This is a genomic window from Escherichia whittamii (assembly GCF_014836715.1).
Lineage (GTDB): Bacteria > Pseudomonadota > Gammaproteobacteria > Enterobacterales > Enterobacteriaceae > Escherichia > Escherichia whittamii.
This window is the reverse complement of sequence record NZ_JACSQI010000004.1, coordinates 230,687-346,029: the sequence shown is the minus strand read 5'-3', so window position 1 is coordinate 346,029 and position 115,343 is coordinate 230,687. Positions and strand designations below refer to the sequence as shown.

The 115,343-nt window shown below is 49.6% G+C and carries 106 protein-coding genes, 2 pseudogenes and 1 other annotated feature (2 of these 109 running past the window's edge); of the genes and pseudogenes, 39 read left to right on the top strand and 69 right to left on the bottom strand.

Translation table 11 applies throughout. The annotated features are described in order from the left end of the window. Window positions 1–2,685: the 5' portion of an ATP-dependent RNA helicase HrpA gene (gene hrpA, locus H9644_RS09435; RefSeq protein WP_064527398.1), read on the bottom strand. 1,215 nt of this gene lie to the left of the window's left edge; 2,685 of the gene's 3,900 nt are visible here — the first part of the coding sequence; its start codon is at window positions 2,683–2,685; the stop codon falls past the left edge of the window. 200 nt (window positions 2,686–2,885) lie between these two features. Here hrpA and azoR point away from each other — a divergent pair, with 200 nt between their 5' ends. Then, window positions 2,886–3,491, top strand: coding sequence for an FMN-dependent NADH-azoreductase (azoR, locus tag H9644_RS09430; protein ID WP_064527396.1), 606 nt, complete (start codon window positions 2,886–2,888; stop codon window positions 3,489–3,491). 192 nt (window positions 3,492–3,683) lie between these two features. Here the strand turns inward: azoR and H9644_RS09425 are convergent, their stop codons facing one another. From H9644_RS09425 to H9644_RS09390, 9 genes and pseudogenes are all read right to left on the bottom strand, one after another. Beyond that, complete coding sequence (locus tag H9644_RS09425; RefSeq protein ID WP_064527395.1) at window positions 3,684–5,441, bottom strand: bifunctional alpha/beta hydrolase/class I SAM-dependent methyltransferase; 1,758 nt, start codon at window positions 5,439–5,441, stop codon at window positions 3,684–3,686. A 15-nt stretch (window positions 5,442–5,456) separates the two neighbouring features. Beyond that, window positions 5,457–6,353, bottom strand: coding sequence for a phosphatidate cytidylyltransferase (locus H9644_RS09420; protein ID WP_105289323.1), 897 nt, complete (start codon window positions 6,351–6,353; stop codon window positions 5,457–5,459). Further along, entirely contained in the window at window positions 6,353–6,958 is a 606-nt protein-coding gene (locus tag H9644_RS09415; protein WP_064527387.1) for a CDP-alcohol phosphatidyltransferase family protein, read from the bottom strand. The genes H9644_RS09420 and H9644_RS09415 overlap by 1 nt, the downstream gene beginning before the upstream one ends. Window positions 6,959–7,128: 170 nt before the next feature. Next, window positions 7,129–9,435: a DUF2773 domain-containing bactofilin gene (locus tag H9644_RS09410; RefSeq protein WP_064527379.1), complete on the bottom strand. Its 2,307-nt coding sequence runs from the start codon at window positions 9,433–9,435 to the stop codon at window positions 7,129–7,131. 55 nt (window positions 9,436–9,490) lie between these two features. Further along, entirely contained in the window at window positions 9,491–10,357 is an 867-nt protein-coding gene (locus H9644_RS09405; RefSeq protein WP_064527377.1) for an aldo/keto reductase family oxidoreductase, read from the bottom strand. A gap of 178 nt (window positions 10,358–10,535) precedes the next feature. After that, window positions 10,536–10,640: pseudogene (locus tag H9644_RS21930) on the bottom strand (hypothetical protein); the annotation flags it as partial. A 404-nt stretch (window positions 10,641–11,044) separates the two neighbouring features. Continuing rightward, window positions 11,045–11,368 (bottom strand): YdbL family protein, encoded by a 324-nt coding sequence (locus tag H9644_RS09400; protein WP_064527375.1) that lies wholly within the window; start codon window positions 11,366–11,368, stop codon window positions 11,045–11,047. 7 nt (window positions 11,369–11,375) lie between these two features. Continuing rightward, a complete protein-coding gene (locus H9644_RS09395; RefSeq protein ID WP_064527373.1) occupies window positions 11,376–11,561 on the bottom strand; it encodes a YnbE family lipoprotein in 186 nt (61 codons plus the stop codon). Then, window positions 11,558–14,197: a YdbH family protein gene (locus H9644_RS09390; RefSeq protein WP_191774298.1), complete on the bottom strand. Its 2,640-nt coding sequence runs from the start codon at window positions 14,195–14,197 to the stop codon at window positions 11,558–11,560. The genes H9644_RS09395 and H9644_RS09390 overlap by 4 nt, the downstream gene beginning before the upstream one ends. 207 nt (window positions 14,198–14,404) lie before the next feature. On the opposite strand from H9644_RS09390, the gene ldhA reads away from it, so the two are divergent. Continuing rightward, entirely contained in the window at window positions 14,405–15,394 is a 990-nt protein-coding gene (gene ldhA / locus H9644_RS09385; RefSeq protein WP_064527367.1) for a D-lactate dehydrogenase, read from the top strand. Window positions 15,395–15,551: 157 nt separating this feature from the next. Next, the gene (hslJ, locus tag H9644_RS09380) at window positions 15,552–15,974 is read left to right on the top strand and encodes a heat shock protein HslJ (RefSeq protein ID WP_191774296.1); all 423 of its coding nucleotides are present in this window, start codon (window positions 15,552–15,554) and stop codon (window positions 15,972–15,974) included. Here the strand turns inward: hslJ and H9644_RS09375 are convergent. After that, window positions 15,971–16,237: a putative hemolysin gene (locus H9644_RS09375; protein WP_064527363.1), complete on the bottom strand. Its 267-nt coding sequence runs from the start codon at window positions 16,235–16,237 to the stop codon at window positions 15,971–15,973. The genes hslJ and H9644_RS09375 overlap by 4 nt on opposite strands. Before the next feature lie 272 nt (window positions 16,238–16,509). On the opposite strand from H9644_RS09375, the gene nifJ reads away from it, so the two are divergent. The 4 genes from nifJ to ttcA all read left to right on the top strand — a co-directional run bounded on the left by nifJ (window position 16,510) and on the right by ttcA (window position 23,203). Beyond that, window positions 16,510–20,034 (top strand): pyruvate:ferredoxin (flavodoxin) oxidoreductase, encoded by a 3,525-nt coding sequence (gene nifJ, locus H9644_RS09370; protein ID WP_191774294.1) that lies wholly within the window; start codon window positions 16,510–16,512, stop codon window positions 20,032–20,034. Window positions 20,035–20,399: 365 nt separating this feature from the next. Beyond that, window positions 20,400–21,518, top strand: a complete 1,119-nt coding sequence (ompC, locus tag H9644_RS09365) for a porin OmpC (RefSeq protein ID WP_191774292.1) — start codon at window positions 20,400–20,402, stop codon at window positions 21,516–21,518. A 139-nt stretch (window positions 21,519–21,657) separates the two neighbouring features. Further along, window positions 21,658–22,092, top strand: a complete 435-nt coding sequence (gene uspF, locus H9644_RS09360; RefSeq protein ID WP_064527357.1) for a universal stress protein UspF — start codon at window positions 21,658–21,660, stop codon at window positions 22,090–22,092. 175 nt (window positions 22,093–22,267) lie between these two features. Then, complete coding sequence (gene ttcA / locus H9644_RS09355; protein WP_064527356.1) at window positions 22,268–23,203, top strand: tRNA 2-thiocytidine(32) synthetase TtcA; 936 nt, start codon at window positions 22,268–22,270, stop codon at window positions 23,201–23,203. Window positions 23,204–23,297: 94 nt separating this feature from the next. Here the strand turns inward: ttcA and dbpA are convergent, their stop codons facing one another. The 3 genes from dbpA to zntB all read right to left on the bottom strand — a co-directional run bounded on the left by dbpA (window position 23,298) and on the right by zntB (window position 26,132). Further along, a complete protein-coding gene (dbpA, locus tag H9644_RS09350; protein ID WP_191774290.1) occupies window positions 23,298–24,671 on the bottom strand; it encodes an ATP-dependent RNA helicase DbpA in 1,374 nt (457 codons plus the stop codon). A gap of 29 nt (window positions 24,672–24,700) precedes the next feature. Further along, window positions 24,701–24,874: a proline-rich small protein YnaL gene (gene ynaL, locus H9644_RS21810; protein WP_064527351.1), complete on the bottom strand. Its 174-nt coding sequence runs from the start codon at window positions 24,872–24,874 to the stop codon at window positions 24,701–24,703. A gap of 274 nt (window positions 24,875–25,148) precedes the next feature. Then, window positions 25,149–26,132 (bottom strand): zinc transporter ZntB, encoded by a 984-nt coding sequence (gene zntB, locus H9644_RS09345; RefSeq protein ID WP_064527345.1) that lies wholly within the window; start codon window positions 26,130–26,132, stop codon window positions 25,149–25,151. Window positions 26,133–26,388: 256 nt separating this feature from the next. Here zntB and H9644_RS09340 point away from each other — a divergent pair, with 256 nt between their 5' ends. Beyond that, a complete protein-coding gene (locus tag H9644_RS09340) occupies window positions 26,389–27,621 on the top strand; it encodes a sensor domain-containing diguanylate cyclase (protein ID WP_191774288.1) in 1,233 nt (410 codons plus the stop codon). A 30-nt stretch (window positions 27,622–27,651) separates the two neighbouring features. Here H9644_RS09340 and smrA read toward each other — a convergent pair whose 3' ends face one another. After that, window positions 27,652–28,215 (bottom strand): DNA endonuclease SmrA, encoded by a 564-nt coding sequence (smrA, locus tag H9644_RS09335; protein ID WP_064527341.1) that lies wholly within the window; start codon window positions 28,213–28,215, stop codon window positions 27,652–27,654. A gap of 653 nt (window positions 28,216–28,868) precedes the next feature. Between smrA and H9644_RS09330 the strand changes: the two are divergent. From H9644_RS09330 to uspE, 4 genes and pseudogenes are all read left to right on the top strand, one after another. Continuing rightward, window positions 28,869–29,011, top strand: a pseudogene (locus H9644_RS09330) (AbgT family transporter); the annotation flags it as partial. 10 nt (window positions 29,012–29,021) lie between these two features. Beyond that, the gene (gene ogt / locus H9644_RS09325) at window positions 29,022–29,537 is read left to right on the top strand and encodes a methylated-DNA--[protein]-cysteine S-methyltransferase (RefSeq protein ID WP_064527339.1); all 516 of its coding nucleotides are present in this window, start codon (window positions 29,022–29,024) and stop codon (window positions 29,535–29,537) included. A 194-nt stretch (window positions 29,538–29,731) separates the two neighbouring features. Beyond that, window positions 29,732–30,484 (top strand): fumarate/nitrate reduction transcriptional regulator Fnr, encoded by a 753-nt coding sequence (fnr, locus tag H9644_RS09320; RefSeq protein WP_000611911.1) that lies wholly within the window; start codon window positions 29,732–29,734, stop codon window positions 30,482–30,484. A gap of 150 nt (window positions 30,485–30,634) precedes the next feature. Then, window positions 30,635–31,585: a universal stress protein UspE gene (gene uspE / locus H9644_RS09315; RefSeq protein ID WP_064527333.1), complete on the top strand. Its 951-nt coding sequence runs from the start codon at window positions 30,635–30,637 to the stop codon at window positions 31,583–31,585. Window positions 31,586–31,635: 50 nt separating this feature from the next. Here uspE and H9644_RS09310 read toward each other — a convergent pair whose 3' ends face one another. Beyond that, window positions 31,636–31,893, bottom strand: coding sequence for a DUF2534 family protein (locus tag H9644_RS09310; RefSeq protein ID WP_064527331.1), 258 nt, complete (start codon window positions 31,891–31,893; stop codon window positions 31,636–31,638). Between the two features lie 243 nt (window positions 31,894–32,136). Between H9644_RS09310 and ynaI the strand changes: the two genes are divergently transcribed. Next, on the top strand, window positions 32,137–33,168 hold the full coding sequence (gene ynaI, locus H9644_RS09305) for a low conductance mechanosensitive channel YnaI (RefSeq protein WP_064527329.1): 1,032 nt from the start codon (window positions 32,137–32,139) through the stop codon (window positions 33,166–33,168). 57 nt (window positions 33,169–33,225) lie between these two features. Here the strand turns inward: ynaI and H9644_RS09300 are convergent, their stop codons facing one another. From H9644_RS09300 to mppA, 3 genes are all read right to left on the bottom strand, one after another. Beyond that, window positions 33,226–35,151 (bottom strand): GH25 family lysozyme, encoded by a 1,926-nt coding sequence (locus H9644_RS09300; RefSeq protein ID WP_191774286.1) that lies wholly within the window; start codon window positions 35,149–35,151, stop codon window positions 33,226–33,228. Between the two features lie 3 nt (window positions 35,152–35,154). After that, complete coding sequence (locus H9644_RS09295) at window positions 35,155–36,141, bottom strand: glycoside hydrolase family 25 protein (protein ID WP_064527325.1); 987 nt, start codon at window positions 36,139–36,141, stop codon at window positions 35,155–35,157. Between the two features lie 280 nt (window positions 36,142–36,421). After that, on the bottom strand, window positions 36,422–38,035 hold the full coding sequence (gene mppA, locus H9644_RS09290) for a murein tripeptide ABC transporter substrate-binding protein MppA (RefSeq protein ID WP_191774284.1): 1,614 nt from the start codon (window positions 38,033–38,035) through the stop codon (window positions 36,422–36,424). 182 nt (window positions 38,036–38,217) lie between these two features. Here mppA and mpaA point away from each other — a divergent pair, with 182 nt between their 5' ends. Next, on the top strand, window positions 38,218–38,946 hold the full coding sequence (mpaA, locus tag H9644_RS09285) for a murein tripeptide amidase MpaA (protein WP_191774329.1): 729 nt from the start codon (window positions 38,218–38,220) through the stop codon (window positions 38,944–38,946). Here the strand turns inward: mpaA and ycjG are convergent. Further along, on the bottom strand, window positions 38,921–39,886 hold the full coding sequence (gene ycjG / locus H9644_RS09280) for an L-Ala-D/L-Glu epimerase (protein ID WP_191774282.1): 966 nt from the start codon (window positions 39,884–39,886) through the stop codon (window positions 38,921–38,923). The genes mpaA and ycjG overlap by 26 nt on opposite strands. A gap of 118 nt (window positions 39,887–40,004) precedes the next feature. On the opposite strand from ycjG, the gene tpx reads away from it, so the two are divergent. Then, complete coding sequence (gene tpx / locus H9644_RS09275; RefSeq protein ID WP_191774280.1) at window positions 40,005–40,511, top strand: thiol peroxidase; 507 nt, start codon at window positions 40,005–40,007, stop codon at window positions 40,509–40,511. Window positions 40,512–40,555: 44 nt separating this feature from the next. Here tpx and tyrR read toward each other — a convergent pair whose 3' ends face one another. The 3 genes from tyrR to H9644_RS09260 form a co-directional block, all read right to left on the bottom strand. After that, entirely contained in the window at window positions 40,556–42,097 is a 1,542-nt protein-coding gene (gene tyrR / locus H9644_RS09270; RefSeq protein WP_191774278.1) for a transcriptional regulator TyrR, read from the bottom strand. Between the two features lie 146 nt (window positions 42,098–42,243). Then, window positions 42,244–43,305, bottom strand: a complete 1,062-nt coding sequence (locus tag H9644_RS09265) for a YcjF family protein (protein ID WP_191774276.1) — start codon at window positions 43,303–43,305, stop codon at window positions 42,244–42,246. Further along, window positions 43,302–44,699, bottom strand: a complete 1,398-nt coding sequence (locus H9644_RS09260; protein ID WP_191774274.1) for a YcjX family GTP-binding protein — start codon at window positions 44,697–44,699, stop codon at window positions 43,302–43,304. The genes H9644_RS09265 and H9644_RS09260 overlap by 4 nt, the downstream gene beginning before the upstream one ends. Window positions 44,700–44,851: 152 nt before the next feature. On the opposite strand from H9644_RS09260, the gene H9644_RS09255 reads away from it, so the two are divergent. Then, window positions 44,852–45,850, top strand: coding sequence for a LacI family DNA-binding transcriptional regulator (locus H9644_RS09255; protein ID WP_191774272.1), 999 nt, complete (start codon window positions 44,852–44,854; stop codon window positions 45,848–45,850). A 57-nt stretch (window positions 45,851–45,907) separates the two neighbouring features. On the opposite strand, the gene ompG is transcribed toward H9644_RS09255, so the two are convergent. The 16 genes from ompG to pspA form a co-directional block, all read right to left on the bottom strand. Then, window positions 45,908–46,813, bottom strand: coding sequence for a monomeric porin OmpG (ompG, locus tag H9644_RS09250; protein ID WP_191774270.1), 906 nt, complete (start codon window positions 46,811–46,813; stop codon window positions 45,908–45,910). 50 nt (window positions 46,814–46,863) lie between these two features. Beyond that, window positions 46,864–47,946 carry an ABC transporter ATP-binding protein gene (locus H9644_RS09245; RefSeq protein ID WP_064527306.1) on the bottom strand — a complete coding sequence of 361 codons (1,083 nt, stop codon included), beginning with the start codon at window positions 47,944–47,946 and terminating at the stop codon, window positions 46,864–46,866. Window positions 47,947–47,959: 13 nt separating this feature from the next. After that, on the bottom strand, window positions 47,960–48,619 hold the full coding sequence (pgmB, locus tag H9644_RS09240; RefSeq protein WP_191774268.1) for a beta-phosphoglucomutase: 660 nt from the start codon (window positions 48,617–48,619) through the stop codon (window positions 47,960–47,962). Then, on the bottom strand, window positions 48,616–50,883 hold the full coding sequence (ycjT, locus tag H9644_RS09235) for a kojibiose phosphorylase (RefSeq protein WP_191774266.1): 2,268 nt from the start codon (window positions 50,881–50,883) through the stop codon (window positions 48,616–48,618). The genes pgmB and ycjT overlap by 4 nt, the downstream gene beginning before the upstream one ends. After that, window positions 50,880–51,935 (bottom strand): Gfo/Idh/MocA family protein, encoded by a 1,056-nt coding sequence (locus H9644_RS09230; RefSeq protein WP_191774264.1) that lies wholly within the window; start codon window positions 51,933–51,935, stop codon window positions 50,880–50,882. Before H9644_RS09230 ends, ycjT begins: the two co-directional genes overlap by 4 nt. Before the next feature lie 9 nt (window positions 51,936–51,944). Next, a complete protein-coding gene (locus H9644_RS09225) occupies window positions 51,945–52,733 on the bottom strand; it encodes a sugar phosphate isomerase/epimerase family protein (protein ID WP_064527298.1) in 789 nt (262 codons plus the stop codon). 17 nt (window positions 52,734–52,750) lie between these two features. Then, on the bottom strand, window positions 52,751–53,803 hold the full coding sequence (locus H9644_RS09220; RefSeq protein ID WP_191774262.1) for a zinc-dependent alcohol dehydrogenase: 1,053 nt from the start codon (window positions 53,801–53,803) through the stop codon (window positions 52,751–52,753). 30 nt (window positions 53,804–53,833) lie between these two features. Further along, the gene (locus H9644_RS09215; RefSeq protein WP_064527294.1) at window positions 53,834–54,676 is read right to left on the bottom strand and encodes a carbohydrate ABC transporter permease; all 843 of its coding nucleotides are present in this window, start codon (window positions 54,674–54,676) and stop codon (window positions 53,834–53,836) included. Further along, a complete protein-coding gene (locus H9644_RS09210) occupies window positions 54,663–55,544 on the bottom strand; it encodes a carbohydrate ABC transporter permease (protein ID WP_001080777.1) in 882 nt (293 codons plus the stop codon). Before H9644_RS09210 ends, H9644_RS09215 begins: the two co-directional genes overlap by 14 nt. A 20-nt stretch (window positions 55,545–55,564) precedes the next feature. Beyond that, window positions 55,565–56,857: an ABC transporter substrate-binding protein gene (locus tag H9644_RS09205; protein ID WP_191774260.1), complete on the bottom strand. Its 1,293-nt coding sequence runs from the start codon at window positions 56,855–56,857 to the stop codon at window positions 55,565–55,567. Window positions 56,858–56,870: 13 nt separating this feature from the next. Beyond that, window positions 56,871–58,550: a sugar phosphorylase gene (locus tag H9644_RS09200; RefSeq protein WP_191774258.1), complete on the bottom strand. Its 1,680-nt coding sequence runs from the start codon at window positions 58,548–58,550 to the stop codon at window positions 56,871–56,873. Window positions 58,551–58,763: 213 nt separating this feature from the next. After that, the gene (gene pspE / locus H9644_RS09195) at window positions 58,764–59,078 is read right to left on the bottom strand and encodes a thiosulfate sulfurtransferase PspE (protein WP_105289310.1); all 315 of its coding nucleotides are present in this window, start codon (window positions 59,076–59,078) and stop codon (window positions 58,764–58,766) included. 74 nt (window positions 59,079–59,152) lie between these two features. Then, entirely contained in the window at window positions 59,153–59,374 is a 222-nt protein-coding gene (gene pspD / locus H9644_RS09190; RefSeq protein ID WP_064527286.1) for a phage shock protein PspD, read from the bottom strand. 8 nt (window positions 59,375–59,382) lie between these two features. Continuing rightward, window positions 59,383–59,742 carry an envelope stress response membrane protein PspC gene (pspC, locus tag H9644_RS09185; RefSeq protein WP_000907386.1) on the bottom strand — a complete coding sequence of 120 codons (360 nt, stop codon included), beginning with the start codon at window positions 59,740–59,742 and terminating at the stop codon, window positions 59,383–59,385. Further along, window positions 59,742–59,966, bottom strand: a complete 225-nt coding sequence (gene pspB / locus H9644_RS09180; RefSeq protein WP_001274965.1) for an envelope stress response membrane protein PspB — start codon at window positions 59,964–59,966, stop codon at window positions 59,742–59,744. Before pspB ends, pspC begins: the two co-directional genes overlap by 1 nt. Before the next feature lie 53 nt (window positions 59,967–60,019). Further along, window positions 60,020–60,688, bottom strand: a complete 669-nt coding sequence (gene pspA, locus H9644_RS09175; RefSeq protein WP_000511033.1) for a phage shock protein PspA — start codon at window positions 60,686–60,688, stop codon at window positions 60,020–60,022. Between the two features lie 166 nt (window positions 60,689–60,854). Here pspA and pspF point away from each other — a divergent pair, with 166 nt between their 5' ends. Next, window positions 60,855–61,832 (top strand): phage shock protein operon transcriptional activator, encoded by a 978-nt coding sequence (gene pspF, locus H9644_RS09170; protein WP_064527518.1) that lies wholly within the window; start codon window positions 60,855–60,857, stop codon window positions 61,830–61,832. A gap of 115 nt (window positions 61,833–61,947) precedes the next feature. On the opposite strand, the gene puuE is transcribed toward pspF, so the two are convergent. The 5 genes from puuE to puuD all read right to left on the bottom strand — a co-directional run bounded on the left by puuE (window position 61,948) and on the right by puuD (window position 67,517). Further along, on the bottom strand, window positions 61,948–63,213 hold the full coding sequence (puuE, locus tag H9644_RS09165; protein WP_191774255.1) for a 4-aminobutyrate transaminase: 1,266 nt from the start codon (window positions 63,211–63,213) through the stop codon (window positions 61,948–61,950). 37 nt (window positions 63,214–63,250) lie between these two features. Then, the gene (gene puuB / locus H9644_RS09160; RefSeq protein ID WP_191774253.1) at window positions 63,251–64,531 is read right to left on the bottom strand and encodes a gamma-glutamylputrescine oxidase; all 1,281 of its coding nucleotides are present in this window, start codon (window positions 64,529–64,531) and stop codon (window positions 63,251–63,253) included. A gap of 1 nt (window position 64,532) precedes the next feature. Then, window positions 64,533–66,020 (bottom strand): aldehyde dehydrogenase PuuC, encoded by a 1,488-nt coding sequence (puuC, locus tag H9644_RS09155; RefSeq protein WP_191774251.1) that lies wholly within the window; start codon window positions 66,018–66,020, stop codon window positions 64,533–64,535. 149 nt (window positions 66,021–66,169) lie between these two features. Then, window positions 66,170–66,727, bottom strand: coding sequence for an HTH-type transcriptional regulator PuuR (gene puuR / locus H9644_RS09150; RefSeq protein ID WP_001278727.1), 558 nt, complete (start codon window positions 66,725–66,727; stop codon window positions 66,170–66,172). Window positions 66,728–66,752: 25 nt separating this feature from the next. Then, a complete protein-coding gene (gene puuD, locus H9644_RS09145; protein WP_064527272.1) occupies window positions 66,753–67,517 on the bottom strand; it encodes a gamma-glutamyl-gamma-aminobutyrate hydrolase in 765 nt (254 codons plus the stop codon). Between the two features lie 212 nt (window positions 67,518–67,729). On the opposite strand from puuD, the gene puuA reads away from it, so the two are divergent. From puuA to sapF, 9 genes are all read left to right on the top strand, one after another. Further along, window positions 67,730–69,148, top strand: coding sequence for a glutamate-putrescine ligase (puuA, locus tag H9644_RS09140; RefSeq protein WP_191774249.1), 1,419 nt, complete (start codon window positions 67,730–67,732; stop codon window positions 69,146–69,148). 148 nt (window positions 69,149–69,296) lie between these two features. Further along, on the top strand, window positions 69,297–69,461 hold the full coding sequence (locus H9644_RS09135) for a YmjE family protein (protein WP_122992123.1): 165 nt from the start codon (window positions 69,297–69,299) through the stop codon (window positions 69,459–69,461). Continuing rightward, entirely contained in the window at window positions 69,451–70,836 is a 1,386-nt protein-coding gene (puuP, locus tag H9644_RS09130; RefSeq protein ID WP_191774247.1) for a putrescine/proton symporter PuuP, read from the top strand. The genes H9644_RS09135 and puuP overlap by 11 nt, the downstream gene beginning before the upstream one ends. A 133-nt stretch (window positions 70,837–70,969) precedes the next feature. Beyond that, window positions 70,970–71,215: a YmjA family protein gene (locus tag H9644_RS09125; protein ID WP_064527266.1), complete on the top strand. Its 246-nt coding sequence runs from the start codon at window positions 70,970–70,972 to the stop codon at window positions 71,213–71,215. 325 nt (window positions 71,216–71,540) lie between these two features. Next, on the top strand, window positions 71,541–73,184 hold the full coding sequence (gene sapA / locus H9644_RS09120) for an ABC transporter substrate-binding protein SapA (protein WP_191774245.1): 1,644 nt from the start codon (window positions 71,541–71,543) through the stop codon (window positions 73,182–73,184). Beyond that, window positions 73,181–74,146, top strand: a complete 966-nt coding sequence (sapB, locus tag H9644_RS09115) for a putrescine export ABC transporter permease SapB (protein ID WP_191774243.1) — start codon at window positions 73,181–73,183, stop codon at window positions 74,144–74,146. Before sapA ends, sapB begins: the two co-directional genes overlap by 4 nt. Then, window positions 74,133–75,023, top strand: a complete 891-nt coding sequence (gene sapC / locus H9644_RS09110; RefSeq protein WP_191774241.1) for a peptide ABC transporter permease SapC — start codon at window positions 74,133–74,135, stop codon at window positions 75,021–75,023. The genes sapB and sapC overlap by 14 nt, the downstream gene beginning before the upstream one ends. Continuing rightward, complete coding sequence (sapD, locus tag H9644_RS09105) at window positions 75,023–76,015, top strand: peptide ABC transporter ATP-binding protein SapD (protein ID WP_001128852.1); 993 nt, start codon at window positions 75,023–75,025, stop codon at window positions 76,013–76,015. Before sapC ends, sapD begins: the two co-directional genes overlap by 1 nt. A gap of 1 nt (window position 76,016) precedes the next feature. Beyond that, window positions 76,017–76,823: a peptide ABC transporter ATP-binding protein SapF gene (sapF, locus tag H9644_RS09100; RefSeq protein WP_000573415.1), complete on the top strand. Its 807-nt coding sequence runs from the start codon at window positions 76,017–76,019 to the stop codon at window positions 76,821–76,823. Window positions 76,824–76,883: 60 nt separating this feature from the next. On the opposite strand, the gene H9644_RS09095 is transcribed toward sapF, so the two are convergent. The 5 genes from H9644_RS09095 to H9644_RS09075 all read right to left on the bottom strand — a co-directional run bounded on the left by H9644_RS09095 (window position 76,884) and on the right by H9644_RS09075 (window position 84,376). After that, complete coding sequence (locus H9644_RS09095) at window positions 76,884–78,047, bottom strand: multidrug effflux MFS transporter (protein ID WP_064527255.1); 1,164 nt, start codon at window positions 78,045–78,047, stop codon at window positions 76,884–76,886. Window positions 78,048–78,055: 8 nt separating this feature from the next. After that, the gene (locus H9644_RS09090; protein WP_191774239.1) at window positions 78,056–79,429 is read right to left on the bottom strand and encodes an efflux transporter outer membrane subunit; all 1,374 of its coding nucleotides are present in this window, start codon (window positions 79,427–79,429) and stop codon (window positions 78,056–78,058) included. A gap of 3 nt (window positions 79,430–79,432) precedes the next feature. Then, complete coding sequence (locus H9644_RS09085) at window positions 79,433–82,540, bottom strand: efflux RND transporter permease subunit (protein ID WP_191774237.1); 3,108 nt, start codon at window positions 82,538–82,540, stop codon at window positions 79,433–79,435. Further along, the gene (locus tag H9644_RS09080; RefSeq protein WP_191774235.1) at window positions 82,540–83,661 is read right to left on the bottom strand and encodes an efflux RND transporter periplasmic adaptor subunit; all 1,122 of its coding nucleotides are present in this window, start codon (window positions 83,659–83,661) and stop codon (window positions 82,540–82,542) included. Before H9644_RS09080 ends, H9644_RS09085 begins: the two co-directional genes overlap by 1 nt. Before the next feature lie 148 nt (window positions 83,662–83,809). Then, a complete protein-coding gene (locus tag H9644_RS09075; protein WP_064527248.1) occupies window positions 83,810–84,376 on the bottom strand; it encodes a TetR/AcrR family transcriptional regulator in 567 nt (188 codons plus the stop codon). A gap of 514 nt (window positions 84,377–84,890) precedes the next feature. Between H9644_RS09075 and fabI the strand changes: the two genes are divergently transcribed. The 3 genes from fabI to H9644_RS09060 all read left to right on the top strand — a co-directional run bounded on the left by fabI (window position 84,891) and on the right by H9644_RS09060 (window position 88,952). After that, window positions 84,891–85,679, top strand: coding sequence for an enoyl-ACP reductase FabI (gene fabI / locus H9644_RS09070; RefSeq protein WP_000506490.1), 789 nt, complete (start codon window positions 84,891–84,893; stop codon window positions 85,677–85,679). 143 nt (window positions 85,680–85,822) lie between these two features. Continuing rightward, complete coding sequence (locus H9644_RS09065; RefSeq protein WP_191774233.1) at window positions 85,823–86,950, top strand: carboxymuconolactone decarboxylase family protein; 1,128 nt, start codon at window positions 85,823–85,825, stop codon at window positions 86,948–86,950. A 67-nt stretch (window positions 86,951–87,017) separates the two neighbouring features. Beyond that, window positions 87,018–88,952 carry an exoribonuclease II gene (locus H9644_RS09060; RefSeq protein WP_191774232.1) on the top strand — a complete coding sequence of 645 codons (1,935 nt, stop codon included), beginning with the start codon at window positions 87,018–87,020 and terminating at the stop codon, window positions 88,950–88,952. 65 nt (window positions 88,953–89,017) lie between these two features. On the opposite strand, the gene H9644_RS09055 is transcribed toward H9644_RS09060, so the two are convergent. Next, entirely contained in the window at window positions 89,018–89,140 is a 123-nt protein-coding gene (locus tag H9644_RS09055; RefSeq protein ID WP_064527242.1) for a hypothetical protein, read from the bottom strand. 53 nt (window positions 89,141–89,193) lie between these two features. On the opposite strand from H9644_RS09055, the gene pdeR reads away from it, so the two are divergent. Beyond that, the gene (pdeR, locus tag H9644_RS09050; RefSeq protein WP_064527238.1) at window positions 89,194–91,179 is read left to right on the top strand and encodes a cyclic di-GMP phosphodiesterase; all 1,986 of its coding nucleotides are present in this window, start codon (window positions 89,194–89,196) and stop codon (window positions 91,177–91,179) included. 41 nt (window positions 91,180–91,220) lie between these two features. On the opposite strand, the gene H9644_RS22055 is transcribed toward pdeR, so the two are convergent. Next, window positions 91,221–91,289: a hypothetical protein gene (locus H9644_RS22055; RefSeq protein WP_446719066.1), complete on the bottom strand. Its 69-nt coding sequence runs from the start codon at window positions 91,287–91,289 to the stop codon at window positions 91,221–91,223. Between the two features lie 36 nt (window positions 91,290–91,325). On the opposite strand from H9644_RS22055, the gene H9644_RS09045 reads away from it, so the two are divergent. The 3 genes from H9644_RS09045 to osmB all read left to right on the top strand — a co-directional run bounded on the left by H9644_RS09045 (window position 91,326) and on the right by osmB (window position 92,827). Continuing rightward, window positions 91,326–91,499, top strand: a complete 174-nt coding sequence (locus H9644_RS09045) for a YciZ family protein (protein WP_064527236.1) — start codon at window positions 91,326–91,328, stop codon at window positions 91,497–91,499. A 93-nt stretch (window positions 91,500–91,592) separates the two neighbouring features. Continuing rightward, window positions 91,593–92,342, top strand: a complete 750-nt coding sequence (yciT, locus tag H9644_RS09040) for a DNA-binding transcriptional regulator YciT (RefSeq protein WP_064527235.1) — start codon at window positions 91,593–91,595, stop codon at window positions 92,340–92,342. Window positions 92,343–92,608: 266 nt separating this feature from the next. Then, window positions 92,609–92,827 carry an osmotically-inducible lipoprotein OsmB gene (gene osmB, locus H9644_RS09035; RefSeq protein WP_045443469.1) on the top strand — a complete coding sequence of 73 codons (219 nt, stop codon included), beginning with the start codon at window positions 92,609–92,611 and terminating at the stop codon, window positions 92,825–92,827. A gap of 126 nt (window positions 92,828–92,953) precedes the next feature. On the opposite strand, the gene yciH is transcribed toward osmB, so the two are convergent. From yciH to pgpB, 5 genes are all read right to left on the bottom strand, one after another. Continuing rightward, complete coding sequence (yciH, locus tag H9644_RS09030; protein ID WP_064527234.1) at window positions 92,954–93,280, bottom strand: stress response translation initiation inhibitor YciH; 327 nt, start codon at window positions 93,278–93,280, stop codon at window positions 92,954–92,956. Continuing rightward, a complete protein-coding gene (gene pyrF / locus H9644_RS09025) occupies window positions 93,280–94,017 on the bottom strand; it encodes an orotidine-5'-phosphate decarboxylase (protein ID WP_064527232.1) in 738 nt (245 codons plus the stop codon). Before pyrF ends, yciH begins: the two co-directional genes overlap by 1 nt. A gap of 191 nt (window positions 94,018–94,208) precedes the next feature. Beyond that, a complete protein-coding gene (lapB, locus tag H9644_RS09020) occupies window positions 94,209–95,378 on the bottom strand; it encodes a lipopolysaccharide assembly protein LapB (RefSeq protein WP_064527230.1) in 1,170 nt (389 codons plus the stop codon). A gap of 6 nt (window positions 95,379–95,384) precedes the next feature. Beyond that, window positions 95,385–95,693, bottom strand: a complete 309-nt coding sequence (gene lapA / locus H9644_RS09015; protein ID WP_064527228.1) for a lipopolysaccharide assembly protein LapA — start codon at window positions 95,691–95,693, stop codon at window positions 95,385–95,387. 148 nt (window positions 95,694–95,841) lie between these two features. After that, window positions 95,842–96,606, bottom strand: coding sequence for a phosphatidylglycerophosphatase B (pgpB, locus tag H9644_RS09010; RefSeq protein WP_191774230.1), 765 nt, complete (start codon window positions 96,604–96,606; stop codon window positions 95,842–95,844). Window positions 96,607–96,774: 168 nt separating this feature from the next. Between pgpB and ribA the strand changes: the two genes are divergently transcribed. Continuing rightward, window positions 96,775–97,365 (top strand): GTP cyclohydrolase II, encoded by a 591-nt coding sequence (gene ribA / locus H9644_RS09005; RefSeq protein WP_064527224.1) that lies wholly within the window; start codon window positions 96,775–96,777, stop codon window positions 97,363–97,365. Window positions 97,366–97,428: 63 nt separating this feature from the next. On the opposite strand, the gene acnA is transcribed toward ribA, so the two are convergent. The 6 genes from acnA to topA form a co-directional block, all read right to left on the bottom strand. After that, window positions 97,429–100,104: an aconitate hydratase AcnA gene (acnA, locus tag H9644_RS09000; RefSeq protein WP_191774227.1), complete on the bottom strand. Its 2,676-nt coding sequence runs from the start codon at window positions 100,102–100,104 to the stop codon at window positions 97,429–97,431. A 163-nt stretch (window positions 100,105–100,267) separates the two neighbouring features. Next, a complete protein-coding gene (ymiC, locus tag H9644_RS08995) occupies window positions 100,268–100,363 on the bottom strand; it encodes a small membrane protein YmiC (RefSeq protein ID WP_123057969.1) in 96 nt (31 codons plus the stop codon). Window positions 100,364–100,462: 99 nt separating this feature from the next. Then, window positions 100,463–100,639: a hypothetical protein gene (locus tag H9644_RS08990; RefSeq protein WP_191774225.1), complete on the bottom strand. Its 177-nt coding sequence runs from the start codon at window positions 100,637–100,639 to the stop codon at window positions 100,463–100,465. Window positions 100,640–100,641: 2 nt separating this feature from the next. Continuing rightward, window positions 100,642–100,782 (bottom strand): YmiA family putative membrane protein, encoded by a 141-nt coding sequence (locus H9644_RS08985; RefSeq protein ID WP_222928542.1) that lies wholly within the window; start codon window positions 100,780–100,782, stop codon window positions 100,642–100,644. Window positions 100,783–101,101: 319 nt separating this feature from the next. Beyond that, window positions 101,102–102,076, bottom strand: a complete 975-nt coding sequence (gene cysB, locus H9644_RS08980) for an HTH-type transcriptional regulator CysB (protein WP_064527218.1) — start codon at window positions 102,074–102,076, stop codon at window positions 101,102–101,104. A gap of 209 nt (window positions 102,077–102,285) precedes the next feature. After that, window positions 102,286–104,883 (bottom strand): type I DNA topoisomerase, encoded by a 2,598-nt coding sequence (gene topA, locus H9644_RS08975; protein ID WP_064527215.1) that lies wholly within the window; start codon window positions 104,881–104,883, stop codon window positions 102,286–102,288. A gap of 379 nt (window positions 104,884–105,262) precedes the next feature. Here topA and H9644_RS08970 point away from each other — a divergent pair, with 379 nt between their 5' ends. Continuing rightward, window positions 105,263–105,514, top strand: coding sequence for a YciN family protein (locus H9644_RS08970; RefSeq protein ID WP_130208857.1), 252 nt, complete (start codon window positions 105,263–105,265; stop codon window positions 105,512–105,514). A gap of 35 nt (window positions 105,515–105,549) precedes the next feature. On the opposite strand, the gene sohB is transcribed toward H9644_RS08970, so the two are convergent. Further along, a complete protein-coding gene (gene sohB, locus H9644_RS08965) occupies window positions 105,550–106,599 on the bottom strand; it encodes a protease SohB (RefSeq protein WP_064527207.1) in 1,050 nt (349 codons plus the stop codon). A 218-nt stretch (window positions 106,600–106,817) separates the two neighbouring features. Between sohB and H9644_RS08960 the strand changes: the two genes are divergently transcribed. Together H9644_RS08960 and cobO are read left to right on the top strand one after the other, a co-directional pair. Beyond that, window positions 106,818–107,576: a YciK family oxidoreductase gene (locus H9644_RS08960; protein ID WP_064527203.1), complete on the top strand. Its 759-nt coding sequence runs from the start codon at window positions 106,818–106,820 to the stop codon at window positions 107,574–107,576. Next, on the top strand, window positions 107,573–108,163 hold the full coding sequence (cobO, locus tag H9644_RS08955; RefSeq protein ID WP_064527201.1) for a cob(I)yrinic acid a,c-diamide adenosyltransferase: 591 nt from the start codon (window positions 107,573–107,575) through the stop codon (window positions 108,161–108,163). The genes H9644_RS08960 and cobO overlap by 4 nt, the downstream gene beginning before the upstream one ends. 51 nt (window positions 108,164–108,214) lie before the next feature. Here cobO and H9644_RS08950 read toward each other — a convergent pair whose 3' ends face one another. The 6 genes from H9644_RS08950 to rnm all read right to left on the bottom strand — a co-directional run bounded on the left by H9644_RS08950 (window position 108,215) and on the right by rnm (window position 114,213). Next, on the bottom strand, window positions 108,215–108,523 hold the full coding sequence (locus H9644_RS08950; protein WP_064527199.1) for a hypothetical protein: 309 nt from the start codon (window positions 108,521–108,523) through the stop codon (window positions 108,215–108,217). 10 nt (window positions 108,524–108,533) lie between these two features. After that, window positions 108,534–109,535 (bottom strand): hypothetical protein, encoded by a 1,002-nt coding sequence (locus tag H9644_RS08945; protein ID WP_191774223.1) that lies wholly within the window; start codon window positions 109,533–109,535, stop codon window positions 108,534–108,536. A 169-nt stretch (window positions 109,536–109,704) separates the two neighbouring features. Further along, window positions 109,705–110,580 carry a 23S rRNA pseudouridine(2605) synthase RluB gene (gene rluB / locus H9644_RS08940; protein ID WP_001291217.1) on the bottom strand — a complete coding sequence of 292 codons (876 nt, stop codon included), beginning with the start codon at window positions 110,578–110,580 and terminating at the stop codon, window positions 109,705–109,707. Between the two features lie 211 nt (window positions 110,581–110,791). Continuing rightward, window positions 110,792–112,687, bottom strand: coding sequence for a DUF2207 domain-containing protein (locus H9644_RS08935; protein ID WP_191774221.1), 1,896 nt, complete (start codon window positions 112,685–112,687; stop codon window positions 110,792–110,794). A gap of 27 nt (window positions 112,688–112,714) precedes the next feature. Then, window positions 112,715–113,335 (bottom strand): L-threonylcarbamoyladenylate synthase, encoded by a 621-nt coding sequence (locus H9644_RS08930; RefSeq protein ID WP_001516499.1) that lies wholly within the window; start codon window positions 113,333–113,335, stop codon window positions 112,715–112,717. Then, window positions 113,332–114,213, bottom strand: coding sequence for an RNase RNM (gene rnm / locus H9644_RS08925; RefSeq protein WP_064527196.1), 882 nt, complete (start codon window positions 114,211–114,213; stop codon window positions 113,332–113,334). Before rnm ends, H9644_RS08930 begins: the two co-directional genes overlap by 4 nt. 137 nt (window positions 114,214–114,350) lie before the next feature. Here rnm and trpL point away from each other — a divergent pair, with 137 nt between their 5' ends. Both trpL and trpE read left to right on the top strand, forming a co-directional pair. Then, window positions 114,351–114,395 carry a trp operon leader peptide gene (gene trpL / locus H9644_RS08920; protein ID WP_001700591.1) on the top strand — a complete coding sequence of 15 codons (45 nt, stop codon included), beginning with the start codon at window positions 114,351–114,353 and terminating at the stop codon, window positions 114,393–114,395. Further along, window positions 114,372–114,465: a sequence feature (Trp leader region), on the top strand. Its footprint overlaps the gene before it by 24 nt. Window positions 114,466–114,486: 21 nt before the next feature. Next, window positions 114,487–115,343, top strand: the 5' portion of a protein-coding gene (gene trpE, locus H9644_RS08915) for an anthranilate synthase component I (RefSeq protein ID WP_105289305.1). It continues 706 nt past the right edge of the window; 857 of the gene's 1,563 nt are visible here — the first part of the coding sequence; its start codon is at window positions 114,487–114,489; its stop codon lies off the right edge, out of view.

The window sequence follows — 115,343 nt, the reverse complement described above, 5'->3', positions numbered from 1 at the left end:
GATCTGCCATTCAAACCCGCTCTCCTCAACCTGGTTAAGTAACGGCAGCGGAATATGCACGGTCACGCCGTCAGCATCCGCTCCCGGCTCAAACTGATAACTTAAACGCAGCTTGAGATTGCCCTGATGCCAGAAGTTCGGATAATCCAGCTTGCTGATCTTTTCTGCGCCCTCTTTAATCAACATGCTCTTTTCAAAGTTGAGCAAATCAGGCGTATCGCGGCTGACTTTTTTCCACCAGCTGTCGAAGTGACGTGCGGAGATCACATCGTGGCTGATGCGCTGGTCGTAAAACTCAAACAACGTTTCGTCATCAACCAGAATATCGCGACGACGCGTTTTGTGTTCCAGTTCTTCCACTTCCGCGCGCAGTTTAAGATTCTCACGGAAGAAAGCGTGACGCGTCTGCCAGTCTCCTTCCACCAGCGCATGCCGGATAAAGAGTTCGCGGCACAACGCCGGATCAATCTGGCTGTAGTTAACCTTACGCGCGGCAACAATCGGCAGGCCATAGACGGTGACTTTTTCCGTCGCCATGACTGCGCCCTGCGCCCGTTCCCAGTGCGGTTCACTGTAGGTACGTTTGAGCAGGTGCTGGGCGACGGGCTCCACCCATTCCGGATCGATGCGCGCGGCAATACGCCCCCACAGGCGGCTGGTTTCTACCAACTCCGCTACCATCACCCATTTCGGCGGTTTTTTGAATAAACCGGAACCAGGGAAGATGGAGAAACGCGCGTTACGTGCGCCGGTATATTCCTGTTTATCGGCATCTTTCATCCCGATATGCGAAAGCAATCCGGTCAGCAACGCGATATGAATTTCACGATACTCTGCCGGTTCGCTGTTAACCGGAATGCCGAGTTCTTTCACCACCTGACGCAACTGGGTATAGATGTCCTGCCATTCGCGTACACGCAGATAGTTGAGGTAATCGGTGCGACACAGTCGACGGAAGGCGTTCGAAGAGAGCGCTTTTTGTTGTTCGCCGAGATAATTCCACAGATTCACAAACGCGAGGAAATCGGACTCCTTATCATGGAAGCGACGATGTTTTTCATCCGATGCCTGCTGCTTGTCCATTGGCCGCTCGCGCGGGTCCTGAATAGAGAGCGCGGAAGTGATAATCATCGCCTCACGCACGCAACCGTGTTTCTGCGCTTCCAGCACCATACGAGCCAGACGTGGGTCAACGGGTAGTTGTGATAACTGGCGACCAAGCGGCGTTAGTTTATAGGCGCTGGCCTGTTCATCCGTGGTGATGGCTCCCAGCTCTTCGAGCAGACGAACACCATCCTGAATATTGCGTTTATCCGGCGCTTCAACAAACGGGAACGCGGCAATATCGCCCAGCCCCAGCGCGGTCATCTGCAAAATAACCGATGCCAGGTTAGTACGCAGAATTTCCGGGTCGGTAAACTCCGGGCGCGAGAGGAAATCGTCTTCCGAATAGAGACGAATACAGATCCCTTCGGACACACGTCCGCAGCGACCTTTACGCTGATTAGCTGAAGCCTGCGAAATCGGCTCAATCGGCAAACGCTGCACTTTAGTACGATAGCTGTAGCGGCTGATACGCGCCGTGCCGGGATCGATAACGTATTTAATACCCGGCACGGTCAGCGAGGTTTCCGCGACGTTGGTCGCCAGCACAATTCGCCGTCCACTGTGCGACTGGAACACGCGGTTCTGTTCGCTGTTAGACAGTCGCGCATAAAGCGGCAGAATTTCCGTATGGCGTAAGTTCAGCTTGTTCAGCGCATCGGCGGTATCGCGAATTTCCCGTTCGCCACTCATAAAGATCAGAATGTCACCCGGGCTTTCCTGGCTTAATTCGTCCACGGCATCGAAAATCGCCTGCAACTGGTCACGTTCGGTGTCATCCGCTTCTTCAACAATCGGACGATAACGAACTTCTACCGGATAAGTCCGACCGGAGACTTCGATGATCGGCGCATTATTAAAATGGCGTGAAAAACGTTCCGGATCGATGGTCGCCGAGGTGATGATCACTTTCAGGTCCGGGCGACGCGGCAGCAGCTCTTTCAGGTAGCCGAGCAGAAAATCAATGTTCAGGCTACGTTCATGCGCTTCGTCGATGATGATGGTGTCGTATTGCATCAACAGGCGATCTTGCTGGATTTCTGCCAGCAGAATCCCGTCAGTCATCAGCTTGACCATCGTGTTATCGCTAACGTGATCGCTAAAACGGACTTTATAGCCGATACAGCCGCCCGGCTCCGTTTTCAGCTCTTCGGCAATACGATTCGCCACCGTTCGTGCTGCCAGTCGACGCGGCTGGGTATGGCCAATCAGCCCTTTAATCCCGCGTCCCAGCTCCATGCAGATTTTCGGTAGCTGTGTGGTTTTACCGGAACCCGTTTCCCCGGCAACGATAACGACCTGGTGGTCACGAATTGCTTCGAGAATGTCCTGTTTTTTCTGGCTAACCGGTAAATTGTCCGGATAAGTAATGTCCGGACGTGCCGCTTCACGCAGCAGAACTTTCCCTGCCGCCTGGTCAATTTCTTTCGCCATCTCCTGGAAAATAGCCTGTTGTGCATCAGGATTTTTAACCTTCTTCACGCCGTGCAGACGGCGAGAAAAGCGCAGTCTGTCACGCAGCATTAGCGTATCAAGTCGCTGCTGCAAGGCATTGAAAGTCAATTTTTGTTGTTCTGTCATAACGTTAGAGGGCAGCGTAGTGCCTGATTAAAGTTCTTTTAAATGATAGATATAGAGTACCACATCGCGGCTTTTTATGTGTTGTTCAATAAATTCGAACATAGGCTTCGATATATTGCGCTATCTCTGTGGCAGGATTGTGAATAAAGTGTCAACAAGCAACGGGGCATCGCCCATTCAAACATCTATAAGGAAACACCATGAGCAAGGTATTAGTTCTTAAATCCAGCATCCTGGCAGGGTACTCTCAGTCAAATCAGTTGTCCGATTATTTTGTTGAACAGTGGCGTGAAAAACATTCCGCTGATGAAATCACCGTTCGTGACCTGGCGGCAAATCCGATCCCGGTCCTGGATGGTGAACTGGTTGGCGCTCTGCGTCCGAGCGATGCGCCATTAACCCCGCGTCAGCAGGAAGCCCTGGCACTTTCTGATGAACTGATTGCCGAGCTGAAAGCTCATGATGTCATCGTTATTGCAGCACCGATGTACAACTTCAACATCTCAACTCAGCTGAAAAACTATTTTGACCTGGTTGCGCGCGCAGGCGTTACTTTCCGTTACACCGAGAACGGCCCTGAAGGTCTGGTCACGGGTAAAAAAGCCATTGTTATTACCAGCCGTGGCGGGATCCATAAAGATGGACCAACGGATCTGGTGACGCCATATCTGTCCACGTTCCTGGGCTTTATCGGCATTACTGATGTGAAATTTGTCTTCGCTGAAGGGATCGCGTACGGTCCGGAAATGGCAGCAAAAGCGCAGGCAGATGCAAAAGCGACAATTGATAGCATAGTTGCTGCATAATCGGACTGACAGATAGTAATGTGGGCTGCTCTGCTAAATCGTGCAGTCCACACTTACCCGCTTAGACGCAAACTACCTGACTGCCGATATCATGGCGGTTATGGTCGCCTACGCGGTTAACTATGAATGAAGAAGAAAAACGGGGCCAGCAACAATACTCAGCCGGCTCCTTGTCGCAATACGCTCCGGCCTTCAGCTGTCACGACGCACCGCCATCGAAACCGTAAAGATCCCCCACTCATCGATCCGTTGTGTACATTTATCAAATCCGGCATCACGCACTAGCGAATCCATCTCCCCTTGCGAACGCACGCGCATGACCCACGGCTTGCCATCTTTATGACTGGTTAACACTCCGGCTATCATTTCCAGTTGTGGATGCCAGGGCTGCCCGGTATAGATGAGAATACCGCCCGGTTCGATGGCATTCGTCAGACCAGCGAGTGAGTTTTTCACCTGCGCATTTTCGGGAAAAAGCTCATAGAGGCCAGATACAATCGCCAATGTAGGCCGCGGAGTTAACGCGCTGAGTTCTGTCGGGTTAAACGCATCGCCTTGTTCAAAACGCGCGCGCCCAGACATCCCCCGTAGGGCAATCATCTCTTGCCCTTGTGCAACATTTAACTCACTGTAATCACGTAACAAAATATCGCTTACAGCAGACTCGTTCTCCAGCGCATCCAGTACATAGCGTCCATGCCCTGCTGCAATATCAATCACGCGGACAGGTAAACCTTTGGCGTTGAGATCGGCAACGGCCTGTTTAATCAGCATTTGTAAATGGGTTTTGCGCTGGCGAATACCACGCCAGCCGATACTGTTCAGGTATATTTTGTCGATTAAGCGCCCAAATGCGTTACTGCCTTGCGGTTTATTTTGATAGACATAATCCAGCGTGCTGCCAGAATCAAAACCAGTGTTCATTCCAAGATGCAGGCCCGCAGATTGCGCCCCGAACAATTTCATCGCCTTACGCATAAAGCGATACGCCATATCAACTGGCGATAATGGTACCTGACCACCTGAAAGCAGCCGCCATCTATCCGCCGATGGCCCTAAGCGATCTTCATGCTGATAATCAAATCTTTGCGACTTGTTAGCATATAATCGACTAATAAAGCTTTGCATTTTTTCAAATGCCTGTGCCCTGTTCTCTTCACCCAACGTGTCGTGATAAAAACCCGGTAGCAGATGCAGCTCTTTCATAGGGCTACGTAATCGCTGATAAAAATCAATTTGCGGTTGGCGATGCACAACATAGTCGTCGCCCGATATCAGAAGTTGCGTGGGAAGCGTAATCGCCATCGCATCGCTAACAATACGTTCAGACGTTTTATAGAGATCGAGCAAAATATTGACGGCAATCGCCCGTGTAATCAGCGGGTCATTATTGAAACTCGCCACCCGTTCCCGATCGTGGGTCAAATAGCGCCCTTTCACATAGGAATTAATAAAAAACAGGCCACGCAGACGATGCAATAGCGCCAGTCCCGGGCGCGCAAATGGTACATACAATTTTACTTTAAAGGCCGGAGAAGCCAGCACCAACCCGCGAATGCCTGGTGCATAATCATGCGCCCATGTAGCAGCCAACACTGCGCCGACGCTTTGCGCGATAACGACAACATCTTCCAGTCCGGCCTGGCTATCGCTGGCAGCAAAACGGACAAATTCATCGACATCCTGCACTGACCGTGTAAGTGATGGGCTATAACCACGCGGCCCCGAAGTTTTTCCATGCCCTCGGGCATCCCATGCATAAAAAGCAGTATCTGGCATCGCCAGTTCATCAACAATATGTTGCAATCGACCAGAATGTTCATGCCCGCGATGAAATAAGACGATGACTTTTTTCACCCCTGACTGTATGGCGGGCCAGTGGCGATAAAACAATACGGTATTATCACTGGTGGTAAAAAAATGTTCCCCAGGGATGCGTGAATTTTCCATTTTCTCTATTTTCCTTCAGTAACAGCAGTAGCGAATAAAATAAAAAAATACCGGGGCGGTGAAAATTAATGAGTCAATCCTGTCAAGGAGTCCGCCATGTCCTGGTAATAGTGTGCCACTGTCTTTAACCCCGATATCACGCTTGATAGCTGACATCACCACATCGCCGCAAAAGCCACTAAGACCAATTAACAAACCCGCCAATAATGCCTGCGGTGCATTTAACGGTGTCAGTAATGGTCCAGTGATCAGCGCTATCATCATGGTGGTGATTACGCCTCCTGCCAGGCCCTCCAGCGTTTTCCCCGGACTAACGTTGGGTACCACTTTTCTCCTGCCGTAGGATTTCCCCCATAAATACTGCGCAATATCATTTGACTCGGTTAATGCCAGCAGAAATAACACCAGCAACGCGCCCCCCTGAATATTTATGGACGGCAACATCAATAACCAGGCTGCATGACTCAGCGCAAAAATCGTCATTATCCAACCCATGAAGATGTGACTGACGAAATTCAGAAAATCTGCTGTTTCACCGGAGAATGCCCGCCATGTAGCCAATATAAGAAAGCTTGACAGTGGTATAAATAGTAGAAATAACTCAAATCGATTAAAGCCTATAAGCAAATAGTTAAGGGGGATGATTAGATATAACCAACTCGGGTATTGCGCGGAGATAAGCGTAAAATATTCTTTCAACGCCCAGAAACTCAGTAGTGTAAAAAAAGTCAACGTAATCCAACGCGGGCCTGATATTGCCAGTGAAAAACAAATGACGATGCCCCACCAACTACGAATACGTAATGTGACTTCATCCCCTTTTCTCTCTGGTAAACGCCAATCCAGATAACAGTTTATCAAAGTTGCTAAAATTAACAGTAAAAATATTATTACCAGCGATTTTTCGAGCATTATTTTTTTGCTCCAGGGGGAAACACGCTTCTACAACGATTAATTGCAGTCCAGAAAATAAGAATTACCGCAACACCCCATAAAATATTATTCCATTGCATCCACTGTGGATGAATAGCAATAACAATACCCCAAAGACCAAAAAACAATGCGCGATCACTTTTACCTAATGGCCCGGCATAACTGCGGATACCACTAATTGTCTGTGCCAGTAAACCGCAGAACTCAGTCAAAACAGCCCCAAATAACATCAACATCACGAGTGGCGTGTTACTGTAAGGTAAAAATAAAAATGGGGAATAGAGAGCCATATCAGAAATAACATCGCCAATTTCATTTAATATCGCGCCAAGATGTGTTACCTGGTTATACTCTCGCGCCAACATGCCATCCAGCGCATTGAACGCCATACGAACAAAAAGCACGATGGGTAATAGCAGAAACACGATGGGTTGCGGTACTAAAATCAATAGCAAACCGGTAATAAGAGAAAGCGCCAAAGCAGCAAGAGTGATGTGATTTGCTGTGAAATGGTGCTTGTGAAGCCAAAACATCGTTGGTCTTAACAGCGACTGAAAAAGCGGTTTAATCTGATAGAGTGTCATTATCAATCCTTGATAATTCAGTTTGCGATATGTTGTATCAACTCACCTAATGGAGAGTGTTGCAATATCAAGATAATTTTGAAAAATATGAAAGCACAAGAATTATAATTTTTATATCACATATAATTACCCTCATATTTATATCATGGTACAAAATGCTACTTTACAAGTCAATGAATCATATCCAACGTCTTCATTGCCTGTTCCCGGATAGTTCGTGTTTTACCCTGAAGCGCCAGTTGACGAATTAACTGCGGATCGGGATTTGCCAATTCTAATACCAGTAACGGTTCGCGTTTTAGTCTTGCCGACAACACATTAGCGGGAAAATGGGGATTATTCATCGCCACAATCCGCCACTCTGAATCAGTTTCTGCCGCCAGTGCCGCAGGTGGTGTGTGTCGATTGTTAAGTGCGCCTAATTTGAAAAATGTCAGATTATTTTTTGCCAGCGAACTCCACCAAATGCGGTCCGGTTCTTTTGCCAACTTATCCAGTTGCGCTAACGCATCAGAGTCAAGTGCATAATAAACACGTAACGCTTCGTTAACTTGCGCACGGGTACTGTTTTCCTGCCTGAGAAAAAACTTCGCCCAAATATCATTGCGTGGCATATTTTGCTGCAATTTATTCAATACTACGGCGGGCAAATTATCCCAACTAAATAAGGCACTCTCTAAATAGGCCCAGTCTTCCAAACGTATCAGGGTAGCGGCATTCAATAGCATCTGGTTATCAACTTCACCGTTGCTAATCAGTTCAGACAAAATCATATCGGCACTGGTTTCATATGCGGCTGAATCTGCTTCAGGATGATGTTTTCGATGCGATAAAGCGCGTTGCCAAATTTTTTGTTTCATCGCCGTACTCAGATACTTATTTTTCGCCAGATTACTCCACCCTTCTGGATCGTTGAAACGTGTCAAGAACCATTGTAAAGCAGCGTCTGAATGAATTACCTGCATGTCCCGACAGCAAAAGGAGGCAGGAAATTTTCCCGCCATCTTTTTAATAAACTTAAACTGTAAGTTATCTGGCAATGCTAAAAATAACGCATTTATTAAATTATCGTCAGTTTCGAATTTTTGGTATAAATATGCTGCAATTTTGTCACTCTCTTCTGGCGTCATCCGCAACAATTGACCATGGTGTTTCATATCTGCAAGCTTAAACGCTAAACTTTTGACAACATCGTTTGATGAATCGTTCGCTAACCGCATTGCCTGATTGTAAGTGAGTTGTCCTTCAGCGCCGACCTGACGAATAGCAGGTTCATCACTGCGGATATAGCCATCTATTATTGATTCGGGCAATAACCACGCATCTTTATAAAGCCCCTGAATGATCATGTCCCAGTCTCTTTTCGCCAGATTCATGACGATATCCAGAGGGAGATCTTCACGTAGAGCAAGATTCAGCGGGCCGACGCCATCAGGTAGAAGACTCATTCGCGTCATTATTTCGACAGAGAGAGGTTCACGGTCGAGCAATCCCATAACAACTGGTTGGTAACCCAATTGCTGATCGGTTAGCTCCAGAATCTCATTATCAGGCATATATCTCGCCATACTCTCGATCGTTTGTTCATCATTGCTATTAATAAGTTGTTTGCGTAAGTTTGCTGAAATTCCTTTAAGTGTTGGCAGTGTTCGCATTACGGCAAGATCAAATGTCGCAATGTCTCGGCCTTCAAATGCAGCTACTTTGCCTTCATCCAGCATTTGTAACTCCTGAGCTAATTCTGGAGAAAGATTAGGGCGAAACAGCGCCCCCTTTTCCATCTGATTACAGACATTTCCTGCCATGCGAATATTACTTCGCTTAAACAACCCTTGCAGAGCATTCTCATCATTTATTACACCCCAGAAATATGCATCAGGATTTATTAGTACCAGCGCTTTTTTAATATTTTCAGTGTCATTTTTATCACTGGCGCGCACCGTGAATTCACTATTTGTCGAAGATACAACAACAGGTGCAATTATGTCATTGATAAATATCCCGCGCGCATTGATATTCCCCTTAATCGTAGACGGATTATCGTAATATGAGTCGATGAATACCAGTCCGCTTGCGTTTATCGAACCGGTAATTAGCAGTGGCGAATCTGTTACTATATTCGTTGCTGTCACGTTGCCGAGAATAACCCATGGGTTAGAAAGTGAGTAAGTGGAAATGTCACCCTTGACAGTCAAATTACCAAGAACAATCAACTTTTCATTACTTTCTATATTCCCTTCCACCACTAAATCACCACGATGCACTTTCCAGTCCGGTGCAGATAAACCGACGGGGACAAGATTAACGCTACCGTTGATAGCTTGTTCAACTTGCTGTTTATCTTCAGCTGTAGCCACAGAAAAAAATGGTTCAATATCAACTTCATTTGCAACACATCGAAGTTCCGCCTCTGCTGGAAGACTCAGCATAAACAGGGGAAGTAAACGTATCCAGCCGCAAATCCTGGCCTTAAACATATGCACTCCATGCCATTAAAAAGGGAAACAAAATGCTTCCCTGATGTGAAATTAGTTATTCTCGTGAAATGCTCTCTAACGTTGCCAGCACATCCGCAGAAAGATGCAATTTTTCAGCAGCCATATTCTCCCGTAGATGCTCAACAGATGACGTTCCAGGAATCAGCAAAATATTCGGTGAACGCTGTAACAGCCACGCCAGCGCCACCTGCATCGGCGTCGCGCCAAGGCTTGCAGCAACATCGGAAAGCGTGGAGGATTGCAACGGCGTAAAACCACCAAGCGGGAAGAACGGTACATAGGCGATACCGTCACGCGCCAGCGCATTGATCAACGCATCGTCGGCGCGGTGCGCGATGTTGTATTCGTTCTGCACGCAGACAATTTCCGCAATTTTACGCGCTTCAGCGACCTGCGTCGGCGTGACGTTGCTCAGGCCGATATGCTTCACCAGCCCCTGCTGTTGCAATTCGGCCAGTACGGTAAAGTGGGCTTCAATCGCCCCTTCTGCCGGGCCGTGACCGTCGCCGAGCATCACGCGCAGGTTAACCACATCCAGCACGTCCAGGCCGAGGTTACGCAGGTTATCGTGTACTGCTTGCTTGAGCTCCTCAGGGGAGAATGCCGGAATCCATGAAGCATCGTTCCCGCGACGCGCGCCAATTTTAGTGACAATTGTCAGATCGTCAGGATAAGGATGTAACGCTTCGCGGATAATCTGATTGGTGACATGCGGACCATAAAAATCGCTGGTATCGATATGATTGACGCCCAATGCCAGCGCTTCACGTAAAACCGTAATAGCAACATGGCGATCTTTTGGCGGCCCGAAAACACCGGGACCAGCCAACTGCATCGCGCCATACCCCAGTCGTATTACCGATTTTGAACCAAGAGTAAACGTACCACTGTTGTTGCTCATAACACCCTGTCCTGTTTAAGGCAGATTAAGAACCCACAGTATAGAAATGAACGCACTGGGAGGGCATGTGTAATAAATGCGAATGTGTAAAAAAACATGCAGGATGCGCTTTGCTTATCCGGCAAACTGATTTTCTACCCCCTGTAGATTAACGGTATTTCCTGTTCCCGTAACGTTGTTTCCGCGTTTCGTCTGTTGACTCAGTTGCAGTGGTATCCGCAGCCCATGTCTGGCTACTTAACGCCATCGCAACACATGCAGACAACAATTTTTCCCTATGCATATATAACTCCTTAAAAATAGTTCTCGTGTAACAAACTTCGCAAAACTTGAAGGCAGAAAGCACTAAATGCTTACAGCGAAATATTCAATAAACAAAAGTTATTTTATTTACATAGCGAACATTAAGGTGAAGCATATTTAAAATAACACCATGGCATTCGTTAAAATATATTGCACACAGAAAACAGTTCAAACAAACATTCAGGAAGAAGAGAGAAAATACATTAATGACGCCATTTGCGTAGCGAATGAATTATTTAATTACACCCATCGTAATAGTGAATTTCAATTAACCGCCGAGATAATAAAAGAGCATATAAGTAACATCGATAACAATAACTCACGCACTAATAATGACCGGCATTATAGAAACACTAATATAAATGTTTTGTTTCTAAAGGTAATTTATTTTCGCAACCATTTACCATTAATCCCCTGTACATATTCACCCGGCTTCGCGCGAGCGACAAGTTTTTGCCCTGCCAGTTTTGCTATCTCATCCGTGGATACCTTATTTTGCTTTGCCAGTTGCTGGTAGCTACGATTACGAGCTTCATTAATATCTCTTACTAATGCCTGTGTTTCGGCATCCGTTTCCAGCGCAACCACGTAACCGTTAAGCGTTTCACCGACCCGCCCCTGACTTCTGGCTTCGTTCAGGGTTAATGCCATCGCACTGCTGCTCATCAGGCCAATAATCCACACCATTATGAGTAATGTTCTTTTCATCGTTACCTCAAAAAAGATCGCTACGGGTTTTGAGCAAATCTTCAACGTCTTTGTCCGCCTTGATGACGATCTCATGCTCAATTTTAACGTTCATATTGATGGTAATCGGCTCTTTCGGCGCAGCCACTTCAATGCGCGGCGTACAGCCAACTAACATAAAAGAGGACGCCAACGTGGCTATCACTATTTTCATTGTTTTTCCTCACACTCTTTTCCTGATGGGCAGCCTGTTTCCGGCAGCCGGGCATTCTGCTCCAGCCATGCCTGGAGATTATCGCCAAAGCGTAAACTACGCCATAACATAAAAATATTCTCTTCATGACTGTAATTCAGATTCACCGTGCCTGTTTTGCCATCAACACGACTATTACCGCTGATCGTTGCCTGCATGGTTAACACACCAAGATTATCTAAATTAATTTTTGTCGATGAACGACTAATTTCCATATAACGCAACCAGTTAATGGCAGTTCCAGCGGTCATATTGTCTTTTGCTACTGCATCCGCCGTATCTTTATCCAGACGTAAGGTCATGGGACCTGAGTTTGCCAGCCAACCATCTTTTACAATCCATTTTTCATTATTCAGCCATAATGGTAATGCCCCACTAAATGCCCCTGACATCGCGAATTGTTTCGGGTTGACGGCGCTAACCAGTTCACTGGATGAGAGATTATTCAGGCGCAATAGTGCCGGATCGTGCTGCGGCATACGTAATTGTTTCATCAGCACGTTACCGCCTAAAACATCAACACTCACATTGGTCAGTAGCAAGGGTTCGTCTTCGGTCCACGGATAACGCCCCTGAAGATCGGCAGTAATATTTTTTGCCGTCACAAGGTTAACCACTTCAGCAATGCGTAATGATACAGGTCGCCGTGTTCCCAGATACCACGCACCGTCGCCAAAACGGAACGGTAGTACAAAATCGACGCCGTTGACCTGGTTATCAGGCATCCAGGCGCTGCCACCTTTTAATACGCCATGACCACCCGCACGGAAGCCTTGATCAGGCGCCGCGGAAAAGGCTACCTGAGCATACAACTCGCCATCGCGTAGTTTCATCTTCCAGTCAGGTGGCACTAGCGGCTGAAATACAGTGAGCGATTGTTTTGGCCACCAAGCGTTGCCACGCAGACGAATACCGTCCCAGCGCCCATTTACCCGTACCGGACCAATCTCGCCAGCATGTAAATCACCTTTGAAGAGGAAATACGTTGGTTCGCGCCCTTCAACACTAAATTTTAAGGTTGATGGCGGTAACACGCTGCCCCCCGTGAACAGCGTTTGCCCTGCATCCAGCGAAAGCGCACCACTAAAAGACGGATTCTGTGGGTCGCGTACCCAGACAACAGGTTTCTCAAGAATTAAGCGCGGCGTTTTCACCGTCATCGTGCCATATTGCAACTGATCGAAACCGGTCGAGAGATCGGTAAGCGTAATCGTGCTGTCATGCCACTCGCCTTTTCCTGCGACCTCCCAGGTAGCATTCATCGGGGTAAAACTGCCTTTTCCCCAGTAACGCCACTGCCAGCGTCCTGCATCCGGGAGAAAATCTTTTGCCTGCCCATCCATGTGTAGTACAAAGTCGCCCAATTCATTTTCATGAGCCTGCAAAATGGCCTGCAAGCGACCGTCCACACCGCGCTGCGTCACTTTTACGCCAGCTAAAGGCCAGCGGATTTCGTCAATGTCCAGCGAATCGATGACTCTCCCTTTAGAGCGTAACAATGCGCCCGGTTCAAAGGCCAGCGTTGGGTCAGCCAGACTTCCGCTTAACTGTGCCGGTAAGCGGGCATATAAAATGAGATCTGCCTGTTTCGCCTCGCCTGTCAGTTGAAGTGGCATTTGGCTGTTATCCATGCTTAATTTTCCTGGACCAAAATTAAGCACCGCGTTGCCTTTTCCCGCTTGCCCCTGAGTCAACACACTCAGACGACCACTGACCAACGCGTCCTCAAGCCCTGCCTGCCAGTTGTCGACTTTGATACCCAGTCGCCCACTCAGGGGAAAACCTACATATGGCCAGCTCCAGCGACCATCACTTACCGTCAATTGCTGACGGGTAATTTCCCACGGTAAATCGAGCAACGGATCACCGTTATCTCGTGCCATCACAATCAATTGCCCACTATTTTCCTGCCATTCTAGCTCGGCATCCACCAGTGACGGTTCCTGCGGCAAATTCAACGTCGCGGTCGCATGACCACTTACCGGAAGCCCATCCGGCACTAGCGGCAGAGTAAATTCCCCCACCAGTTTTATCGGCGGCTGATTTTCAAACGCGGCGACATCCAGTTCGCTGACGGTAAGTTGTTGCCCTTTAAGCTGGCCTTGAAATTTGACTTTTTCGCCCTGATAACGCAGTTGCTGGATATCAGCGGTCAATGCGAGAGAGAGTTTTCCCTGCCATTCCTGCCAGGGAGAAAAAATCAGTTTATCAATATTGATCCAGGTGTTAGGCAACATAGCTTGCCACTGCGCGAGGGTTTTCGGCGCTGCGGGAGAGGGTTCTTCCTGTGGCAGTTTCGCCAGGCAAGCAGAGTCAAGTTCTACAGAACCGACATTCAATAACCAACGGCTGGGATGTGAAAGGCTGGCGTTGGTGATATGTGCAAGCTGGCAATCTCCTACCAGATAACGGAGATCGGGAATGATTAAGCCTTTACGTGTAATACGTGGACTTTCATCCAATGCGATACGTGTACCGAGCGGTAGCCAGATACCCGCCAGCGTGGGAACCCACAACCCGAGCGTCATCAGTAGCGTCAACGGCACAAGAATAATCAGTAATAGCAGCGCGAGAACGGCTTTATATTTACCCAACATGGGTAGTTAATATCCTGATTTAGCGAAAAATTAAGCAGTCAATACAGGTATTGTGGCATGTTTAACCGTTCAGTTGAAGGTTGCGCCTACACTAAGCATAGATGTTCCTGGAATTTTTAATATCGCCATAACTTTCAATTAAATTTGAAATTTTGTAAAATATTTTTAGTAGCTTAAATGTGATTCAACATCACTGGAGAAAGTCTTATGAAACTCGCCGTATATAGCACAAAACAGTACGACAAAAAGTACCTGCAACAGGTGAACGAGTCCTTTGGCTTTGAGCTGGAATTTTTTGACTTTCTGCTGACGGAAAAAACGGCAAAAACCGCCAACGGTTGCGAAGCTGTATGCATTTTCGTAAACGACGATGGCAGCCGTCCGGTGCTGGAAGAGCTGAAAAAGCACGGCGTTAAATATATCGCCCTGCGCTGTGCCGGTTTTAATAACGTTGATCTCGACGCAGCAAAAGAACTGGGGTTCAAAGTGGTGCGTGTCCCGGCTTACGATCCGGAAGCCGTCGCTGAACATGCGATTGGTATGATGATGACGCTGAACCGTCGTATTCACCGTGCATATCAGCGTACCCGTGACGCTAACTTCTCTCTGGAGGGGCTTACTGGTTTTACTATGTACGGTAAAACAGCGGGGGTTATTGGTACCGGTAAAATCGGTGTGGCGATGCTGCGCATTCTGAAAGGTTTTGGTATGCGTCTGCTGGCGTTCGATCCGTACCCAAGTGCAGCAGCGCTGGAACTCGGCGTGGAATATGTCGATCTGCCGACTTTGTTCTCTGAATCAGACGTTATCTCCCTGCACTGTCCGCTGACGCCGGAGAACTACCACCTGCTGAATGAGGCAGCGTTCGATCAGATGAAAAATGGCGTAATGATCATCAACACCAGTCGTGGTGCGCTGATTGATTCACAAGCGGCGATTGAAGCGCTGAAAAACCAGAAAATTGGATCGCTGGGAATGGACGTGTATGAGAATGAACGCGATCTTTTCTTTGAAGATAAATCCAACGATGTGATTCAGGATGATGTTTTCCGTCGTCTGTCAGCCTGCCATAACGTACTGTTTACCGGACACCAGGCGTTCCTGACGGCAGAAGCCCTGACCAGTATTTCCCAGACTACACTGCAAAACTTGAGCAATCTGGAAAAAGGCGAACCCTGCCCGAACGAACTGGTTTAATCTTACCGCTCCCCTGTCTTACAGGGGAGCTTATTCAGATAATCCCCAAAGATATTTAATCTTCTATCCTTAAAATATGTTTTAAGGACGGATAAGGCGCAATCAGCGTTGCCTCCGGCAAAAAGCACCAAATTTATACCTTAAGTAGAGAACTAAAATGAAGAAAGTTGCCGCGCTAGTCGCACTAAGCCTGCTGATGGCGGGATGTGTAAGTAATGACAAAATTGCTGTAACGCCAGAACAGCTACAGCATCACCGTTTCGTACTGGAAAGTGTAAATGGTCAACCTGTTGCCAGCGAGAAAAACCCGCCAGAAATCAGCTTTGGCGAAAAGATGATGATTTCTGGCAACATGTGCAACCGCTTTAGCGGCGAAGGTAAACTTTCGGACGGAGAACTGAAAGTTAAAGGACTGGCAATGACCCGTATGATGTGTGCCAACCCACAGCTTAACAAACTCGATAACACCATCAGCGAAATGCTGAAAGAAGGTGCGCAAGTGGATCTGACCGCGAATCAGTTAACGCTGGCGACCGCGAAACAGACATTAACGTATAAGCTGGCGGATTTAGTGAATTAATAACTGCCACAACTTCCGGCGGCAAGCGACTGTTCGCTACAGCGTTTGCCGTTGGGTAATGCACACATCCCGATCGCTGTACCATCCAGTTGACGGGCAACGGAAAGCGAACCGCCAATCATTGCACAATTTGCCTCTCCGCTACTCGACATCGACGCTTTTAAACCAGGGGCCACATGCGCCGCGGTCGCCTGCTGAACAGGTTCACTACTACACGCTGACAACAATAAAACGGCAGCCCCAACGCACAACATTACTCGCATCTTTACTTCCTCAAATCTTTAAGTCCAACGAAACCGCCGTAATAATAGGCAGCATAAGCGGCTACGTCGAGAACTGTATTGCGAATTGCAACGTATTTTTACTATTTTGTGGCTTTTTTTTCGCCCAGGGCTTGATCAAAACATTCATTACGCTGATGTAGAGAACACAAAAGCGAAAATGCAGCAGAAAGCCATTTGCTAAAATTAAAAGATTACTACTGGGCGCGCAGTTTTTTCGTGCGCCCCTCATTTGCGCAATGTAAGGGTGTCGTATGATCACAATTGACGGAAATGGCGCGGTAGCTTCGGTGGCATTTCGCACCAGTGAAGTTATCGCCATTTACCCTATTACCCCGAGTTCCACGATGGCAGAACAGGCTGATGCCTGGGCCGGAAACGGCCTGAAGAACGTATGGGGAGATACACCTCGTGTAGTTGAAATGCAGTCAGAAGCTGGCGCTATCGCAACTGTGCATGGTGCTTTGCAAACAGGCGCTCTTTCGACATCATTTACATCGTCGCAGGGTTTACTGCTGATGATCCCGACGCTGTATAAACTGGCGGGTGAGTTGACGCCGTTTGTACTGCATGTGGCTGCGCGCACTGTGGCCACTCATGCGCTCTCTATTTTTGGCGATCATTCAGACGTGATGGCGGTACGTCAGACTGGCTGCGCCATGCTGTGTGCAGCAAACGTGCAGGAAGCACAAGACTTTGCTCTCATTTCGCACATCGCAACGCTGAAAAGCCGCGTGCCATTTATTCATTTCTTTGATGGTTTCCGCACTTCCCACGAAATCAACAAAATTGTCCCACTGGCCGACGACACTATTCTTGAGCTGATGCCCCAGGCAGAAATTGATGCTCATCGCATTCGCGCACTTAATCCGGAACATCCTGTGATCCGCGGTACGTCGGCTAATCCGGACACTTACTTCCAGTCACGCGAGGCCACTAACCCGTGGTACAACGCGGTCTATGACCATGTTGAACAGGCGATGACTGATTTCGCTGCCGCTACAGGTCGCCAGTATCAGCCGTTTGAGTATTATGGTCATCCGCAGGCGGAACGGGTGATTATCCTGATGGGGTCGGCCATCGGCACCTGTGAAGAAGTCGTGGACGAATTGCTGACCCGAGGCGAAAAAGTAGGCGTGCTAAAAGTTCGACTTTACCGCCCTTTCTCCGCCAGACACTTACTGCAAGCATTGCCGAGCTCTGTACGTACTGTGGCGGTGCTGGATCGCACCAAAGAGCCTGGTGCGCAGGCAGAACCACTGTATCTGGATGTAATGACGGCGCTGGCTGAAGCCTTTAATAATGGCGAGCGCGAAACACTGCCACGCGTCATTGGCGGGCGCTATGGCTTATCATCCAAAGAGTTTGGCCCGGACTGCGTGCTTGCAGTATTCGCCGAACTCAACGCAGCCAAGCCGAAAGCACGCTTTACCGTCGGTATTTATGACGATGTAACCAATTTGTCGCTACCGTTGCCGGAAAATACTCTGCCGAACTCCGCAAAACTGGAAGCACTCTTTTACGGGCTGGGTAGCGACGGCAGCGTTTCCGCAACTAAAAACAATATCAAAATTATCGGTAACTCGACGCCATGGTACGCACAGGGCTATTTTGTTTACGACTCTAAAAAAGCGGGGGGCCTGACGGTTTCCCATCTGCGCGTAAGCGAGCAGCCCATCCGTTCCGCGTATTTGATTTCGCAAGCTGATTTTGTTGGCTGCCACCAGTTGCAGTTTATCGACAAATATCAAATGGCCGAACGTTTAAAACCAGGCGGTATTTTCCTGCTCAACACGCCGTACAGTGCCGATGAAGTCTGGTCGCGGCTGCCGCAAGAAGTCCAGGCTGTGTTGAACCAGAAAAAAGCGCGTTTCTATGTGATTAACGCGGCGAAAATTGCCCGCGAATGTGGGCTGGCAGCCCGCATTAACACCGTCATGCAGATGGCGTTCTTCCACCTGACGCAAATTCTGCCTGGCGACAGCGCCCTGGCCGAACTTCAGGGCGCCATTGCCAAAAGCTACAGCAGCAAAGGCCAGGATCTGGTGGAACGCAACTGGCAAGCTCTGGCACTGGCGCTCGAATCCGTTGAGGAAGTACCACTGCAACCGGTAAATCCGCAAAGTGCCAACCGTCCGCCTGTGGTATCTGATGCCGCACCCGATTTTGTCAAAACGGTTACCGCTGCGATGCTCGCCGGACTTGGCGACGCCCTCCCCGTTTCGGCGCTACCACCAGACGGCACCTGGCCGATGGGGACTACTCGCTGGGAAAAACGCAACATTGCTGAAGAGATCCCTATCTGGAAAGAGGAACTCTGTACCCAATGCAACCACTGCGTCGCGGCTTGCCCACACTCCGCCATTCGCGCGAAAGTCGTACCGCCCGAAGCGATGGAAAACGCTCCGGCCAGCCTGCATTCACTGGATGTGAAATCTCGTGATATGCGCGGGCAGAAATATGTGTTGCAGGTCGCACCGGAAGATTGCACCGGTTGTAATCTGTGCGTCGAAGTTTGCCCGGCGAAAGACCGTCAGGATCCAGAGATCAAAGCCATCAATATGATGTCGCGTCTGGAACATGTAGAAGAAGAGAAAATCAACTACGACTTCTTCCTGAATTTACCAGAAATCGACCGCAGCAAACTGGAACGTATTGATATTCGTACTTCGCAGTTGATCACTCCGCTGTTTGAATATTCTGGCGCTTGCTCCGGCTGTGGTGAGACGCCGTATATTAAATTGCTCACTCAGCTCTATGGCGATCGGATGTTGATTGCCAACGCTACTGGTTGTTCTTCAATTTATGGCGGTAACCTGCCTTCCACGCCATATACCACCGATGCCAACGGTCGTGGACCTGCCTGGGCAAATTCTCTCTTTGAAGATAACGCCGAATTCGGCCTTGGTTTCCGCCTGACGGTCGATCAACACCGCGCACGCGTATTGCGTTTGCTGGATCAATTTGCCGATAAAATCCCGGCTGAGTTACTGGCGGCGTTGAAATCAGACGCCACGCCAGACGTTCGTCGTGAACAAGTCGCTGATTTACGCCAGCAACTCAACGATGTTGCCGAAGCACATGAACTGCTGCGTGACGCCGATGCGCTTGTTGAGAAATCAATCTGGCTGATTGGTGGTGACGGCTGGGCTTACGACATCGGCTTTGGCGGTCTGGATCATGTGCTGAGTCTGACGGAAAACGTCAACATCCTGGTGCTGGATACACAATGCTATTCCAATACCGGTGGTCAGGCGTCGAAAGCCACTCCGCTTGGCGCGGTAACTAAGTTTGGTGAGCATGGCAAACGCAAGGCACGCAAAGATCTTGGTGTTAGCATGATGATGTACGGTCATGTTTATGTCGCGCAGATTTCTCTTGGCGCTCAACTCAACCAGACGGTGAAAGCGATTCAGGAAGCTGAAGCGTATCCGGGGCCATCGCTTATTATTGCTTACAGCCCATGTGAAGAGCACGGTTATGATCTGGCATTAAGTCACGATCAAATGCGTCAACTCACCGCAACTGGCTTCTGGCCTCTGTATCGCTTTGATCCGCGTCGAGCCGATGAGGGTAAACTGCCGCTGGCGCTGGATTCCCGCCCGCCTTCAGAAGCTCTGGAAGAAACGCTTCTTCATGAGCAGCGTTTCCGCCGTCTGAACACGCAACAGCCAGAAGTGGCAGAACAATTATGGAAAGATGCCGCCGCTGATTTGCAAAAACGTTATGACTTCCTGGCACAAATGGCCGGAAAGGCGGAAAAAAATAGCACCGAGTAAACTTTCTGGATAACGATTATCCAACTCAAAAAAAAGCCCGAACGAAAGTTCGGGCTTGTCTTTTTATTCATTGGAAGAACATTAGTAATGCAATGACCCAACCGAAAATAAAATCTGTGACAATAAAGGCATATAACCCGCGCAGAATAACCCATGCTTTATTAAATGTATAATTTTAATTTTGCATGAATCCTCAATAACACATTCATCAAACTTATCACTATTTCCGTAGAATTATCTTATTAAGGTTTTACTTAAGGCGTAACAAATTATATTTATCTGCTAACTGAACTTCTCCTTTAGGATGTTTTCATTCCCCAAGCAGGGGAAATTAATGCAAATAAAATAACTAAAGGATTTATTCAATGAAAAGCAAAGTACTGGCGCTCTTAATTCCTGCCCTGCTCGCCGCAGGTGCTGCACATGCAGCAGAAGTTTATAATAAAGACGGCAATAAATTAGACCTGTATGGCAAAGTCGATGGCCTGCATTATTTTTCTGATAATGCGAATAGTGATGGTGATCAAACTTATGTGCGTTTTGGTTTTAAAGGCGAAACCCAAATTACCGATCAACTGGTCGGTTATGGTCAGTGGGAATATAACGTTCAGGCTAATGGCTCTGAAAATGATAAAGGCGACTCCTGGACTCGTCTGGCATTTGCCGGTCTGAAATTTGGTGACTTCGGTTCATTTGACTATGGTCGTAATTATGGCGTGATGTACGACATCGAAGGCTGGACAGATATGCTGCCTGAATTCGGTGGCGACTCTTATACTAAAGCCGATAACTATATGACCGGTCGTGCAAACGGCGTCGCGACTTACCGTAACACCGATTTCTTTGGTTTGGTTGATGGCCTGAACTTTGCGTTACAGTATCAGGGAGCGAACGAAAACCAGGTTAGCCATGAGCAAGAAGGTACTGCAAACGGTGGCGATCGTAATATTAAGAATGCAAATGGCGACGGCTTCGGTATTTCCTCTACCTATGACTTAGGTATGGGGGTGAGCATTGGTGCTGCGTATACCAGTTCTGATCGTACCAACCAACAGGCGGAATTCTCTACAGCAAAAGGCGATAAGGCTGACGCATGGACGGCAGGGGCAAAATACGATGCTCACAATATCTACCTTGCAACCATGTACTCTGAAACCCGTAACATGACGCCTTACGGCAATTCAGCAAATACGATTGCCGACAAAACTCAGAACTTTGAAGTTACAGCCCAGTATCAGTTTGATTTTGGCCTGCGTCCGGCTGTCTCTTTCCTGATGTCTAAAGGCAACGATTTGGTCGGGACTGATGGCGATAAAGATCTGGTTAAATACGCTGATGTTGGCGCAACATATTATTTCAACAAAAACATGTCCACCTATGTTGATTATAAAATCAACCTGCTTGATGAAGATGACGGCTTCTACGCTGCGAACGGTATCTCTACCGATGATATCGTTGCTTTAGGTCTGGTATACCAGTTTTAATCTTGCCTGCCCGCCGTTTGGCGGGCTTTTTCTTCATATTTTTCCTCCCTTGATCTAAATTAAAAATGTGAACTCCGTCATTACACAAAATGTGTCATCTGGCGTTACACTTTATGCGGATACTAAAACAGGAGGTTTTATGAACAGAACGATTCTTGTCCCTATCGATATTTCAGATTCAGAATTAACTCAACGCGTGATTAGCCACGTTGAGGCAGAGGCAAAGATTGATGACGCAGAGGTTCATTTCCTGACGGTAATACCTTCGCTGCCCTACTATGCCTCTCTGGGATTAGCGTATTCCGCAGAATTACCCGCAATGGATGACCTGAAAGCGGAAGCCAAATCGCAACTGGAAGAGATAATTAAAAAATTCAAACTGCCATCTGACAGGGTGCATGTTCATGTCGAAGAGGGTTCGCCAAAAGACCGTATTCTGGAAATGGCGAAAAAGATCCCTGCTCATATGATCATTATCGCCTCCCATCGACCGGACATCACCACCTACTTGCTGGGCTCTAACGCCGCCGCCGTAGTGCGTCACGCAGAGTGCTCAGTGCTGGTCGTACGCTAACACTAACGCCCGCAGATCGCTGCGGGCTTTTTGATTCATTTCGCAAATGTGCTGACATTTTCCCCTCTAATCCGTACCATACACGCCACAGTTTTTATATCAGATTTCTTATGCTGGACGTTCCGGCATGACGCATACTTTTCTGATGCCATATAACGAATTGAGTCGCTATTAAATGTCACAAAATCAAGAAATTAGTAAGAAAGAGCAATACAACCTGAACAAATTGCAAAAACGTCTGCGTCGTAACGTGGGCGAAGCCATTGCTGACTTCAATATGATTGAAGATGGCGACCGCATTATGGTTTGCCTCTCCGGGGGCAAAGACAGCTATACCATGCTGGAGATCCTGCGTAATTTGCAGCAAAGCGCGCCAATCAATTTCTCGCTGGTTGCCGTTAACCTTGACCAGAAACAGCCTGGCTTCCCGGAACACGTTCTGCCGGAGTATCTCGAAAAGCTGGGCGTTGAGTATAAGATTGTTGAAGAGAATACTTACGGGATCGTAAAAGAGAAAATCCCTGAAGGAAAAACCACCTGCTCACTGTGCTCTCGTCTGCGTCGCGGTATCCTTTATCGCACCGCAACAGAACTGGGTGCCACGAAAATCGCACTGGGCCACCACCGCGATGATATTCTGCAAACGCTGTTCTTAAATATGTTCTACGGTGGCAAGATGAAAGGGATGCCACCGAAACTGATGAGCGATGATGGCAAACATATCGTGATTCGTCCGCTGGCCTACTGCCGCGAAAAAGATATTCAGCGTTTTGCCGATGCGAAAGCCTTCCCGATTATTCCATGTAACCTGTGCGGCTCGCAGCCTAACCTGCAACGTCAGGTGATTGCCGATATGCTACGCGACTGGGATAAGCGTTATCCGGGACGTATCGAGACAATGTTCAGCGCAATGCAAAATGTAGTGCCGTCTCATCTGTGCGATACCAATCTGTTCGATTTCAAAGGCATTACCCACGGTTCAGAAGTGGTTAATGGTGGCGATCTGGCCTTCGACCGTGAAGAGATCCCACTGCAACCCGCAGGCTGGCAACCAGAAGAAGACGAAAATCAACTGGATGAACTGCGGCTGAATGTGGTTGAAGTGAAATAACCAGGATAGCGCCCGATACGCAAGCTTATCGGGCTACTCTTGTGTAGGCCGGATAAGACGCCGCCAGCGTCGCATCCGGCAATTCAACATTTCCTTATTTTAACAACCGTACCCGGCACGTTTTCCCTTTAATCTTGCCGCCCTGTAACTGCTTCCATGTCTTATGGGCAACACACTGACGCACTGCGACATAAACATGCGCTGGATGCACGGTGATTTTGCCGATATCAGCGCCATCAAGACCAATATCACCCGTCAACGCACCTAACACATCGCCCGGTCGCATTTTGGCTTTTTTCCCGCCATCGATACACAACGTTGCCATTTCTGCCTCCAGCGGCACAATGTCCCTGCTGACTGGTGGCGTTTGCCAGTTAAGTTTCATCTGCAACATGTCGGCAATGATATTGGCACGCTGTGCTTCTTCTGGCGCACAGAAACTGATCGCCAGACCACTATTTCCTGCACGCGCCGTACGCCCAATACGATGCACATGAACTTCAGGGTCCCACGCCAGCTCAAAGTTCACCACCAGTTCAAGCGATTTAATATCCAGTCCACGCGCAGCGACATCGGTCGCAACCAGCACGCGGGCGCTACCGTTGGCAAAACGTACCAGAGTCTGGTCGCGGTCACGTTGTTCCAGATCGCCATGTAACGACAATGCACTTTGCCCTACTTCGTTCAGCGCGTCACACACAGCCTGGCAATCTTTTTTGGTGTTACAAAACACCACACAAGACGATGGCTGATGCACACTTAATAACCGTTGCAATAACGGAATTTTGCCCTTGCTGGATGTCTCATAAAATTGTTGTTCAACAGGTGGCAGAGCATCTGTTGTGTCTATTTCAATCGCCAGGGGATCTCGTTGTACACGACCGCTAATTGCGGCGATCGCTTCCGGCCAGGTAGCAGAGAAGAGAAGCGTCTGGCGAGAAGCAGGAGCAAAACCGATGACTTCATCAATTGCGTCGCTAAACCCCATATCCAGCATACGGTCGGCTTCATCCATTACCAACGTATTCAACGCATCTAACGAAACAGTGCCTTTTTGCAGGTGATCCAACAAACGCCCCGGCGTTGCTACGATGATATGCGGCGCGTGTTGCAGTGAATCGCGCTGAATGCCAAACGGCTGACCCCCGCATAAGGTCAAGATTTTGGTATTTGGTAGAAAACGCGCCAGCCGACGTAACTCCCCTGCGACTTGATCCGCCAGTTCACGAGTCGGACACAGCACTAAAGCCTGAGTCTGAAACAGCGACGCATCAATTTGCTGTAACAACCCGAGGCCAAATGCCGCGGTTTTTCCGCTGCCGGTTTTCGCCTGCACGCGAACATCTTTTCCGGCAAGGATCGCCGGAAGTGCGGCGGCCTGCACCGGTGTCATGGTTAAGTAACCCAACTCATTAAGGTTAGTGAGCTGGGCGGGAGGCAAAACGTTCAGGGTAGAAAAAGCGGTCACAATCTATTCTCGTGGTCATCAGCGCAAAGTTAGCAGGCGCGTATCCTCGCAGATCTACGCTCACGTTGCGACAATTTAATCGGTTCTTCATCGGGCGGCGGGTCGGGCATAGGTTGTGGACGAGGGATTGGATCGGGAACTGGGACGGGCTCGCCAGGAATCGGTTCAGGGACAGGAATTTGCAAATAAATGAGTGTCATCATATTTCCCTTTAGTCATTGGGTAGACTCTTAAAGGGTAGACGTTGACAGATAACAGGCAAAAAAAAGCCGACTTATCTAAGTCGGCGTCGTACGAATCAATTGTGCTATGCAGTAATTCAAAAAAGGAAGTAAGACAATATGGAGCGCAACGCCCATCGCTTGACGTTGCATTCACCTGCGTGAAAGATATTGCCCTGAATGGGTAGAGAGTTTATTGACTTCGCTCAAACTTTACGGCGTTTTTGTATACAGAAAGTAGACAAATTTTCTTTTGTTACAACCATTTACTACGGTGCAACCATAAAGCAACACCACCAATAAGAACAACTAACAGAATACAAAAAAGCGAAAAACCAAATTGCCATCCTCCACCAGGAATACCGCCGAGGTTAACGCCAAATAACCCAGTTAAAAATGTACTGGGTAAAAAGACCATTGCCATCAATGACATTGTATAAGTACGGCGGGCCAGATTTTCCTGCATCACTTGGGCGATTTCGTCCGCCATCACGCCAGTTCTCGCAATGCACGCGTCAATCTCGTCCAGACCGCGCCCAAGACGGTCAGCAATATCCTGCATTCGGCGCCGTTGATCGTCATTCATCCAGGGCAGGCGCTCGCTGGCAAGACGAGCATAAACATCCCGCTGCGGCGCCATATAGCGACGCATAACAATGAGTTGTTTTCGTAGTAGTGCCAGGAAACCGCGCGGCGGAATTTGTTGATCAAGTAAATTATCTTCTAAGTCGATAATTTTATCGTGCAGTTGCTCTATAAACTCATTGGAGTGATCGGTTAATGCATCACACACATCCACCAGCCAGCCTCCGCAATCGGTCGGGCCGGTCCCCTCTTCCAGATCGCTAACGACATCGTCTAACGCCAGTACTTTACGTTGTCGGGTCGAGACAATGAACCGACCGTCCATATAAACACGCATGGCGACCAGCTGGTCGGGACGTTCATCAGTACTGCCATTAATGCAGCGCAAAGTAATCAACGTCCCTTCGCCAAGACGGCTGACTCTGGGCCGCGTGCTTTCCCCTGCCAGTGCGTCACGCACGTTATTTGGCAGCAATGGTGTCGTAGCCAGCCACTGAGCGCTGTCATGGTGCACATAATTAAGGTGGAGCCAGCAGGGATGCTCTTCATCTATCTCATCTGTATTTTCCAGCGGTTTAACGCCGCCTTTACCATCCAACATCCAGGCAAATACTGCATCCGGTACATTTATGTCCGATCCCTTAATCGTATCCACAGTGCCTCCATTATCAATGCTTTATTTTGTAGTCTAGTCTTCTGGTCATCTTACGCAACATCTCCTCACTCCATTACCCTGAAATGATTAATAAAATCCTGTCAAAACTAAATACAGAAAGCAAAATACTTTTCATGATGAGAAAAGGGGTAAAGTGTTAAATAGCGTCTATCATTATCAGAATTATCTGATCATTTGTCGTGGCATTTTTTCGATCAGATAACAACAGAAAATTGATAAAAATAACGGGATTTCAATGACTACGCACAACTTCAGTACCCTGGACTTATTAACCAGTCCTGTCTGGATCGTTTCACCCTTCGAAGAACGGTTAATTTATGCTAATAGCGCAGCACAACTGTTGATGCAAGAACTCACTTTTAGTCAGCTACGAACCGGCCTCTATTCCGTCTCCTCCCAAAACGAACTACCAAAATATCTCGTAGACCTGCATAACCAACTCGATATTGTAGAAATTCTCACGGTCAATCGTAATGGTGAAGAGACAGCATTAAGCTGTCGGTTGACCCTTAAAGAGATGAGTGATTATGGGGAAGTGATTATATTTGAAGGAATGGAGACACCCGCGAGTCTGGGCTTAAAAGCCAGCCGTTCTGCAAATTATCAGCGTAAAAAACAAGGGTTTTATGCGCGCTTTTTTCTGACTAACTCCGCGCCAATGCTGTTGATAGATCCCTCGCGTGATGGCCAAATTGTCGACGCCAATGTGGCCGCACTCAATTTCTATGGCTATAACCATGAAACAATCTGTCAGAAACACACCTGGGAAATTAATATTCTTGGGCGCCGTGTGATGCCTGTCATGCATGAAATTTCGCGTTTACCCGGCGGGCATAAACCACTTAACTTTGTCCATAAGCTGGCAGATGGATCTACTCGTCATGTGCAAACTTATGCCGGGCCAATTGAGATTTATGGCGACAAGTTAATGTTGTGCATCGTGCATGATATTACCGAGCAAAAAAGGCTGGAACAGCAGCTGGAGCACGCTGCTCACCATGACGCATTGACGGGGTTACTTAACCGCCGACAATTTTATCACATCACCGAGCAAGGCCAGATGCAGCATCTCGCAATCGCTCAGGATTACAGTTTGTTGCTTATCGACACCGATCGTTTTAAGCATATCAATGACCTGTACGGTCACCAGAAAGGTGATGAAGTTTTATGCGCACTGGCGCGTACGCTCGAAAGCTGCGCTCGCAAAGGCGATATGGTGTTTCGATGGGGAGGTGAAGAGTTCGTCTTATTATTACCAAGAACTCCGCTGGATACCGCAATTTCTCTCGCTGAAACTATCCGATTGAGCGTGGCAAAAGTGAGTATTTCTGGTTTACCGCGCTTTACGGTCAGCATTGGCGTGGCACATCACGAAGGCAATGAAGGCATCGATGAACTGTTTAAACGCGTAGATGATGCGTTGTATCGGGCGAAAAATGACGGACGCAACCGCGTACTGGCGGCTTGATATTTTCAATAGCGCGGAAGCGTCAATGAATTATCGACTGCGTTTAGCGTGACGCTCCCAGTTTTCTTGTTTCGCCTGCGCTGTTTTACGCAGTGCAACGTAACACGCTCCGCTGCCGCCATGATGCGGTAGCGCGGTGCAATAAGCCTGTACGTCATCAAACTCTGTCAGCCAGCGTGCAACATAACTACGGACAATGTTGGCATGAGATTTATCATCTCTGCCTTTGCCGTGAATGATAAGTACATTGCGCAAACCATCCGCCCGCGCCTGATGAATAAAACTAAACACCATTTTGCGGCACTCTTCTACCGACTGGCGTAGTAAATTCAGGCTAGCCTGTTGTGGATATTTGCCGCTGCGTAGCTTATCGAGCACCCCATGTTGTAAGCCTTCCCGACGAAACTCCAGTGGCTGATTTAGCGGGATAATATCGAGAAATCCCGTGGTGAGGAAATTATCAAGTTGCAGCGTGTCTATACGCTGCGGCGCACGTTGGTTACGCACAGGATGCCAGTGGACATCAGTAGCGCGTTTCAGTGGTTGGACATCTTCCATGGCGTCAAGAAACAGCGATTTGTCGTCAAGGTTCATGTAACCTCCTATGTACCTTCGCACGTCGTGATTCAGACGGGTTAATCGTTCATACATCTGATACTTGCTGCATCGTTCACTTCGTAAGTTGAAACAACATTTTGCTCCATACCGGCAAGTGCCCCCCGCAGGCGGGGCATTTTATACCAGCCAGGTTGCAGTATCGAACAGTTTAGGTCGGGAGTGAGCCTGCACAGCCCCTAATTAAGGCGATTTGTCCATCACATAACCAATATATAATGAAGGTAATTCGTTGCACTTCGCCTGAAATATACTTAAGCAAGTCATTTGGCAATATGTTCAAACGCCGCACAGGTTAATCACCCGCTAAATTCGCCAGTCGATTAACGATGCATGATTATTCAATCACGAGGTGAACGGTTTAACTTATATTTTCGTGAAATCTGTCACTGAAGAAAATTGGCAACTGATGGGCAAAACCGTTATAACACTGTCACCGGCTGACAGGAAACAGGCCGGATTCAAGACGCGGATGCACTGCTGTGTGTACTGTAGAGTCTGGCGGATGTCGACAGACTCTATTTTTTATTCATTTGTTTGCATTGCAGAAAACTACATTTTCGCCGGTGTCGGAAGAAGTAACGAAGCGGCAGACGCATTTAGCCCGGAAATCCACTTCAGCACTATCGATAAAACCGGAAGCGAATCCAGGTACCTACTATTCATTAGTCTTACCGTACCCTCTTATCTTCTTGTGGTATGGCTGCTAATGTTGCTTGCGTGGTATCTTGTCGGTCAGCTGATTAGTCCGGGGGTTTACCCACATTTATCTTAAGAGAGAACGGATGCTGAGATTACTTGAAGAAAAAATTGCCACGCCACTGGGTCCTCTATGGATTATTTGCGATGAACAATTTCGTCTGCGGGCGGTTGAGTGGGAAGAGTATAGCGATCGCATGGTGCAACTGTTGGACATCCATTATCGCAAAGAAGGTTATGAGCGTATTTCTGCCACCAATCCCGGCGGGTTGAGCGATAAACTCCGTGATTATTTTGCCGGTAATCTAAGCATTATTGATTCCCTACCCACTGCCACCGGCGGCACGCCATTTCAACGGGAAGTATGGAAAACGCTACGCACTATCCCGTGTGGACAGGTAATGCATTACGGTCAACTGGCAGAACAACTAGGCCGCCCAGGGGCCGCGCGTGCCGTCGGCGCAGCCAACGGTGCAAACCCGATCAGTATTGTAGTGCCTTGTCACCGGGTCATTGGCCGAAACGGCACAATGACAGGATATGCAGGCGGAGTGCAGCGAAAAGAGTGGTTATTGCGCCATGAAGGTTATCTTTTACTGTAAACATTAAGCAATTTGTGCCTGCTTGTTCACACTTTTACGTAAAGTCATCATTAACAATCTAAGGTTTTTCAATTAGATAGGTATAAATTTACATCTATTATCGGAATTCTCTGCTGTTAAGGTTTGCTTAGACTTACTTGCTCCCTAAAAAGATGTTAAAATTGACAAATATCAATTACGGCTTGAGCAGACCTATGATCCCGGAAAAGCGAATTATACGGCGCATTCAGTCTGGCGGTTGTGCTATCCATTGCCAGGATTGCAGCATCAGTCAGCTTTGCATCCCGTTCACACTCAACGAACATGAGCTTGATCAGCTTGATAATATCATCGAGCGAAAGAAGCCTATTCAGAAAGGCCAGACGCTGTTTAAGGCTGGTGATGAACTTAAATCGCTTTATGCCATCCGCTCCGGTACGATTAAAAGTTATACCATTACAGAGCAAGGCGACGAGCAAATCACTGGCTTCCATTTAGCAGGCGATCTGGTGGGTTTTGATGCCATAGGCAGCGGTCATCATCCAAGCTTCGCCCAGGCACTTGAAACCTCGATGGTGTGTGAAATTCCATTCGAAACGCTGGACGATCTGTCTGGTAAAATGCCAAATCTGCGCCAACAGATGATGCGTCTGATGAGCGGCGAAATTAAAGGCGATCAGGACATGATCCTGCTGTTGTCGAAGAAAAATGCCGAAGAACGTCTGGCTGCATTTATCTACAATCTGTCCCGTCGTTTTGCCCAACGCGGCTTCTCCCCTCGTGAATTCCGCCTGACGATGACTCGTGGCGATATCGGTAACTATCTGGGCCTGACGGTAGAAACCATCAGCCGTCTGCTGGGGCGCTTCCAGAAAAGCGGCATGCTGGCAGTCAAAGGTAAATATATCACCATCGAAAATAACGATGCGCTGGCCCAACTAGCCGGTCATACACGCAACGTCGCCTGATTTTTCCGCATAACTCACTATCCTTCTGTCATATCATTAAATTTTTCTCATTTATTGATCTGGCAGAAGGTTCATCACTGTTTCATTCACCAGATCTGGGTTACTCTTTTAATACAAACTGCATTGACAGTTGTTGTAAGGAGACTCTGTATGGCTATGTATCAGAACATGCTTGTTGTTATCGATCCTAACCAGGACGATCAACCCGCATTACGGCGAGCTGTTTATTTGCATCAACGGATTGGTGGCAAAATTAAAGCCTTTTTGCCTATTTATGACTTCTCATACGAGATGACTACCCTGCTCTCACCCGACGAGCGGACCGCCATGCGTCAGGGCGTCATTAGTCAGCGTACTGCGTGGATCCACGAGCAGGCGAAATACTATCTTAACGCTGGCGTTCCCATTGAAATTAAAGTGGTCTGGCATAACCGCCCTTTCGAAGCCATCATTCAGGAAGTACTTAGCGGTGGGCACGATCTGGTGCTAAAAATGGCGCACCAACATGACCGCCTGGAAGCGGTGATTTTTACTCCAACAGACTGGCATCTGTTACGCAAATGCCCAAGCCCGGTGTGGATGGTGAAAGACCAGCCGTGGCCGGAAGGAGGTAAGGCGCTGGTGGCGGTCAATCTCGCCAGCGAAGAGCCGTATCATAATGCGCTCAATGAAAAACTGGTGAAAGAGACGATCGAGCTGGCGGACCAGGTCAACCACACCGAGGTACATCTGGTTGGAGCTTATCCAGTAACCCCCATCAATATTGCGATTGAACTGCCGGAATTTGATCCAAGCGTTTATAACGATGCTATTCGCGGGCAACATTTACTGGCAATGAAAGCCCTGCGGCAGAAATTCGGCATTGACGAGAAAATGACGCATGTCGAAAAAGGTCTGCCGGAAGAAGTGATTCCCGATTTAGCGGAGCATTTACAGGCAGGCATTGTGGTTCTGGGAACCGTAGGACGTACTGGTATTTCTGCAGCATTCCTTGGCAATACGGCGGAACAAGTGATTGATCATCTTCGCTGCGACCTGCTGGTGATTAAACCAGACCAATACCAGACACCTGTCGAACTGGATGACGAAGACGACGATTAATCGTTCGTCACCTGCTATCAAGGCCCGAAGTTACGGGCCTTTTCTTTTACTTACTTGTCCTCTCCACCGAGGAAATAAATACCCAGCGGGATTGCCAGTAACACGGTAAAGACCAGGCTATAGACAAAAATCATTGACGACTGAATCACATACATTGATGTCGTCCATTCGGACAGCGGGATATTGTATTGTTCAATAACGCCACCAATAGTCGCGCGAGTCACTACCGACGCCGCAATAATGAAAACCGCCAACAAACCTACGAGAAACTTTCTTCCCTTCGCTGACTTCAGTTTCGCCATGATCATAATGTAATCCTTTTGCAGACAAACTCTTTGTTACTTGCGCGTAACAATACCATGACATTTTGACGTTGTCTGCTCTGAAAGCAATAGATTGTCGCGTAACATATCATCAACTCGTTGATAAATTCGCTAATGTTGCTACTTCCTTCCCTGTCTATTGATGATATGCATGAATTATCGCGATAAAATAACCCCGCCAGGGGTTTCCGGCATGACGTCAACAATCTGGAGGAGCCTGATAAAACAATGATCGCTGAACTGTTTACAAATAATGCGCTTAATCTGGTCATTATTTTCGGTAGCTGCGCAGCATTGATTCTTATGAGCTTTTGGTTTCGCCGTGGAAATCATAACAGAAAAGGATTCTTATTCCACGCAGTGCAATTTTTAATCTACACCATAATTATCAGTGCTGTCGGTAGCATCATTAATTATGTCATTGAAAACTACAAACTCAAATTTATCACCCCGGACGCTATTGATTTTATCTGTACGTCCCTGATAGCGCTTATCCTGACGGTTAAGTTATTCCTTCTAATCAATCAGTTTGAAAAACAGCAGATTAAAAAAGGCCGCGATATTACCAGTGCACGGATTATGTCGCGGATCATCAAAATCAGCATCATCGTCGTCATTGTTCTGCTCTATGGCGAACATTTCGGCATGAGCCTTTCTGGCTTGCTGACTTTTGGTGGAATTGGTGGTCTTGCAGTGGGTATGGCCGGTAAGGATATTCTGAGCAACTTCTTTTCCGGCATTATGCTCTACTTTGATCGCCCCTTTAGTATTGGCGACTGGATCCGTTCTCCTGACAGAAATATCGAAGGAACGGTGGCAGAAATTGGCTGGCGAATGACTAAAATCACCACATTTGATCATCGTCCGCTGTATGTGCCGAACTCGCTGTTTTCGTCTATCAGCGTAGAAAACCCCGGTCGAATGACCAACCGTCGTATTACTACGACCATTGGTTTACGTTATGAAGATGCGGCTAAAGTGGGCGCTATTGTCGAAGCGGTACGCGAAATGCTTAATAATCATCCCGCCATCGACCAGCGGCAAACTCTATTGGTTTATTTCAACCAGTTTGCCGATTCATCGCTAAATATTATGGTTTATTGCTTTACTAAAACCACGGTTTGGGCCGAATGGCTTGCCGCCCAGCAGGACGTATATTTGAAAATTATCGATATTGTACAGTCGCATGGCGCGGATTTTGCCTTCCCCAGCCAGACGTTGTATATGGAGAATAACACACTACCAGAACAGGTGAAGTAACAACCCGCAGAAACTGGATGGCGAAATGCTTATTCGCCATCCAGTCTTATTTATTATTCAATTAACAGCAGCCAGTGCGACATTATTCTCGCCAGCTTTAAACTGAACATATTGTTCCTCAGTACCAAAGAAAACTTCCGACTCTGTACTGTGACCGATCCCCGGCACCGTTTCATTCCCTGAATATTGCCAAAGCGTCCAGGGATTACGCCCTTCAAGCTTCACACCAGCTTGTCCCCAATACCCCATCCACACCATATACTGCTCGAATCGGCTATCCATGAAATGTGACAGGTTATTATGATTACCATACAATATGGGCGTTTTATGATAATTTTTGTAGATTAAATCGGCAAAACGCAAAATATCATTACGTGCATTAGACATTCCCGATTTTTTAAAGCAGTTTAGTTGAGTTGTATCTTCACCTTCAGGATTTACCAATAGAATGCCGGGCGGCAACATTTTCGGGTCTGCGGGCAGGAGACTTTTTGCCGTTTCCAATTGCGCCTCAGGTGTGCGACAAAAATCAAATTTGAAATAACCTCCACGGTCAAATTTGGAATCTGCTAATCGTTTCCAGTGAGACTTAAATGATGAATCGGGACCTCTCCAGCCAACCACTCTCGCATACACAAAACGCGCAGACGATTTTTCCTGGAATAATTTCCAGTCTATTTCACCATCGTTAGAAGAAATATCATGCCCGTGAATCGGGTAAATTTCTGGCGTTTTAAAAATACGAATGTCAGGACGGTTGGGAATTGCACTTACGGGGCCATAAGGAATCTCAATCGATTTATTATCTTTTTCCTGATTATCTGCGGGGACAGGGTCTGACTTATCAATTGAGAATGAGGCCACATCAATATTCGTAAACTCCCCTGCTTTACCCGCAGCCAACTGAGTCTTATTATCCAGACGACTTGCCGCAGGTTCATTGATGAAGAAGAATCCCCCTGGACCCGCGGGCATTTCTGTTGCACCTATCCAGGCATCGCTTAAGTGTAATCCCTTACCTTGTTCATCCAGTTTTTCATTAATATCTGAATATTGATCATTAACATAGATAAATAAACTCAATGTTCTGGTTATTCCTGCGTAGTATTCCTTTTTTCCATCTACCTTTACCATATACGACTTACCAAAACGTTCGTCGGCAACACCATTCGTTACTCCTTTGATAATTGTATCGAAAAAGACACTACCGCGCTTTGCCTCCAGTGAGTAAACCTCTGTTTTATCATCACCGGCAGCTATTGCATACGCACCAGGATTACTGTACGAGTTAGAATTACCTGCTCCGATAGTCATGCCATACAAGCCAGAACCAAAGCAAGCATTGACTAAAGTCAGAACATGGAAATAACGCTTTGCCAGAATATTAAGTTGTGTGTTCAGAGCTGGCATTTCATACATGCCTTTTGAACCATCAATATCCGTAGCGTTGCTCAATACAAACGCAGGGGCTTTATCAGAATTACCATTTTGAGTGCCAAAACGACCATGGCCTGAATAAGCAATTAACAAGCGAGCTTTCTTATCAAACATCGTCCCTCTGGCAGGTAAATATTCCTTTAAAAAATAATTAATATTATCTAATGATGCTTCCTGATCTCTCAGTAAAATAACCTCATCAAACTTCTGTCCGTTGATAAGAAAATCAGCCATTCTCTGGCCATCCACCGCGGCTGCCGGAATATCTGCATGTAATAGTGGATATTTTGAAATTGCAATAATCAACCCGATCGAGCGAGTTTTCGCTGCATCCTGATCGGGTATTTTTAACGCATCACTGATCCGGATATCCAGTTTCCCTGGGTTATCTGGCCCATAGTGGACAAAAAAATGACAATATTCATCAGGGACCATTGCGCCATTTTTGCAAATGTCATCTGCGCGGACATCAGTCATTCCCAGTGATATTCCTGCAATTAACAGCCCCAGGACCGTTTTACATAAATTTGGCCATCGCCTGTTCATGATTTAAAACTCCTGCACACCCAGAGTGGAATAAAACTCAGCGGTCGGGCCCTTGTATATACTGGCATCGAATTTCTTACTTGATCCCAAATTAAGCTGCGCAGCATCAGTAAACTGCCAGATTGCCCATTTTGTCTGGTTAATTGAACGCGGCGTTTCGCTGGCCTGTGCCTGATTAGAATAATCAGCCAGCCACAGATTATGTTCTGCAACCTGGGCAAAACTTTTTTCTCCGCCGACGGCATCTTTCCACCACGCACGCGCAGTGTAGATAACCGGTTTACGCCCTAAATCGGCTTCTACCTGCGCGGTGAATGCCTTGATCATCGTGATTATTTCAGTGGGTTTACGCTTCTGCCAGCGGTCCTTGCCAGTTGATGAATCTACATCCCACTCAACATCCACCGCCGGTGGCATATCTGTCGCCCTTAACCCACCGTTGGCTTTAATAACTTTAACAAACGTCATTGCCTGCTTGCGTCCCCACAATTCCGCGTCGTCTGCCGGTGTGCCACTGGAAAGAAAGTGGTAGGCCCCACGGTGAAGTTTTATCCCTCGCTCAGTATCCCCAGCACGCTGCCAAAAACCGGCGAATTCAGGATCAACATAACGCGTTCCTTGACTGGACTTCATATATAAGAACACAGACTTATTTTTTGCCAACAGTTCGATCGGGAAGTTTTTACCGTTATGATGGCTGATATCCACTCCAAATAAAGAACTGGGTCGTGGTTGATTCAATACCGAATCGTAAGCGACATCAGCCGGAAATTTAAAATATTTTTTTACAGCAAAGGAATCAAACTCTTTATCACGAGAAGGATCCGACTCCAGTATTTTTACAAACAATTCTTGTCGAGAGAGATCATTCGTTAAGTTTTCCAGCCCCAACGACGTGGCATCGGGCAGTGATTCTGCGGCCAGACTTAAAGAAGGATAATGAAGGAGTAATAACGAGATAACTAAAGGAATAGCTAAGGATTTTTTCATTTTACCACCCCATTTTAGCTGCGTGTCTGTTTGCGAATGAAAATTTTCACAAGGAACGCAATACGTCTTGCGTTGTAAAGAAAAGTAAAGCACAGCTTATATTGGAAGTATGTAATACAGCTTTTAAATAAAATATTTAATTATTATTTATGCTGGATATTGGCAGAAAAACTCAAATAATTAGCTTGGGTGTGATTTTTATAGGGAGGATTTTAAAAAAGAAGATATTTTATCGGGGTTGTTAAATCTGGCGCGCATAAACGCGCCAGATGACATCATATTAATGCTTCACAATATACATTGTGCGGCTATAGGCCACATCTTCCGGGTTATTAATTGGATAACCTTTCAACCACGGTTTGATTAATCGCCCATTGGTATACTGATAAATCGGTGCTATAGGCGCTTGTTCTATGAGAATTTTCTCTGCCGCGTTGTAATCGGCATTGCGCGCTTTAACGGTATTTTCAGTCGATGCCTGGGCCAGCACTTTATCGTATGCCGGATTATTAAACCGTGAAATATTTCCCGAGTGCGTTGACGTTAACAGCGTCAGGAAAGTAGACGGTTCATTATAGTCCCCAACCCATGATGCGCGGATAACATCAAAATTACCGGTGTTACGGCTATCGATATAGGTTTTCCATTCCTGATTCTGCAATTTGACGTCCACACCAAGATTCTTTTTCCACATCGACGCTACGGCAATCGCAATTTTCTGATGGTTTTCTGAAGTGTTATACAACAGCGTCAGTTTCAACGGCTTCTGGGGTCCATAACCGGCAGCGCTTAACAATGTTTTCGCCTGGGCGTTCAGTTCTTCCTGACTCATTTGTTCAAACGACGAAGGTTCCGGCGTAAATCCGGCTGTAACATCTGGCGTAAAATGCCATGCTGGTTTTTCACCAGTACCCAATACTTTTTCCGTCATCAGGCGGCGATCAATCGTCATACTTAATGCCAGACGGACGCGTTGATCTGCCGTCGGCCCTTTTTGCGTATTGAAGGCATAATAATAAGTCCCCAACTGCGGCGGCGTATAAACCTGTCCAGGAATATCCTTCAACAGCTTTTGATACATATTTTTCGGGAAGGATTCAGTGATATCAATGTCACCTGCAAGATAACGTTTCGTGGCAGCGGACTCCTGATTAATCGGCAGGAAAGTCACTTTTTGCAGCACCGTTTTTGCGTTATCCCAATAATGGGTATTCGGTACAACCACCAGCTTTTCATTCACCACGCGTTCTTTAAGCACATATGCGCCGTTGCCGATAAGTTTCCCCGGTTTCGTCCAATCTTTACCGCTTTCAACGTTGGCTTTTTGCACCGGGAAGAAGGCAAAATTGGCCGTCAAATTAACAAACCACGGTAATGGTTTATCAAGCTGGATTTTCAGGGTATGGGTATCAACGGCAGTGACGCCAAGTTGGTCAGGCGTGGCTTTACCATCAATAATCGCCTGAGCGTTGTTTATCCCCGCCAACGCGGCAAACCAGGCAAATGGAGACAACGTTTTCGGGTCCACCAGACGTTGCCAGCTATAGACAAAATCCTGCGCTGTAACCGGTGTGCCATCTGCCCATTTAGCATCATCGCGCAGGGTAAAGGTCCAGATACGGTTGTCATTGCTTTTCCACTGGGTGGCGACGCCAGGGACAATCTCCCCTTTTTCATTCTGATTCACGAGTCCTTCAAACAAATCGCGAATCACCTGAATCTCCGGCAAACCAACCGCTTTCGCGGGATCCAATGATGCAGGTTCATCCTTAATATGACGCACCAGCTCCTGCTTATCTGCCAGTACTGTGCCGCTCGGAACATCAGCAGCATACGAAAGAGAAATGCTGCTGACTAACAGCGCACAACAAGTTACTGAAACAGCGTGCTTCATAAGTTACCCTCAAACCGACGTTAATATTGATGCGTAATTATTTGTTTCTCCTTGAAGAAATGCAAATAACTTCCGGTAAAAAAGTGATAAAAGATCGATAACATATCGTTGTCGAAAAGGATTTGATAATCCACAAAATTTGCACAACACTGCCTGTAATACTTCTAATGTCAGAGACGATTATGACCGTGACCCGCCCACGCGCCGAACGGGGCGCTTTCCCCCCAGGAACTGAACATTACGGACGTTCATTATTGGGTGCGCCGCTGCTCTGGTTTCCGGCCCATGCAGCCAGCAGCGAAAGTGGTTTGATTCTTGCTGGGACCCACGGCGATGAGAATTCTTCCGTCGTCGCCCTCTCCTGCGCATTACGCACATTAACACCGTCTCTGCGCCGTCATCATGTTGTGCTCTGTGTGAATCCCGACGGTTGCCAGTTGGGTCTACGGGCCAATGCCAATGGCGTGGATTTAAACAGGAACTTTCCCGCCGCCAACTGGAAGGAAGGGGAAACGGTATATCGCTGGAACAGTGCCGCCGAAGAGCGCGACGTTGTCTTGCTGACCGGAGATAAACCCGGCTCCGAACCTGAAACCCAGGCGTTATGCCAACTCATTCACCGCATTCAACCCGCCTGGGTCGTCTCGTTCCACGATCCGCTGGCGTGTATTGAAGCTCCCAGACACAGTGAATTAGGTGAATGGCTGGCCCAGGCATTTGAATTACCGCTGGTAACCAGCGTCGGCTACGACACACCCGGTTCCTTTGGCAGTTGGTGTGCTGATCTGAACTTGCACTGTATCACTGCCGAGTTTCCGCCAATCTCCGCCGATGAAGCCAGCGAAAAATATCTTTTTGCGATGGCGAATTTACTGCGTTGGCATCCTAAAGATGCAATTCGCCGGTCGTAAACTGGAGAGCCGGTTCCACATCTACCGCCAGCCAGGTCGGCCCGTCGAGATCGGCGAAGCTGACCTGCGGCGCCAGCGGTAACGCCGCACTAATGGCGCGTGAGGTGCATAACATGCAGCCCAACATCAGGCTGAAACCTTGTGCACGCGCTTCTGTTGCCAGCGCCAATGCTTCCGTCAGGCCACCGGTTTTATCAAGCTTGATATTCACCATCTCATAGCGCCCTTTCAGCGCCTTCAGGTTGCTGCGGGTATGACAACTTTCATCTGCGCAAATGGGTAATGGATGAACAAAATTCTCCAGCGCCGCATCGTCCTGAGCCGGAAGCGGTTGCTCCAGCATTGCGACGCCTAAATCGGCCAGCAACTGGCATCGCGCCGCCAGTCCTTCCGCACGCCAGGATTCATTGGCATCAACAATTAACGTCGCATCCGGTACTGCCGCGCGAATCGCCACCATCCGCTCGCTGATAAGATGATTATCCAGCTTCACTTTTAGCAATTTAGCACCAGCCTGCCATAATGCTGCGGCACTGCCTGCCATCTGATCCGGCGTACCGATCACGACGGTCTGCGCAGTGGTGATCGTTTCAGGAAGAGATATACCGATAAGTTCAGTCAGCGTCTGTTGCTGTTGTCGTGCGGCAAGATCCCACAGCGCACAATCCAGCGCATTACGCGCCGCACCCGCAGGCAGAACTTTTTGCAACTCCGCGCGCGTCAGCCCTTTTTCCAGTTGTGGGACCACGCTCATTATTTGCGCCATAACTGAGGCATCACTTTCGCCATAGCGCGGATAAGGCGTACATTCTCCCGTACCTTTGACGCCTTCTTCTTCCAGTTCAACCACCACCACGCGCACTTCACTGCGGCTTCCTCGCGCAATAACAAACGGGGTATGTAACGGCCAGGCTTCCTCAAATACCTTAACGGTTCTCATCTTTACTCCTTGTTGCTGCGGTGGTCTGCGGATTAAGCGCAAATAGCGATTGCTGTGTTATTGACAGTTAGCATAAACTAGGTGTGACGTTAACTATATGTAAACAGGAAAGATAATCATGTCACAAATCGTTCATTTCCAGGGCAACCCGGTTACAGTCGCCAATTCCATCCCGCAAGCGGGTAGCAAAGCGCAGACTTTTACTCTCGTGGCAAAAGATCTGTCTGACGTCACCCTCGGTCAGTTTGCAGGTAAACGCAAAGTGCTGAACATTTTCCCGAGCATTGATACCGGTGTTTGCGCCGCATCAGTACGTAAGTTTAACCAACTGGCAACCGAAATCGACAACACGGTTGTGCTGTGCATCTCCGCCGATCTGCCGTTTGCCCAGTCTCGTTTCTGCGGTGCGGAAGGTCTGAACAACGTTATCACTCTCTCCACTTTCCGTAACGCTGAATTCCTACAAACTTACGGCGTTGAGATCGCTGAAGGCCCACTGAAAGGTCTGGCGGCACGTGCGGTTGTCGTGATTGATGAAAATGATAATGTGATTTTCAGTCAGTTGGTGAATGAAATCACCACCGAACCAGATTACGAAGCAGCTCTCGCGGTACTGAAAGCGTAAATTATTATGCCTGATGGCATTGCGCCATCAGGCATTTATCCCACTTATTCTTCGCTCTTCTTCTGACTCAATCCATATTCCCGCAACTTATTGGCAATCGCGGTGTGTGAAACGCCCAAACGTTTTGCCAGTTTACGCGTACTGGGGTAATTGCGATAAAGTTGAGTTAATACCGAACGTTCAAAACGGCTGGTGATTTCGTCCAGCGAACCTTCCATTGCATCTTCACCAACGGCCACAGTTGTAGCGTCATAATCCGGCAGCAAAATATCCTGCGGACGCAGTTCATAACCTTCCAGTTGCGTCAGTGCGCGGTAAATGGCGTTTTTCAACTGCCGCACGTTACCCGGCCATGCATAACGCGTAAGCACGGTATTCAGATCTGCAGCTAATTTCGGACGCGGCACTCCCTGCTCGTCAGCAAATCGGGCAACAAACAGCTCGGTTAACGGCATGATGTCCTGTGGACAGTCGCGAAGCGGCGGCAGATTTAACGTCAGCACGTTCAGACGATAATAGAGATCTTCGCGGAACATGCCTTTTTGCACCAGCTCAACCAGATTCTTCTGCGTCGCGCAAATTACCCGCACATCGACATGCACTTCGTGGTCTTCCCCAACGCGACGGAAAGTGCCATCGTTGAGAAAACGCAATAATTTTGCCTGCATTCGCGGCGACATCTCGCCAATCTCATCCAGCAAAACCGAGCCGCCGTTCGCCTGTTCAAAGAATCCTTTTTTCCCCTCCGGCGCATGCCCGAACAGTTCGCTCTCTACAGCATCTTCTGGAATAGAAGCACAGTTCAGCGCCAGATATGGTTTACTCGCACGCGGGCTTGCCTGATGACAAGCGTAAGCAAAGAGATCTTTACCCGTGCCAGTATCACCCGTGATCAGCAGCGGTGCGCTTAACATTGCCAACTTTTGCGCCTGCTCTACCGCGTGCTTCATTTTAGGACTGATGGCGACAATCTGACTAAAGGCGCTGACATCCTGCGCAGCCACATTTTGCAACTGACGGCCCATACGGATTGTTGAGCGCAGCATCACTACCGCACCGGTCAGGACATGCTGGTCGTTTTCATCCTGAAGATAGACAGGCGTTATTTCCATCAGGAAATTTTGTCCATTAATCACTACATGTTCGTTATGTGAATCCTGCGGGTCGCTCTCAAGCCAACGTAAAAAATTAAATCCGTTAATCAATTGCGCAGCGGTATGATTGCGCAAGCGCTCCAGTTTTTGCCCGAATAGCTGACAGCTCGCCGGATTTGCCATGTCCACCTTGCTTTTCATATCGACAGAAAGCACGGGTTCAGGCAATGCTTCAAGCAATGCGCTCAACGCCTGATGTTCTCGCTCGGAAGGCATCCACGGCACAGTCCGCACATCGGTAACGCCCGCAATACGGCGTATTTCCGCCATCAAACTGCTGAAACTGTCAAAATCCAGTTCGGCAAAATTCAGGTAAATCCGCCCGATTGGGTCAATCTCAATACCGCGTAAATCGATGCCTCTTAGCACCAGCAGGTCGAGCAATTCGCGGGTCAGACCGAGTCGGTCTTCACAAAAGACTTCCAGACGCATGGGAACCTTCACATGAAAAAGAACAATAAATATGATGATATGACACTATTTGAGTAGCAGGAAGGTTTCTGTCAACAAACATTGACACAACGATGGATAAACGGGCACTTCGGCGTAAAGGTATCCGATCAGCGCCCGAAAGTGCACTATTTTTCGCCGGACGATTTGCTCTTTTGTAACGTCTCTTTTACCTGACCGATGAGCTGACGGCGGAAATCACCCAGACGTGGTTTGTCATTGTCAATCCACGGCAGCGGACGGCAAAGTTCCATGGCTTTAATCCCCAGTCGGGCGGTCAGTAACCCTGCCCCTATTCCCTGGGCGGCGCGGGTAGACAAACGCGCGGCAAGATCCTGCGACATCCAGTCCATCCCCACTTCACGCACCAGTTCGCTGGCACCCGCGAAAGCAATATTCAGCAAGACCAGTTTAAACAGGCGCAGGCGGCTGTAATAGCCAAGCTCAATGCCATACAGAGTGGCGATGCGGTTAATCAGGCGCAAATTACGCCAGGCGATGAAGGCCATATCCACCAGCGCCAGCGGACTGACCGCAATCATCAACGTCGATTCCGCCGCCGAACGGCTGATTTCCCGACGTGCCTGTGCATCCAGTACTGGCTGAACAAGATGGGCGTACAAACTAACCACTTCACGATCGTTCTGCGTTTCATGGATTGATGCATACCAGCGTTGCAGCGCCGGATGTGACTGATCGATTCCCGCCTGCTGCGCCAGTTTTTCGCAAAACGCGCGCCCTTTCCCGGTGCCGTGACTGTGCAATAGATCGCGCGCTTCGTCGCGTTCATGCGCACGCTGACGCAAGCGCCATAAGCGCCGCCACTCGGTCACCACCGATCCCACACCTGCGCCGATAATCATTGCCCCGGCGGCACAACCGCCCAGCGCTACCCAGTCCTGAGTTTGCCAGGCATTCATCGTCCACTGCACACCCTGGCCAACAACGCTCACGCCAAACAGCGCCAACCCGCCCATCACCATTTTACTCCACAGGCTGCGTTTCGGGCGTAAAGCAGCGTCCATCACCGCTTCAACTTGCCCCTCTTCTTCCTGTGCTTCTTCGAGCGTGGCCGGGGCAAAATTTTGCGCCTGACTTTCGTCAAAGGTCTGCTGCGCCTTAAATTTAGGGTTCTGATCGACCTCCAGCGGACCGTCGAAATCAATACGTGGTTTTAACGGTTCGGTCATCGCAATTTATCTCCTATTAAAAATTCCAGCGCAGCATCAAGGCGAATGTGCGGCAGCGGTTTGTCGACATCCATGACCTGCGGACGAAACGCTTCAAACTGGAAGCCCTGATTATCCCAAAATGCCTGACCGGGTAAACGCGCGGGGACCTCACCTGGGTAAACGGTTAGCGGCGCACCGTCGCTGAGTCTATTACCACGCAAAGCCGGGATTTTCTCGCCGTTAACGTCGATAATGCCGCTGGTGGTCGCCTGTACCGAGGCCAGCCCCAGACAGTCCATACTGATCCCTTCGAACGCCGCATTTTGCCAGGCATCCTGAATCAGTTGTTGCAGTAATGAAACCATATTGGCGTGCTGATCGATGGTCACATGATCCGCTTTAGTCGCGGCAAACAACAGCTTATCGATAACCGGTGAGAACAAGCGCCGGAACAGCGTACGCTGCCCGTAATGGAAACTCTGCATTAATTGCGTCAACGCCAGACGCATGTCATTAAATGCCTGCGGTCCACTGTTGAGCGGTTGCAGGCAGTCCACCAGCACAATCTGACGGTCAAAACGCAGGAAGTGATTTTTATAGAATCCTTTCACCACCTTATCGCAGTAATAATTAAACCGCTCGCGCAGCATTCCGGCGTTGGTGTGCTTATCGGCCTGCGCCAGTTTCGACTCGCCCCAGGCATCGACATCCGGCCACGGGAAGAATTGCAGCGCAGGAGCTCCGGCCATATCGCCAGGCAAAACAAAGCGTCCTGGCTGAATAAAGTGCAGCCCCTGCTGTTTACAGTGATGGAGATAATCGGTCCACGCGGCGGCAATATCCGCCAGTCGGTTTTCGTCGGCAGGCGCTAACGGGTCCAGGCCTTCGCACATCATCCGCCATTTCGCCGACCACACGCCGCGCTGACCATTGAGCAAGCCCGTCATCTGCCGCGACCAGCTTAAGTAATCCTGCGCCAGCATCGGCAGGTCTAGCAGCCATTCGCCTGGATAATCCACAATCTCCAGATACAGCGTGGAGGTGTCTTTGAAGTGACGCAGCAGTGAATCATTCGATTTATAACGCAACGCCAGACGAATTTCGCTGACGCCGCGCGTTGGCGTCGGCCAGGCGGGAGGATCGCCATATAACTGCGCCAGACCTTCGTCGTAAGTAAAACGCGGGATGCCGAAATCACGTTGAGGAATACGCTTCACACCCAGCAGGCGCTCTTCACGCACCGCGCTTAATAGCGGCAGCCTGGCTCCTGCGTGAATATTAAGCAACTGATTTACCATCGCGGTGATAAATGCCGTTTTGCCGCTGCGGCTAAGTCCAGTAACGGCCAGTCGCAGGTGTCTGTCGACACCCCGATTCACCAGCGCATTGAGTTCATTTTTAAGTCGCTTCATTGCTGTCCTGTGCTGCCCTGAAGACCAGAAAACCATGATTAAGGTTATAAATGTGGGGACCATGCCACTGATTATCAACCTGGCCGTGTTGTCATCAAGGGGCGAACTTCATAAGATGTGCACCATTCACGTTCGGACGGAGTTCCTGACCTATGTCCCCTACTATTTATGATATCGCCCGGGTTGCAGGCGTATCAAAATCTACCGTATCACGCGTGCTGAATAAGCAAACCAATATCTCTCCAGAAGCGCGTGAAAAAGTGTTACGAGCAATTGAAGAATTAGAGTATCAGCCGAACAAACTGGCTCGCGCACTGACTTCTTCAGGTTTTGATGCAATTATGGTTATTTCCACCCGTTCCACCAAAACCACCGCAGGGAATCCATTCTTCTCGGAAGTATTACATGCCATTACCGCCAAAGCAGAAGACGAGGGGTTCGATGTGATACTGCAGACGTCGCATAATCCTGCGGAAGATCTGCAAAAATGCGAAAGTAAAATTAAGCAGAAAATGATTAAAGGCATTATTATGTTAAGTTCGCCTGCGGATGAATCGTTTTTCGCTCAACTCGATAAATATGATATTCCGGTGGTGGTAATTGGCAAAGTTGAAGGTCAATACTCCCATGTTTATTCAGTCGATACTGATAATTATGGTGACAGTATTGCGTTGACCGATGCATTAATTGAGAACGGACATAAAAATATTGCCTGCTTGCATGCTCCGCTCGATGTCCATGTTTCAGTTGATCGCGTTAATGGCTATAAGCAGAGTCTGAGAACACATAATATTGCAGTACGTGACGAATGGATTATCGATGGCGGTTATACTCATGAAACGGCATTAAAAGCAGCAAGACAATTATTAAGTCAATCCCCGTTGCCTGAAGCAGTGTTTGCCACTGACAGTTTAAAATTAATGAGCATTTATCGTGCTGCGGCAGAGAAAAACATTGTAATTCCCCAACAGTTAGCGGTGGTTGGCTACAGTAATGAAACGCTATCCTTTATATTAACGCCTGCGCCGGGCGGTATTGATGTCCCGACGCAGGAATTAGGCCAACAAAGCTGCGAGTTATTATTCCGCTTAATTACAGGAAAACCATCAGCGCAGAATATCACCGTTGCCACACATATGTCGTTGAAATAAAAGTCTGATGTAGGCCGGATAAGGCGCTCGCGCCGCATCCGGCAATTTACAACAGTATCAGAACGAGTAATTCACCCCAACACCTGCATAATGGAATTTATCGCTGTCGCCTTCGTCGTGATCCTGCCACTCAAACGCATACTCCAGCGAAACGGAAAGACCATTCTGGAAATCATAACCGTAAAATAAACCAACACGGTTAAAATCATGGCCTTCACGTTCGATATCATCCTGCCAGTCCCAGTTACTCCAGCGATCCAGCCCAATCCGCGTATACGGCGTCACCGAGTGGTTGCCGAGCGTCAGCGGCAAATAGGCGCGAATTTCTTGCGTGGAAAACTCACCGTTATTACGGCTGTCGTCCATATTGAAACCGCGCTCGAGATAATAGTTCACTCGCAAGGCAACTGTTTCGTTGAAGGTATATTGCAGACCTGTTTCCGTTTCTACACGGGTATCTGCATAACCAGTCGTGTTCAGATCGTTGGCAAATTTATACATCGACAGCCAACCGTTGAAACGTAAATCGTCAGTCAGTTTCACATCCCAGTCTGGCGCGATTTTCCAACGCTGCATATTCGCCGTGTCTTTACCCGGCTCATCAACATAGTGATAACCATAATTACGGAAACCGCCGGTCAGGCCGAAACTGAAATCATCGCTTTCAAGGAACTGATAATGTACTTCCAGTTCCGGGCGATCAAACCATGTTCCACGTTTACCCGCACTATAATCTACCGGCCCTTCCTGATAATAGGCCAGCGAGATTCTCCATGGACCGTTGGCGGCATTAAAATAGATAGACGGTTCAGCCAGTCCATCCATATCTTCGCCATAACCCTCGACATTTTCTATTTCGTACATCGCACCAATATTAAAGTGCCAGTCGTTCTTTTCCTCAGCCTGTGCGCAGGCCATTCCCGCACACATTACCAGTGCGGTACAGGGTAATAACTTTTTCATTATTGTTCCTTATAATGTTCTGGGGGAATCACTTCCCCCTTTTCTTTTGTTCAGCGAATCGCAATTTCCGTTTCTGCATCAAAGAAATGACATTTGGTCATATCAAAATGGATAGTAATATTTTCTCCTGCATGATAATCATTTAATGCACCGGCACGGACCACTAACTCATGCCCCCCAACCGTGGTGTAGAGCATAAATTCCGCACCGGTTAATTCCGCCACGCTAATTTTGGCGGAAATGTTATTTTCCTCTTGCGCGTCCGGAAGAATATCTTCCGGGCGTATTCCCATTACAATGGGCTTATGCAAACTTTCCTGCGTTTTCAGAACCGCTAATTTCTCTTCGGGAATGGTTAATTTAAGCGTTTCCGTAACAAATTTATCGCCATCGATCGTGCCGCGAATAAAATTCATTGCTGGTGATCCAATAAATCCGGCAACAAACATATTTGCCGGTTGGTTATAAACCGTTTTCGGCGCACCTACCTGCTGAACAATCCCATCCTTCATAATCACAATCCGCGTCGCCATGGTCATCGCTTCGGTCTGATCGTGGGTCACGTAAATCATGGTGGTGTTCAGTTTCTGATGCAGCTTGCTGATTTCTGCGCGCATTTGCACACGCAGCTTGGCATCAAGGTTAGAGAGCGGTTCATCCATTAAAAACACGCCTGCTTCGCGCACTATCGCTCGCCCGAGCGCCACACGCTGGCGTTGCCCGCCAGAAAGCGCCCCCGGCTTGCGTTTCAGGTATTCACGCAGGCCGAGAATTTGCGCCGCCCAGTTAACGCGCTCATCAATCACCTCTTTGGCGATTTTCTGCATCTTCAGGCCAAACGCCATGTTGTCGTAAACCGTCATATGCGGATAAAGCGCGTAGTTCTGAAACACCATCGCGATATTGCGTGCTTTGGCCGGAACGTCATTCATTCGTTTGCCGTCTATCAACAAATCGCCGCCGCTAATCTCCTCCAGCCCGGCAATCATGCGCAGGGTGGTCGATTTACCACAGCCCGACGGGCCAACAAATACGATGAACTCTTTATCGGCAATCTCCAGGTTGAAATCCTTCACCACATGCACCTGGTTATCGTAGATTTTTTGAATATGTTGTAACGAAAGCTGTGCCATGTTGATTCCTTTGCTATACGTTTTGCCAGAAGGCCGATAACCGCGGCCAGGTCAGAGATTTCGTAGAGGGCAACAGTAATTGCGCCCTGGTTAAGCCCGCGCCGATCCCAACCGAACGCATTCCGGACGCATTAATCGCGTCAATACCCGCCTGCGCATCTTCAATGCCGATACATGCCTGTGGCGGCACGTCCAGTCCTGCACAGGCGGCGAGAAAGATTTCCGGATCCGGTTTCGAGTTTTTAAGCTGTGAGGCATCCGCGCAGAAAGTGAAAAACTCGTTCAGCTCCAGCGCCGCTAAGATCGTCGGGGCATTCAGGGAGACAGAAGCCAGCCCTACCGGGATCTGTTGTGCACGGAGATCTGCCAGCAAAGAGCGAATGCCGGGCAGAACGGCGTTAACCGTCAGTTCACGCAGTGAGTGGACGTAAAGCAAATTTTTGCGATACGCCAGTTGCGCCCGCTCCTGAGAGTTAAAGTCGCCCTCTTTGCCCCCGTGTTGCAGAATGCGACGCAGGGATTCATCACGGCTGATCCCTTTTAAAGTCTCGTTAAATTGCGCATCTATGCTGATGCCAATTTCGGCGGCAATCTGCTGCCACGCCTGAAAATGCAGGTGCGCGGTGTCGGTAATCACGCCATCCAGATCGAAAATTACCCCTTGCAGTTTCATTCATCCTCCTTATTCGTGGTAGCGGTCCCATTGAAAGGCAAAATAAAATCACCCAAACAGAAGACAGACTCTTCGGCCACGGTAATAAGCTGACCATTTAACCGCAGTGAAACGGGCGCAGAAGTCCGAATCGCAATACGCTGCGCGTCGAGAGTGACCTGTAATTCACAGCCCTGCCAGTACAGAGGGAATGACAAATGTTGCCACTGCTCAGGTAATGCCGGATTCAAATGTAATTCACCGTCACGCACACTCACCCCGGCAAAACCCTGAATCGCGCCCAGCCAGATAGCCCCGGTTGCAGCAGCGTGGATACCGTCGTCACAGCTATGCGGGTCAGCGCCCAGGTCAATTTCAGTACCCTCGCGCCAGAACTGATAACTCTGCGTCAGCAGGCCGCAACGAGCGGCAACAATGCCGTGGATCGCTTTACTCAATGACGAGTCGTGAATGGTGCGCGGCTCATAAAATTGCAGATTGGCCAGACACGATGCCGCTGAAAATTGCTCTGGCAGCATGTAATTGAGCATCACCACATCGGCCTGCTTGAGGATTTGCATCTCGTTCACTTCTGCACGTGAATAATCCAGCAGAATGGTTTGCTTCCCCGCCGCCGCTTTGTATTTCGCCAGATTTATCATCTGTTTAGCCATAAACGAATCATCCTGCGGCAAAACGCCGTCAGGCTGAATTTCTGGCATCCACAGTTCTTTGAGGAACATTTCAGCACGATGGATAAACGCATCGTCGCTACAGCCGAACTGGCGGGCAATATTCAGCGCCTGTCGGACGTTGTAGCAGGCCATATAACTGGTGTAAGCGTTATTATTGACATGTTCGGTATATTCGTCTGGCCCAATAACATCATGAATCTCCAGACGGTCGTTAACTCTCACCGCGCGGCTAATCCAGAATTTCGCAGTCTCCAGCAGTAGCGCCATACCTTCATGAGCAATGAAACTTTCATCCCCCGTGACCTGCCAATATTGAATAACCGCCCAGGCGATATCGGCGACCAGATGGTGTTCCGCCTGCGCCGAGGCCACTTTTTGCCGTAGCCCGGTACGGATGTTAATGGCGGCAAATTCCGGCGTCTCTTCTTCACCGCTGCGAGCGCTCTCCCACGGAAACAGCGCTCCCTGCCAACCGTTGCGTCGTGCTTTCTCCTGTGCGCCAGGCAAGTTGTGCCAGCGATAGCGTAGTAAACTTCGGGCAATCGTCGGGTCACTAAACAGATGGAACGGCAGCAGGAACACTTCCGTATCCCAGAATACGTGACCTTTGTAACCTTCCCCGGTTAAGCCTTTCGCCGCAATGCTGCTGCGCTCGTCGTGGGCGGGCGTCATGATACGCAGATGATAAAGCGCATAATCTAACGCTTGCTGATCGTGCTCATCTCCACTACTCACCGTAACGCGTCGTTTCTGCCACCACTGACGCCAGTTTTCCGTTGATGCCTCAAGAAGCTGGTCGTAACTCTGCTGTGCGCACATTTCAAGCTGGCGAAACGACGCACCGCCCCACTCGTCTAATGCTGTTTGTCGGTCGTCCCGCCAGTCGACCCACACCAGCTTTTGTAGCGTCAGTGTCTCGCCTGCGTGAAGTTGCGCACTGGTATGTTGCAGTAAACGGCGCTCTTTGGCGGTATAGCATTGCTGAACGTCACCACTCACCTGGCAACAACAGCTGATGGCCACGTCACTGCGCCCATCCTGACTGGTGTAGACACCCTGCATCAAATGCTGACCAAACACTCGCACCTGGGTTTCGTCGAGATGCTGGCGACCGTGGTTAGTTTGCGTGGCGTCAATACCGGTTGAGATCAGCACTGACGTGTCGGCGTCCAGCGGTGTAATAGTGATTTCCAGCGCTATCAGCGACAGTTGTTCTGCCGAGACAAAGCGACGGCTGGCGATGGTGTAACGCGCGCCATCGCTGGTGCGCCAGATAACGCTGCGGCGTAATTCTCCGCTGGCAAAGTCAAGCTCGCGCTGCCACTCTTCACGGTCTAAAGAGAAAATCTCGCCATTCAGTAAAAGCTCCATCCCCAAGACATCAGGCAGGTTCACCAGTTCGTTGATGTCATTTTTCCCCGCGCGATGATAAAGCCCCGCCAGATACATGCCGCGCGTCTGGCGCGTATAGTCCTCTTCATGGCTGGCGCGTAGCCCCAGGTAGCCGTTCCCTTGCGCCAGCAACGAAGCATATTTGTTCAGAGTATGCAGGCTGAAATGGGGTTCTGATAAGGTTACTGGCCTGGTCATAATTCCACTCGCGTCCCTGTTTCTGCGGATTGATACAACGCCGCCACCAGTTGCTGGATGATGTATCCCTGCTCGGCGTCAGCAATCATCACGGGCTTTCCCTGTACGTGGTTGATAAAGGCTTCCATGCTACGCAGATGGCGGTTGTTGTCTGCGATTTCCCGCTGCATCAGCGTCATCAACTCGCCGTTATTATCGGTATAGATATGTGCCGGAAATAGCGTCGCCCCGGCTTTATCACCGCAAAAGCTGACATTCATAATCGACTGTTCGCGGATGTTGAGTGCAAATGACGTTTCCAGCCACAGAATGCCGCCGTTATGAAACTCGATAGTGCCAAACAGCGAATCTTCGACGCTATAAGTTGCCGGGTCCCACTCGCCAAATTGACCACAGCTCTTTTGCGTGCCGATCTTTTGAAAGCTATGCGCAGTGACGCTTTTCACCGCCGGAAAGCCCAGCACGTACATCGCCGCATCCAGCATGTGAATGCCGATGTCGATCAGCGGGCCGCCGCCTTGCAGTTCTTTATTGGTAAAGACGCCCCAGCCGGGAACGCCGCAGCGACGCAGGGCGCGAGCGGTAGTGACGTAGATTTCCCCCAGCACGCCATTAGTCACCTGTTCGCGCAGTTGTTGTGTGTCGAGAGCAAAACGATGGTGAAAATCATATGCCAGCACCTTGCCCTGTTTGCGCGCGGTATCGCACATCTCCCGCGCCTGTTCCGGCGTCATGGCAGGCGGTTTCTCGCACATCACGTGGCAGCCCGCTTCCAGCGCCATCAGGGTATGTTGATAGTGAAAACGGTTAGGTGAGCAGACGCTAACCACGTCGGGTTTCACCGCCAGCAGCATCGCTTGCGGATCGTCCCACACGGATGCATTACCGTATTTTTCTGCCAGCGCCTGCGCCTGGGAGAGGCGACTGTCACAGACAGCCACCAGTTCCAGATCGTTGCGGGTGCAGTAGTACGAAGCATGAACTTTATCCGCCACCTGACCCGCGCCTATTATCGCGACCCGCAGCGGAGAGCTTGTCATTGCACTTTTCACAAAGACCTCTTAGCAGGTACGCAACCAGGTCAAAGAATCACGGTACGCCTGGGCCGGATCTTCTGCCCGGATGCGCCCTTCATACACCACATAGCCCTGATAGTTGTCGGCGCGCAGCTGTTCAAACAGCGCGTGGAAATCGAGGGTGCCGCTGCCCGGCTGGTAGCGATGGTTATCTGCAATATGCACATGTCCAAGGAGATCGCGGTTGTCGTGCAGCGCCTGCGCCAGATTATCTTCTTCGATATTCATGTGATAGAAATCGCCGATAATCTGTACATGTTTAAGATTGTTTTCGACGATGTAACGACGAGCATCGGCGAGGGTATTGATCATGTGATCCTGATAGCGGTTTAACGGTTCGAGATAAACCACCGTTCCAGTACGCGCGGCCACCTGTTCCAGTACGCGCAGGGAATCACTCACCATTTTACGATCGCCGTCCAGGCTGCGCGGCGAGGTCATCGGCGGTAAGCGGAAGGTAAACATGCCCCACGCAGCTGGCACGACGATACCTTTACCGCCCACTTCTGCCAGCGCTTCGAGAATGCGCTCGATCTGCTTTAAGCCATTAAGACGACGCTCTTCGATAAAGTCGCCAATCCAGCCGTCATAGCCGCCGCAGGCGGTGGTCACTGGTAAACCGGTTTCTTTAATTGCAGCTTTGACTTCATCGATATTATTAACCAGCAGTTTGCCGTCAATCTCAAAACCATCGAAGCCCATCTCTTTGATATAACGAAATTTCTCGCGGATATTTTCCGGGAAGAACGCCTGATTCTGTGTGCCTATTTTCATTTTTCCAGTCCTTAGAATTAAAACGTGACGCCCATTTTGATGCTCTGTTCCGGATGCTGGTCGACATACTGCATGTAGCTTTCCGGGCTGTTGGCAAAGGTCACCACCGGGTCGATTAAATCTTCACAATTGAGATAACCGTTCATCAGCAATTCCCAGCAGGTTTCTTCGATACGCTTGCGACTCCAGCGTGGATAATCCGGGTTCGGTTCGCTGCACGCGCGCGAGAAGACAATTTTGGCGTTATTGAAATGCGCTTCGCGTCCCAGGTTAAAACCTTCTGCAAACGGTTTGGCAAACGCGACATAAGAGATGGTGCCGCCGTAGGCCAGGCCACGCAGCGCCGATTGCAGCGCGTCGGCGTAGCCGCTGGTTTCGATAATCACATCGGCACCCTGCTTTCCGGTCAGCGTTTTAATCTCTTTACCTACGTCAGTGCCGATGGGGTTAAGGCAGAAATCCGCGCCGTGGCGACGAGCGATATCACAGCGATGAGCGATAGGATCGACGCCAATCACCACCGAAGCGCCAGCACGTTTTGCCAGTTGAATGGCAATTTGACCGATCGCGCCAAGGCCCACTACCACTACAAAGTCACCCACGCGCACATTGGCATCGCGCACACCGCTCATGGCAAACTGCGCCGGGTCATAGCAAACGGCGTTTTTCCACGAGCTACCTGTCGGCATCTTGCGCAGTTTGTAGTTATTCACCGCGTTAAAGATGACCGTTTCGGAAAGCGGACCATAACCGCATACGCTGTCGCCCACCGCGTAGTCGGTAACGTCGCTGCCGCATTCAATAATGTCGCCCACAACCATATTGCCAAGCTGGAACTTACCGAATTCAATGCCGCGCGGCGCATCTGCCGGACGCGGGGTGAACATCTGCCATTCGCCATTAAAGTCTTCATCGATAAACGGGCTGGCGGCGCGAAAATCGACCACTTCCGTCCCGTGCTTCGGCGCGCCGAAACGCACGCGAATCTTCACTTCATTGGCTGAAATCGCCCGATCTTCATACTCAACCAACGCAGCAACGCGCGGTGCTGTGGCTACTAACTTTTTCATTTAAAACTCCTTGTTAAGAAACTGGCCGCTTTAGCCCTTCACGCCACCGGCGGTCAAACCACTCTTAATAAAACGTTCTGAAAGCGCATACATAATCACCACCGGCAATGCGGTCACCAGCGAGGCAGCCATCATCCGTCCCCAGATGTAATCAGGCGTACTGAACAGCGCGTTCAGGCCCACCGGTAAGGTGAAGTTGCTGGCGCTGGAGAGGAAAATCGATGCAAACAGATAGTCGTTCCACGCCACCATAAAGCAGTAGACGAACACGGATATCAGCCCGGACATCGCCAACGGCACGGTGATGCGGAAGATGATTTGCAGACGGTTGAGGCCATCCATCATCGCCGCTTCTTCAATCTCGTCAGGGATGGTGTCGAAGTAGCTTTTCAGCATAAACACGGCTGTGGGCAGGGTTTGCGTCACCATGGTGATGATGAGTGCCATCTCGGTGTCGTAAATACCAAGCGCGGTGATGATTTTGAACAGCGGCACCACCAGCAAAATGCCGGAAAACATATACACCGTGTAAAAGCTGGCGTTGATGGTCATCCGCCCTTTAAAACGCAGGCGGGAAAGCGCGTAAGCTCCGAGAATGCCGAGAAATACCGCCACCACCGACGAAGCCACCGACACCACCATGCTGTTACGGAAGTAGTCGACAAACGGGAAAATCACCGGATTAAAAATGTCGACGTAATGCTCCAGCGTCCACTGCTGCGGCAGCAGCGTAGGATGCAGCGAGATCGCCTCTTTCGCGCTCTTGAACGACGTCATCAGCATCACAAAAAACGGAAACAGCGTGATGATGAGAAACAGCGCCAGCCCGCAGTAAAAACCGATACGACTGAGTGTGCGTTTATTTGTTGCCATTGAGGTTCACCCGTTTCCTGGTCAGCAGAATGACAGCGAAAATAATGATGAAGAGCACCACCGAGATCGCCGCCGCTTTGCCTAAGTCATTAAAGGCAAAGGCGGTTTTGTAGAGATAAACGCCGAGAATATCGACCTTAGTGGTCAGCAGATAAACATCCGCGAACATGTAGAACATCCAGATGGTGCGCAGAGTCACCACCGTCGCCAGGACCGGCATAATTGCGGGCAGCGTGACAATGCGAAACCGTTGCCAGGCATTGGCGCCATCCATCTCTGCCGCTTCGTACAGCGATTTATCGATGGTCTGCAAAATCGCCAGAAACGAGATAAAGGCATACGGGAAGTAGCGCCAGATGGCGAACAGCACCACCAGCACAAAGCTACTGCCCGGATTATCGAACCACAGCGGCGCCTGCTCATAGAGATGCAGGAGATCGACGCCGAGGTAGTTCACAATGCCGTAGCCGTTGTTGAACATGTATTTCCAGGCGAACACCAACGAAATGGACGGCGTGACGTAGGAGAGGATCACCAGCGAACGCGCGGTTTTGCGCAGACGGAACTCGCGATTGAAAAACATCGCCACCGCCAGCCCGAGCACGGTGCTACCTGCCACAACCAGCGCGGTATACCAGACCGTCATCCACAGCGAATGCCAGAAGCCGGGATCGGAGAGAATACGCACATAGTTGCTCACGCCAACAAACGTTGCCTCGATGTTGGGATTAAGCGGCAGACGTAAAAAACTGATTTCGATATTCGACACCATCGGCCACGCCACCAGACCGCCCAGCAGCAATAAGCTGGGCGCGAGAAGCAGCAGCGCAAAGGGCATATCGGAACGACCTGAAAAAAGCCTGTTCATTGCGGATTCCTGTCCTGGGTTTAGTGCTGTTCGACCAGCTCATCCAGCTTTTTCTGGCTCGTTTGCAGCGTGGTAGCGAGATCGGCTTTGCCCACGGTGACGTTATGCACCATTGAACTGACTACGCCAGACCCCGTCACATCGCCCATGCGGGTAAAGTTTTTATCCCCTACTGCGCCAAAGACCTGAATATTCGGCAGTTCGCTGATTAATTGATTCGGCAATTCTCCCAGCGCCTTGATAACGTCGTGGTCTTTCCACGTGGCGGTAGTCACAACCGCTTTGTTCACCGGTAGCGCCGCACCTGGCGACATCATTACCCAGTCGGCAATGTTGTCCGCCTGCTCCATAAAGGTGACGAATTTTTCTGCTGCTTCCGTCTCTTCGGTCTTTTGCCCAGCGGTAATGGTCAGCGAGGTCAACATGCCGTAGACCGCAGAGTTTTTCTCGGTTGGTACAACGAAACCAACATTTTTCGGGTCGCCTTCTTTAATTACAGCCGGAAGGATATAGGTGGAGTAAATCGCCATCGGCGCAGTGCCGTTCATAAAGGCATCTTTCACTTCCATAATGTCGTTGGACCCCGGCATGGTGTTGGCGGCGAGATCGCGGTAATAGGTCAGTGACTGCATCATCTCTGGCGTATCAAGGGTAATTTTGCCTTCGGCATTAAAAACGTTGGCCTGATTGGATAACGCAAACTGGGAGAAAGATTGTTCTGTCAGCACGCTTTCTGCTGTAGGTAGTGCAATGCCGTATTTTTTATTCGCCGGGTCATTCAGTTTCTGTGCGACGTCCAGCAACTGTTGCCAGTTTTTCGGCTCTTCCAGCCCCGCCTTAGCCAGCACATCTTTGCGATACCAGATACCGCCTATCCATGCGCTGACTGGAACACCGGTCCATGCGCTGCCATCTTCGGTGCGCACAATCCGCAGAACACCGTCATAGAACGCGCCTTCACCGACATTACTGATGACCGTAGCAACCGCTTTGCGATCGATAAGTTGTTCTTTATCCATGACTTTGGCGTAGTCATGGCTGGTTTCGATCACTTCCGGCAGCGAGCCGCTACGTGAAAGGGTAATCACTTTGGTGTTATAGGCATCTTCTTCCACCGGCACCTGTTTAACTGTGATGCCTGGGTTTTCTTTTTCAAAACGGGCAATCAATTTACTGATAACGGCCTGGCGCTCCTGCTCCACCGAAGAATGCATAAATTCGATGGAGACATGATTTTTATTTTCTTCTTTACAACCTGAAATCAGGGCGCAGGAAACCAGTGCTGATAACAGCACGATTTTTGATTTAATCATGAGATGTTCCTTTTTATTTAATCCACATAACCTGCCAGGGACGCAGCGTTATTTCATTACCCAAAATATCGACTTCACTAATCAGATCCCGACCGTGCAGGTTAATAACATTTATATGCTGAATATTTTCACTGACATTAAATAATCCCGTCAGACAATCACCATCTGCATTGCTTCTTTGAATTCGCATTACAAATGAATTAACCGTATCGATGGAAAAATTATTATCCGGATGAAACTCTTTATTGCTGCGACGAAGCGTAATTAAATGCGATAACTCATGATATACTGAGTGCCTTAATGTCGCATTATTGTTCAGTTCTGCCGCAATCTCTTCACTGGTGTATTTTTTACGATTAATCGCACGGTTATACCCCAGTTTTTCGACACCTGCATAATCATTACGTGAACCCAGAATACTTTGAATATATATCGCTGGTACGCCGGGGAAACTTAATAAAATCGCATGAGCAAGAATAAACCTGGCGCACCGTTCTTCGTCGCTACACTCGCGGCGACTTAACGCATCCATATAGGTGACATTCATTTCATAGGGGCTGCGTGTACCGTCGGGATTGTTTTTCCAGTTTACTAACGCACCTTCCTGCTGTAAGGCTTCTACCAGTTGCACTATTTCGCTCTCTGGCAACAAGCCACGCAGTGGATTAAGCCCGATACCATCGTGTGACGCAAGGAAGTTAAACCAGGTGGTGTTACTGGAAGGCAACGTCAAGTTTTGCGCCCACGCACATAGCGCTTCAACATTCTGTTTTTGCACCGCATGCAGCACCAGCGGCGGCAGCGAGAACTGATACACCATATGCGCTTCGTCATCGCCGTTGCCAAAGTAAGCAATGTTGTCTTTGTGCGGAACATTTGTCTCGGTAATGATCACAGTACCCGGCGCAACGTCATCAATAATTGCCCGTAACAGTTTGATTATCTGATGCGTTTTTTCCAGATGGATGCAGCTTGTTCCCGGCTCTTTCCACATAAAGCCAACGGCATCCAGTCGGACATATTCCGCGCCCTTTTCAAGGTAGCAAAGCAAAACATCCACCATCGCCAGCAACACGTCGGGGCTACGGTAATTGAGGTCAATTTGATCGTCGCTAAAGGTGGTCCATAAATGGCGTGTTGAATTATCGCTCATCTGAAATGGCGTTAATAACGGTAACGCACGTGGGCGAGTCACTGCACTGAGATCGGTTTGCGGGTCAACGGCAATAAAGAAATCTTCAAAACCCGGTTGCTGTTGTAAATAGTTTTTAAACCATTCACTTTTTGCCGACATATGGTTACAGACAAAATCAAACATTAAATGGCTGCATTCGCCGAGCTGCTGAATATCCTGCCACTCCCCTGCTTCACTGGCGACCTGATGATAATCAATCACCGAAAATCCATCATCAGATGACCATGGATAAAATGGTAATAAATGAACATGAGAAAAAATGCCTTGTAGCCATTCATGGTAAAACTGATTAAATGTTGGCAGTGGTTTTAAACCATTACTGTGAAATTGATCGGCATAGGTAATTAACACAACATCACTTTCATCCCAGTGTTTTTTACATCGCTGTGTAATTAATCGTTGCGCACTATCAAGACGTGTTACAAGTTTCTGTAAATGCGTTGCGGTAAATGTTCCACCGTAAATTTCGCCCAGGTAATCCGTAATTTTCTGCTTCATGTTGCCTTTCCGTGGTAGCGGTCCCATGAAACAAAAGACTACTCCGCAGAAAATAAACTGTCAATTGAGCACATGGGTTTTAATCACGCATGAAATCAATTTTTCTCAAGGAAAAAGCGTATTTGTGAGCTGACGCAAATAATCAATGGGGATGTAAATAAGGTGTGACAGAAAAAGAAAACGGCGCCTAAGCGCCGCCTGTTGTGAATTCTTTTAACCTTTGATTTTCGGCATTTCGATGTCTTTCAGGCCACCGACGTTCTCAACGTGGGTATATCCCATCTCGTTGAGGATCTCTTTTGCTTGCCCTGACTGACGTCCGGCGTTGCAATATACTTTCACGGTGTCGTTTTTATCCGGAACTGCGGTAGCTATGCGCTCTTTCACTTCCTTCAGAGGAATATTGATGGCTCCCTGAACGTGCTCTTGCTGATACTGTTCTGGAACACGAACATCTATCCAGTGTTCAGCGGCAAACACGGGCAGTGAAAACACCAGTGTCAGAGCAAGTAACCCTTTTTTAAACATGTGAGCGTCCTTCTATGGATGAAAATTGCCATCCATTATACGCCTGAGATTTAACAATTTTTGCGAAACTCCCCTCACCTTTTATAACGCTGTGCCAGTTTATTTGCAGCCCGACTTAATAGCGGTTCCAGCGCCACAGCCAGCAACATTTTCAGCGGTCGGCGAGCAACAGATTTTATCGCCCAGCCAGCCACGCCCGCCGGGCCATAGCGCAGTGCGGTAAGAAGTACCAGCTTGCCTGCTAATTTGAAACCAGGCTTCATCTTTTGCCCGGCATGTTGCCAGCGAGTATTCATAACTTTCCTCACAGTTGACGGAAACGACTACGTAGCGTGAAGGTGTCGGAAGTGACATAACGTTCCATCTCGCGTAAACGCGTTTCACTGGCCGCCAGTTCACGATCGACGTCATCCAACAATTCGCTGCTGGAAGGCAGTTGTTCACCAAATGCCATGTTGTCAGGCATTGGATCAAGCGCAAATGACAAAATGATGTAAGCAACCAGGGTAAACAGCGCCAGACCGAAGAAAATCGACAGCACCACCAGGATACGGACCAGTTTTACCGGTACATCAAAATAGTTAGCAATCCCGGCACAGACCCCGCGCACCATGCCCTGTTGTGGAATGCGCCATAATTTTTTATTGAGATTAATACCCGCCATTAGCGATCCCTCCAGTTCGGATGTTCAGCATCAAGAATGGATTCCAGCGCCTGAATACGCTCGCGCATCCGTTTTGCTTCATCAGCCAGTTGCGCTAATCGCTGTTGTTCGCTTTGTGAAAGCTCTCCACGACTGGAACGGTTGCTGTAATGCAGCCATAACCAAATCGGTAAAACAAACAGCACAAAGATGGTTAACGGAATAGCCAGAAATAGCGCGCTCATAAGTACTCCTTAAGGGATGAGCGGCGGCGCGTTCGGACGCCGCCTGGGTGTTATTATTGATTGTCTTGCTTCATTTTGGCTTTTAATTGTGCCAGTTGCTCGCTGATTGCATCATCGGCTTTCAGCTCGGCAAACTGATCGTCCAGCGATTTTTGTTTGCCGAAACTGTGGCTTTCCGCTTCTGCTTCCATCTGATCGATACGGCGCTCAAAAGATTCGAAACGGGCCATCGCTTCATCCAGTTTGCCACTGTCCAACTGGCGACGCACATCGCGTGACGAGTTTGCAGCCTGATGACGCAACATCAATGCCTGCTGGCGAGCACGAGTTTCGCTCAATTTGTTTTCCAGCTCACCAATCTCTTTCTTCATACGCACCAGCGTATCGTCCACCAGCGTCACTTCATGTTCCAGGGACTTAATCAGATCGGTCAGCTTCTGTTTTTCAATTAACGCGGCACGCGCCAGATCTTCTCTCTCTTTCAGCAGTGCCAGTTCGGCTTTTTCCTGCCACTCAACTTCACGCGCCGACGCTTGTTCAATACGGCGAGTCAGCTGTTTCTTTTCAGCCAGCGCACGTGCCGAAGTAGAACGCACTTCAACCAGCGTGTCTTCCATTTCCTGGATCATCAGACGCACCAGTTTCTGCGGATCTTCCGCTTTCTCTAACAGAGCGTTGATGTTGGCATTCACGATGTCGGCAAAGCGAGAAAAAATACCCATAATGTTGTCCTCTTGATTTCTTCGTTCAGGATTGTCCTGCTGAACTGTTAATACAATTTGCGTGCCAATTTTTTATCTTTTTGATTTATATAGATCTGATTGAAGATTCAACAGCAACATGCCAGGATGAATTAGCGAATTACACTAACAAGTGGCGAATTTCATCATGGCAGAATACAAAGATAACTTACTCGGTGAAGCGAATAGTTTTCTCGAAGTGCTGGAGCAGGTGTCGCATCTCGCACCTCTGGACAAACCAGTGCTTATCATTGGCGAGCGCGGCACGGGTAAAGAACTGATTGCCAGCCGTTTGCATTATCTCTCCTCCCGTTGGCAGGGGCCGTTTATTTCCCTTAACTGCGCGGCGTTAAATGAAAATCTGCTGGATTCTGAATTGTTCGGTCACGAAGCGGGCGCGTTTACTGGCGCGCAAAAACGTCATCCCGGACGATTTGAACGTGCCGATGGCGGTACGCTGTTTCTTGATGAACTCGCTACGGCACCGATGATGGTGCAGGAAAAGTTATTGCGCGTGATTGAGTATGGCGAACTGGAGCGCGTCGGCGGCAGCCAGCCATTGCAGGTCAATGTGCGGCTGGTATGTGCGACAAATGCCGATCTTCCGGCGATGGTCAATGAAGGTACATTTCGCGCGGACCTGCTGGACCGCCTGGCTTTCGATGTAGTGCAACTGCCGCCACTGCGCGAACGCGAAAGCGACATTATGTTGATGGCAGAACACTTTGCCATCCAGATGTGTCAGGAAATCAAATTGCCTTTGTTCCCGGGTTTTACCGAGCGCGCCAGAGAAACGTTGCTGAACTATCGCTGGCCGGGAAATATTCGCGAATTGAAAAACGTGGTGGAACGTTCGGTGTATCGCCATGGCACCAGCGATTATCCGCTTGATGAGATCATTATTGATCCCTTTAAACGGCGCCCGCCTGAAGAAGCCATCGCCGTTTCAGAAACCACCTCGCTTCCGACGCTGCCGCTGGATTTACGTGAGTTTCAGATGCAACAGGAAAAAGAGTTGCTGCAACTCAGTTTGCAACAGGGGAAATATAACCAGAAGCGCGCAGCTGAATTGCTGGGGTTAACCTATCATCAGTTCCGCGCGTTATTGAAAAAGCACCAGATTTAGCATTTGGGCAATGCAACTTGCCGGATGCGGCGTGAACGCCTTGTCCGGCCTACAAAATCAATACGTCGTTTGTAGGCCTGATAAGCGCAGCGCATCAGGCATTATTGCGTTGGCATTAATCTCTCAGCGCATCCTGCAAAATTTTCATTGCCGCATCAAACTGCGCATCAGGGATGGTCAGCGGATACAGGAAACGAATCACGTTGCCGTACGCGCCGCAGGTCAGCAGTAACAATCCCTGCGCCAGCGCGCGTTGTTGAATTTTCTGCGCAATGGCGGCTGACGGCTCGCCCGTTTGCGGGTCGTTAAACTCTGCCGCAATCATCGACCCCAGACCGCGTACCGCAGCAATAGCCGGAACGCTTTCTTTGGCATCAATCAGCGTTTGCGTCAGGCGCTGGCCCAGTTGATTCGCGCGTTCGCAAAGTGATTCTTTGTCGATAATGTTGAGCACCGCGTGCGCGGCAGCGACCGCCAGCGGGTTTCCGGCGTAGGTACCGCCAAGCCCGCCCGGTGCGGGCGCGTCCATAATATTCGCGTTACCCACCACGCCCGAAAGCGGCATCCCGCCCGCGAGGCTTTTCGCCATCGTCATTAAATCCGGCTTATCGGCGTAGTGATCCATGGCAAACAGCTTACCGGTACGCGCAAAACCGCTTTGCACTTCATCGGCAATCATCACAATGCCATGCTCATCGCACAGGCGGCGAATGGCAGAAACCAGCTCTTTTGGCGCCACGTTAAAACCGCCCTCGCCCTGTACCGGTTCGAAAATAATGGCTGCGACCTGCTTCGCTTCAATGTCCGATTTAAACAAGCGTTCGATGGCGTCGAGGGAATCTTGCGTCGACACGCCATGCAAGTCTGATGGATACGGCACGTGATACACCGAACCGGGGAACGGGCCGAAGCCGATTTTGTACGGCGCGACCTTTCCAGTTAACGCCATAGTCATGTACGTGCGACCGTGGAAGCCGCCGCTAAACGCAATCACGCCGGGGCGTCCGGTATGGGCGCGGGCGATTTTCACCGCGTTCTCAACCGCCTCCGCACCGGTAGTGAAGAACGCGGTTTTAGCCTGCCCGCTCACCGGGGCAAGGGCGTTGATTTTCTCCGCCAGGGTGACGTAGCTTTCATACGGTACAATCTGATATGCCGTGTGGGTAAACTGTTGCAGTTGCTGCTCCACCGCCGCGACCAGTTCAGGATGGCGATGCCCGGTATTCAGCACAGCAATGCCTGCGGCGAAATCGATGTATTCGTTGCCTTCAACATCCTTCAGCGTGGCGTTTTCTGCCGACTGGGCGAAGAAGTTACACATCACGCCAACCCCGCGTGGGGTGGCAGAAAGACGACGCTGATGGAATTCATTGTTGCTCATTTTTCACACCTTTTAGCTCTTCACTGTTAATCGGAAATTACACGCCCAGACGATCGCGCAGGCTGTAATAAGCCGCGCCCATCGCGGTAAACGGCACGCGAAGCGTGCGCCCGCCGGGGAACGGATAATGCGGCAGATTGGCGAAGGCGTCGAAACGCTCGGCGTCGCCGCGCAGCAGTTCAGCAATCAGACGCCCGGCGAGATGGGTACAGGTGACGCCGTGGCCGCTGTAGCCCTGCATGTAATAGATGTTGGTATCAAGGCGACCAAACTGAGGCATACGCGAAAGCGTTAGCAGGAAGTTGCCCGTCCAGCGATAGTCGATTTTGACGCCCTTCAGCTGCGGGAAGGTTTTCAGCAGTTTTGGCACCACAAGGCGCTCAACGTCATCCGGGTCACGTGCGCCATACACCACGCCACCGCCGTACAGCAGGCGGTTGTCAGCTGTCAGACGGTAGTAATCAAGCAGATAGTTACAGTCTTCAACACAGTAGTTTTTCGGGATCAGCGAACGGGCTAACTCATCGGAAAGCCGCTCGGTGGTGATCACCTGCGTGCCGCACGGCATACTGCGTTTCGCCAGTTCCGGCTCCACTTTATCACCCAGGTACGCATTTCCGGCGACAATCACATACTTCGCCGTCACCTGACCTTTGGCTGTGCGCACAACGGCTGGCGTGGTGTGCTGGATCTGCGTCACCGCAGAAAGTTCATACACGCGCCCGCCATTCAGGCGGATGGCGTCCGCTTCGCCAATGGCGAGGTTCAGCGGGTGAATATGCCCGCCGCTGTGATCCAGCAGCGCGCCACTGTAGCGATCGCTCGCCACTTCGCGGCGAATGGCGTTGGCGTCCAGCATCTCAAGCTGTTTATTGCCGTAGCGCTCCCAGTTCTCTTTCTGCTCTTCGAGCGTGGCGAGCTGTTTATCATTCATCGCCACAAACAGGCCGCCGGGGCGGTAGTCGCAGTTAATCTGATAACGTTTGATGCGTTCGCGGATGATCTCTCCGCCTTCGAACATCATGCTGCCGAGCATACGGGCGGTGTCCATGCCGTAGCTTTTTTCGATAACGTCGATGTCGCGGCTGTAGGAGTTCACAAGCTGACCGCCATTGCGCCCGCTGGCCCCGAAGCCAATGCGTGAGGCTTCGAGAACCACCACATCAAAGCCCGCTTCCGCCAGATGCAGCGCGGAGGAGAGCCCGGTATAGCCGCCGCCAACCACGCAAACGTCACAGGTGATTGACTCATTTAGCGTGTCGAAAGGGGCATATTTATTCGCACTGGCGGCGTAATAACTGCTGGTATGTTCGGTCATTTCAGGCCTCCAGGCTTATCCAGATGGTTTTCAGTTCGGTGAATTTTTCAAGAGCATGCAGGGATTTGTCGCGACCGTTGCCGCTCTGCTTATAGCCGCCAAACGGCACGGTCATATCGCCGTCGTTGTAGTTATTGACGAAGACGGAACCGGCTTTCAGGCGGCGGCTCATACGGTGCGCACGGGAGAGATCGCGCGTCCACACCGCCGCGCCCAGGCCGTACTGGCTGTCGTTGGCAAGCAGTAGCGCCTGGTCTTCTGATGTGAAACGGGTGACTACCAGTACCGGGCCGAAAATCTCTTCGCGGCTTAAGGACGCATTCGGGTCCACATCCACAAAGATGGTCGGGCCGATGGCCGCAGCCAGTTCGGCATTACGACCATCCAGAAGCAGTTGCCCTTTACCTTCGCCTTCACGAATAAAGCTATGGACCGAGTCGGCGTGAGCGCAGTCGATTAAGGTGCCCATGGTGGTTGCGGGATCAAGCGGATGGCCCGGCTGCCAGTTTTGTGCCTGCTGTTTTAACAGGGCTAAGAATTCATCGGCGATACTCTCTTCCAGCAACAAACGCGTTCCGGCGATGCACACCTGGCCCTGGTTGTAGAAGATGCCTGCGGCGGTCGCACTCGCCGCTTTTTGCAGATCCGGGCAGTCGGCGAAAACGATGTTGGCGCTTTTGCCGCCCGCTTCCAGCCAGACGCGTTTCATGTTGCTGTCGCCAGCATCTTTCAGCAGTTGTTTGCCGGTACGCGTGGACCCCGTAAAGGCGATGGCATCGATATCATCATGGCGCGAAAGCGCCTGCCCCGCCTCATGACCAAAACCAGTCACCACGTTCAGTACGCCATCCGGCAGACCCGCTTCTTTCGCCAGCCCGGCGAGACGAATCGCACTGAGCGGTGATTTTTCAGACGGTTTCAGGATAACGCTGTTACCCGCCGCCAGCGCCGGGCCAAGTTTCCAGCAGGTCAGCAACAGCGGGAAGTTCCACGGCACAATGGCGGCAATCACGCCGACCGGTTCGCGCACGATCATCGCCAGTTCATGGCGACTGGTGGCGGCGACTTCACCGTACACTTTGTCGATGGCTTCGGCGTACCAGCGAATGGCGCGCGCCGCGCCGGGAATATCATCACGCAGGCTGTGGCGTATCGGTTTGCCCGTGTCGAGGGTTTCCAGCAGCGCCAGTTCTTCGGCGTTAGCTTCCATTAAATCGGCGAGTTTATTCAGTACCGCTTTGCGTTTTGCCGGGGCGGCCTGCGACCAGTCGCCGCGTTCAAATACGCCGCGTGCCGCACTCACCGCACGGTCAATATCGGCACTCTTGCCGCGCGCAATATTCGCCAGCGGCGCCTGGGTGACCGGATCACATGTTTCAAAGGTTTCATTTTCCGCCGCAGCGGTATATTCACCGTTAATAAATAAGCGGGTTTCAATGGCGAGACTTAACGCTTTATCCTGCCAGTAAGCCAGATGATGAAAATTCATTATGACTCCTGTTTCACGTCTATCAGATATATGCAGTTTGTGAACGTCAGGGCGCAGAGATCCCCGGGCGATGAGCCCGTTTATTTCCGGCGACATTCTCTGTTGATTGCCGGGCGCATTGCGCGTACCCGGCTTACAGAACAAAAAGATTAAAACGTGGTGGGCGTATGGGCGCTGATTATTCGGCAAATGCCTGCCGAGGTATTACTGAAACTGTGCGGGATGCCGGTATTAATGGCATAACTTTGCCCCGCGACGAGGTGATAATCCTGACCATTAATGGTCAGAACAATTTCACCTTCCAGTACAGTGCCTATTTCCTCACCCTGATGCTTAATTCTTTCCCCAGTGGTTGTGCCCGGCTGGTATGTTTCAAAGATCATCGCCAGCGTGCGATTCGGGTTACCGTTATGCACCAACTTCATCGACACACCCTGACTGCCCATTTCAATTAAGTCGTCCTGATTAATGACGACCTGCGGTTCATCAGGTTTTTCCGGCTCGGAAAAGAATTCCGAGAGTGACAGACCATACACCTTCAGCAGCTTTTGCAGCGTACTAATGGCAGGGCTGACTTTATCCTGCTCTATCGTACTGATAGCACTGTGAGTCAGCCCGGAGAGTTCGGCGGCACGACGTTGTGAAAGCCCCTGCTGCTGGCGGATTTCCGACAAGCGTTTTCCTGGCGCCAGTCCCTCATCACTCATATTTGCATTTCCTTAACTGTAGTGGTCAGAGTCGCTGTTTTTCAGCGATATGGTTCTGACAAGCGGTGATAAAGCCCTCGAACAATATACGCGAAAGCGCGTACTCGCTACTGTTCCATTCCGGGTGCCACTGTACGCCCAGCGCGAAAGGATGATTGATGACGCTCACCGCCTCAACCAGTCCATCCGGCGAGCGAGCTTCAACACGCAACTGCGGGCTAACGACCTTTGCCCCTTGTCCATGCAGAGAGTTTACCCAAAAGTTGCTACATTCAGGTAACAGTGCAGACAGTAATCCCCCCTCTTCAACCTGCACTTCGTGCGACGGCGCATATTGCTGCTCCACTGGCAGTTCGGGATCTTCACGATGTTCCAGCAATTCAGGCTGTTCGCACAGCTTGCGATGCAGCGAACCACCGGTTGCCACCACCAGTTCCTGTAACCCCCGGCAGATGGCGAAAATGGGGATGCGCCTTTCGAGTGCGGCATTAATTAACGCCATGCTCAGAAGATCACGCCCGGGATCGGCGTCAGGCTCATCGCCGTTTTCACCATATAGGTGCGGCTGCACATTGCTGGGACTACCAGGAAGATAAATGCCATCGAGTTTCGGCAGAAGTTCTTCAAGTAATGACGGTTCCGCCAGCGCATGTGGCAGCGCAATCGGCAACCCGCCCGCGTGGATGATGGCATTCAGGTACTTTTCTTGCAGAGTCTGGGTCGTGTGACCCTTAAGCCTGTTCCTGCACATTACGACACCGATAACCGGATTGTTCATTATATTTTCCATGCTCAATCTCACAAAGTGGACTAAATTATCGCCATTACTGCGGTTTAAATGACCTTTCTGTTCAATATTTTTTCAATTTAGCAGTGAGTTTTCTTTTTTGCAAACTCAATTTAACATTTGACAAACATTTAGTTTGCATACAGATTCGAAGAGTGGTCATTATATTTTACGCTTTGATAACGAGCGGAAAACAAAACCAAAGGCGAAGAATCATGGAAACCAATATCGTTGAAGTAGAGAACTTTGTTCAGCAGTCAGAAGAGAGGCGGGGTAGCGCCTTTACGCAGGAAGTAAAACGCTACCTGGAGCGCTACCCGAATACGCAATATGTTGATGTTTTACTTACCGATTTGAATGGTTGTTTCCGTGGGAAACGCATTCCAGTTTCAAGTCTGAAGAAGCTGGAAAAAGGGTGTTACTTCCCGGCCTCGGTATTTGCAATGGATATTCTGGGCAATGTAGTAGAAGAGGCGGGTCTGGGTCAGGAAATGGGTGAGCCGGATCGTACCTGTGTCCCTATTCTTGGTTCCTTAACCCCTTCTGCCGCCGATCCAGAGTTTATCGGTCAGATGCTCCTGACCATGGTCGATGAAGATGGCGCTCCCTTTGACGTTGAGCCGCGGAACGTACTTAACCGCCTGTGGCAGCAGCTACGCCAGCGCGGATTGTTCCCGGTTGTAGCGGTAGAGCTGGAGTTCTATTTACTGGATCGCCAGCGCGACTCTGAAGGGTATCTGCAACCGCCCTGCGCGCCCGGCACCGATGACCGCAACACCCAAAGCCAGGTTTACTCGGTTGATAACCTCAACCACTTCGCCGACGTGCTCAATGATATTGATGAACTGGCACAGTTACAGCTGATTCCCGCTGATGGCGCGGTCGCTGAGGCCTCGCCGGGCCAGTTCGAAATCAACCTTTACCATACCGATAACGTGCTGGATGCCTGCGATGATGCATTAGCCCTTAAACGCCTGGTGCGTCTGATGGCAGAAAAGCATAAGATGCACGCCACTTTTATGGCGAAGCCGTATGAAGAGCACGCGGGTAGCGGGATGCACATCCATATCAGCATGCAAAATAACCGTGGTGAGAACGTTCTTTCTGACGCTGACGGCGAAGATTCGCCGCTGCTGAAAAAGATGCTCGCCGGGATGATTGACCTGATGCCGTCGTCGATGGCGTTGCTGGCACCGAACGTGAACTCGTATCGCCGTTTCCAGCCGGGGATGTATGTGCCGACGCAGGCGTCGTGGGGCCATAACAACCGCACCGTCGCCCTGCGTATTCCGTGCGGCGATCGTCATAATCACCGCGTGGAATACCGCGTGGCGGGTGCCGATGCCAACCCGTATCTGGTGATGGCGGCGATTTTTGCCGGTATTTTGCATGGTCTTGATAACGAGCTGCCGTTGCAGGAAGAAGTCGAAGGCAATGGGCTTGAGCAGGAAGGTTTACCCTTCCCGATTCGTCAGAGCGATGCCCTGGGTGAGTTTATCGAGAACGATCATCTACGCCACTATTTAGGCGAGCGCTTCTGCCATGTGTATCACGCCTGTAAAAATGATGAGCTGTTGCAGTTTGAGCGCCTCATCACAGAAACAGAAATTGAGTGGATGTTGAAAAACGCATAGTACCCCTTGCGGGGTTGTTTCATCGGCCTGAGCGGAGCCAGGCCTGACATTTGCTGGTAATCCAGACATTTCCCGGATGTCGCGTTATGGAACGCAGGCGGCAACGGGCTTCCGTTAACGATTAAGACTGTGACGAGGAAATGAGATGATGCCGATGATTAAATCCCCGCATGGCGAGGGAGGCTGCGTATGCGCCCTCCCTGCGACTGACTGGACTCCGCCCCCTTTGCTTCCCTTGCTAAACAGGTTTGATTTCAGGTCGACACGACCGCAAACCTTATTACGCAGGGGAGGCAGCAATTATGGCTATTAATTCACCGCTGAATATCGCCGCACAACCCGGCAAAACTAAACTGCGTAAGTCGCTGAAGCTGTGGCAGGTGGTGATGATGGGGCTTGCCTATCTTACGCCAATGACCGTGTTCGATACCTTTGGCATTGTCTCCGGCATCAGCGACGGCCACGTTCCAGCGTCCTATTTGCTGGCGCTGGCGGGCGTGCTGTTTACCGCTATCAGCTACGGCAAACTGGTTCGCCAGTTTCCGGAAGCCGGTTCAGCCTATACCTACGCGCAAAAGTCGATTAACCCGCACGTTGGCTTTATGGTCGGCTGGTCATCGCTGCTGGATTATCTCTTTTTGCCAATGATCAACGTACTGTTGGCGAAAATCTATCTCTCCGCCCTCTTCCCGGAAGTGCCGCCGTGGGTGTGGGTAGTGACGTTCGTCGCCATTTTAACCGCCGCGAATCTGAAGAGCGTCAACCTGGTCGCCAACTTCAATACCCTGTTTGTGCTGGTGCAAATCTCCATTATGGTGGTGTTTATCTTCCTGGTGGTTCAGGGCCTGCATAAAGGAGAAGGTGTTGGCACAGTCTGGTCACTTCAGCCGTTTATCAGCGAGAACGCGCATCTGATCCCAATTATTACCGGGGCGACGATCGTCTGCTTCTCGTTCCTCGGCTTTGATGCGGTGACCACGCTTTCGGAAGAGACGCCTAATGCCGCACGCGTCATCCCGAAAGCCATCTTCCTGACGGCGGTGTACGGCGGCGTTATCTTTATCGCTGCGTCGTTCTTTATGCAACTGTTCTTCCCGGATATCAGCCGCTTTAAAGACCCGGATGCCGCGCTGCCGGAGATTGCGCTGTACGTCGGCGGCAAGCTGTTCCAGTCGATTTTCCTCTGCACCACGTTTGTGAACACATTAGCGTCTGGCCTGGCTTCACATGCCAGCGTCTCGCGTCTGCTGTATGTCATGGGGCGTGACAATGTGTTCCCGGAACGCGTGTTTGGCTATGTCCATCCGAAATGGCGCACGCCTGCGTTGAACGTCATTATGGTCGGGATTGTGGCATTGTCGGCGCTGTTCTTCGATTTAGTCACCGCCACGGCGCTGATTAACTTCGGTGCACTGGTGGCGTTTACCTTCGTTAATCTGTCGGTGTTTAATCACTTCTGGCGTCGCAAAGGAATGAATAAAAGCTGGAAGGAACACTTCCACTATTTGCTGATGCCGCTGGTTGGCGCGCTGACGGTGGGCGTGCTGTGGGTTAACCTCGAAGCTACCTCGCTGACGTTAGGCCTGGTGTGGGCCTCGCTGGGCGGGGCGTATCTGTGGTATCTGGTACGACGTTATCGCAAAGTGCCGCTGTACGAGGGTGACAGAATGCCGGTTAGCGAGACGTAATTGTTGGATGCTCGGCGCATTACCCTCAGGCAGGGTAATGCGCCGCCCTATTATCTATAAAAAGATGTATGACCCGGATCACGAGTGCTATCATCCGCCCCTATGCGTAGCGCATTAACCCCAGGGGCAAACAATGAACCATGATATCCCACTGAAATATTTTGATATTGCCGATGAGTACGCGACCGAATGCGCCAAACCTGTCGCAGAAGATGAACGCACGCCACTGGCCCACTACTTCCAGTTACTGCTCACCCGTTTGATGAACAATGAAGAGATCAGCGAAGAAGCCCAGCATGATATGGCCGCTGAAGCAGGAATTAACCCCGTACGCATTGATGAAATCGCAGAGTTTTTGAATCAATGGGGTAATGAGTAACCATTTAATTACGGACGCTCGGTCAGTATTGTTGGCCGGAGAAGGCTTTCTCGCCGCATCCGGTTAAAAACGTGCCGCACTTTGTCAGCAATCTCAAGCCAGCGGTAACGAGTTTATCAGGTTCGCGCCGCCCTGCTCCTCGCTAAGTTGTTCTGTGAGTTATAGTTATAGAGAAATCACGGGTACGAATGTTGAACAGATGGCGACACATCCAGTGCGACGACCAACCACCTGGCCCTCATTATTACCCCTGAAAACAAACGGTAATGGCAAATGTCATTAAATATTAGTAAGATAGCCTCTTTACATAAAATCCCTTAATATTATGCGCCAGGTATTATCGTCTCTTTTGGTGATTGCTGGACTTGTAAGTGGTCAGGCAAAAGCCGCGCCTGAACCCACCCCGCATGCTGATATCCGCGACAGCGGTTTTGTCTATTGCGTCAGCGGGCAAGTCAACACCTTTAACCCATCCAAAGCGAGCAGTGGGTTAATTGTCGATACCCTTGCCGCCCAGTTTTATGATCGACTGCTGGATGTCGATCCCTATACCTATCGCCTGATGCCGGAACTTGCCGAAAGCTGGGAAGTGCTCGACAACGGCGCGACCTATCGCTTCCACCTGCGTCGCGATGTCCCGTTTCAAAAAACCGCCTGGTTTACTCCCTCTCGCAAAATGAATGCCGATGATGTGGTGTTTACCTTCCAACGGATTTTTGACCGCAACAACCCGTGGCATAACGTCAACGGTAGTAACTTCCCCTATTTCGACAGTCTGCAATTTGCCGATAACGTTAAAAGCGTCCGCAAGCTGGATAATCATACTGTTGAGTTCCGTCTCGCCCAGCCGGATGCTTCTTTTTTGTGGCACCTTGCGACCCATTATGCGTCGGTAATGTCTGCTGAATATGGGCAGAAATTAGAGAAAGAAGATCGCCAGGAGCTACTCGACCGTCAGCCGGTCGGCACCGGGCCGTATAAACTGTCGGAAAATCGCACGGGGCAATATATTCGCTTACAACGTCATGATGATTTCTGGCGTGGCAAACCTTTGATGCCACAGGTGGTGGTGGATTTAGGTTCCGGCGGTACAGGACGGTTGTCGAAACTCCTGACCGGTGAATGTGACGTCCTGGCCTGGCCTGCCGCCAGCCAGTTATCCATTTTGCGCGACGACCCGCGTTTGCGTTTAACGCTGCGTCCGGGGATGAACGTCGCCTATCTGGCGTTTAACACCGCTAAACCGCCGCTAAATAATCCGGCGGTCCGCCATGCGCTGGCACTGGCAATCAATAACCAGCGCCTGATGCAATCCATCTATTATGGTACGGCTGAAACTGCGGCCTCTATTTTACCGCGCGCCTCGTGGGCTTATGACAACGAGGCTAAAATTACTGAATACAACCCAGCGAAATCGCGCGAACAACTGAAAGCCCTGGGGCTGGAAAACTTAACGCTGAAACTGTGGGTGCCAACGCGATCGCAGGCATGGAACCCCAGTCCGCTGAAAACCGCCGAACTGATTCAGGCGGATATGGCGCAGGTTGGCGTGAAAGTGGTGATTGTGCCGGTAGAAGGTCGTTTTCAGGAGGCGCGGTTGATGGATATGAGTCATGATCTGACGTTAGCCGGTTGGGCGACGGACAGTAACGACCCGGACAGTTTCTTCCGTCCGTTACTCAGCTGCGCGGCTATTCACTCGCAAACCAACCTTGCACACTGGTGTGATCCGAAATTCGACAGCGTGTTGCGTAAGGCCCTCTCCTCGCAGCAACTGGCGGCGCGTATTGAAGCCTATGATGAAGCACAAAGCATTCTGGCGGAGGAACTGCCCATTCTGCCGCTGGCCTCATCACTGCGCTTGCAAGCCTACCGTTACGATATTAAAGGTCTGGTACTGAGCCCGTTCGGTAACGCCTCCTTCGCGGGGGTGTATCGTGAGAAGCAAGAAGAGGTGAAAAAACCATGATTATCTTCACCTTACGTCGTATTTTGTTATTAATCGTCACCTTATTCCTGCTGACCTTCGTTGGCTTCAGTTTGAGCTATTTCACTCCACACGCGCCGTTACAAGGCGCGTCACTGTGGAATGCCTGGGTGTTCTGGTTTAACGGACTGATCCACTGGGATTTTGGTGTTTCCAGCATTAACGGGCAGCCTATTGCCGAACAGTTAAAAGAAGTCTTTCCGGCAACGATGGAGTTGTGCATCCTCGCCTTCGGTTTTGCACTGATTGTCGGGATCCCGGTGGGCATGATTGCCGGAATTACTCGCCATAAGTGGCAGGATAACTTGATCAACGCCATCGCGTTGCTGGGTTTTTCCATCCCGGTTTTCTGGCTCGCGTTACTGCTGACGCTGTTTTGTTCGCTGACGTTGGGCTGGCTGCCCGTTTCAGGGCGTTTCGATCTGCTCTACGAAGTGAAACCGATTACCGGTTTTGCGCTGATTGACGCCTGGCTTTCGGACTCGCCGTGGCGGGATGAAATGATCATGAGTGCACTTCGCCATATGGTGCTGCCAGTCATTACCTTGTCGGTTGCGCCAACGACCGAAGTGATCCGACTGATGCGTATCAGCACCATCGAAGTCTATGACCAGAACTATGTAAAAGCAGCAGCGACCCGTGGTTTGTCACGCTTAACTATTTTGCGTCGCCACGTACTGCATAACGCGTTGCCGCCAGTGATTCCACGTCTGGGTTTACAGTTTTCCACTATGCTGACGCTGGCGATGATCACCGAAATGGTGTTTAGCTGGCCAGGATTGGGGCGCTGGTTAATTAACGCCATCCGCCAACAAGATTATGCCGCCATTTCCGCCGGAGTAATGGTGTGCGGTTCATTGGTCATTATTATTAACGTGATATCTGATATTTTGGGTGCCATGGCTAACCCTCTGAAACATAAGGAATGGTATGCCTTACGATAGCGTATACAGCGAGAAGCGCCCGCCGGGCACGCTGCGTACTGCCTGGCGCAAATTCTATGGAGACGCCTCTGCGATGGTCGGCCTGTACGGCTGCGCGGGGCTTGCGGTGCTGTGTATTTTTGGTAGCTGGTTTGCGCCTTACGGCATCGACCAGCAATTTCTTGGTTATCAATTGTTGCCGCCGTCATGGTCACGCTATGGCGAAGTCTCTTTCTTCCTGGGGACCGACGACCTGGGACGCGACGTTTTAAGTCGTTTATTGAGTGGAGCAGCACCTACCGTGGGGGGCGCATTTGTGGTGACGCTTGCCGCGACGATCTGTGGTCTGGTACTTGGCACCTTCGCCGGTGCAACGCACGGTCTACGGTCAGCGGTGCTAAACCATATTCTGGATACTTTGTTGGCGATTCCGTCCCTACTGTTGGCAATTATCGTAGTGGCATTTGCCGGACCGAGTTTGTCGCATGCCATGTTTGCCGTCTGGCTGGCGCTACTGCCGCGTATGGTGCGTTCGATTTACAGCATGGTGCATGACGAACTGGAAAAAGAGTACGTTATCGCCGCCCGTCTGGATGGCGCATCAACACTGAATATTCTCTGGTTTGCTGTTTTACCTAATATCACTGCCGGACTGGTCACCGAGATCACTCGTGCACTATCAATGGCAATTCTTGACATTGCCGCGCTGGGCTTTCTTGACCTCGGCGCGCAACTGCCTTCGCCTGAATGGGGGGCGATGCTTGGTGATGCTCTGGAACTGATTTATGTCGCCCCGTGGACCGTCATGCTGCCTGGTGCGGCAATTATGATCAGCGTGTTGTTGGTTAACCTCCTTGGTGATGGTGTGCGTCGTGCAATTATTGCGGGGGTGGAATAATGCCATTATTGGATATTCGTAACCTGACCATTGAGTTTAAAACCGGTGATGAGTGGGTTAAAGCCGTCGACCGCGTGAGTATGACCTTAAACGAAGGTGAAATTCGCGGACTTGTTGGCGAATCCGGCTCCGGCAAAAGTTTGATTGCGAAAGCGATTTGTGGGGTTAATAAAGATAACTGGCGTGTTACCGCTGACCGAATGCGTTTTGATGATATCGATTTGCTGCGTCTTTCCGCACGCGAACGGCGCAAACTGGTTGGACACAACGTGTCGATGATCTTTCAGGAACCGCAATCGTGTCTTGATCCATCGGAACGTGTCGGTCGTCAGTTGATGCAGAACATCCCAGCCTGGACCTATAAAGGCCGTTGGTGGCAACGTTTTGGCTGGCGAAAACGTCGCGCCATTGAGTTGTTACACCGCGTGGGGATTAAAGATCATAAAGATGCGATGCGCAGTTTCCCGTACGAGTTGACCGAAGGTGAATGCCAGAAAGTGATGATTGCCATCGCACTGGCGAATCAACCGCGTCTGCTGATTGCTGACGAGCCGACCAACTCGATGGAGCCTACTACCCAGGCGCAAATATTTCGCCTGCTGACGCGTTTGAATCAAAACAGCAACACCACTATTTTGCTTATTAGTCATGACTTACAAATGCTTAGTCAATGGGCGGACAAAATCAACGTGCTTTACTGCGGACAAACAGTGGAAACCGCGCCGAGTAAGGAGCTAGTGACGATGCCGCATCATCCTTACACCCAGGCGCTGATCCGCGCGATACCGGATTTCGGCAGCGCAATGCCGCATAAAAGTCGCCTCAATACTTTGCCGGGCGCCATCCCGCTGCTGGAACAGTTACCGATTGGGTGTCGTCTTGGGCCGCGTTGCCCGTATGCACAACGAGAATGCATTGTGACGCCGCGCCTGACGGGGGCGAAAAATCATCTCTATGCCTGTCATTTCCCGCTGAACATGGAGAAAGAGTGAGATGATAGAAACTCTGCTCGAAGTGCGTAATTTAAGCAAAACGTTCCGCTACAGGACCGGCTGGTTTCGCCGCCAGACAGTAGAAGCGGTAAAACCATTGAGCTTTACGCTGCGTGAACGCCAGACGTTGGCGATTATTGGTGAGAACGGTTCCGGTAAATCGACGCTGGCAAAGATGCTGGCAGGAATGATTGAGCCAACCAGCGGTGAGTTATTGATTGACGATCATCCGCTGCATTTTGGCGATTACTCCTTCCGAAGCCAGCGTATTCGCATGATATTTCAGGATCCGTCCACCTCGTTGAATCCGCGTCAACGTATTTCGCAGATCCTTGATTTTCCACTGCGTTTGAACACAGACCTGGAACCGGAACAGCGCCGGAAACAGATAATTGAAACAATGCGTATGGTCGGTCTGCTACCGGATCACGTCAGCTACTATCCGCATATGTTGGCACCCGGGCAAAAACAGCGTCTGGGGCTGGCGCGAGCGCTGATATTGCGCCCAAAAGTTATTATTGCCGATGAAGCCCTCGCCTCGCTGGATATGTCGATGCGTTCGCAGCTAATTAACCTGATGCTGGAGTTACAAGAGAAACAGGGTATTTCTTATATTTATGTTACCCAGCATATCGGGATGATGAAGCACATCAGCGACCAGGTTCTGGTGATGCATCAGGGCGAGGTCGTCGAACGTGGTAGTACTGCGGATGTGTTAGCGTCGCCGCTGCATGAACTCACCAAACGGCTTATTTCCGGCCACTTTGGCGAAGCGTTGACGGCGGATGCGTGGCGTAAAGATCGTTAATGTTCGGCGCCTCATTCTGACAGGGGAAATCCCCGTCAGAATGAGGCATTCATTAAGCCATTACTTCTGATTGCCGATTCTGGTGAGTGCTACCAGCAATGCCAGCGTGTAACACACCGTAATCGCCAGGCTCATTTTTAACAGCGTTTCCCCTCCAAATCCCGACAATGGCGCGGCTATACCGCCAAAAACAAACATGCTCATCCCCATCAGCGCAGACGCCGTTCCTGATTCTTGTGTCCCTACCGCACTCATTGCCTCTGCCCCACCAACAGTGCCTATGCCACTACAAAATGCGATGGTGAAAAATAATGCCACCAGCGCCGGAATAGGTAACTGCAACCATGCACACAAGACAGTGAGCGATGCACACAAAATCGCCGCTACCAGGCCGCCTCTCAACAATTTCATTGTGTTAATCCGTCGGGCCAGCCGTGAGAAGATCCATGAAGCGATGATAAGTCCGATACCGTTAAGGCCAAACACCAGGCTGAATTGCATTGGGCTAAAGCCAAACTCTTTCTGTAATACGAAAGATGAAGAGCCGATGTACGCAAACAAGCCTGCCAGCATAAAACTTTGAATCAGGCAAAAGCGCATAAAACGGCGGTTCTGCACCACACTTCGTCCGGTTAATAGCAATGATGATCCCCTTTTATTTTCTGGCAACGTCTCATTGATAAACAACAGGCACCCCAACAACAGTACGATGCTGATTCCTGCCATCACCCAGAATAAAATACGCCAGTCAAAAGTACTGACAATGTAACCACCCAACACTGGCGACAACACCGGAGCCAGGCCATTCACCGTCATTAACAACGCAAAGAACTGGGTCAGCGTTACCCCCTGATATTTGTCACGAGCAATAGAACGGGAGAGCACCGAACCACCTGCCCCCGCGATCCCCTGAATAAAACGCCAGACTACCAGCCAGTAAATATTGTTAGTTGTCGCACACAAAATGGAGGAGGCAATAAACAATAGCAACGACAATATTAACGGGCGTTTACGCCCTATTTTGTCGCTCAGAGGGCCAAATAACAGTTGCCCGACGCCAAGACCGATCAGTGACGCGGTCAGCGTTAATTGCGTTATAGTCGTGGTTGTCGCCAGTTGCTCCGACATTTCAGGTAATGCGGGCAAATAAAGGTCGGTACACATCGGGCCGATACCGGCTAAAAGACCAAGAATCAATGCCCATGAAAGAGAAACTCTAGCCATACTATTCCTTACTTGAGTGATGACATGCCGCCGCCCAGCGACTGCCAGAGTGTTACCCGATTTGTGAAATCAGTCAGTTGCAGTGCCAGTAGCTCCTGCTGCGCGCTCCACAAGCTGCGTTGTGCCGTCAACACGGTCAGGTAATCACCGACGCCGGCTTGATAGCGACGCAGGCCAATATCGACCGTTTGTTGTTCAGCTTTGACATACTGACGCTGCGCATCCAGTTGTTCTTCAAGCGTGTCCCGTCGAGCCAGTGCGTTAGCGACATCTTTAAACGCGCTTTGAACGGTTTTCTCATAGGTGGCAATAAGCCCACGCTTTTGCGCTTCTGCGTAACGAAGCTGCGCCAGATTACTGCCGCCGGTGAACAGCGGTAATGTTACCGATGGCGCAAATGACCAGACCTGCATTCCGTGGCTGAACAGCGACGATAATGCGTCACTGCCGACGCCAGCACTTGCAGTCAGCGAAATAGTCGGAAAAAAGTTAGCCCGCGCGGCGCCAATATCCGCATTGGCGCTCTTCAGATTATGTTCTGCCTCCTGAATATCCGGGCGACGCAGCAAAACTTCAGATGACACTCCCGCAGGAACCAGGCTTATCATCTGTTCCGGCAGGCTTTCCAGTGTTTCCGGTAGCAGATTTTCTGCCAGTGTTGTGCCAGCCAGTAAGTTCAGAGCATTTTTATCCTGCATCACTTGCGTCTGATAGCTGGCAACGCTGGCGCGCGCCTGCTGATAGACACTCATCGCCTCACTGACATCTGTCGCTGCCGCCGTGCCAACCTGCTGCTGGCGCTGGATAATTTTCAATGAGTTCTCTGCACTGACCATCGTTTCTTTTGCCAGGGCCAGGTTGCTGTTATCAGCCGCCAGAGTCAGCCAGGCGGTGCTGATTTCGGCAATCAGCGTTAAGCGAGTGTTTTGGGCTGTAAATTCGCTGGCAAGCCAGGTTTCCCGCGCCGCCCGTGACAAACTCCGATTACGACCAAACAGATCTAACGTAAAGCTGGACACCGCGCCATCTGCCTCGGCAGCGGTTCCCGTGCCATTCGCCAGCGAACGGCTGCGGGTCGAGCTTAAGGCCGCATTTACCGTCGGGAATAACGACGCATTAGTTTGCCCATATAGCGCCCGTGCTGAGTCAATATCAGCAATCGCTTTTTGCACATCGCGGTTACTGTTCAGTGCAATGGTCACCACCTGCTGCAATCGGGGATCGTGGATCACCTGTTGCCAGTCCTGGCTGATTGCTTTCCCCTGCCCCTGTGTTCCCGGCAAGGTCGCAGGGATTGGGGATTCAGGCGTGCTGTAGTGGGGATCGAGCGAGACACATCCCGCACTCAACAGCACCAGAAAAATAAGAGAACGACGCAACATAACTTACTCCTGACGGCACGGTTTACCGGCAAACAAACGTTTAACCAGGACAAAAAACAGAGGAACGAAGAAGATGGCCAGTAATGTAGCGGTCAGCGTACCGCCAATAATGCCCGTACCAATGGCGATGCGGCTGTTCGCACCTGCGCCGGTTGCCATCGCCAGCGGCATGACCCCCGCAATAAACGCCAGCGAGGTCATGATGATAGGGCGTAAACGGGTCTGCGCCGCGCGTAATGCCGCCCGGCTCAGGGAATAGCCCTCAGCCACCGCCGCTTCAGCAAATTCCACAATCAGAATGGCGTTTTTCGACGACAAACCGATGGTGGTTAATAGCGCCACCTGGAAGTAAACGTCGTTGTTTAAATTACGCATCCAGGCCGCCAGCGCCGCACCGAGTAGCCCCAGCGGGATCACCAGAATGACCGAGAACGGGACTGACCAGCTTTCGTACAGTGCTGCAAGGCAGAGGAAAACCACCAGAATAGAGACCGCATACAGACTCAGTGCCTGACCGCTGGCCAGTTTCTCCTGCAATGACAAGCCACTCCAGGCCCAGGTTGTTCCTGCCGGAAGGTTGTTTGCCAGAGCTTCCATTTTTGCCATCGCGTCGCCAGAACTAAAACCGCTCGCGTTTTCCCCCTGAATTTCATAAGCCGCAGAACCGTTGTAGCGCACCAGTTTTTCCGGACCATAGATCCAACGCGTAGTGGCAAAAGCAGAGAACGGCGTCATGGCGTTATCGCTCCCGCGCACAAACCATTTCCCTAAGTCTGACGGCGCAGAACGAAACTCACTGTCGCCCTGAATGTAGACTTTTTTCACACGGCCACGGTCAATAAAGTCATTCACATAAGTACCGCCCCACGCGCTGGCCAGCGTGTCGGTGACATCGCTTAAGCTCAAACCCAGCGATACGGCTTTATTGTTATCAATATCTACCTGCAATTGCGGCATTTGTGGCAGATCATTGGCACGTACAGAAATCAGCTCAGGGCTTTGATTAGCCTGTTCAATCAACTGATTACGCATTTGAAGTAAGGTTTCGCGGTCAGTCGCACCACTTGCCATTAATTCAAACGTAAAGCCATTGCTATGCCCCAGACCATCAACCGCAGGCGGTGTCATGGCAAATACCGTAGCATCACGAATTGCTCCCAACTCTTTGGTTGCCCGTAAGGCAATGGCCTGGGCGGTATTTTCAGCGCCTTTACGTTGTGACCAGTTTTTCAACGAAACAAACGCCATCCCGGTGTTCTGTCCGCTACCACTGAAACTAAAACCATCAACGGTAAAAATGACATCGGTGTTTGCTTTTTCGTTTACCAGGAACCAGTCAACAATCTGACGATTTACTTCTGCTGTACGAGCGGCAGTCGCTCCGGCTGGCAGCGTGTACTGCACCATGATTTCGCCCTGGTCTTCAGTGGGTAAGAAACTGCCCGGCAGTTTCCACATCATCAAAGCCATTCCACCGCCCAGCACGACATAGACACCCATAGCCCGCACCGCCCGACGCAAAACATAAAGGACGCCATGCTGATACTTTTCTTCAGTGCGACGGTAAAAACGGTTAAATGCACCGAAGAAGCCTTTTTTATGCGGTTGGACATGCTGGAGGACAGAACCACAAAGCGCAGGAGTCAGCGTTAATGCGACCACCACGGAAAGCAGCATTGCGGAGATAATAGTTATCGAAAACTGACGATAAATTACCCCAGTAGATCCCCCAAAGAACGCCATTGGCAGAAATACGGCAGACAGCACCAGAGCAATAGCAACCAGTGCGCCAGAAATTTCGCCCATTGATTTTTCCGTGGCTTCACGCGCAGGCAGTCCTTCGTCGCGCATAATACGTTCGACGTTCTCCACCACCACAATGGCATCGTCCACCAGCAAGCCAATCGCCAGCACCATTGCAAACAAGGTCAGGGTATTAATCGAATAACCAAACAACGCAAGGACGCCAAACGTCCCCAGCAAAACGACCGGCACGGCTAACGCCGGGATCAGCGTAGCGCGCAGGTTTTGCAGGAATAAATACATTACGCAAACCACCAGTACGATGGCTTCAAACAGCGTCTGAATTACGTCCTCTACGGAGATTTTAATAAATTCAGTGCTGTCTTTCGGGTAAGCAATGTCGTATCCCTGTGGCATATTGCGCTGAAATTCTGCGATTTTATCCTTTACCAGCGTCGCCGTGTTTAACGCATTCGCCCCCGGAGAGAGCATCACGGCAACCCCTGCTGCCGGATGACCGTTCAACTTACTGATGGCGTTATAATCTTCGCTACCCATCTCAACGCGAGCCACATCTTTGATGCGAACAACTGCGCCGTCTGACTGGCTTTTAACAATGATATTTTTAAATTGCTCAACGGTTTGCAGACGTGACTGAGCACGAACTGTTGCCGTCAATTGTTGCGTGTTCGATGACGGTAAAGCACCTATTTTCCCGGCAGTAACCTGCACGTTTTGCGCTTCAATTGCACTTTGTACATCTGATGGCATCAGCGAGTATGAGGCCAGTTTGGCGGGGTCAAGCCAGATGCGCATAGCATATTCAGCCCCAAATACTTGCAGACTACCTACACCTTCAACACGCGCCAGCGGGTCCTGAAGATTACTCACCAGCCAGTCAGCGATATCGGAACTGGTCGCTTTATCGGTAGTGTCATACACGGCAGCAATCAGCAAAAAGTTGCTTTGTGATTTCTCCACTGTGACGCCGGTTTGCTGCACTTCGCTCGGTAAACGTGACTCCGCCTGCTGTATTTTATTTTGTACCTGCACCTGCGCGGTATCAGGGTCCGTGCCTTGTTCAAACGTCACGTTAATACTGACTGAGCCATCCGAACTACTGGTGGAGCTGAAGTAGAGCAAATTATCCAGCCCGGTAAGTTGCTGCTCGATAACCTGAGTTACGCTGTTTTCCAGCGTTTCGGCAGAAGCTCCGGTATAAGTGGCTGAGATTCTAATGGTCGGCGGTGCAACGTCAGGATATTGCGCGACGGGTAATGTGCGAATAGCCAAAATACCCGCCAACATAATCAAGATGGCGATCACCCAGGCAAAGACGGGTCTGCGAACAAAAAAGCGCGAAAACATCAGGCGTTGCCTCCATTAGCCTGAACCTCAACGGCCCTGACGGTCTGCCCTGAAGTCACTCTGGAGGAACCTTCGACAATCAGCCGATCACCGCTGTGCAGACCGTTCAACACCAGCCATTTATCACCATAAGTTTCTCCCGTTTCGAGCGTGCGCTGCTCTACTTTATTGTCTTTATTCACCACCAGCGCAGTTGCATTGCCTTTAGCATCGCGCGTGACGCCCTGTTGAGGCGCGAGAATAGCGTCTTCCATCACGCCTTCATCGACACGAGCGCGAACAAACATGCCTGGTAATAACTGCTGTTGTGGATTAGGGAAAATCGCCCGTAATGTCACCGAGCCGGTAGACTCATCCACAGCGACTTCGGTGAGTTCCAGACGCCCTTTTTCGCTGTAGGTTGTGCCATCTTCCAGAATAAGTGAGACGCTCATGGTGTCACTGTTGGTCGCCAGTGACTGTTTGCGCAGACGTAATAAATCGACACTGGAACGAGTGAGGTCGACATACATTGTATCCAGACCACGAATAGTCGTTAACGCCGTATCCTGCGACGCGGTCACCAGTGCGCCAGGCGTCACCGACGAAATGCCAATACGCCCCGAAATCGGCGCGGTCACCGTGGTCCAGTCAAGATTAATGCGGGCAGTTTCCAGTGCGGCTTTTTTCGCCTCTACACTGGCTTTATCTTGTGCACAGGTAGACTGAGCATCATCAGCATCCTGTTGTGACACACCGTTATCTTTCACCAGTCGGGCATAACGCTGCGCTTTCTGGCAATCGGCTTTTACCAGTGCCTGTGCCTGTTGTAACGCAGCACGAGCTTCATTCATTGCCGCCCGATAACTGGCCGAATCAATCTGGTAAAGCGGCTGTCCGGCCTTGACCAGATCGCCTTCCTTAAAAAAACGTTTCTGGATAATTCCCCCAACCTGCGGACGCACTTCAGCACTGAGCGCAGCACTGGTGCGTCCGGTTAATTCACTAACGACCGAAACCGGTTGAGATTTGAGCGTAACAACGCCCACTTCTGTTTCCGACGGGGATGAATTGTTATTTTGCGTATTATCACAACCAGATAAGAGCAGCATTGCCACTACAGACGTTGCTATATACTTCATTATTTTCTCCAGGGTGAACAATACCCTCCTCATTAAAATTAATGAGGATATGTCAGGGATATTCAGATACAACGAACCCGCATCGCGAAATAAATTTCGCAATGAAATAAGGGGGATTAATATCCCCCGTTATTGGTTAATTCTGTGCTTATTTATTTATCAACATACTAATAATATCCTGATATATTTCCTGCAGACGTTGTGGATCGCTTTTTTGCGGTGTTAAGCGACGATAAACCGTACCTTCCACCATGGTAGCCAGCACTTCAACGCAACATCGAATGTGCTCATCGCTAAGATGGGGATGCATTCTTTTCATATGTGCACAACCGTTAGCGAACATTCTGGCATCAGCTTCCTCGAGCATTGCCATCACTCGCGAGTTGCGTGTTGCTTCTGCGGCCACTTCCAGCATCAACGCGTCGTCGTCTTCATTTAAGGATTTGCGCAAGGCAAGGACTTCCGGGAAGCGATCGGTACGCGCGTCAATGTCCATCTGGGCAATACGAAAGTCGATGATACGGCGAACCATCTCTTCAATAATGGCGTCTTTATTGGCGAAGTAACGGTAGATCTGCCCGACGCTAAGCTGAGCTTCGCTGGCAATTTGCGACATACTGGCGGCATGAAAACCGCAGCGACGAAAACACCGACGGGCGGCGTTGATGATTTCATCCTGACGCTGTTTATGACGTATCTCCAGCTTGCTAGTCATCTCTGTCTCCTGGCCTTTCACTTAGTGAGAATGATCGTTCTCATTTGACTTAATTATACGTTTCTCCAAAGTAATGGGAAGTATTTTTATCCTATTCATGATGCATTTTCTGATAATGAAGAGATTGTGGAGATTCTGTGAAGATGGTTGACAATATTAAGTTGGCGTCAGTTCATCAGAGAAAGACCGCGACTTGTTGTCGCCAGATTATTAATCACCGATGACACAACTGACGCCAGGGTTGATAAATCCGCGTCTGTTTTCATCATCAAACTTACCGGAAATAATACGAATAGTTTTAAAGCCAGACTCTATAAGATATTTCCACAACCTGCCCCTTGCGAGCGTCGCAAAATGCTCTGTACCACTGATTCTCCCCCGTACAGAAAGCGCAACTATAGCCACCCACAGCCTGGTTGATTATAATAACCGTTTATCTGTTCGTATTGTTTACTAAAACGACGAATCGCCTGATTTTCAGGCACAACAAGCATCAACAATAAGGATTAAAGCTATGGGTTTTCTTTCCGGTAAGCGCATTCTGGTAACCGGTGTTGCCAGCAAACTGTCCATCGCCTACGGTATCGCTCAGGCGATGCACCGCGAAGGAGCTGAACTGGCATTCACCTACCAGAACGACAAACTGAAAGGCCGCGTAGAAGAATTTGCCGCTCAATTAGGTTCTGACATCGTTCTGCAGTGCGATGTTGCCGAAGATGCCAGCATCGACACCATGTTCGCTGAACTGGGTAAAGTCTGGCCGAAGTTTGACGGCTTCGTACACTCTATTGGTTTTGCACCTGGCGATCAGCTGGATGGTGACTATGTTAACGCCGTTACCCGTGAAGGCTTCAAAATTGCCCACGACATCAGCTCTTACAGCTTTGTTGCAATGGCAAAAGCTTGCCGCTCCATGCTGAATCCAGGTTCTGCCCTGCTGACTCTTTCCTACCTGGGCGCCGAACGCGCTATCCCGAACTACAACGTTATGGGGCTGGCAAAAGCGTCTCTGGAAGCGAACGTACGCTATATGGCTAACGCAATGGGTCCGGAAGGTGTGCGTGTTAACGCCATCTCTGCTGGTCCTATTCGTACCCTGGCAGCTTCCGGCATCAAGGACTTCCGTAAAATGCTGGCACACTGCGAAGCCGTTACGCCGATTCGTCGTACCGTTACCATCGAAGATGTGGGTAACTCCGCAGCGTTCCTGTGCTCCGATCTCTCTGCCGGTATCTCCGGTGAAGTGGTCCACGTTGACGGCGGTTTCAGCATCGCTGCAATGAACGAACTGGAACTGAAATAATCGTTCTGTTGGTCAAGATGGGCGGCGCTCTGTCGCCCGTTTTCTCTGTTATACCTTTCTGATATTTGTTATCGCCGATCCGTCTTTCTCCCCTTCCCACCTTGCGTCAGGATAACGATTTCCGTTATGACCAAGGAGCGCCCATGGAACAACGCCACAGTTCAGGCAAAAGCCACTGGTATCACGAAATCCAATCCAGCACTTCAGAGCATAACGTTCTGCCACTTGTACCCGAAGCCGCAAAGGTCAACGACCCTTTTTTGCTCGACGTGATTCTTGAGGAACAAACGCTGGCCCCCTTTCAGTCATGGCTGGCCCCCGCACGTGCACTTGCTGGAGAGTTGTTCCCGGATCAGCTGTCAGTGACCCGCCTGCAGACATTCACCGCCTATGAGCGCCTGACGACCGCACTGACCGTTGCCCAGGTCTGCGGCGTTCAGCGGTTGTGTAACTACTATTCCGCGCGCCTGACACCACTTCCCGGCCCTGATTCCTCCAGAGAAAGCAACCATCGGCTGGCGCAAATCACACAATACGCCCGCCAACTGGCCTTCTCTCCATCTATTATCGACGGTCTGTCCCGTCAGCATCTTAATGATGTCGGCCTTACCGTCTGGGACGGTGTGTTCATTAACCAAATTATTGGCTTTGTCGGTTTTCAGGCACGAGTGATTGCCATATTGCAGGCTTATCTCGGACAACCAGTGCGTTGGCTACCTGGTCTGGAAATGCAAAACTACGCCGACGCATCACTGTTTTCGAATGAGTCAACTCGCTGGCGTACCTGTTACGCCGTAGAAAAATTATCTGAAGATGCGGTGAATAGTTCGACGGTTGAACTCTGCCAACTGACCGAAATACTCAATCTTCACCCGGTTCTACTTTCACGTCTTGAGGCGCTATTCGCCAGCACATTGGTTAGAGCAAAACCCAGTCATCAACTTGCGACGTTATTAACCGCGCGGATTAATGGCAGCTCCGCCTGCTTCGCTATCCAAACACATTCAACAACAGAATATAAAGAGGTCATCCCCATTCTACGTCTGGGCGAAAATGAAATTAATCGGTGGGCTGAGAGCCATTGTGTTGAGCGCGCCACCGTTCAGGCGATACAATGGTTAACCCGAGCACCCGATCGCTTTAGCGCCGCCCAGTTCAGCCCATTACTCGAACACGAAACATCATCAACGCAGGTTATTAATCTGTTGGTATGGAGCGGGCTTTGTGGCTGGATCAATCGCTTAAAAATCGCGTTGGGTGAAACATATTAACCTTGCTGCGTCAGGCAGAATCGCGTAAAACTGTCAGCCGCTCTAATGGCCACGAAAATAGACAATTATGTTTCAGGACAACCCGCTGCTAGCGCAGCTTAAACAGCAACTGCATTCCCAGACGCCCCGCGCTGAAGGGATGGTAAAAGCCACTGAAAAAGGCTTTGGCTTCCTGGAAGTCGATGCACAGAAAAGTTATTTTATTCCGCCGCCGCAAATGAAAAAAGTTATGCATGGCGACAGAATTATCGCAGTCATCCACAGCGAAAAAGATCGTGAATCCGCCGAACCAGAAGAACTGGTTGAACCTTTTCTAACCCGCTTCGTGGGTAAAGTTCAGGGCAAGAATGACCGTCTGGCCATTGTCCCTGATCATCCATTATTGAAAGATGCCATTCCTTGCCGCGCAGCCCGTGGCCTGACTCAAGAATTCAAAGAAGGCGACTGGGCAGTTGCCGAAATGCGCCGTCATCCATTGAAAGGCGATCGTTCTTTCTATGCAGAACTCACACAATACATCACTTTTGGTGACGATCACTTCGTACCGTGGTGGGTAACTCTGGCGCGTCATAACCTGGAAAAAGAAGCGCCGAACGGCGTTGCTACTGAAATGCTCGACGAAGGTCTGGTGCGCGAAGATCTGACTGCACTGGATTTTGTCACCATAGATAGCGCCAGCACGGAAGATATGGATGACGCCCTCTTCGCGAAGGCACTCCCGGATAACAAACTGCAACTGATCGTGGCGATTGCCGATCCAACTGCGTGGATTGCAGAAGGTAGCAAGCTGGACAAAGCGGCAAAAATTCGGGCATTCACCAACTATCTGCCAGGTTTCAACATCCCAATGCTGCCGCGTGAGCTTTCTGACGATCTCTGCTCACTGCGCGCCAATGAAGTTCGCCCGGTCCTGGCGTGTCGGATGACGCTCTCCGCAGACGGCACCATTGAAGACGATATCGAGTTCTTTGCCGCCACTATCGAGTCCAAAGCGAAACTGGTTTATGACCAGGTTTCTGACTGGCTGGAAAACACCGGCGACTGGCAGCCAGAAAGTGAGGCAATTGCCGAACAAATTCGCCTCTTAGCGCAAATTTGTCAGCGTCGCGGTGAGTGGCGCCATAACCATGCACTGGTGTTTAAAGATCGCCCGGATTACCGTTTTATTCTCGGTGAAAAAGGTGAAGTGCTGGATATCGTCGCCGAGCCTCGTCGTATTGCCAACCGTATCGTCGAAGAAGCGATGATTGCCGCTAACATCTGTGCTGCCCGCGTACTACGCGATAAGCTCGGTTTTGGCATCTATAACGTGCATATGGGCTTTGATCCGGCAAATGCTGAAACACTGGCAGCATTGCTAAAAACGCACGGTCTGCATGTTGACGCCGAAGAAGTGCTCACACTGGACGGCTTCTGCAAACTGCGCCGTGAGCTGGATGCGCAACCGACGGGTTTCCTCGACAGCCGTATTCGTCGTTTCCAGTCCTTTGCCGAAATCAGCACTGAGCCTGGCCCTCACTTTGGCCTCGGCCTGGAAGCGTATGCCACCTGGACCTCTCCAATCCGTAAATATGGCGACATGATCAACCATCGTCTGCTGAAAGCGATCATCAAAGGCGAAACAGCGACGCGTCCGCAGGATGAGATTACTGTCCAAATGGCAGAGCGTCGTCGTCTCAACCGAATGGCAGAACGTGATGTCGGCGACTGGTTATACGCCCGTTTCCTGAAAGACAAAGCCGGGACCGACACCCGTTTTGCGGCGGAAATCGTCGATATCAGCCGTGGCGGTATGCGTGTGCGTTTGGTTGATAATGGCGCTATCGCCTTTATTCCGGCACCATTCTTACACGCCGTGCGCGATGAACTGGTTTGCAGTCAGGAAAACGGCACCGTGCAAATTAAAGGTGAAACGGTTTACAAGGTAACTGATGTTATCGACGTCACCATCGCCGAAGTCCGCATGGAAACCCGCAGTATTATTGCGCGCCCGGTCGCGTAATCCCCTTTCACGGCCCGTTCATTATGGATGGGCCGTTTGCTTTCCCCTCTCCTTTCACATTCGTTTTATCTCAGCAGATATTTTTTAACGACTTCCGTTTGAAAACTGGCGTTTTCCCAAAACTGGATTACAAATAAATATATAAAAAAAACAATACGTTTAGCCGACACTAATTTCATGTAAGTCATGTTGGACCTTTCATTTAATGGCGTGCTTCGCCGTTAACCGTAGGGTATGCATCATGAAAACCGTTAGGGAGTCCACAACGTTGTACAACTTTCTCGGATCGCACAATCCATACTGGCGGTTGACGGAAAACAGCGATGTTTTGCGCTTTTCCACCACCGAAACCACAGAACCTGAACGTACGTTGCAGTTATCTGCCGAACAGGCTGCTCGCATCAGGGAAATGACTGTCATCACTTCCAGCCTGATGATGAGTCTGACCGTCAATGAGAGCGATCTTTCTGTGCATCTGGTTGGACGAAAAATCAATAAGCGCGAATGGGGGGGCAACGCATCTGCATGGCATGACACACTTGCAGTAGCCCGCGATTTATCGCATGGACTCTCTTTTGCTGAACAGGTAGTGTCTGAAGCTCATTCCGCGATAGTCATTCTTGACAGCCGGGGGAATATCCAACGTTTTAACCGATTATGTGAAGAATACACAGGTTTCAAAGAACACGATGTCATTGGGCAAAGCGTATTTAAGCTGTTTATGAGTCGTCGTGAAGCTGCAGCATCCAGCCGTAATAACCGTGGATTTTTCCGCAGTGGTAATTCTTATGAAATTGAGCTCTGGATACCAACGCGCAAAGGTCAACGGCTGTTTCTGTTCCGCAACAAATTTGTGCACAGCGGTAGCGGAAAAAATGAGATCTATTTAATCTGTTCCGGCACCGATATTACCGAAGAGCGTCGCGCCCAGGAACGACTTCGCATACTGGCAAATACCGACAGCATCACCGGACTGCCGAATCGTAACGCCATGCAGGAGTTAATCGATCATGCCATTGATCAGGCTGACGACTGTAAGGTTGGTGTTGTATATCTTGATTTAGACAATTTTAAAAAGGTAAACGACGCTTACGGACATTTATTTGGCGACCAGCTGTTACGTGAGGTGTCTCTGGCCATTTTAAGCTGCCTTGAACAGGATCAGGTGCTGGCACGTCCAGGCGGGGATGAGTTTCTGGTGCTGGCCCCCAATACATCACAAAGCGCACTGGAAGCGATGGCGTCGCGTATTTTAACCCGGCTTCGCCAACCCTTCCGCATTGGATTAATTGAAGTCTATACCGGCTGTTCAGTCGGTATTTCACTTTCGCCACAACATGGTATGGATAGCGCTGCCATTATTCGCCATGCAGATACCGCAATGTACACGGCAAAAGAAGGTGGACGCGGACAGTTCTGTGTTTTTTCGCCAGAAATGAACCAACGGGTTTTCGAATATCTTTGGCTTGATACCAACCTGCGTAAGGCGCTGGAAAACGATCAGTTAGTTATTCACTATCAACCGAAAATCACCTGGCGCGGTGAAGTACGAAGCCTGGAAGCGTTGGTGCGCTGGCAGTCGCCTGAACGTGGACTAATTCCCCCGTTAGACTTTATTTCCTATGCAGAAGAGTCCGGGCTAATTGTTCCATTAGGACGTTGGGTGATTATCGATGTGGTGCGTCAGGTGGCGAAATGGCGTGATAAAGGCATTAATCTGCGGGTAGCGGTGAACATCTCTGCTCGCCAGTTTGCCGATCAAACTCTTTTTACCGATCTGAAACAGGTTCTTCAAGAACTGAATTTTGAATATTGCCCTATTGATATCGAGTTAACTGAAAGCTGTCTGATAGAAAATGATGAACTCGCCCTCTCTGTTATTCAGCAATTTAGTCAGTTAGGCGCGCAAGTGCATTTGGATGATTTTGGTACTGGCTACTCTTCGCTTTCGCAACTGGCCCGTTTTCCCATCGATGCGATTAAACTTGACCAGGTTTTTGTCCGTAATATTCACAAACAACCTGTCTCGCAGTCATTGGTGCGAGCGATTGTCGCCGTCGCCCAGGCATTGAATCTGCAGGTCATCGCCGAAGGGGTGGAAAGCGCAAAAGAAGATGCCTTTTTGACCAAAAACGGTATCAATGAGAGACAAGGATTTTTGTTTGCCAAACCAATGCCTGCCGTGGCCTTCGAGCGCTGGTTTAAACGTTATCTAAAACGGTCATAAAGAGACGAATATAAACATTTAACGATACATAATCTCATTAATTATTGCATTCCCGAATGATAATTAGCCTTTGCCGTTATACGCTTCTCTTTTAGCGGCAATTTTTGCATTATCTATTTTCAACTTTTTGCCATAAGGATACCTTCATGTCTGAATTTGATGCCCAACACGTTGCCGAACGTATTGATATTGTGTTAGATATCCTTGTGGCGGGCGATTACCACTCTGCGATCCATAATCTTGAGATACTTAAAGCAGAACTCTTGCGCCAGGTTGCTGCATCTACGCCAGACATCCCGAAGGCACCGTGGGAGATTTAACAGTCGTGCTTTCAGGCTTTCCATTTAGCAGAAAAGGATGCCAGGCGCGTCAGCTTTTTTATTGAATATTATAACGTTATAAGAATTACAGCGATGAATTCCCGACAACAAACAATTCTACAGATGGTCATTGACCAGGGTCAGGTTAGCGTAACCGAACTGGCAAAAGCCACTGGTGTTTCTGAAGTTACTATTCGCCAGGATCTCAACACCCTCGAAAAACTGAGTTATCTGCGCCGTGCGCATGGTTTTGCGGTTTCGCTTGATAGCGATGACGTTGAAACCCGGATGATGAGCAATTATACGCTGAAGCGTGAACTTGCCGAATTTGCGGCCTCTCTGGTTCAGCCAGGTGAAACTATCTTTATTGAAAATGGCAGCAGCAATGCCCTTCTGGCTCGCACGTTAGGCGAACAGAAGAAAGATGTTACCATCATTACGGTTAGCAGCTACATTGCGCATTTGTTGAAAGACGCCCCCTGTGAAGTCATTCTACTTGGTGGTGTGTACCAGAAAAAAAGCGAAAGCATGGTTGGCCCTCTGACCCGTCAGTGTATCCAGCAGGTTCATTTCAGTAAGGCCTTTATTGGTATTGATGGCTGGCAACCTGAAACTGGATTTACTGGGCGCGACATGATGCGTACCGACGTAGTCAATGCTGTGCTGGAAAAAGAGTGCGAAGCAATAGTTCTGACGGACAGCTCAAAATTTGGTGCCGTGCATTCTTACTCCATCGGCCCTGTTGAGAAAATCAAACGCGTCATCACCGACTCGAAGATACCTGCCAGCCACCTGTTGCATCTTGAGCACAATAAACTGACGGTTCACGTCATCGACAATTAATTTTCCCTCCGCTATGGATGATTTGCCCTTTCGCAAATCATCCGCTCTAAGATGATTCCTGGCTGTTAATTAAGACTATTTACCTGTCCTTAAAACCTCAAAGTTGTAGAATTAACATTAGCGATATAACAGGAAGTGACTGTCACCTGCGTGATATAACCCTGCGCGAGAGGATTTCACGGAAAATAACTTTTTCAGGAAGCTTATTAACTATTATAGTTAAAGAGAGCTTACTTCCGTGAATCATAAATTCAGGAGAGAGTATTATGTTTGTAACGAGCAAAAAAATGACCGCGGCTGTTCTGGCGATTACGCTGGCTATGTCTCTGAGTGCCTGTTCTAACTGGTCTAAACGAGATCGTAATACCGCAATCGGTGCAGGTGCAGGTGCTATAGGTGGCGCAGTACTGACTGATGGCAGCACGCTGGGTACGTTAGGCGGAGCAGCCGTTGGTGGTATTATCGGTCACCAGGTCGGTAAATAATCGTAAATAAATGTCGATTAGCGACTCGCAATTATAATACGCTTAACTTTGTTCAGTATGAAATAACTGAATAATACACACAGTGAAATAAACGAAAGCCACGGAATGTTTCCGTGGCTTTTTTTGTTAACCGCCAGCAAGTTTTACCTTCATGCCTTTCGCTTCAAGCATTGATTTTAATAAATCACGCTTATCACCCTGGATTTCGATAATTCCCTCTTTTACTGACCCTCCGCAGCCGCATTTTTTCTTTAGTTCTGCCGCTAGCTTTATCAGTTCAGCTTCATCGAGATCAACACCAGTAATCAGGCAAACCCCCTTACCTTTACGGCCGCTGGTTTGACGTTGAATACGCACAACGCCGTCACCTTTAGGCCGTACAGGGGCTACTTTCGGTTCATCAATACGCCCAGTCTCCGTTGAATAGACCAGACGGCTGTTGGAATCACTCATTATGCACTCCGCTGTAACGAGGCGTTGATCGCTTTCAGCGTTTGCGCTGGATCCGCAGATTGCGTCACCGGGCGACCAATCACCATATAATCAACCCCAGCCGCCAGCGCCTGTTCTGGCGTCATAATGCGGCGCTGGTCGCCAGCATCACTCCCCTGCGGACGAATACCCGGCGTAACCAGTTTGAAGTCCTGACCAAACGCTTGTTTAAAACGAACGGCTTCCTGGGCAGAACACACCACGCCATCAAGACCACATTTTTGTGTCAGCGCCGCCAGACGTTCTGCATAATCCGCTGGTGACAGTGTCACGCCAAGATCAGCCAGATCGCTTGATTCCATGCTGGTCAGCACAGTTACCGCGATTAACAACGGCGCATCTTTGCCAAACGGAATCAGCGCCTCACGAGCTGCTGTCATCATACGCGCCCCGCCAGAAGCATGAACATTCACCATCCATACGCCTAAGTCAGCCGCTGCGGCCACGGCGTGTGCTGCTGTGTTGGGAATGTCGTGAAATTTCAGGTCAAGGAAGATATCAAAACCACGCTCTTGCAGTTCACGGACAAACTGTGGCCCAAACAGCGTAAACATCTCTTTGCCGACTTTCAGGCGACAATCGCGTGGGTCGATTTTGTCGACAAATGCCAGCGCGGCATCACGATTATTATAATCGAGGGCAACAACGACGGGAGAACTCGTAACAGCGCGGGAAGAAGATGAAGCAGTTAACGTCATGACCAGACCTTCTTGATGATGGGCACCGGAAGTGGCGCGAAAAGGTAAACGGCGAGCATTCTACCCGTGGAAATAAAAAATTAACAGTTGCGATTTCTCCCCTGTCAGGCTTTTCCATGCAGGAGTTACCGAAGCACATTTGTTGATAACAACTATCAGTATGTTGTAACTAAAGTTGATTTTTTTTAAAATTACAGACCATCCAGACCGCGAATTGGTTTAATGGTTGACCAGGCTCGACAGGACGGACAATGCCAGTAAAGGGTATAAGCGGTAAAACCACACTTCTGGCAGCGATAACGCGGCTTACTGCGTACCTTTTCACCAACCATATCACGCAGCACCATCAGGCTCTCTTTTGCACGCCCTTCTTCCGCTTCATTGAGATGGTAATCCATCAATTTGTGGAACACGCGCATGGTTGGGTGACGTTGCAACTGGCGCGTAATATAAATCTGAGCTGCGTCACTCCCATCACGCGATTCAATGATGTCAGCAAGCATCAGTTCAGCATCGGCACCGGTGTTCTCTTCTACTGCGCGCTGTAGGAATTCTGCCCATTCGGCTGTTTTACCCAGCTGCTGATAGCAGGTTTGCAGCATTTCCAGCGTTTCGCTGACCAGTTCTCTGTCCTGAGAAATAACGCGTTGCAGGCTTTCGACCGCTTTGCCGTACTCGCCTTTGGCCATAAACACACGCCCCATCATGATGGATACGCGCGCGCTGTTTTTGTCGGCCGCCGCCCCTTTTTTCAGCAAAGCCATGGCACGATCGAGATCGTCGCTGGCAATATATTGAAGAGCTAATTCACAATAGAAATGGGCTATTTCGACCCGCTGTTTATCTTTACCCAGTTTAACCAAACGTTCGGCAACATCGATCGCCTTTTGCCATTCACTGGTGGCCTGGTAGATTTGCAGGAGTTGTTGCAATGCGCCGACACGGAAATCAGTTTCATCAGTCAATTGATTAAACATATCTTCCGCACGATCGTACAACCCGGCAGCCATGTAATCACGACCCAGTTGCTGAATTGCTAACAGGCGCTGTTCATAGGTCAGCGAGGCGCTTTCCATTAAGGTTTGGTGGATGCGAATTGCGCGATCGACTTCGCCACGGGATCGGAACAAGTTTCCGAGCGTAAGGTGGGCTTCAACGGTCCCGGTGTCCTCTTTGAGCATATCGAGGAACAGATCTACCGCTTTATCCTGTTGATTACTAAGCAGAAAGTTCACCCCTGCCACGTAATCACGTGACAGGCGGTTGGCTTCATCTTGCTTGTTTTGTTGCGCACTTCTGCGGCCCATATACCAGCCATAGGCAGCGGCTACAGGCAAGAGCAGAAACAACAACTCCAGCATAGAAAGTTATTCCTTCGCCACTGACGCATGCGGCGCTACCGCCACATCAGTCGCGGATGAAAGCTGGTTTTCCAGTCGCTTTATTTTACGTTCAGCACGCGCCAGAGAAACACGAACTCGCAGCCAGAACAGTCCACAAATTAACCAACCGATAGCAAAACCCGCAGCAAACAATACGGCCAGCAAAGTAGAGATACGATACTCCCCTTGCGCTAACAGATAGTTAAACGTCACCTGTTGATCGTTCTGCGCACCTAATGTGACCGAAATCACGAAAATCGCCAACACCAATAAGAATATGAGTAAATATTTCACATTACTTCCCGTTATGTGGTTAGAGCGCATAAATTATGGTCAACTTATCGCAATAGCCCTTTAAAGTACCATTTTCACGTCGACTGCGAAATGGCAACTACGTGCATTGTTGGTGATTTAAGGGCGAAAATCAGAAAATCAACCAGCGTTAACTTTCTTCTTCTCGTTGCGCTATCTCACGATTTTCTTCCGGAGGTGGTGTCAATGGCCCACAAATTCGTTGCGCAAGCCAGGTTGCCACCGCCACCAGCGCCCACGAAATCAATGTAGCCACCACCAAATCACGCGGCCAATGCATCCCGAGCAGTAGGCGGCTTCCCATGACTCCCGTGGCCCAAACCAGCAAGAGTGCAATGGTGAATGTTCGCCGACGCGGCCACAGTAACCCAACGGCCAGCAGCGCCCAACTGGCAGCAAACATCGTGTGACCGGAAGGAAAGGCAAAACCCGTCTCTTTCTGCCAGTGAGAGCGTAAATAGTCCGGTATATTATTTTCTTCAGCCAACTGTTCTTTCACTAAGCTTCCGCGTTCCGCACGTTTTAAAGTGTAGAACTCCTCAACCGGAATATGATGTGTTTTTTCCAGCCATATCACAAAGGGGCGCGGCTCCTGAACTTTATCTTTTATCCAGGATTTCACTCCTTGTCCAATGAGGATCGCCGCAGCCAGAATGGTAAACAGCATAATTGCAGCTTTGAGGCGAAAACGCAGACACCAGAGAAACCAACAGAATAAAATCAGATGGGTAATGACGCCCCAGGGCTGAGTAACGGTTTCAGTGATCCAAAAGGCTGCTTTTAACAGCCAACTTTGATCTCCTGGTTGCCAACGCCAGCCAGAAATCCATACAGCTACCGGCATTACAAGTAATAGTGCAGCTCCCACTGCGGTACGTCTGGCAATCGAACGCATGGCCTCTCCTTTTTATAACTCCCACAATCATAACTGAAAATGCCTGCTCCAGTAAAAATTGACAGATTTGTGCCATTCAGTGAACGATTGGCGCGTCGTGATTAGGAGAACCCCTTCGCGTTATGGCAAAATAAGACAATACAGAACCAGCATTATCTGGAGAATTTCATGCAGCTTAAACGTGTGGCAGAAGCCAAACTGCCAACCCCATGGGGCGATTTCCTGATGGTGGGATTTGAAGAACTGGCAACCGGACACGATCATGTCGCGCTAGTCTATGGCGATATTTCCGGGCATACCCCGGTACTTGCGCGCGTCCATTCTGAGTGTCTGACCGGTGATGCCCTGTTCAGCTTGCGCTGCGATTGTGGCTTCCAGCTTGAAGCAGCACTGACGCACATTGCCGAAGAAGGCCGAGGTATTTTGCTGTACCACCGTCAGGAAGGACGTAACATCGGTTTGTTGAATAAAATCCGTGCTTATGCGTTACAGGATCAAGGTTACGACACCGTAGAGGCCAATCATCAGTTAGGCTTCGCCGCTGATGAACGTGATTTCACCCTCTGCGCCGATATGTTCAAACTCCTTGGTGTCAATGAAGTCCGCTTGTTAACCAACAACCCGAAAAAAGTCGAAATTCTGACCGAAGCGGGTATCAATATCGTTGAACGCGTGCCGCTGATTGTTGGACGTAACCCAAATAATGAACATTATCTCGATACAAAAGCCGAGAAAATGGGCCATTTGCTCAACAAATAATCCTCGTTTGTTGCAGGCTTAATATGCTTGCCGGACATTCCACATCCGGCAAGCAAAAGCAAATTATTTCAACATATTACGAATGACATAGTGCAAAATACCGTCGTTCTGGTAATAGGTTAATTCTGTTGCTGTATCGATACGACAACGGCACGGTACAACTTCCTGACTTCCATCAGCCCGCGTCAGCGTCACAGGAACCGTAGCGCCAGGTTGCAGATTTTGCAGATTGGCAATATCAATCTTTTCTTCCCCCGTCAGCCCTAACGATTTACGCGTCACACCTTGCGGGAACTCTAGCGGCAAAATCCCCATGCCTATTAAATTCGAACGGTGAATACGTTCAAACGATTCGGCAATCACCACGCGAATACCGAGCAGACGTGGGCCTTTTGCTGCCCAGTCACGACTCGAACCTGACCCATACTCTTTCCCGGCAATTACCGCCAGCGGTGTTTTCTCCTGCTGATAGCGCATCGCCGCGTCATAAATAGAGATTACATCATTGCCTGGTAGATGGCGCGTCATCCCCCCTTCGACATCAGGCACCATTTCGTTACGAATGCGAATATTGGCGAACGTGCCACGCATCATCACTTCATGGTTACCACGCCGCGAACCGTAGGAGTTAAAGTCTTTCCGCTCAACACCACGACCTTGTAGATATCGACCCGCCGGGCTATCAGGCTTAATGCTACCCGCCGGAGAGATATGGTCAGTGGTAACCGAATCACCCAGCATTGCCAGAATTCGCGCGCCGTGAATATCTTCCACTGGTGCAGGTGTTGCCTGCATTTCGTCAAAGAAAGGCGATAAGCGAATGTAGGTCGAATCATCCTGCCATCCGTAGGTATCTGATCGTACTACGTTAATCTCTTTCCACTCCGCAGTCCCTTCGAAAACCTCCGCGTACTCCTTACGGAACATTTCAGTGGAGACTTGTTCTACCGCACGGGCAATTTCTTGTGCCGATGGCCAGATATCTTTCAGATATACCGGATCGCCTTTACGATCGTGGCCCAAAGGTTCAGAAGCCAGGTTGATATTCATATTGCCTGCCAGTGCATAGGCAACCACCAGCGGCGGCGAAGCCAACCAGTTGGTTTTAACCAGTGGATGAATACGTCCTTCAAAGTTACGGTTGCCAGACAGTACCGCGCCAACGGTTAAATCACCTTTTTTAATCGCGGTTTCGATAGGGTCTGGCAACGGACCAGAGTTACCAATACAGGTAGTACAACCATAGCCCACAAGGTTAAAGCCAAGTTCATCAAGATACGGCGTCAGTTTGGCTTTTGCCAGATAGTCAGAAACCACTTTCGAGCCAGGCGCGAGAGACGCTTTGACCCACGGTTGTCGTTTCAGCCCCAGGGTTACGGCTTTTTTCGCCAGTAATCCAGCCGCCATCAGCACGCTGGGGTTAGAGGTGTTGGTGCACGACGTTATCGCGGCAATAACCACTGCACCATCAGGCAACTGATACTGATTCCCGTTCATAACATAATCGACCGGATGGCGATCTTTATGTGTGGCGTTTATTTCCAGTTCGTTACTGGCGGCAAAGGCTTTTGGCACATCTGGCAGCGCAACACGATCTTGTGGACGCTTTGGACCGGCAAGACTAGCGACTACGTCGTTCATATCCAATTCAAGCGTACTGGTAAATACCGGTTCATCACCTGCGTTCCGCCACATCCCCTGCGCTTTAGCATATTTCTCAACCAGTTCAACCTGGTCTTCACTACGGCCGCTTAACCGCATGTAATCGAGAGTGACAGCATCGATTGGGAAGAACCCGCAGGTTGCACCATATTCCGGCGACATATTGGCAATGGTCGCTCGGTCTGCCAGTGGCAGTGAATCCAGACCATCACCGTAAAATTCGACGAATTTACCCACGACGCCATGTTTACGTAGCATTTGAGTAACGGTCAGCACCAGGTCGGTGGCGGTAATGCCTTCACGGAGTTTGCCGGTGAGTTTAAAGCCCACCACATCAGGAATAAGCATGGAAACTGGCTGACCTAACATCGCCGCTTCTGCTTCGATCCCACCAACGCCCCAGCCCAGCACACCAAGACCGTTAATCATTGTCGTGTGCGAGTCGGTGCCGACGAGCGTATCCGGATAAGCAATCCACTCCCCCTCCTGCAATTCACTCCACACCGCTTTGCCGAGATATTCAAGGTTCACCTGGTGGCAAATCCCGGTGCCTGGCGGCACGACGCTAAAACGCCCGAACGCCTGCTGTCCCCATTTCAGAAACACATAACGCTCGTGGTTGCGCTCCATTTCCAGGCGTACGTTTTCCTCAAATGCCTCATCATCACCAAAGCGATCGACGGTCACCGAGTGGTCAATCACCAGATCGACCGGTGAGAGCGGATTCACCTTCGCGGTATCGCCACCGAGACGTTTGACTGCTTCCCGCATCGCCGCAAGATCAACAACAGCAGGAACGCCAGTAAAATCCTGCATCAGCACTCTGGCTGGACGGTAGGCAATTTCGCGATCGGCATGGGCGTTTTTTAGCCATCCCGCCAGCGCATGAATATCTTCTTCGGTGACCGAATTGCCATCCTGCCAACGCAGCAGGTTTTCGAGCAGAACTTTGAGTGACTTAGGCAGACGGGTGATATCGCCCAGTGATTTGGCAGCAAGCGGCAGGCTGTAGTAGTGGTAAGTTTTATCTTTGGTCTGCAACGTGTCCTTACTGGCTTCTCGTAGGGTTGACGACATAGCTCCTCCTTAATGACAGGGTTGCGATGCCCTGATTCTCTTCAGGGTGAATATTAAAGATAACACAAACATCGAGTAACGATTTGATAACAACCCAAATTGATAAAAGAGGAGAAACCTTGTGGCAACGCAAAAGAAAACCCCGCCACAGCGGGGGCGGAGATCAGTGAGTAACGAGCCAGAGAAGTTCGGCCCAGAAGAGCATCGACAGAGAAAATACGCCCATCCAGGACCAGTATTTCATATTTGTAGTGACCATTGTTATTACTTTGTGTTGAGATAACTCAACTTGTTATTGCTGTGGTGTATTAAAAGCCGTTTAATTCATTAATATATTGAGTAACAAGAATGATGATAATTATTGTTTTTGCTGATCATCTTCAGCAAACATCTCTATAAAGGCTTGCTGTTGCGGTGTTAGTTTCCAGCTATGGGGTATAACGACAGAACAGTCCCGTTTCGTTTCCGTTGCATTGTCATTGTCATTGTGCTGACATAATGATGACGGCTCCTGATGTTGCTCCTGAACGACCATAGTTATCCCCACACTTTCCAAACCAGCAGTGCGACAACCACCCAAAAGAGCGCTGAACCAAGAAATACCGCAAGCCAGGCTTTGCGTTTTAATTCGGGGTCCCGGCGGGGGGCCTGATTTCCAGAAGGCATTGCTAACCTCATATAATCGCCATCACTTATCAGCAAGATGCCAAACGATTGGTATAATTAATCAAATGATAGGACAAATCCTAATGAAACTTTAGTTAAAAATCCAGCGAATTTACGAATCGTTTCCAGTGAATAATTCAATCTTTTGACCTGAAATAGATATTTGAAGAGTGGAATTTGCAACGCGGATAAATAGACACTACTTTAAGCTCGATTTACCATAAAAATCTTGTGGGTATGTATATTGTGAGCGGCGAACAAATAAAAAGGAATAGAGAATATATTCCGGCACCTTTGTCACATAAAAAGATGCCGGAAATAACGTGGATAATTATTTTTCTGGCAATTTGATATCTTTGAACATAACTTCAATTTCTTCATTGGAACGCAGTGCAACGGCGGCATCAACGACGTCTCGCGTTAAATGCGGCGCAAAACGCTGAATGAAATCATACATATAGCTTCGTAAAAAAGTACTGCGACGAAAACCAATTTTGGTTGTGCTGTGGCTGAAGATATCATGTGCATCGACACGCACCAGATCGGGATCTGAAACCGGATCGACTGCCATGCTGGCAATTACCCCTACTCCCAGCCCAAGACGGACGTAGGTTTTAATGACATCAGCGTCAGTTGCAGTGAAGACAATACGCGGCGTCAGTCCTGCACGGTTAAAGGCTGTGTCCAGTTCGGAACGGCCGGTAAAGCCGAAGGTATACGTTACTAGCGGATACTGCGCCAGTTCTTCAATTGTGATTTCCTTTTTGCCCGCCAGAGGATGATCCGGGGTTACCACAATAGCCCGGTTCCAGTGGTAGCAAGGCAACATCACTAAATCTTCATATAAATGCAGGGCTTCCGTGGCGATTGCGAAATCGGCATTACCTTTAGAGACTGCGTCAGCAATTTGTGTCGGCGACCCCTGATGCATATGCAAAGAAACGCGAGGATAACGCTCGATAAAGCCTTTAATGACATTTGGCAGCGCATAACGTGCCTGTGTGTGGGTAGTGGCAATATACAGCGAACCTTTATCAGGCCAGGTGTGCTCACCGGCAACCGATTTAATAGCGTCGACCTTTGACAACACTTCACGAGCAATACGAATAATTTCCTGCCCTGCGGGTGTTACCTGCGTCAGGTGCTTACCGCTACGGGAAAAAATTTGAATGCCCAGTTCATCTTCCAACATTCTGACTTGCTTACTGATCCCGGGTTGTGATGTGTAAAGTCCTTCAGCCGTTGAGGAGACATTCAGGTTATGATTGACTACCTCAACAATATAGCGAAGTTGTTGTAATTTCATGTTAAACCATCCAATTAGACGCCATCAGAACATCGTTTTATCGTCACACCTGGCGGGTGACTAATACGATTTAATAATAAAAAAAGTGATAACTATAACCACTATATCATTTATAGCTTTAGTGTATAGGTGTGTAGAAAAAATAATATGCAATGAAAAAGGGCCGCTTTCGCGACCCTTTGTTTATAAAAACCTGACAGAATTAAAGGTTATTTTTTCCCTTCGACCCATTTGCCATCAACATAAAATGCTGACCAGCCAGTTGCCTTTCCGTCTTTTTCCGAAGAGACATATTGCTGTTTGGTTTTACGGCTAAAGCGAACCATTGTCTTATTACCGTCTGGATCCTGCTGCGGCGCATCCGCCAGATAACGTAGTTTTTCCGGCAGACGGTCGCGGAAGCGATAAAGCTCTTCCACCAGCGGCGCACGCGTTTCTCGAGATTTCGGGAAGGTGTTGGCTGCAAGGAACACGCCTGCAGCGCCGTCACGCAGCACGAAATAAGCATCCGATTTTTCGCACGCTAATTCTGGCAGCGGTACCGGATCTTCTTTCGGTGGTGCCACTTCGCCGTTACGTAAAATCTTACGCGTGTTTTTACACTCTTCGTTGGTGCAGGCCATGTATTTACCGAAACGCCCCATTTTCAGGTGCATTTCAGAGCCACATTTTTCACACTCAACGATCGGGCCGTCATAACCTTTAATACGGAATTCGCCCTCTTCGATCTCGTAACCATCGCAGGTTGGGTTATTACCACAAACATGCAACTTCCGTTTCGGATCGATGAGATAGCTGTCCATCGCCGTGCCGCATTTCGGGCAACGACGTTTTGCGCGCAGGGCGTTAGTTTCAGCGTCTTCGCCTTCCAGTACGTTCAGTACTTCGTTTTCCGGCACCAGGTTAATGGTGGTTTTGCAACGCTCTTTCGGCGGCAGCGCATAGCCTGAACAGCCAAGGAATACCCCGGTGCTGGCGGTGCGAATACCCATTTTGCGGCCACAGGTCGGGCAGTCAATGCTGGTCAGAACCATCTGGTTCGGACGCATACCGCCCTCTTCCGGATCTTTTTCCGCTTTATCAAGTTGCTGGGTGAAATCCGAGAAGAAGTGATCCAGCACGGCTTTCCATTCTGCTTCGTGATTTGCCACCTGGTCGAGGCTGTTTTCCATCTGCGCGGTGAAGTCGTAATTCATTAATTCGCGGAAATTTTCTTCCAGGCGATCGGTGACGATTTCACCCATTTTTTCTGCATAGAATCGACGGTTTTCCACTCGCACATAGCCGCGGTCCTGGATGGTCGAAATAATCGACGCATAGGTAGACGGACGACCGATCCCGCGTTTTTCCAGCTCTTTAACCAGCGAAGCTTCGCTGAAACGGGCTGGCGGCTTGGTAAAGTGCTGTGCCGGAGTCAGTTCAACAAGCGTCAGAGCATCGCCTTTATCGACTGCCGGTAAAATACGATCTTCATCGCCTTTACGCAGCGCAGGCATCACTTTCGTCCAGCCATCAAAACGCAGAATACGTCCGCGTGCTTTCAGGCGGAAATCGCCTGCACCAACGGTCAGCGTGGTGGAATCATATTTCGCCGGGGTCATCTGACAGGCAACGAACTGACGCCAGATTAACTGGTAAAGTTTCTGTGCGTCCGCTTCCATATCCTTCAGCGATTCCGCCATCACATTGACGTCAGAAGGACGAATCGCTTCGTGCGCTTCCTGTGAGTTTTCTTTGCTGGCGTACTGATTCGGGCTTTCCGGCAGATATTTATTACCAAAATTATCGCTGATATAACTGCGAACCATATTTACCGCGTCCTGACTCAGGTTAGTGGAGTCGGTACGCATGTAAGTGATATAGCCTGCTTCATACAGACGCTGCGCCATCATCATGGTTTTTTTCACGCCAAAACCAAGACGGGTGCTGGCAGCCTGTTGCAGCGTGGAGGTAATAAAAGGAGCGCCAGGCTTACTGGTTGTCGGTTTGTCTTCACGTTCAAGCACGCTATAGCGCGCTTTTTCCAGCAGACTTACCGCAGCCTGAGTTTGTTCTTTATTGACCGGACGGAACGGTTTGTCATTCTGATGGGTTACCTGCAAAGCCAATGCTTCGCCGGATGGCGTGGTCGTGCTGGCATCAACTTCCCAGAACTCTTCCGGTACGAACGCTTTAATTTCACGCTCACGTTCGACCACCAGGCGGACCGCCACTGATTGCACACGCCCTGCAGACAGACCGCGAGCAATTTTTTTCCACAGCAGCGGAGAAACCATATAACCCACCACGCGGTCCATAAAGCGACGCGCCTGCTGGGCATTAACACGATCGATATTCAGCTCACCTGGCTTGTTAAATGCCTGACGAATCGCGTTTTTAGTAATTTCGTTAAATACCACTCGGCTATAGCGTGCATCATCACCACCAATCACTTCCCGCAGGTGCCATGCAATGGCTTCCCCTTCGCGGTCAAGGTCGGTTGCGAGATAGATGTGGTCGGCTTTTTCAGCCAGTTGTTTCAGTTCAGAGACGACCTTCTCTTTACCTGGCAACACTTCATAGTGCGCCTCCCAATTGTGCCACGGGTCAACCCCCATACGGTTGACGAGAGCGCCACGTTCATCCTTTTTAGGCTTTTTAGCCGTCTTGGTGGAGGTAGAGTCGGCACTCTTTTTGGCAGTTGAGCCACTGGTCGGCAAATCGCGGATATGACCGACGCTGGATTTCACCACGTAGTCACTACCCAGATACTTGTTGATCGTTTTGGCTTTTGCCGGGGACTCAACGATGACAAGAGCTTTACCCATATTCACCTTACCTAATTTGATTCTTCCAGGAATGCGTCGCACATTGATAAACCTTCCACTGGCAACGAGTTACCGATATGGACTCGCTCTCTGCGGATATCAACCCCTTGTCGTGACTCTGTTCACGAAAATTCAGGTGACTGAGTTAACAGGTCTTGGCCTACAGGCGCTATAGCACGACGTAATTTTGGTCGAATGTCAAGCAAATCTATTGCCAGATTGACGAAAGCGTCACACTGTACCTGATAAAATCCGTTACGCAACTTTATTAGCATGCAAAATCCAAAGTTGCCAGTAAGGCGCTCTTGCCGTCAGCGTGGTATATTTGTCTGAAAGCCATGCCTGGCGTAGACTAATGTCCTTGTTTAAGGAGTAAATAATGAACAAAGAGACACAACCCATCGACCGCGAAACGCTGTTGAAAGAGGCTAACAAAATCATTCGTGAGCATGAGGATACGCTCGCAGGGATTGAAGCCACCGGCGTCACGCAGCGTAATGGCGTGCTGGTGTTTAGCGGCGATTATTTTTTAGATGAACAAGGATTGCCGACAGCGAAAAGCACCGCGGTGTTTAATATGTTCAAACACCTGGCTCATGTGCTCTCGGAAAAATACCATCTGGTCGATTAAAGCAAAACGCGAGGTTTTACCCTCGCGTTTATCTTTTACATCAACGGCTTTTGCCCGCGTTGCCACCAGCGTAGCAACAATCGGTCGGCGCTCTCTGCTGCGCTGCCGGTGAATCGGTCGATTAACCGTTTACGCTGCATATAGCGCACATTGACCACTTCACGCCCTTCCATCAGGCTAAGGATCACTTCATCACTGGTGTTGATTTCGTCAACCAGGCCTTTCTCTATCGCCTGTTGTCCGTACCAGTGTTCACCGGTTGCCACCTGTTCAATGTCCAGAGACGGACGCATACGCTTCACAAAATCTTTAAATAACTGATGCGTTTCGTTCAGTTCTTCGCGGAATTTCTCGCGCCCTTCTTCTGTATTTTCACCCAGCAATGTCAGCGTGCGCTTATATTGCCCGGCAGTGTGTAGTTCGATATCAATGTCTTTGCTTTTCAGGAATCGGTTAAAGTTGGGCATTTGCGCCACAACACCAATGGAGCCAACAATTGCAAATGGCGCTGAAACAATTTTATCCGCCACACAGGCCATCATGTAACCGCCGCTGGCAGCCACTTTGTCTACCGTAACGGTTAAAGGAATATTTTTATCGCGCAGACGCTGCAACTGTGAAGCCGCCAGACCGTAACCATGTACCATGCCGCCGGGGCTTTCCAGACGCAGAACGACCTGATCCTGCGGTTTAAATGCCGCGAGAACCGCTGTGACCTCTTCACGTAGCGCATTCACTTCATGGGCATCCATACTGCCTTTGAAATCCAGCACCCAGACACGTGGCTTGTTTTCGGCTGCCACCTCGCCCAGTTTGGCTTTTGCTTTCGCTGCCTTCGCTTCTTGCTTGTGCTTTTTCTTCTGCGCTTTGTGCCACTGCTTTTGCTGATGCGGGTCCATCAACGCTGCTGCCAGTTCTTCTTTCATCTCCTTATATTGTTCGCTGAGATTGTTAACCCGTAACTCGCCACGCTGGCGTTTATTACGTTGAGCAACATTGACAATAATGGCGGCAACAGCCGCAATCGCCACCACAACAGTGACAATTTTCGCCAAAAACAAACCATATTCAGACAACAATTCCACGAGTCCCACCTTGGTTAAACAACGCTTTGCTTCACAGTTTACAACAGGCATGTTGAGCCGTCTCGCAGAGATATTCTTGACGAGAAAGTATGACAAAGTATTCATTTTGCGGCGTTATCGCCCCAGGCTGATTGAAATGCCCTTCTGTTTCAGGCATAAAACCCCAAAGTCATAAAGTACACTGGCAGCGCGACTGTTGATGTCGTCGGGGAGTAGCCATGCATTACCAACCAAAACAAGATTTACTCAATGATCGTATAATCCTGGTGACAGGCGCCAGCGACGGCATTGGTCGTGAAGCCGCTTTAACTTATGCGCGCTATGGTGCGACGGTCATTCTGCTGGGCCGTAACGAAGAAAAATTACGTCAGGTGGCCCAGAGCATGTTCGAAGAGACAGGACGCCAGCCGCAGTGGTTTATTCTCGATTTGCTGACCTGTACGTCCGAAGACTGCCAACAACTGGCACAGCGCATTGCTGTTAATTATCCGCGTCTGGATGGCGTTCTGCATAATGCCGGATTGCTTGGCGACGTTTGCCCAATGCGCGAGCAAAATCCGCAGGTCTGGCAGGACGTTATGCAAGTCAACGTTAATGCTACCTTTATGCTCACCCAGGCACTGCTTCCTTTATTACTCAAATCGGACGCCGGTTCGCTGGTCTTCACCTCATCAAGCGTTGGGCGCCAGGGGCGTGCCAACTGGGGCGCATATGCAGTGTCGAAATTTGCCACCGAAGGAATGATGCAAGTGCTGGCCGATGAATATCAGCAGCGCCTGCGTGTGAACTGCATTAACCCGGGCGGTACACGTACTGCAATGCGTGCCAGTGCTTTCCCCACCGAAGATCCACAGAAACTCAAAACACCCGCCGATATCATGCCACTCTATTTATGGCTGATGGGCGATGACAGCCGCCGTAAAACCGGCATGACCTTTGACGCCCAACCGGGCCGCAAACCAGGAATTTCCCAATGAGTGATGAACGCTACCAACAGCGTCAGCAGCGTGTTAAAGAGAAAGTTGATGCTCGCGTGGCGCAAGCGCAGGATGAGCGTGGCATTGTCATCGTCTTTACCGGCAATGGAAAAGGCAAAACCACCGCGGCATTTGGTACCGCAACTCGCGCAGTTGGCCATGGTAAAAAAGTGGGCGTCGTGCAGTTTATTAAAGGTACCTGGCCTAACGGCGAGCGCAATCTGCTGGAGCCACATGGCGTCGAGTTTCAGGTGATGGCAACGGGCTTTACCTGGGATACGCAGAATCGCGAGTCTGATACCGCCGCCTGCCGCGAAGTCTGGCAACATGCCAAACGGATGCTGGCAGATTCTTCACTGGATATGGTTTTGCTCGATGAGCTGACGTATATGGTGGCGTATGACTATTTGCCACCAGAAGAAGTGATTCAGGCGTTAAATGAACGTCCACATCAGCAAACCGTCATTATTACGGGTCGAGGCTGTCATCGGGATATACTCGAACTGGCGGATACGGTAAGTGAGTTACGCCCCGTGAAACATGCATTTGATGCTGGCGTAAAAGCGCAGATAGGGATTGATTACTAAGCGAAAGCACCTCAAAAGAAGCCTCTTGAGGTGCTTTAATCATAACTATATTCAAGCGGCAATAGCGAAATTCAAAATGCGTTTAATCTCATTCAAATGTCCCGGATATGCTTCATGATTCTCAGCGTCAACATCTTCAATAAATAATATCAGTTCAGTAATTAACGCATTAGCATCGCCATAATTTATCCCGGTTAACTCTGGCGAAGTTTCAGTACCATAGTTAATCGTCAGGTTGTTCATAACTTCGAGGATAAGGATAAAATATTTATGACAAACATTGCATGTGGTTTTATTGCCCAGGGTATTATACAGCATATCAAGTAATGCCAGTATTCTACGATTTTGCACATCGTTCATAAAAAGCCTCCTATAACATTATTCCGCTGGCAATAAGTAATTTTGCCAGCCCCTCAGACGCCTTTAACCCACTAATGACCTGTGCGCGTAATATTTCATTTAATCTTTTTTGTTCAGCTGCCGTGCGTGTTTTATTAACGTATAGGTTTTTCAGATAATCACCCTTATCTATAAAGGCATTTAAAGCCTCAATCGCGGGCATGGCAGGCGCCGATGCCTGTAGCCTGGTTTCATTCACATTGATTACTGAACTTAGAAACTCTTTCCTGTTTTTCAGAGTGTTAAACTCTGTATTCTTAGAATTTTTAGACGCCGTATTATAATAAAACATATTATCATGCACATTCGCAAAGGTGTAATTTTCAATCTTATTGCTTTTTGTATAAATATCATTGCGCAAAACTGTCATGTTCTTTATAAGCCTTACCCAGTTTTCATCTACCGTTTTACCTATTTTCCCTGAATTAACCTTTATTATATATAACTCATTGAAATAATTTACTAAATCTTTAACCGCTGCTGCAGATTGCGCTAAATCTTTGCTATGTGAAACACCAAGTAGTGTTTGTGCGTTGTTTGCGTGATCCAGAGCCTGTTTAAGTAATGCTACTTGCTGACTTTCTGTAGTTGCCATATCCTCAGTCAGAAGTTCCACATAAGCACTCATGCTATTAATGACTTCCATTGAAGCCAGTAATTTTTCTTTCTCGAAAGGGACTAATTGTACTTTTTCTGTATTTGGCCCTGAGCGCTGACATAATTTTCCGCCATTACCATCCCCCCCTATATCTAGGGTATAATCAGGTCGCAGTGCACAATCCGGATTAGTTGCATAAAAATTAACAAGGAAGTTTTCACGAGAAGCATAGTATTGTTTAAAGAAACTTGCATTCGCCGCTACCGCTTTGTTACCTGCAGTAATAACAGTTTCAGCTTGTTCGTTTTTCAATGCTTCAGTTGCACAACCTGAAAGCATTAACAGTGATAGAAATATTCCACTATATCTAATCATAACCCACCTCTTGACGTTGAGTTTATCTCAGATAATTAAATAGTAATGTGGCTATTTCATGGCATTATTCATAAGCAAGTATGAAATTAAATTAAAATACTGCGACTATTTATCATGCTTCAAATGAAGAAAAGGCCCCGCAGGGCCTTTATTTTATACTTATCTTAAATTAACCGTTATTATTACGTCCGCCAGAACGACGGCCGCCGCTCACCTGGCTATGACGTTTCACCGCACGTCGAATTTGATTCGCCTTCATGCGACGACGGTCTTTTTCTACGGCAACTTTAGAGCTGGTTTCTGGCGGCAGCTCCACCAGTTCGCGCAGATAGTTAGTCTGAGCGAGATCCAGCTCCGTCCAGCCGCCGCGTGGCAGACCTTTCGGCAGTGGAATATCACCGTAACGTACACGGATCAGGCGACTTACCTGCACACCAACCGCTTCCCAAAGACGACGAACCTCACGGTTACGACCTTCAGTCAGCGTGACGTTATACCACTGGTTAATCCCTTCGCCACCGCTGAATTTGATGGTTTTAAATGCTGCCGGACCATCTTCCAGCTGCACGCCGCGACTCAAATCACGCAGTTTCGCGTCGTCAACCTGACCAAATACACGCACGGCATATTCACGTTCAACTTCACGGCTTGGATGCATTAAACGGTTTGCCAGTTCACCATCGGTGGTGAACAGCAACAGACCACAGGTGTTAACGTCCAGACGACCTACGGCAATCCAGCGTGCTCCACGCAGCTTTGGCAGACGGTCAAACACCGTTGGACGCCCTTCCGGGTCATTACGTGTACACAACTCACCTTCTGGCTTGTAATAGGCCAGGACGCGACAAATTTGTTCAGCGGACTCGCGTACCGAAATCAGGTGACCATCGATACGGATTTTCAGCCCAGGGGTAACTTCAACGCGATCGCCGAGTTTAGCAATTTTGCCATCGACACTCACACGACCGGCTTCAATAATAGATTCGATTTCACGGCGAGAACCGTGGCCGGCACGCGCCAGCACTTTCTGTAACTTTTCGCTCATTGAGCTTCCTTTTGGTGTCGCCTTCCCAGGCGTCTGATATTCTTTTGTGCAACAGTGAGTCAGAACGTACATCTGACCCACTGATAGTAAAGTCTGTTTGAACTCTTCAGGCCTTAGTAAACAACTCGACGTTTTAACTGACCTGGCTTTGAGGCGCAACATACTACACTATCTTTATGGTTAAAGCTTGTTTCGATTAACATCAGCTTGATTACCAGCCACCACCGCCTCCGCCACCTGCGCCGCCGCCAGCACCACCACCGGAATAACTTCGCCCCAGCAAACTGGTATTGGCCCCCACACTCAGGTGCATCTGTAATGAGAATAAAACACCGCTACGGGCAATTTCCGGAGCGCGAACTGCCGCTGTAAGTGACGGAGTGATACGTGCGGCCCATTCTCTGCCAAGGTTTGCCGAAACCACCCAACCTAACAACGTGTAATCCAGTTTCCGTGTTTCCCCTTTCCGCCGCCGCCCACTGTGCGTTGCCGCCTCTTTACGCGCAAGATAGTTAACGATAGCCTCGCCATGGGCATAACGTTGCTGCCCAGTTTGTGTAAACTGTGGCAGAAAAATATACCCCAGGGCGGTGAGATACCCCGTCAGGAAAACGGCGCTAAAATAACCGGCTGGCATATACCAGTAAAAGAACACATCTCCGACATTGATGTAGAGAGAATAGAAAGCCACGCCTGAACAAATCAATGGTAAAAACAACGTGATGATTACACGATTAACACAAGGTTTGTCATCATCGCGGGCAAACAAAAGCTCAAGGGAACAAAACAAATAAGGAAGAAACCAGCAGGTCATGATAAACATATCTGCCACCACGCTCATACCTGCCCAGCCTACGGGACTCAGGTTTCCATAGAGAATGACCGCCAATATCGCCAGTCCGCCCCATTGCAAAAACGCATCAGGTCGGTAAAACGAAGACCTTTTACGTGGCAGATAAAATTTCTGCATCCGTAAAAATGCTCTGCGTAATACTCTGTTTCGTCCACCAGCGAGAATTATCTTGTCGCCTTTGCGAAATAACGCCTCCAGTAATAACTGCTCTGCGGGCAGTAATACCGCATTATTTCTGGTAGCGCCTTCATTAACACGAACCAGGGTTTGCTGGTTTTTGTCATGCTGATCCTCCAGATAAATTTTTCCTTTCACGATCAGATTTACAATATCGGCACAAAAACCTTTGTCGTCATAAACCCGTTTTGCATCAAGGCGCAACATGCCAGGCGTGTAATCTGGAGGAATGGTTTCAGTTTCACTCACATTCACCGGCGTAAATTGCGGCCTGCATTTCCACAGATATAACCATCCACACGCCAGTAACAGACACGGTAACCAAATGATAAGAGACGATGTTGAGGGCAAAAAAAGATGGCTAAAAATATTCGTCGTGTGTTGTGCCGGGGCATTATCCAGTAAGGCATGAGGCCAACGGTAGAGTACAGTGAAATCTTCACGATAAAACGGATCGCGCGATTCAATTCTTCCATCCTCAAGGATGCGGCCATTTCGATATGTTTCGCCCTCATCTCCGGTAAAGAGATCGATTTCCCTAAATGGATTACCTGCAATATTAGGTAACTTGAGCGAAAATCGGGTCTTATAGATTTCAAATGGCCAGTTATTACCGGTCACGTTCCAGATAAGCAGGTCAGAATCACCCTCATGCAGGAAAGCATTTTCAACCTGGTAATGAATTTGATAGTGATAATCGCCTTGCGGCAAGAAACGCTGCTTATCACCCACAACAATACTCATCAACCCAATATGCCAGTCGAGTTGCCAGGGTTCAGGCATACCATCACGAGTGACGCCAATAATGCGATAGTTTAGCAGTGCAGCGTCACCATCAGGCTGCATCCATAATCGCGGCAAATCACGATAAAATCCGTGCTTAATCTGCTGATTTCTTGCCTGAAAATGAATGTTCTCTTTAATGTCGAGCACCCCATCAGGTTGCATGGTGGCCTCAACATCAAAAAGTGAGATCCCTTCTTCATAAGAAGGGATCTCCGTGTTTTTCGCATGACTCAACGAAGAGAAAATCAGCCCAACGATTAACAGCAAAATGCAGCGAAATGTCCCTGCCATAATCTTCCATCCGTGGAACGCAATTTTTTATAAGAAAGGCTTCACATCACCTACGCCTTCACGCACCACGACTGGCGTATCATCGGTGAGATCAATAACCGTTGTCGGTTTCTGTCCGAGATAGCCGCCATGAATAATTAAATCCACCTGTTTTTCCAGACGGTCTTTAATTTCTTCCGGATCGGATTCAGTAAATTCGCTTCCCGGCAGCATTAACGAAGTGGAAAGCATCGGTTCACCCAGCACCTCAAGTAATGCCTGGGCGATGGGGTTTGACGGCACGCGCATGCCGATGGTTTTACGTTTTTCCTGTAACAGGCGGCGCGGCACCTCTTTCGTCCCCTTCAGGATGAAGGTGTAGTTGCCCGGCGTGTTGTTTTTCATCAGGCGGAACGCAACGTTATCCACAAATGAATAGGTCGAGAGTTCAGATAGATCGCGACACATCAGGGTAAAGTTGTGACCGTCCGGCAGCTGGCGAATACGACAAATACGCTCCATGGCGTTTTTATCTTCGATTTTACAGCCAAGTGCATAGCCGGAATCGGTTGGATAAACAATCACCCCACCTTTACGCACGATCTCCACCGCCTGGTTGATCAGACGTTGCTGCGGGTTATCAGGATGAATATAAAAAAACTGGCTCATAATTCCCTCTCTGTGGTGTTCTGCGGCTGTTCCCATAGCTGCCAGACGCCTTCAACGCCTGCGGGCAGCCAGAGTTTACGACCCAGTTCGATCCACGGGCACGGCTGATGAAAATCAGATCCTTGAGATGCCCATAAATGGTGCTGACGCGCAAGTGTCGCCAGTTGGGTACGTTCATTGGGCGATTGCTGGCACTGCGCGACTTCCATCGCGTCGCCGTGGTGTTCGGCAAAATGCGCAACCAATCTTTTCAGCCATTTAGCACTAAGATTGTACCGCCCAGGATGAGCAAGCACCGCCTTACCGCCAGAATGATGAATGACATCAATAGCTTGTTCTATTGTACACCACTGTGGCGGAACGTATCCGGTTTTCCCGCGCGCCAGATATTTTTTAAAGACATCTGCCACTGAGCTGGCTTTGCCGCACTCCACAAGGAAACGAGCAAAATGGCCACGCGTCACCGCACCGCCCTGCGCCAGTCTTTGCGCGCCTTCCAGTGCACCTGGTATTTGCGCTTTTTCCAGTCTTTCAGCGATTAACTGCGCCCGCTGATTGCGTCGTTCTGTCTGCTGCGCGAGGAACTCACACATTTCCGGATGCGCAATATCAATATTCAGCCCGACAATATGAATTTCATGATTTTCCCAGACGGTAGATATTTCCACGCCAGGAATAAGATTCAGTGCCAGTCCCGAACGTGAAATTTCTTCTCTTGCTGGTGCGATCGCTGCTGTGGTGTCATGGTCAGTAATCGCCAGCGTGCCAACGCGCATGTCTACGGCACGTTGTACCAGCGCTTCTGGTGTCAGACAGCCATCGGAAGCTGTGGTATGGCTGTGCAGGTCGTAAATCACTGCGTAGTTTGTGTCGCTCAAGGCGCACTCCCGTTTTGGAAAATGTTTATTGCGCCGACATCATAACGGTTCTGACAAATATTCTGAAATGAGCTGTTGACAATTAATCACCGAACTAGTTAACTAGTACGCAAGTTCACGTAAAAAGGGTATCGACAATGAAAGCGATTTTCGTACTGAAAGGTTGGTGGCGCACTTCCTGAAACGGGCAGTGTATTCACTATGCGTAAAGCAATCAGATACCCAGCCCGCCTCATAAGCGGGCTTTTTTTTGAACAAAATTAGAGAATAACAATGCAAACACAAAAACCGACTCTCGAACTGTTAACCTGCGAAGGCGCTTATCGCGACAACCCGACCGCGCTTTTTCATCAGTTGTGTGGGGATCGTCCGGCAACGCTGCTGCTGGAATCCGCAGATATCGACAGCAAAGATGATTTAAAAAGCCTGCTGCTAGTGGACAGTGCGCTGCGCATTACAGCATTAGGTGACACTGTCACAATTAAAGCACTCTCCGGCAATGGCGAAGCCCTGCTGACACTGCTGGATAACGCCCTGCCTGCGGGTGTGGAAAATGAACAATTACCAAACTGCCGTGTGCTGCGCTTCCCGCCCGTCAGTTCGCTGTTGGATGAAGATGCCCGCTTATGCTCCCTTTCGGTATTTGACGCTTTTCGTTTGTTGCAGGATCTGGTGAATGTACCGAAGGAAGAACGAGAAGCGATGTTCTTTGGCGGCCTGTTCTCTTACGACCTGGTCGCTGGGTTTGAAGATTTACCGCAACTGGCAGCGGAAAATAACTGCCCTGATTTCTGTTTTTATCTCGCTGAAACGCTGATGGTTATCGATCATCAGAAAAAAAGCACCCGCATTCAGGCCAGCCTGTTTGGTCAAAATGAAGAAGAAAAACAACGTCTCACTGCTCGCCTGAACGAACTTCGCCAGCAACTGACCGAAGCCGCGCCACCGCTGCCGGTGGTTTCCGTGCCGCATATGCGTTGTGAATGCAATCAAAGCGATGACGAGTTTGGTGGTGTAGTACGTGCGTTGCAAAAAGCGATTCGCGCCGGAGAAATTTTCCAGGTCGTGCCATCTCGCCGTTTCTCACTACCCTGCCCGTCACCGCTGGCAGCCTATTATGTTTTGAAAAA

Coding starts and splice junctions, on each gene's coding strand:
- azoR (WP_064527396.1), top strand. CDS start 2,886: ATGAGCAAGGTATTAGTTCTTAAATCCAGCATCCTGGCAGGGTACTCT.
- H9644_RS09425 (WP_064527395.1), bottom strand. CDS start 5,441: ATGGAAAATTCACGCATCCCTGGGGAACATTTTTTTACCACCAGTGAT.
- H9644_RS09420 (WP_105289323.1), bottom strand. CDS start 6,353: ATGCTCGAAAAATCGCTGGTAATAATATTTTTACTGTTAATTTTAGCA.
- H9644_RS09415 (WP_064527387.1), bottom strand. CDS start 6,958: ATGACACTCTATCAGATTAAACCGCTTTTTCAGTCGCTGTTAAGACCA.
- H9644_RS09410 (WP_064527379.1), bottom strand. CDS start 9,435: ATGTTTAAGGCCAGGATTTGCGGCTGGATACGTTTACTTCCCCTGTTT.
- H9644_RS09405 (WP_064527377.1), bottom strand. CDS start 10,357: ATGAGCAACAACAGTGGTACGTTTACTCTTGGTTCAAAATCGGTAATA.
- H9644_RS09400 (WP_064527375.1), bottom strand. CDS start 11,368: ATGAAAAGAACATTACTCATAATGGTGTGGATTATTGGCCTGATGAGC.
- H9644_RS09395 (WP_064527373.1), bottom strand. CDS start 11,561: ATGAAAATAGTGATAGCCACGTTGGCGTCCTCTTTTATGTTAGTTGGC.
- H9644_RS09390 (WP_191774298.1), bottom strand. CDS start 14,197: ATGTTGGGTAAATATAAAGCCGTTCTCGCGCTGCTATTACTGATTATT.
- ldhA (WP_064527367.1), top strand. CDS start 14,405: ATGAAACTCGCCGTATATAGCACAAAACAGTACGACAAAAAGTACCTG.
- hslJ (WP_191774296.1), top strand. CDS start 15,552: ATGAAGAAAGTTGCCGCGCTAGTCGCACTAAGCCTGCTGATGGCGGGA.
- H9644_RS09375 (WP_064527363.1), bottom strand. CDS start 16,237: ATGCGAGTAATGTTGTGCGTTGGGGCTGCCGTTTTATTGTTGTCAGCG.
- nifJ (WP_191774294.1), top strand. CDS start 16,510: ATGATCACAATTGACGGAAATGGCGCGGTAGCTTCGGTGGCATTTCGC.
- ompC (WP_191774292.1), top strand. CDS start 20,400: ATGAAAAGCAAAGTACTGGCGCTCTTAATTCCTGCCCTGCTCGCCGCA.
- uspF (WP_064527357.1), top strand. CDS start 21,658: ATGAACAGAACGATTCTTGTCCCTATCGATATTTCAGATTCAGAATTA.
- ttcA (WP_064527356.1), top strand. CDS start 22,268: ATGTCACAAAATCAAGAAATTAGTAAGAAAGAGCAATACAACCTGAAC.
- ynaL (WP_064527351.1), bottom strand. CDS start 24,874: ATGATGACACTCATTTATTTGCAAATTCCTGTCCCTGAACCGATTCCT.
- H9644_RS09340 (WP_191774288.1), top strand. CDS start 26,389: ATGACTACGCACAACTTCAGTACCCTGGACTTATTAACCAGTCCTGTC.
- smrA (WP_064527341.1), bottom strand. CDS start 28,215: ATGAACCTTGACGACAAATCGCTGTTTCTTGACGCCATGGAAGATGTC.
- ogt (WP_064527339.1), top strand. CDS start 29,022: ATGCTGAGATTACTTGAAGAAAAAATTGCCACGCCACTGGGTCCTCTA.
- fnr (WP_000611911.1), top strand. CDS start 29,732: ATGATCCCGGAAAAGCGAATTATACGGCGCATTCAGTCTGGCGGTTGT.
- uspE (WP_064527333.1), top strand. CDS start 30,635: ATGGCTATGTATCAGAACATGCTTGTTGTTATCGATCCTAACCAGGAC.
- H9644_RS09310 (WP_064527331.1), bottom strand. CDS start 31,893: ATGATCATGGCGAAACTGAAGTCAGCGAAGGGAAGAAAGTTTCTCGTA.
- ynaI (WP_064527329.1), top strand. CDS start 32,137: ATGATCGCTGAACTGTTTACAAATAATGCGCTTAATCTGGTCATTATT.
- H9644_RS09300 (WP_191774286.1), bottom strand. CDS start 35,151: ATGAACAGGCGATGGCCAAATTTATGTAAAACGGTCCTGGGGCTGTTA.
- H9644_RS09295 (WP_064527325.1), bottom strand. CDS start 36,141: ATGAAAAAATCCTTAGCTATTCCTTTAGTTATCTCGTTATTACTCCTT.
- mppA (WP_191774284.1), bottom strand. CDS start 38,035: ATGAAGCACGCTGTTTCAGTAACTTGTTGTGCGCTGTTAGTCAGCAGC.
- mpaA (WP_191774329.1), top strand. CDS start 38,218: ATGACCGTGACCCGCCCACGCGCCGAACGGGGCGCTTTCCCCCCAGGA.
- ycjG (WP_191774282.1), bottom strand. CDS start 39,886: ATGAGAACCGTTAAGGTATTTGAGGAAGCCTGGCCGTTACATACCCCG.
- tpx (WP_191774280.1), top strand. CDS start 40,005: ATGTCACAAATCGTTCATTTCCAGGGCAACCCGGTTACAGTCGCCAAT.
- tyrR (WP_191774278.1), bottom strand. CDS start 42,097: ATGCGTCTGGAAGTCTTTTGTGAAGACCGACTCGGTCTGACCCGCGAA.
- H9644_RS09265 (WP_191774276.1), bottom strand. CDS start 43,305: ATGACCGAACCGTTAAAACCACGTATTGATTTCGACGGTCCGCTGGAG.
- H9644_RS09260 (WP_191774274.1), bottom strand. CDS start 44,699: ATGAAGCGACTTAAAAATGAACTCAATGCGCTGGTGAATCGGGGTGTC.
- H9644_RS09255 (WP_191774272.1), top strand. CDS start 44,852: ATGTCCCCTACTATTTATGATATCGCCCGGGTTGCAGGCGTATCAAAA.
- ompG (WP_191774270.1), bottom strand. CDS start 46,813: ATGAAAAAGTTATTACCCTGTACCGCACTGGTAATGTGTGCGGGAATG.
- H9644_RS09245 (WP_064527306.1), bottom strand. CDS start 47,946: ATGGCACAGCTTTCGTTACAACATATTCAAAAAATCTACGATAACCAG.
- pgmB (WP_191774268.1), bottom strand. CDS start 48,619: ATGAAACTGCAAGGGGTAATTTTCGATCTGGATGGCGTGATTACCGAC.
- ycjT (WP_191774266.1), bottom strand. CDS start 50,883: ATGACCAGGCCAGTAACCTTATCAGAACCCCATTTCAGCCTGCATACT.
- H9644_RS09225 (WP_064527298.1), bottom strand. CDS start 52,733: ATGAAAATAGGCACACAGAATCAGGCGTTCTTCCCGGAAAATATCCGC.
- H9644_RS09220 (WP_191774262.1), bottom strand. CDS start 53,803: ATGAAAAAGTTAGTAGCCACAGCACCGCGCGTTGCTGCGTTGGTTGAG.
- H9644_RS09215 (WP_064527294.1), bottom strand. CDS start 54,676: ATGGCAACAAATAAACGCACACTCAGTCGTATCGGTTTTTACTGCGGG.
- H9644_RS09210 (WP_001080777.1), bottom strand. CDS start 55,544: ATGAACAGGCTTTTTTCAGGTCGTTCCGATATGCCCTTTGCGCTGCTG.
- H9644_RS09205 (WP_191774260.1), bottom strand. CDS start 56,857: ATGATTAAATCAAAAATCGTGCTGTTATCAGCACTGGTTTCCTGCGCC.
- H9644_RS09200 (WP_191774258.1), bottom strand. CDS start 58,550: ATGAAGCAGAAAATTACGGATTACCTGGGCGAAATTTACGGTGGAACA.
- pspE (WP_105289310.1), bottom strand. CDS start 59,078: ATGTTTAAAAAAGGGTTACTTGCTCTGACACTGGTGTTTTCACTGCCC.
- pspD (WP_064527286.1), bottom strand. CDS start 59,374: ATGAATACTCGCTGGCAACATGCCGGGCAAAAGATGAAGCCTGGTTTC.
- pspC (WP_000907386.1), bottom strand. CDS start 59,742: ATGGCGGGTATTAATCTCAATAAAAAATTATGGCGCATTCCACAACAG.
- pspB (WP_001274965.1), bottom strand. CDS start 59,966: ATGAGCGCGCTATTTCTGGCTATTCCGTTAACCATCTTTGTGCTGTTT.
- pspA (WP_000511033.1), bottom strand. CDS start 60,688: ATGGGTATTTTTTCTCGCTTTGCCGACATCGTGAATGCCAACATCAAC.
- pspF (WP_064527518.1), top strand. CDS start 60,855: ATGGCAGAATACAAAGATAACTTACTCGGTGAAGCGAATAGTTTTCTC.
- puuE (WP_191774255.1), bottom strand. CDS start 63,213: ATGAGCAACAATGAATTCCATCAGCGTCGTCTTTCTGCCACCCCACGC.
- puuB (WP_191774253.1), bottom strand. CDS start 64,531: ATGACCGAACATACCAGCAGTTATTACGCCGCCAGTGCGAATAAATAT.
- puuC (WP_191774251.1), bottom strand. CDS start 66,020: ATGAATTTTCATCATCTGGCTTACTGGCAGGATAAAGCGTTAAGTCTC.
- puuR (WP_001278727.1), bottom strand. CDS start 66,727: ATGAGTGATGAGGGACTGGCGCCAGGAAAACGCTTGTCGGAAATCCGC.
- puuD (WP_064527272.1), bottom strand. CDS start 67,517: ATGGAAAATATAATGAACAATCCGGTTATCGGTGTCGTAATGTGCAGG.
- puuA (WP_191774249.1), top strand. CDS start 67,730: ATGGAAACCAATATCGTTGAAGTAGAGAACTTTGTTCAGCAGTCAGAA.
- H9644_RS09135 (WP_122992123.1), top strand. CDS start 69,297: ATGCCGATGATTAAATCCCCGCATGGCGAGGGAGGCTGCGTATGCGCC.
- puuP (WP_191774247.1), top strand. CDS start 69,451: ATGGCTATTAATTCACCGCTGAATATCGCCGCACAACCCGGCAAAACT.
- H9644_RS09125 (WP_064527266.1), top strand. CDS start 70,970: ATGAACCATGATATCCCACTGAAATATTTTGATATTGCCGATGAGTAC.
- sapA (WP_191774245.1), top strand. CDS start 71,541: ATGCGCCAGGTATTATCGTCTCTTTTGGTGATTGCTGGACTTGTAAGT.
- sapB (WP_191774243.1), top strand. CDS start 73,181: ATGATTATCTTCACCTTACGTCGTATTTTGTTATTAATCGTCACCTTA.
- sapC (WP_191774241.1), top strand. CDS start 74,133: ATGCCTTACGATAGCGTATACAGCGAGAAGCGCCCGCCGGGCACGCTG.
- sapD (WP_001128852.1), top strand. CDS start 75,023: ATGCCATTATTGGATATTCGTAACCTGACCATTGAGTTTAAAACCGGT.
- sapF (WP_000573415.1), top strand. CDS start 76,017: ATGATAGAAACTCTGCTCGAAGTGCGTAATTTAAGCAAAACGTTCCGC.
- H9644_RS09095 (WP_064527255.1), bottom strand. CDS start 78,047: ATGGCTAGAGTTTCTCTTTCATGGGCATTGATTCTTGGTCTTTTAGCC.
- H9644_RS09090 (WP_191774239.1), bottom strand. CDS start 79,429: ATGTTGCGTCGTTCTCTTATTTTTCTGGTGCTGTTGAGTGCGGGATGT.
- H9644_RS09085 (WP_191774237.1), bottom strand. CDS start 82,540: ATGTTTTCGCGCTTTTTTGTTCGCAGACCCGTCTTTGCCTGGGTGATC.
- H9644_RS09080 (WP_191774235.1), bottom strand. CDS start 83,661: ATGAAGTATATAGCAACGTCTGTAGTGGCAATGCTGCTCTTATCTGGT.
- H9644_RS09075 (WP_064527248.1), bottom strand. CDS start 84,376: ATGACTAGCAAGCTGGAGATACGTCATAAACAGCGTCAGGATGAAATC.
- fabI (WP_000506490.1), top strand. CDS start 84,891: ATGGGTTTTCTTTCCGGTAAGCGCATTCTGGTAACCGGTGTTGCCAGC.
- H9644_RS09065 (WP_191774233.1), top strand. CDS start 85,823: ATGGAACAACGCCACAGTTCAGGCAAAAGCCACTGGTATCACGAAATC.
- H9644_RS09060 (WP_191774232.1), top strand. CDS start 87,018: ATGTTTCAGGACAACCCGCTGCTAGCGCAGCTTAAACAGCAACTGCAT.
- H9644_RS09055 (WP_064527242.1), bottom strand. CDS start 89,140: ATGACTTACATGAAATTAGTGTCGGCTAAACGTATTGTTTTTTTTATA.
- pdeR (WP_064527238.1), top strand. CDS start 89,194: ATGAAAACCGTTAGGGAGTCCACAACGTTGTACAACTTTCTCGGATCG.
- H9644_RS09045 (WP_064527236.1), top strand. CDS start 91,326: ATGTCTGAATTTGATGCCCAACACGTTGCCGAACGTATTGATATTGTG.
- yciT (WP_064527235.1), top strand. CDS start 91,593: ATGAATTCCCGACAACAAACAATTCTACAGATGGTCATTGACCAGGGT.
- osmB (WP_045443469.1), top strand. CDS start 92,609: ATGTTTGTAACGAGCAAAAAAATGACCGCGGCTGTTCTGGCGATTACG.
- yciH (WP_064527234.1), bottom strand. CDS start 93,280: ATGAGTGATTCCAACAGCCGTCTGGTCTATTCAACGGAGACTGGGCGT.
- pyrF (WP_064527232.1), bottom strand. CDS start 94,017: ATGACGTTAACTGCTTCATCTTCTTCCCGCGCTGTTACGAGTTCTCCC.
- lapB (WP_064527230.1), bottom strand. CDS start 95,378: ATGCTGGAGTTGTTGTTTCTGCTCTTGCCTGTAGCCGCTGCCTATGGC.
- pgpB (WP_191774230.1), bottom strand. CDS start 96,606: ATGCGTTCGATTGCCAGACGTACCGCAGTGGGAGCTGCACTATTACTT.
- ribA (WP_064527224.1), top strand. CDS start 96,775: ATGCAGCTTAAACGTGTGGCAGAAGCCAAACTGCCAACCCCATGGGGC.
- acnA (WP_191774227.1), bottom strand. CDS start 100,104: ATGTCGTCAACCCTACGAGAAGCCAGTAAGGACACGTTGCAGACCAAA.
- ymiC (WP_123057969.1), bottom strand. CDS start 100,363: ATGGTCACTACAAATATGAAATACTGGTCCTGGATGGGCGTATTTTCT.
- H9644_RS08990 (WP_191774225.1), bottom strand. CDS start 100,639: ATGGTCGTTCAGGAGCAACATCAGGAGCCGTCATCATTATGTCAGCAC.
- H9644_RS08985 (WP_222928542.1), bottom strand. CDS start 100,782: ATGAGGTTAGCAATGCCTTCTGGAAATCAGGCCCCCCGCCGGGACCCC.
- cysB (WP_064527218.1), bottom strand. CDS start 102,076: ATGAAATTACAACAACTTCGCTATATTGTTGAGGTAGTCAATCATAAC.
- topA (WP_064527215.1), bottom strand. CDS start 104,883: ATGGGTAAAGCTCTTGTCATCGTTGAGTCCCCGGCAAAAGCCAAAACG.
- H9644_RS08970 (WP_130208857.1), top strand. CDS start 105,263: ATGAACAAAGAGACACAACCCATCGACCGCGAAACGCTGTTGAAAGAG.
- H9644_RS08960 (WP_064527203.1), top strand. CDS start 106,818: ATGCATTACCAACCAAAACAAGATTTACTCAATGATCGTATAATCCTG.
- cobO (WP_064527201.1), top strand. CDS start 107,573: ATGAGTGATGAACGCTACCAACAGCGTCAGCAGCGTGTTAAAGAGAAA.
- H9644_RS08950 (WP_064527199.1), bottom strand. CDS start 108,523: ATGAACGATGTGCAAAATCGTAGAATACTGGCATTACTTGATATGCTG.
- H9644_RS08945 (WP_191774223.1), bottom strand. CDS start 109,535: ATGATTAGATATAGTGGAATATTTCTATCACTGTTAATGCTTTCAGGT.
- rluB (WP_001291217.1), bottom strand. CDS start 110,580: ATGAGCGAAAAGTTACAGAAAGTGCTGGCGCGTGCCGGCCACGGTTCT.
- H9644_RS08935 (WP_191774221.1), bottom strand. CDS start 112,687: ATGGCAGGGACATTTCGCTGCATTTTGCTGTTAATCGTTGGGCTGATT.
- H9644_RS08930 (WP_001516499.1), bottom strand. CDS start 113,335: ATGAGCCAGTTTTTTTATATTCATCCTGATAACCCGCAGCAACGTCTG.